We start from the raw sequence: 87,809 nt of genomic DNA on the forward strand, positions 1-87,809 counted from the left end.
CCCCGGCCCGGCGCGCTGCATAAGATACAGTTACAACAACAATCGGCCTTCCGACGTAAACTGTAATCACAACAACAATCGCCCTTCAGTCGGAAACGGCAACAACAACAACCGCCCTTCCGTCGGAAACGGCAATCACAACAACAATAACCGTCCTTCTGTCGGTAATGGCAATCGTCCCGGAAATCTTCCGAATAATAATGTCCGTCCCGGAAACGATCACGGTACACGCCCATCAATCGGTACCGCAAAACCAAACCATACGCCTACCGTCCATCCCGGTAATCTGCGCCCCGGCCATAATAATCATCCCGGTGGTAGCCACGGATTCGGTCCGGGTCACAATCCCGCTCCCCGTCCACCGATGGTCACGCCTCCCCACAGACCATACCGCCCGGTTATTGCCCGTCCCCACTATCGCCCTATGCCACCTCGCGGCTGGCGTCCTGCCGGAAGAGTCCCGCTGATCAGGGGTATTCTCGGCCTGACATTCGGAACTGCCATAAATTTGTCTCTTGACTATCTGTTCAATGCCGGCTATAATGTTGACGGATACACCAACGATATCGTCTATCTGCGCAACGTCTCGGCAATGAACTATGTATGGACAGACGCGGCCCTATATTATGGCAATGCCGGCCTCGATGCCTCGTCGTTCTACTACTCCACCCCGACCTATAACCTGTCGCGCTACAACAACGTGTATAATTCCCTTGTTGCAACCTACGGCGCACCCGTCTCGGTCAACAATACCGTCAATTCAATGACCGCAACATGGTTCGGAGGCAACAATGGTTATGTCACCCTCTCATTCGGAGCCAACAACATAGGTTCAAATCTCCGCTACCTTACCACCCTAACATTCGGACTCTGAAACGAGTCAACAACGTCCCGCCAAACAATAAAGGGAACGTTAGAACAATCATAAAATCAGATCGGTTGTAGAGCTTGCACTCGCGCATGCCTTACAACCGATCTGATTTTATGGATATTTCTACAGTCTCTAAACGCCCAAGCCGGCTATGAACCCGACCGATCCATATCGGCATAATCCCGACGAGTCATGAGACACAAATGCTCAGTTCGCTTGTCGCCGAGCGGTGACACTACATCTTCATTGGTATGATGATAGCGGAAACCACACTTTTCGCATACGCGACGTGACTTATGATTATCGTCATAGTAACCACACCATACAGCCGAAAGCTTCAGATCATTGAAACTACGCGACAGCAAAGCCCTGACAGCCTCCGGGATCAGACCTTGACCCCAATATGGCTTACCGATCCAGTAGCCGATCTCAGCCTCCTTGTCATTCATATCTTCATAGTGCAGACTATTTGAAAACATAATACCGCAGCTGCCCACCGGTTCTCCGGTGGATTTCAGCACCACGGCATATACCTCCGGAGCAGAGAACACGGTCCTGATTATCTCCCTGCTATTCTCGACCGACGTATGCGGAGGCCATCCCGCGCTTAACCCTATGTCCGGATCACTTGCGTACTTAAACAGAGCCTCGGCATCTCCGTCACTCCACGGCCGCAAAACAAGCCTTTCTGTCTCAACTATATTCATTTCATTTGTTCAATTTGTTCAAATCCTTATCTTTCCTTGATTTCGATTTGGGATACGGGAGAGCCTCCCACAACGTTTCAATCACTTTCAAAGCCTTTGATTTATCATGAAAATCAAGTATATAGCATTCCTTCGCCCCGCTATAGGCACAGCCCGTCTCTGCATCAGCCATCATATCCGCTATGCAGGGCAGCTTCTTGATAAAAGCGGTGTTGTCACAAGCTGTGATAATGCATTTCTCATTCAGATAGATCACATAATCACCCATCATCTTACGGCTTCTTACCATACCAAGTGGCGACAGCGTCGCGCATACAAACTCTATAAAATCAGTCGTACATGCCATGTTTACTACACAGATCAATCTTCTGTAAATGAATGAATCTCAATCAAATTACCTTCCGGATCTGCCACATAGCATGTGCGCTGTCCCCAAGGCATGGTCCGTGGAGGGAATACGGAAACTGCACCCGCTGCTGTGACGCGTGCATACTCCTCATCCACACGCTTGAACGAAGCGACATGGAAAGCAAGTTCAACCGTCCCGTTAAGACCCCTCGGATAGCCATATTCCTGTCCGGTCATACGCTCAAATTCGCTCCGTGGGAAAAATATCAGCCACATATCACCCATACGAAGCATCACGTTGGGATCTTTACCGTTCCAATCTGTCTCAAATCCCATTATGTCACGATAAAAACCTACCATTTTCCAATTATCCGTTGTAAACAGTCCTATTGTGTTGAAATTAAATCTATTATTCTCAATCATATCCAGTATATTTAATGATACTTTCCTCCACATTGGTTCACACACTGTGGACTATTGATATCGTTTTCTATTCATCATTATCTGATCAAAATTCTCTTTGCCCCATTCAGCGAGGGCCTTTATATGAGGAATAAGACTGATACCAAGCTCCGTCAAAGTATATTCTACCTTGGGAGGCACATCCGCGAACAATTTTCGGCTTATAATACCATCCACTGTCAATTGCTTGAGTACCTGCGACAAGACTTTCTCAGAAACCAACGGAATATCCCGAAACAATTCATTGAAACGAATCGGAGCATCCTCACAAATTTTCATGAGAACAACCAATGACCATTTGCTTCCGATCCATTCAAGCATCGGGGCTGCCTTACAGTAATCATAATCTAGATTTTTTGCCATAATCGAATAAACAAGATCTGCCTGATCAGCAGCAATACAAACTTCACGGTAAGGGTCATACCATTCGGTAAGTTATTGCTTTAGCTACAATTATCACATAATTTTGCAATACAAAGTTAATCAAATTCCGACATTGTAAAAATTCTTTCTGATGAAAACGATTGTAATCGTAAACGGTAGCCCCCGATTAAAAGGCAACACATCTCAGCTTCTCAATGGGTTCTCCAAGGGACTACGCTCACAAATACCGAACGCCAATATCGTAGAAGTAAATCTTTATCAGTTAAATTACTCTGGTTGCAGAAGTTGCTTTACATGTAAAGTAAAAGGTGGTAAAAATTATGGAAAATGCGTACTGAACGACGATCTCAAACCAGTGTTGGATCTCATCTCAAAATCGGACTGTCTCGTTGTCGCGTCACCAATCTATCTGCAAGATATCTCAGGCCAGACAAAATGCTTTATTGAACGCCTATGCTTCTCATTAGGATCCTATGAAAAAGGCTATAAGCCACTCTCTCATGCAAGAATACCTGTCATTACAATATACACAATGAACTCTACAAGCGAATATTCTCCACAAGGAGCATTGGACAATACCGATTTTTTCCTTGGTCATATATTTTCACCACCTAAACGTATCTGTGCCTACAATACATATCAATTTTCAGACTATTCCAAATATATGGTTGAGGTATTTTCAGAAGTTGAAAAAGCAGCATACCGTGACAGTCATTTTTTAAATGACATAAACAAGACCTTCAATCTCGGCAAGGAAATCGGCAAGACCCTGTCGCTTCACTAAATACTTATTGAAATAAATTAGCCTTATAAATACAATTAAATCGGTCGTAGAGTCTGCACGAACATAAACTCTACAACCGATTTATTTTTCTCACATTTCCATAGTTAGGATTATTTTGACAAAGCCTCTTTCACGTGCTCACTCGTTCAGTTCAGGCCGAGGAGCTGGCGGGCTTGATGATAGTCACGGTAAAACACCACGAGACCAACTCCTGTTTTGATCTGGGGAGTATAATTCTCGCCTGTGTTTTCAAGCATCGCAGGTATGCCGTTAGCTTCAAGACAACCCTTATCGATAGCAGCCACTTCCATATTCGGATAAGTCTTTAATCTGACAAGATCATCCGGCTGTGGCGGTCGTGTATCAGATAAGAGCTCCTTGATCTTTTTCAAAAATGACATATCGTAACCCTATAAATTGTCAATTCAGATTTCACTCATTGTCAGCCAAAGCCTGCTCGATGTCGGCGATAATGTCGGCCACATCCTCGATTCCGACTGAAAGACGGATGAGATCAGGCGCAACACCGGCCTCACGCAGCTGCTCGTCGGAGAGCTGACGATGGGTATGGCTCGCGGGATGGAGCACGCATGTGCGGGCATCGGCAACGTGGGTGACAATGGAAATGAACTTCAGACGGTCCATGAACTTGATGGCATCCTCGCGCGAACCTTCAAGGCCAAACGCGATCACGCCACACGATCCGTCCGGGAGATATTTCTCAGCCAGATGGTTGTACTTATTACCGGGGAGGCTGCAATAATTGACCCACTTCACTTTCGGATTAGCCTCAAGCCACTTCGCAACAGTGATGGCATTCTCACAATGACGCGGCACACGCAGATGGAGAGTCTCAAGACCGATATTGAGAAGGAAAGCATTCTGGGGCGACATCATTGAACCCAAGTCGCGCATAAGCTGTGCGACGGCCTTGGTGATATACGCACCCTTCCCGAAAGCCTTCGAATAGGTCAGTCCATGATATGATTCGTCAGGAGTAGTAAGGCCGGGGAACTTATCGGAATGGGCATCCCAGTCAAAATTTCCGCTATCCACGATAGCTCCGCCGATGCTTACGGCATGACCGTCCATATACTTTGTCGTTGAATGAGTGACGATGTCGGCACCCCACTCGAAAGGACGGCAGTTGATGGGAGTCGGGAAAGTATTATCGACGATGAGGGGAACGCCGTTGGCATGAGCCACACGGGCAAACTTCTCTATGTCAAGCACCTCTCCGCCGGGATTGGAGATTGTCTCTCCGAAGAGGAGCTTGGTGTTGGGGCGGAAAGCAGCCTTGATTTCCTCCTCAGTGGAGTTGGGATCAATGAACGTACACTCGATCCCCATCTTTTTAAGGGTGACACCAAACAGGTTGTATGTACCGCCGTAGATGTTGGAGGAGGAAACAATGTGGTCACCGCTCTCACAGATGTTGAAAACGGCATAAAAATTTGCAGCCTGACCTGATGAAGTCAGTATGGCGGCCACGCCACCTTCGAGAGCCGCGATCTTTGCCGCAACGGCATCCACCGTAGGGTTCTGCAATCTCGAATAGAAGTAACCCGAATCTTCAAGATCGAACAGACGGGCCATCTGCTCGCTCGTATCATACTTGAAAGTAGTGCTCTGGATTATCGGGAGCACACGTGGCTGTCCCTTGGTTGGAGTCCAGCCTGCCTGCACGCAGAGCGTCGCGGGCGAATAGGTCTTGTCCTGTTTCGTCATTGATATCGAGTGATTAATATTGTTGTAAAAACCAAGGGCCTCCCCGGCGAATTGCTCATTGGGGAAGCCCTTGGTTAGGTATGGCTAATGTTTTTGCTCTTTAAGCATTCTTCACCTTGTCAACGATAGCCTTGAAAGCAGCGGGATTGTTGAGCGCGAGGTCAGCGAGGACTTTACGGTTGATCTCGATACCGGCTTTGTGGATAAGGCCCATGAGCTTAGAGTAAGAAAGATCTTCAAGGCGTGCGGCAGCGTTGATACGCTGAATCCAGAGGGCACGGAAGTTACGCTTCTTGTCCTTGCGGTCACGGTAAGCGTAGGTGAGACCCTTTTCCCATGTGTTCTTTGCTACGGTCCACACGTTGCGGCGGCATCCGAAGTAACCACGGGTAAGTTTGAGGATTTTTTTGCGGCGAGCTCTTGAAGCTACATGATTTACTGATCTTGGCATTTTAAAAATGGATTGTGAACGTCAGCGGCACGTCAATGCACTTAGATTCATTTTTTAGGTGGCTGTCCGTTCGGTTAAAGAATTGAATTAGAAATCACGATTTTAATTACAAGTGAAAACCGGGCCTTTCTTACTTGAGAGCGAGGAGTTCCTTAACGTTTGAAGCGTCGCAGCGTGCTACGAGCGAGAAGTGAGTAAGATTACGCTTCTGCTTTTTGGTCTTCTTGGTCAAGATGTGGCTCTTGAAGGCATGTTTTCTCTTGATCTTTCCTGATCCGGTAAGGGCGAACCTCTTTTTGGCACCGGAGTTAGTCTTAATCTTTGGCATTGGTTGTGATTGTTAAATAATGATTTTAATTCTATGAGGAGCGACGCGCCTGCAGGCAAGCGCGTCGCGCTCGTTTTTAGCTGTAAGTTGAGTGTGTCTCAGAGACGACCTTATTTCTTCTTGGGGCTGAGCATGATGATCATGCGCTTGCCTTCGAGGACGGGCATCTGATCGACCTTGCCATATTCCTCAAGATCGTTGGCAAAGCGGAGGAGAAGCACCTCGCCCTGCTCCTTGAAGAGGATGGAGCGGCCTTTGAAGAACACATAAGCTTTCACCTTCGCGCCTTCCTGAAGGAAGCCGATGGCATGTTTGAGCTTGAAGTTATAGTCATGGTCATCGGTCTGAGGTCCGAAACGGATCTCCTTGACTACGACCTTGGTTGCTTTGGCCTTCTGTTCCTTCTGACGCTTTTTCTGCTGATAGAGGAACTTCTGGTAGTCAAGCACACGGCAGACCGGCGGCTCGGCGGTGGGCGAGATCTCGATCAGATCGAGGCCAAGACCGTCGGCGATCTTCAATGCCTCCTGAATGGTATAGATACCGTTTTCAACGTTGTCACCAACCAGTCGCACTTCACGTGCGCGGATGTGATCGTTGATAGCATACGGTTCCTCTTTACGATTGTTGTTAAGAGGACGGCGAGGGCCGTTGTTGGGGCGCGGAGGGCGCGGAGCGAAAGGTTTTTTCTCCATTCAGGGGGGTTATTGATTAATCATTTCGTTGACTTCACGAGCCAAATCGTCTGCAAAGGTAGCAATTTTCATCGAACCTTTATCACCTTCACCCTGTTTTCTTACAGAAATTTCACCATTTTCAGCTTCTTTTTCGCCGACAATGAGCATATAGGGTATTCTCTTGAGCTCGTTGTCACGAATTTTTTTGCCGATTTTCTCATTTCTGTCGTCAACCTGAGTGCGGATGTCGAGGGCGTTGAGCTGGGCTGCGACCTCATGGGCGTAATCATTGAACTTCTCGGAGATGGGAAGCACGACTGCCTGCTGGGGAGCGAGCCAAAGGGGGAAGCGGCCGGCGGTGTGTTCGAGAAGCACGGCCACGAAACGCTCCATCGAGCCGAAGGGGGCGCGGTGGATCATCACGGGACGGTGCTTCTGGTTGTCCGAGCCGGTGTATTCGAGCTGGAAACGTTCGGGGAGGTTATAGTCCACCTGAATCGTACCGAGCTGCCATTTGCGTCCGAGGGCATCCTTGACCATGAAGTCGAGTTTCGGGCCGTAGAACGCAGCTTCGCCGTATTCCTTGCGGGCATTAAGTCCCTTTTCCTCACAGGCATCGATGATGGCCTGCTCGGCGAGGTGCCAGTTTTCGTCAGATCCGATATATTTTTCCTTGTTGTTGGGATCGCGGAGTGAGATCTGAGCCTCGAAGTTGTCAAATTTGAGTGCCTTGAAAATGTAGAAGATAATATCCATCACTTTAAGGAACTCACCCTTGATCTGATCGGGTGCACAGTAGATGTGGGCATCATCCTGCGTGAAACCTCTCACGCGGGTCAGGCCGTGGAGCTCGCCGCTCTGCTCGTAGCGATAGACGGTGCCGAATTCGGCAAGGCGGAGGGGCAGATCACGGTAGCTGCGGGGAAGAGCGCGGAAGATCTCGCAGTGGTGAGGGCAGTTCATGGGTTTGAGCAGATATTCCTCACCCTCTTCAGGGGTATGGATAGGCTGGAAAGAATCCTTGCCATACTTGGCATAGTGGCCGGAAGTCACATAGAGATTCTTGTTGCCGATATGGGGAGTGATGACCTGCTGGTAGCCATACTGCTTCTGAATCTTGCGGAGGAACTGTTCGAGGCGGTCACGGAGAGCCGTACCCTTGGGCAGCCAGAGGGGCAGACCTGCGCCGACATTCTGCGAGAAGGCGAAAAGTTCCATCTCCTTACCGAGCTTACGGTGGTCACGCTTCTTGGCTTCTTCGAGAAGCACGAGATACTCGTCGAGCATCTTCTTCTTGGGGAAGGTGATGCCATAGACTCTGACGAGCTGATTGCGCTTCTCGTCGCCGCGCCAGTATGCACCGGCGAGCGATGTAATCTTGGCGGCTTTGATGGGAGCCGTGTTGGCGATATGCGGACCGCGGCAGAGATCGGTGAAAGATCCCTGCGTATAAGTGGTGATATGTCCGTCCTCAAGTTCGCTGATAAGCTCACACTTGTATTCCTCGCCACGGTCACCGAAGAGCTTCAGGGCGTCGGCCTTTGAGATGTCGGCACGGACGATGGACTGCTTCTGCTGCGCGAGTTCAAGCATCTTCTTCTCGATGCGGGGGAAATCAGCGGATGTTATTGTGTGTTCACCCGGATCAATGTCATAGTAGAATCCGTTTTCGATAGCCGGACCAATACCGAACTTCACGCCGGGGAAAAGTTCCTGAAGAGCCTCGGCGAGAAGGTGGGCTGAAGAGTGCCAGAAGGCATGCTTGCCTTCGGGATCATCCCACTTGAACAGTTTGATTGTCGCATCCTCCGTGATAGGACGTGAGATGTCCCATTCCTTATCGTTGACCGATGCGGCGAGGATGTCGCGGGCGAGTTGCGATGACAGAGATTCGGCAATCTGGAGAGGAGTGACACCGCTCTCAAACTGCTTCACGCTCTGATCTGGGAAAGTAATGTTGATTGTTGCCATTAATTAATGTGTTGGTTAGGGAGCCATACGAGCGACTCCTGTTATTTTTCAGCTTGCAAAGATAGGAAATATTTCTTGAATCCACACTTATATTATCGGAGATAATGCAATGATATGATGAAAATTCAGTCAAAAATTCCGGTCGTCAGAGATCACACAGCCCCCTGCCGGCTTTCATTTTCCATCGATGACGGTAAATTCAGTGGATTTATCACCCGTGGCCGACACATTTTCTTTCAGTAGAGCCAGTGCATGGCGGATTCCCTCAACTCCCATCCGCGAAGCATAGGTATCCGCTGTGGCCAGCATCCATCCATCTTCAAGATATGAGCCCATGACGGCATCGTTGTCGAAGCCAACAACCTTGACCTCGCCCGCTTTGCAGCCGGCATCTTTCAGCACATTGATCACACCGAGAGCCATCGCATCGTTGCAGCAGAACACGGCTTTTATGTCGGGATGCTTCATGTAGAGACGTCCGAACACTTCTTCGGCCGTAACGGTCTCCCAATTCGCTGGTTCGCTGGCCACGCAGTCAAGTCCATATTCCTCTATCGCTTTATTGAAGCCGGCCTTGCGCTGCTGCGCGTTTTCGGCCACAGGCAGACCCTCCATCATGATCACTTTATCACCTTTACTGAGCGTCGAAGCCAGTTTCTTACCGACGGCGTAGGACGCAGAGAAATTGTCCGGGCCTACGAAATCGATCTCAACGCCATCCTTTTTAAGGAGAGCATCATCGAGCTTTATGTCAATATTGACCACAGTCACCCCATTGCGGACGGCATAGACAACAGGGGCGACAAGTTCCTTTGAATCGATAGGAACAACCACGAGTGCATCAACACCCTCATCGACAAGTTGTTCCACCAGAGAGATCTGTTTATCGATTTCGGTCTGCGTAGCCGTCCCGACCGCCTTCAATTCGCAGCATCCGGTTTCATTCACAAATTCTTCAGCACCCTGCTGCATCACTTTAAAGAAATCAGCCTGAAGTGACTTCATCACCAGACCAACCTTGATTGTTTCATTTTCCATGGTCTATATTTATTTTAAATTTTTCAGATTATATTAGCTTTATCATCAAATCAACTGTCGGCAAAGTTAATTCAAATTAATAAATATGGCAAGAAAAACGTAAGATTATGCTAAGATGTTAAAACTAAGAATGGTTTTGATGGCAGTACACAGAATTTTTCGTATCTTTGCGTAACATCCGAGGAAATTATGGTTGTAACATTTGAGCATACATATTTAAAAGATCTATATGAATATGGTCGTTGTTCTGATAAGAAACACCGCTTTCAGCCACAGATCGTAAAGCGGTATCAAAAACGCGTAGAGCAACTGTTGGCCGCTCCGACTCCGGAAACCCTCTACCAATTCAATGCTTTGAATTTCGAGGCTCTGAAAGGGGATAAATCCGGATTGTTTTCAATCAGGGTCAATGCTCAGTACCGTATTGAATTCACCCTAAACACCGAAGATGAAAATTCTATTTTGACTATCTGCAATATTGTTGAACTCTCAAATCATTACGATTGATATGATAACGCTTCCCAACACACGTCCCGACATGATAGCCAACAATCTTGTTCCACAAACGCCGACCCATCCGGGTGAGTTTCTCGAAGAGGAACTCGAAAGCAGAGGCATAGCATTCCAGACTCTTGCCAAGGAGATTGGAGTGGCGGATTCCCTTGTTGACGAACTTATAAAAGGTAAAAAAGATTTCACCGTAGAATATGCCCTTATGATCGAGGCCGCTCTCGGAATCGATGCTGACTTCTGGCTAAACCTTCAGACAAATTACAATAAAGCAAAGGCCCGCCACAACACCTCTTTCATGGCAAAGCTTGCCAATATCAGGCGTGTCGCAGCAGTATTCTAAAGTTACAGGACTATGACTACCCTCCCATCTGCGGTGGCAGAACCGGGAGAAAAACACCGACCTTTACTTAATTTACAGAGCAGGATTATCAACAGGTTGAAGATGCTGATGCATCTTTGATTAGAGTAATGGCATAGAAAATTTCGCGCAAATTCGCTAACTTTGTAGTCACGATGAAGAAAATTGACAATGCTACTGTCCAGCGAATACTTGACGCCGCCGATATCGTAGAGGTGGTGAGCGACTTCGTGACCCTCAAGAAGCGTGGCGCGAACTATGTCGGACTATGCCCGTTTCACAACGACCGCTCACCCTCTTTCTATGTTTCGAAGGCCAAGGGCATGTGCAAGTGTTTCAGCTGTGGTGAGGGCGGAAGCCCCGTAAGCTTCATCATGAAGCTTGAGCAACTTTCTTTCACAGAAGCCCTGCGCTATCTCGCCAAGAAATACAACATCGAGATCGAGGAGCACGAGATGACCGACGAGGAGCGGCGTGCCGAAGGCGACCGCGAGAATATGCTTGCGCTCAACGACTTCGCCATGCGTTATTTTGAAAAGACGCTCAAGGACACTCCTGACGGCCGCGACATAGGTCTATCATACTTCCGCTACCGAGGCATAAGCGACGCGATGATCGAACGCTTCCACCTCGGCTATGCCCTTGACAGCCGTGATGCGCTCTTCAACACCGCCGTCGAACGCGGCTACAGCGAGCAATACCTCTTTTCAACCGGCCTATGCACACGCACCGAGGACGGCAGGGTCTATGACCGTTTCCGCGGACGCGTGATCTACCCTATCTTCACACTGTCGGGCAAAGTCGTGGCCTTTGGCGGCCGCACGCTCAGCAAGGAAAAGAAGATAGCCAAGTATGTCAACTCCCCCGAATCGGACATTTATCTGAAACGCAAGGAGCTTTACGGTCTCTTTCAGGCTAAGCAAGCCATATCGAAAGTACAGAAATGTATTCTTGTCGAGGGCTACATGGACGTGATCTCCATGCATCAGGCGGGAGTGTGCAACGTGGTTGCCTCATCCGGCACGGCACTGACCGTAGAGCAGGTGCGTCTGATCAAACGCTTCACCTCGAACGTCACGCTGATCTACGACAGCGATGCCGCCGGAATCAAAGCCTCGCTGCGAGGCATCGAACTGCTGCTTCAGGACGGCATGGACATCAAAGTCCTCCTTCTTCCCGAAGGCGAAGACCCGGATTCATTCGCCCAGCACCACTCTTCGACGGAGGTCGAGGACTATATCAGGGAAAACGAGACCGACTTCATCAGCTTCATGGCCCGCATCCTGATGGAAGGTGCGGCCAACGACCCGACGCGCCGTGCACAGGTGATCACGCGTGTCGTCAAGACCATCGCACTCATCCCCGACGAAATCACACGTAGCGTCTATGTTCAGGAATGTTCGCGCATACTCTTCATGGACGAGGATGTCCTGCGCCGCGAGGTCGGGAAATACTATAATGAATTCCGGCTAAAATCGAGGGAGGAGCAGCAGCGGACCGAAGCCTTCACCGGAGGTCCCGGCATCCCCACCATTCAGGAAGGCATGGCCGAAGCCGCAGTCCATGAAAAAGAACCGGAAAAACCGGCCGAGGACACAACCGACTCACGCCACGCACGTTTCCTGCGCACCTACGAAATGGCCGTGGCACGCCTGATAGCCAAATACGGTAATTTCGCCTTTGCCGACGGGATCGACGATGACGGCAACGCCGTGCCCATGACCGTCCTCGAATACATCGAGGCTGATCTTGCAGCCGATGAAATCCGCTTCGTCAATCAGGATCTCGCCCATTTCTTCGACGAGGCCCTGCGTCTGAGCCGGCTGTCGTGGGAATCGGATCTCGCACGTAAGCAGCAGGAACTTGCCGAACGCCGCACTCAGGAATTTCAAGCCGGAGTGGATGAGATACGAAACAAGGCGACGGACATAGGAAGCATATCGGCAATGGAACGCTCCTTGCGGGAGACTGTCGATACGAACTACACACGCGGCATCGAGGACTTTGCGGCAACCTATCTCGCACGACAGATGTGCTCGTCGCCTGACGACATCGTGCGCGATCTCGCCTCTGACCTTGTGGTAGAGCGTCACATACTAAGTAAAATGCACACAAAGTATGCCAAGGTAGCCACCGAGCAGGAATTGCTCGGCGAACTCGTCCCCCGCGTCCTGCACGAGCTCAAGGATGCGATCCTCTGCACCCGCCTTAACGATCTGCACGCCGAAATGAAAACCTGCGCGTCGGACTATGACCGCGTCATAGCTCTCATGCACAGCATCCGTGAGATCGAAACCGCCCGCTCCGAGCTGGCCAAACTGATCGGCGACCGCGTGATAGCACCCCGAAAGTAGTCTGCCGGATACCATGCGTTGACCACAAAGCCTCCTAAGGGCATCGTCAAAGCAAGGAAATTAAAAAAATTGTTGCTATCCTGCCTTTGTCACGGCCAAACGTCATCCTGAAAGGGTCATAGGTCGATTTAACTAATGTCTATCCGTCTTATTAGCTTTTTTTTACGTGCTCCGAATGGTAGTTAACAAAAATCTTGTTAACTTTGCATCTTGAAAATGGTGTTCAGACCATCTAAACAGCCATTACACAACAATATAGCAACTACAACAGTCCCCTCTCTACGGGTTTACAACCACATTATGACTAAAAAATTCCCTCTATACACACTGTTTAGCCTCATTCTCATGGGGTTAATCAGCGCATGTAACGAAGACTCCGAGAACTTTGTGGCTGATGGCGATTACAGCAACTGCACAGTCTCCTCGTTCAGTCTCGCAAAAGATGACAGCGTGCTGACAGGACTTGACTCAGTGTATTTTTCGATAGACCTTGTAAATGCCGTCATCTTCAATGCTGATTCCCTGCCCAAAGGCACGAAAACCGACAAACTGATCGTCAAAATCGGTACATCCTCGGCCCGCGGATGCGACCTCACTTTCCGCCGTTGCGATGTTCCCCGCGACACGACCATAAGCTACATCGACAGCCCCAACGACAGTATCAACTTCGCTGACGGACCTGTGAAGATGCTTATAACCTCCTACGACGGTCAGTCGAAACGCGAATACACCATAAAGGTCAACGTTCATCAGGTAGAAACCGACACCCTTTACTGGGACAAGGCTTCATGCCGCAAACTCCCCTCAGCCCTCTCTGCGCCTAAAGCTCAAAAAACCGTTGAGTTTCAAGGAAAGATCTACTGCCTCACCGCCACAGACGCTCAAGCATCAGTAGCCGTGACAGCCGACCCGTTTGCAAACAACTGGACTGATTCGTCGGCCACGCTCCCTGACGGAGCTGATGTAAGCAGCTTCACCGCCACAGCCGATGCCTTCTACATACTTGATTCCAACGGCACACTCTACAAATCGGCCGACGCTCTGACATGGGCGGCAACCGACTGCAAGATGAACTACATCTACGGTGGCTACGAATCCACCGTTCTCGGCGCACGCAAGGATGCCGACGGATGGAAACACCTCACCTACCCTGCTTCAAAGGAATCGGCTATACCGTCGGGATGTCCCGTAAGCGGCACAAGCCCTATGATGGTATATGAAACCAAATGGAGTGCATCACCCTTGGCCATGTTCGTCGGCGGATGTGACGCAAACGGAACTCTTGTTGGTTCTACATGGGCCTACGATGGAAACATCTGGGCCAAGATAAGCACCCGCGACATCGATGAGCGTGAAGGAGTGACCCTCATTCCCTATTTCGCTCTGCGTGTCAACAAGGCCACTTGGCGTGTGACCGAGCGCACAGTCCTTCTTGCAGTAGGCGGCAGATACGAGACATCGTCAGGCAATGTCGTGTCCAAGCAAGTCTATGCTTCCTACGATCAGGGTCTCAACTGGGAAGAGGCTTCGAGCTACCTGCAACTTCCCGATTATATTCCCGACTTTGCCGGAGCACAGGCCATCGTAGTCAACACTGAGCTGAACGAGAATACACCCCGTTCGACCGATGCTTGGACTTCATTCAGCGGTAACAATCTCCCCGTTTGGGCTAATCCGGTCCCGCTGACCCGTACAAGCCGTGTCAGTGCCCCGATCAACGAATGGGAATGCCCCTACATCTACCTGTTCGGTGGCGAAAGTGCCGACGGATCGCTCCACGACACAGTGTGGAGAGGTGTCATCCGTCGATTCACATTCAAACCGCTCTATTGAATCACCTCCTGATAGTTTGCCTTCTCTTCTCCATATATAATATAAGGTGTAAAGACTGATGAGATCTCTCCTCCGCATATTGACCGGCATCATAGCCATCATGACTGTCATGCCGTGCGCGCTGGCTCAGACGCAAGAGAGCGTCGAGACATACAAGTTTGACATCGGAGGTGGAATCGGAATGTCGGGCTATCTCGGAGACGCAAACGAAAGTTCGCTTTTCGCTCATCCCGGTGTGGCACTCAACGGCTCGTTCCGATACCTGATAAATACCCGTTGGGCAATCCGCGGAATGCTTACAGCGGCATCACTGAGCGGATCGACCGCCGACATGGACAACGTGCTTCCTGAAGGCAGGACATACGACTTCAGCTCGTGGGTCTATGATCTCGGCGGACGCGTAGAGTTCAACTTTTTCAATTACGGAATAGGTGAAAGCTATAAGCACCTCAGCCGTATTTCCCCCTACCTCAGTCTCGGTCTCGGACTGACCATGGCAGCCACCGAAGGCAAGAACTATGCGGCGATGAGCCTGCCGATGGGTTTCGGTGTGAAATATAAGCTCCGACCCAGAGTTAACCTCAGCCTTGAATTCTGCATGACCAAGGTGTTTGGAGACCACATCGACAGCTCGGAACTGAGCGATCTCTACCAGATCAAAAGCTCATTTCTCAAGAATACCGACTGGTATTCGACCCTAATGCTTAGCATCAGCTACGAATTCGGCAAGCGTTGCGTCACCTGTCACAGAATAGACTGACAGCAACTCCGGCCGGAAAGATATATATTAGAAAAGACATAACGATCAAACCAATCTCGGCGTCGAAGCCACCACAGTGGACCAGCGGCGTGACAGACTAAAAGATATGACTGAAGAATTAGATAAAAATAGCCTACCGCGCCACGTCGCCATAATCATGGACGGCAACGGACGCTGGGCCAAAGCTCGTGGCCTTGACCGCAGCGAGGGCCATGTCGAAGGTGTCAATACAGTGCGTAGGATCACTGAAATTGCTTCCGAACTCGGCATAGGCTATCTTACACTCTATACGTTCTCCACTGAAAACTGGAATCGTCCGCAGGCAGAGGTGGATGCCCTCATGCACCTCATAGTGATAGCTATCGAGCGTGAGACACCTGACCTTATCAAGAACAATGTGCGCCTTCAAATGATCGGCGATACCTCTCGCATGCCTCGCGAAGCTTACGAACGTCTCCAGCAGTGTATCGCCGACACCTCTCACGGCACCGGCCTTACCCTCATCCTTGCGATCAGCTACTCATCGCGCTGGGAAATCATGGAAGCCGCACGCCATTTCGCCGCCGATGTGGAAGCCGGTAAGCGCAAACCGGAGGACATGAATTCGGAAGAGGTCTTCAAGTCATATCTCACCACCGCTGATTACCCCGACCCCGACCTCCTCATCCGTACCGGAGGTGATCACCGCGTAAGCAACTTCCTGCTCTGGCAGATAGCCTACTCCGAGATATACGTGACCGATACATACTGGCCCGACTTCTCACGCGAGGATTTCATCCGTGCCCTCAAGGATTTCAAGGGGCGCGAACGCCGTTTCGGTCTCACTTCCGAGCAACTCAAATAAACATCAAGAAATCTCATCCCCTCCTATATCTCCCATCATAACGTTTGACCAATGCGTTTTAAATTAATCACATTCCTGCTCCTGATCTCGTCACTTTCAGTGCCCTTCGGCGTTTCGGCGCAGGCTCCGGCTGACACCATCTATAATCCCAACATACTCTTCACAGGCCTGCCTAAGACCTATGAGATAGCCGACATCCAAGTCAAGGGTGCGGACAACTATGAAGACTACATCATTGTCAACTACACCGGACTGAAGAAAGGTGACATCATCACCATTCCGGGTCCTGACATCACCGATGCCTCCAAACGCCTCTGGCGTCAGGGTCTGTTCTCAAAGGTGCAGGTCACTGTTGACAAGGTCGTAGGCGACAAGGTCTATCTGACACTCAACCTCCGTCAGCAGCCCAGAATCGGTGAGATCCGTTATCACGGAGTGAAAAAGGGCGAACAGAACGATCTTGACGAAGCCCTGCAGCTGCGCAAAGGCAATCAGATCACCCAGAACATCGTCAACCGTGCCGAACAGATCATCTCGAAATACTATTCAAACAAAGGCTTCGGCAATGCTACGGTAAAAATCAATCTTACCGATGACCTCTCGCATCCGAACGAAGTGTTCGTTGACATCAACGTCAATAAGAACGATAAAGTCAAGGTCCATAAGATCTACATCGACGGCAACGAGGTGCTGAGCGACAATCAGCTCCAGCGCGTCATGAAAAAGACCAATGAGAAAGGTAAACTGCTCAATCTCTTCCGCCAGAAGAAATTCGTGGAGAGTGACTACAACGATGACCTCGAACGAATCATTCAGAAATACAACGAAAAGGGCTACCGTGATGCTGCCATCGTAGCTGATTCGGTTGTTCCCTTTGATGAAAAGACAGTCGATGTATATATCACAGTCGATGAAGGAAAGAAATACTACATCAACGACATCTCTTGGGTAGGCAACACCATCTACCGCACTGATCTGCTCTCCAATGTACTCGGCATGGAGAAGGGTGACGTGTATAACCAGAAACTCCTTACCAAGCGCACGAAGGAGGATGACGATGCGATAGCCAACTATTACATGGACAACGGCTATCTCTTCTTCGACATCACCCCCATAGAGAAGAATGTCAAAGGTGACTCTATCGACCTTGAAATGCGTATTATCGAAGGTCCGCAGGCCCGCATCAACAACGTTATCATCAACGGTAACGACCGCCTCTACGAGAAGGTGATCCGTCGTGAGCTCTTCGTTCGTCCGGGTGAGCTTTTCAGCAAGAGCGACCTCATGCGTTCGGCCCGTGAAATCGCGCAGACCGGTCACTTCGACCCTGAAACAATGGATATCCGTCCCGAACCGAATCAGGAGGACGGAACAGTCGATATCCTCTTCAACCTCGAATCAAAATCAAACGACCAGTTTGAATTCTCGATGGGCTGGGGCCAGACCGGTATCATCGGAAAAGTGGCCATCAAGTTCACCAACTTCTCCATCAAGAACCTTTTCTATCCCAACAGCTACCGTGGCATCGTCCCGCAGGGCGACGGTCAGCAGCTCACCATCTCTGCACAGACCAATGCCCGCTACTATCAGGCTTACAGCATCTCGTTCCTCGATCCGTGGTTCGGCGGTAAGCGACCCAACTCACTCTCCGTATCGGCCTACTACAGCCGCCAGACAGGTGTGAACTCGTCGTACTACAACCGTAACTACATGAACAGCTACCTGTACTCCTACAGCGGTCTCTACAACACCGGCTACGGTTACAACGACTACTACCAGAACTCCTACGAGAACGCATATGACCCCAACAAGTTCCTCCAGATGCTCGGTGTGTCCGTCGGCTTCGGAAAGCGTCTCAACTGGCCTGACAACTACTTTACGTTCCAAGCTGAACTCGGTTACAACTGGTATTACCTAAAAAACTGGGAATATCTGTTCGATATGCAGAACGGTACGTCAAACGCCCTCACTCTCGGCCTGACGCTCGCTCGTAACTCAATAGACAATCCTCTCTACACCCGTAGCGGATCGACATTCTCACTCAACCTCCAGATGACTCCTCCCGCGTCGCTCTTCGGTAAGAAGAACTGGGGTAAACTTTACAACACGGCCAACAGCTCTACGGCTTCCACCGCCCAGATCGAAGAAGCCCGTAAGGAACTCTACCGTTGGATCGAATACTGGAAACTCCGCTTCAAATCGCGTACCTACACTCCCCTTACCGATCCTGAGGGCAAATACACTCTCGTGTTCATGACCCGTGCCGACATGGGTCTGCTCGGTAGCTACAACAAGTATCTCAAATCACCGTTCGAGACATTCTATGTCGGTGGTGACGGTATGTCGGGTTCTTACACCTACGCACAGGAAACCATCGCACTCCGTGGTTATGACAACGGACAGCTGACTCCCTACTACCGCAGTGGTTATGCCTACACCCGTTTCGGCATGGAGCTCCACTTCCCCTTCATGCTCCAGCCGACGACTACCATCTATGGTTTGACCTTCATCGAAGGCGGTAATGCTTGGACCTCGGTCAAGAACTTCTCGCCCTTCGATCTCAAGCGCAGTGCAGGAGCAGGTATCCGCATCTATCTCCCGATGATCGGTATGATGGGTATCGACTGGGCCTACGGTTTCGACCGCGTGTTCGGAACGAAGGGTGGCTCACACTTCCACTTCATCCTCGGTCAGGAATTCTGATCCCTGACCGACTTCCAGCGGGATGATAAGGCTTTATCCTGACGCGGATTAAACTTTTCACCCGCTGATGCGTCTATAATTATAGCAACTTTCCCCAACACATTTAACACCGCCGAAGGTATGAAAAAAATTTTCCTGACATTAGCACTCATCGTCGCTTGCTTCGCAGGAGCTTCAGCTCAGAAGTTCGCACTTGTCGATATGGACTATATCCTCTCGAATGTTCCCGCCTACGAGATGGCTAACGAACAGCTCAACCAGATCTCGCAGCGATGGCAGAAAGAGGTCGAGGCTGTGGCAAAAGAAGCCGAGACGCTCTATAAGAACTATCAGAACGAAATGGTCTTTCTGACCGACGAACAGAAAAAGAAAAAAGAGGAGGAAATCGTAGGCAAGGAGAAAAAGGCCGCCGAACTCCGCCAGAAATATTTCGGACCTGAAGGAGAGCTCTACAAGAAACGTCAGACTCTCATGAAACCGATTCAGGACGATGTCTATAACGCCGTCAAAAAGGTCTCCGAGGAGCGTGGCTACCAGTGTATCTTTGATCGTGCATCGTCCGCCGACATCATATTTGCCTCTCCGCGTATCGACGTGTCCAACGAGGTGCTCGAAAAGTTAGGTTATTCCAAATAAAATCCCTAACTTTGCACCACTCACGCGTTAAGTGAGTTTCCCCTACGGTCGTCATTCGTTCCACGGCCGCAGATCTTCACGAACAGAAACTTAATTATTTAAAATAAATTTTCCAAAATACAACGATGATCAAGAAACTTTTACTCGCAATCATGATTGCGTTCCCCATGAGCCTCTTCGCACAGAAATTCGGTGTCATCAACACCACAGAGCTCATCGAGTCACTCCCCGAAGTAAAGACTGTCAACGAGCAGATGCAGGCAGCTACAAAGAAATACGAGGACGAATTCACCAAACTTCAGGAAGAATTCAACAAGAAATATCAGGAATTTCAGGCTCTCGAAGCTTCTACCCCTGAAACAATAAAGGAACGCCGCACTCAGGAGCTTCAGGAAATCGACACCAAGATCCAGCGTTTCCGCGAAACCGCACAGCAGGATCTCCAGCGTCAGAACCAGCAGCTCATGGCTCCCGTTCAGGAAAAGGTTGTCAAGGCTATCCAGTCAGTAGGTGCTGAAGGAAACTACACCTTCATCTTCGAGAACGTAATGCCTCTCTACTCCGGATCAGACGTCACCGATGTCACTCCCCTTGTGAAAGCCGCTCTCGGCATCAAGTAAGCAGACATCCTGATCACTGAACAGGAATCCACTGCGATCCAACGATAAAACCCGCCCGCCATGTCGTGTCCGCACTACGCGGGTCGAATGGCGGGCGGTTGACTTATCGAATGTAACTCCTTACCGTCAAACACCGTCACTCACCCCCCAACACAACGCCCACAACTATGTTTCGAATCAAACGCATGGACATCTTCATCCTCCAGAGTTTCGTCCCTCTGTTCATGATGACGTTCTGCATCTGTCTGTTCATAGTGCTCATGCAGTTCCTGTGGCGTTACATCGACGAACTTGTCGGCAAGGGACTCGGTATAGATGTCATCGGCGAACTTTTCTTCTATGCCGCGCTGACCATGATCCCGATGGCACTCCCGCTTGCCATACTGCTCGCCTCGCTTATGACTTTCGGCAACCTTGGCGAACAGTTCGAGCTGACGGCCATGAAAGCTTCAGGTATCTCGCTCCTCCGCACCATGATGCCGCTCATTGTCCTGATGGTATTCATCGCCACCGGCGCATTCTTTTTCCAGAACGATGTCCTGCCCGTAGCGCAGACCAAGATGTGGACTCTGCTCTACTCCATGAGGCAGAAATCGCCCGAACTGGAGATCCCCGAAGGAGTTTTCTATGACCAGATCCCCGGCTACAACCTCTTCGTGCAGGAAAAGAACCGCGAGACCGGTGTGCTCTATGACATGATGATCTACGATGTATCGAAAGGCTTCGAGAACTCATCGATCATTCTCGCAGACTCCGGTAAATTATCCATCACGCCTGACAAAACACACCTGTTCCTACGTCTGTGGAACGGAGAATCGTTTGAAAACCTCAAGGATGCAGGTGCGGGAAATATGAAGAACGTCCCCTACCGACGCGAATCATTCACCGACAAGGAGATCATGCTCAAATTCGACTCCAACTTCAACCGAATGGACGAGCAGGGTATGCGTAACCAGTACGTCGGAAAGAACATGGCCGAACTTCAGGCCACAATCGACTCCGTTACCGTCCGCGTGGATTCTCTCGGCTCAATCTACAGCACGGCCCTCCGTGAATATCCTTACCTCGGCTACAGAGCATACCGCACCACGCAGTCCGACAGCGGAAAAATGGTGAATGAGCGCAAACCCAACGTGATTGTCAAGCAGCCGCTCAATGTTGATTCACTTCTGAGAGGCTCATCATCCGGAGAGCGTCTCAGCTATCTCAATCAAGGTCTGGCAAAGGCCAACCGCATGCGTCAGGAATATGAATACAAGAGCATAACATTGGCGGACGACCTCAAGACAATCCGTCGTCACGCCATCGAACTGCAGAAGAAGTTCACCCTCTCATTCGCCTGCATCATATTCTTTTTTATCGGTGCACCGCTCGGTGCGATCATCCGCAAAGGTGGTCTCGGCACACCGCTCGTAATCTCGGTGTTCCTGTTCATCTTCTACTATATCATAGATAATATGGGCTACAAGATGGCCCGCGACGGAAAGTGGGAGGTATGGCAGGGCATGTGGCTCAGTGCCGCCGTGCTTCTTCCAATGGGTATCTTTTTCACTTACAAGGCTGTCAATGACTCCGCAGTGTTCAACAAGGATGCCTATCTCAACTTCTTCCGCAAATTCTTCGGCGTCAGCGAAGTGCGTCATGTAGAGATGAAAGAACTCGTGATGGAGGACGTCAACCCGTCGGTGGCCGTCAAGCGTCTCGAAGCTTTGAAGCTTGAAGTGGCGACCTATCTGGAGAATAATCCTCCCAAGCAGAACTACCGCGACTACTGGCTTCGCGGTTATGACCGCGACGAACTCCACCGTCTGCGCGACACCATCGAGGGAGATGTGGAGTATCTCTCCAACTCACGTGAGAAAATGGTGGTGCTCAAACTTATGGATCTCCCCATACTCCGCAGCCTTTGGTTCCAGCAGCCCTCCACCAAGCCGTGGCTCTCATGGTCCATGATGGTGCTCTTCCCGATCGGCCTGCCCGTATGGTACTACGGGCGCAAGACTCAGATGCGCCTGCGCGACGAGTTGAAGACAGTCAGCAAAGTCTCCGATCAGCTTATCGACCTGATCTCACCCATGATCACCAATTCAAACGAAAATACACCCCATACTGATGGAAAATAATATAAAGTTAGACAGTATAGAAGAAGCCATCGCTGATTTCCGCGAGGGTAAATTCGTGATTGTAGTCGATGACGAGGACCGTGAAAATGAAGGTGACCTCATCATCGCCGCAGAAAAAATCACGCCTGACGATATTAACTTCATGCTCACAAACGCACGCGGAGAGCTCTGCGCGCCCATAACCATATCACGTTGCCGTGAACTCGGCCTGAACCATCAGGTGGAAGCCAACACTTCCATGCTCGGCACGCCGTTCACCGTGACAGTCGATCTGCTCCCCGGATGCACCACAGGCGTGTCAGCCCACGACCGCGCCGCCACCATCCGTGCGCTTGCTGATCCGGCCACCACTTCTGAAATGTTCGGCCGACCCGGCCACGTCCACCCGCTCTATGCTCAGGATGCAGGTGTGCTTGCCCGCGCAGGCCACACCGAGGCTGCCATCGACCTTGCACGCCTCGCCGGCCTGCAACCCGCAGCCTCGCTTATCGAGATCCTGAACGAGGACGGAACTATGGCCCGTCTGCCACAACTGCGCAAGAAAGCCGACGAATGGGGACTGAAACTGATCTCCATACGCGACCTCATCGCCTATCGTCTGCGTAGTGAATCACTGGTGGAGGAGGGTGTGGAAGTGGATATGCCTACCGCCTACGGTCATTTCCGCCTCATCCCATTCCGTCAGAAAAGCAACGGACTCGAACACATCGCTCTCATCAAGGGAGATATCAGCGATGATGAGCCCGTGCTCGTCCGCGTGCATTCATCTTGTGCTACGGGCGATATTTTCGGATCGATGCGCTGTGACTGCGGCGAGCAGCTACATAAGGCCATGGAACTGATCGACAAAGAAGGACGCGGTGCCATAGTCTATCTCAATCAGGAAGGACGCGGCATCGGCCTCATGGAAAAAATAAAGGCTTATAAGCTTCAGGAAGAGGGAATGGATACCGTCGATGCCAACCTCCACCTCGGTCACAAGGCCGATGAGCGTGACTACGGTGTCGGAGCGTCCATTCTGCATCTGCTCGGTATCCGTAAGATGCGCCTTATCACCAACAATCCCGTCAAGCGTATTGGTCTTGAGGGCTACGGACTTGAGGTCGTTGATAATGTCGGTATCGAGATAGCTCCCAACCGCTACAATCTACGCTACATGCTCACCAAACAGCAGCGCATGGGTCATACCACGCATGTCAAAAGTGGTGAGTAGTACAGAGTATAGAGTATAAAGTATAGAGTATAGATAATACGTTTAGATTTTGCAGGCGAAAAAATTCACTGCAAACAGTAAACCTAAACGTATTATCTATACTCTATACTTTATACTCTATACTACTTTCTAAATTCCCCCCTAAATTTCCCCCTCACACTCGTAGTGGACGTGATGATGGGCGGAATGACATTCGGTCAACGTATGGTCAATGATCAGATGCCTGTTTGCCATACCTGCGATGGTTGACATCTCATGCGACACGAGCAGCAGTGTAGTTGTCTTGGATAGCTCGGCCACGAGATCATAGATATAATGTTCGAAACGCTTATCCACATAACTGAGAGGCTCGTCGAGCACGAGTACACGCGGACGCGAGATGATGGCACGTCCGAGGAGCGCGCGCTGAAGCTGTCCGCCCGACAGTTCGCCTATCCCTGCAGTGGCGTGGCTTTCAAGTCCCATCTGACGCGTCACCTCCGCAACTCTCGCGGCAATTTCGGCTTTTGACAGACGTTCGCCGATAAGCCCCGACGCAATCACCTCCTCCACACTGATCGGAAACTTGGAATCGATCAGATTCTTCTGCGGAAGATAGCCTATGGAAAGCTCGTTGACAGGCACACCGTCATAATAATATGTCACCGTGCCATCCGAAGGTTTCAGCAGACGCAGGAGTATCCTCAGCAGAGTGGTCTTACCTCCGCCGTTAGGACCTGTGATAGCCACGAAATCCCCTTTCCGGACATCGAAATTTATATCCTTGAGCACTTCTTTATTATCCCAACGCTTACATATATTGCGTAGTGATATGATGGTTTCCGACATTCTGCCTGCGGGTTATTTATATTCTGATTATATGTGTTTTAATGCTTGCTCTCCTTTGTGCTGTCGGCAGTCGCAGCTATGGCATCGGCGATGGCCGTTATCTCCTTCTCCCAGTCGTAGGCAAGCGGATTGATGTTGACCTTCTCCACATCAAGCTGTGAGCCCAGAGCCTCGGCCTGACGGCTATCGAGATCCTTCTGGTAGAAAAATATCTTCACATCGTGCTCGGCGGCATGATCGATCACATCCTTCAGCGCGCCCATAGCCACCTCCTTGTTGTCGGCATTTCCGGCAGGAATCTGCTCCAGACCGTAGTCACGCGCGAAATAGCTCAGCGAAGGATGCCAAACCATGAAAGCCTCACCCCTATGGGGGGCGAGCTTAGAGACAATGGCCGTGTCGAGCGAATCAAGCCGGGCGGCAAACCGCTCATAGTTACGGCGGTAATATTCGGAATTGTCAGGATCAATCTTAGTCATGGCATTGAACATGTTTCCGGCAATGATCTTCACGTTTTTGACCGAAGTCCATGTGTGAGGGTCGATCACATCATGAGTCACACCGCCATGACTGTGAGTACCGGTCACAGGAACTACGCCGAGCGACGTGTTGAAGATCGGCAGATCCGGATGCTCGCCGTGTACTTTGTCGAGGATAGCAGCCTCAAATCCTATATTGCCCATGCGCAGGAAGCCGATGGACTTTGTGAGATTCATTATGTGGTTGACCGTCGGGTCGAATGTCTCCGGATTCGCTCCGTTGGCTATCAATGTTCTCACCTCCACGCGGTCACCCGTGATCTGTTCAAGCAGATACTTCTGCGGTTCGATGCTGACGGTCACTATCGGCTTGTCGTGAGCCGGGGCTGTACACGCCGCAAGCACTCCGAGCCAAGCGGCAAAAGTGATGATAACAGGAAGAATAAATATATTGGATTTCATTGCTATTGCATAAATTTTTGCAAATATAAGCAATTTTTAGCAATTTTCCTTTATTTTGTTAATAAAATTTTTGATTTCAACCTTTCTCCCACTGCGCGTCGAAGGCTTTGCGGGTGAGGAAGTCGTATGCGTGCCAGTTTATGTCGCCGAATTCTCCTGAAAAAAGCTCATAGCCATCCTTCTTCGGTTCAGCCGAAGAAAGATGGATCACGCTGCCATCAGCCTTGACAACGATCTCCCTGATCGCCCTGTCTCCATGAAAATGGAAGTAATGGATTTCACCATCTGTCTTTACGACACTTTCTGCCGTATCTCCATAGACGTGATAATAACTTAGGTTTGTATAACTCTCAGCTCTTTTGAGATTCAATGCAGTAAAGCTTTCAGTCTCAGGCCACGGTTTCCGCTTAACCTCAGCATAAAAAAATGATGACCCTATGACATAGCCATATTTCATACGTTCAATAATCGAACTTCGCGGATGCACTCCATCATACTCTATACATCCTTTTAAATAGTCAGGAAGTTTCCCGATGTCTTTAGATGGCTCATTGAAACGTCTGACAAACCAATGATCGAATGGATTGACATAGTATGTCTCCAATGTTCCATCGGGAGATATCATATATCTTGGATCTCCAAAAATTAAATTGCATAATTGTTCCTGATTCAAGATAGGTGCTTTCCCGACCTTGTACCAAGCTCCTAATTTTGTTCCTACTTGGATATATGTAAGAGTATGGAAACCTATCTCACCATTGATAACATCCGTCAAATCCGGATTGGCATCAAGCGGGTATTTCTTTCTAAACACCCTGATCAATGCTCCTCCAAGCATAAAGGAGTCTTTCCCCACATATTGGAAATAGCACTTATACTCATTATCTATCTCCGCACAGAAGATATCCCCTATACGCGTTACTGTTCGCTTTGCCATAAATTATACAGTGGTATTAAATTTAGAGGTCATCATAATCGCTTAATAGCCAATCTGGAATAATTCCCCTGCAAGGTAGTGATAAATTCTTGTTTTGCCAAAAGGGAGGGGTGTTTTTGTTAATTTTCAGCATGTTTGCGGCGTGATGCGGGTCAAGGATGGTGCAATTCGGATTTTTTTATTACCTTTGCAACTTGTAATTACAATATTACCCGCGATTTATAAACAAGTAACATAATCATTTCCATAACATAACCGAAAATGGCAACCCAAGACGACGTTTTCAAGAAAATAGTAAGCCATGCCAAGGAATATGGCTTCGTGTTTCAATCGAGCGAGATTTACGATGGCCTCTCAGCCGTCTATGACTACGGTCAGAACGGCGTGGAGCTCAAAAACAATATCAAGCGTTACTGGTGGGATTCGATGACACTCCTCCACGAGAACATCGTGGGCATCGACTCCGCCATCTTCATGCACCCCACCATCTGGAAGGCTTCGGGTCACGTGGATGCATTCAACGATCCCCTGATTGACAACAAGGATTCAAAGAAACGTTACCGTGCCGACGTGCTCATCGAGGAGCAGATCGCCAAGATCGAGGATAAGATCGAGAAGGAAGTGGCCAAGGCCGCAAAACGATTCGGCGAGAGCTTTGACGAGGCAATGTTCCGCCAGACCAATCCCCGCGTGCTCGAACACGCCGCCAAGCGCGATGCCCTCCACGAACGCTTTGCAAAGGCTATGAATGACAGCGATCTCGACGAGCTCCGTCAGATCATCATCGACGAAGAGATCGTCTGCCCCATCTCCGGCACTAAAAACTGGACGGAAGTCCGTCAGTTCAACCTCATGTTCAAGACCGAAATGGGATCGACTGCCGACGGCGCGATGACGGTATATCTCCGTCCCGAAACCGCTCAGGGTATCTTCGTCAACTATCTCAACGTCCAGAAGACAGGCCGCATGCGCATCCCCTTCGGCATCGCACAGATCGGCAAGGCGTTCCGCAACGAGATCGTGGCCCGTCAGTTCATCTTCCGTATGCGCGAGTTCGAGCAGATGGAGATGCAGTTCTTCGTTCGCCCCGGTTCGGAAATGGAATGGTTCAACCGCTGGAAAGAGTTCCGTCTGCGCTGGCACAAGGCTCTCGGCCTCGGCGACGAGAAGTATCGCTACCACGACCACGAGAAGCTGGCCCACTATGCCAACGCCGCTACCGACATCGAATTCCAGATGCCTTTCGGATTCAAGGAAGTCGAGGGTATCCACTCACGTACCAATTTCGACCTCTCGCAGCATGAGAAATTCTCAGGAAAGAAGATCCAGTACTTCGATCCCGAACTCAACGAGAGCTACACCCCCTACGTCATCGAGACCTCGATCGGTGTCGATCGTATGTTCCTCAGCGTCCTCTGCTCGTCATACGAAGAGCAGGAACTCGAAGGTGGCGACAAACGCGTCGTGCTCCATCTTCCCGCAGCACTCGCCCCGGTGAAATGCGCGGTGATGCCCCTCGTCCGCAAGGATGGTCTGCCCGACAAGGCACGCGAGATCGTCAACGAACTCAAATTCGACTTCGCCACTCACTATGAGGAGAAGGACTCGATCGGTAAGCGTTACCGCCGTCAGGATGCCATCGGTACACCCTTCTGCATCACTGTCGATCACCAGACTCTTGAGGACAACACCGTCACTCTCCGCGAGCGCGACTCTATGGAGCAGAAGCGCGTGAAAGTGGAGGATCTCCACAAGCTCATCCACAATGCAGTGTCGCTCAACGCACTCCTCCGCAAGCTTGCTTAACGAACTTAACTCACGGTCCTGTAGAGGGACGCGGCAAAACCCCACGTCCCTCTACGGATCATATATCATTCTCCCCCCACCGTTAACAACTCCCTCCCACTAAAATGAAACACTACTTCAAACTCCTCCTCATCGTCACTTTCCTGATCCCGATGCTCTCGTCGTGTAACTACAACTCACTCGTCGAGAAGAAGCAGGGTGTCGAGCAATCATGGGCCGAAGTCCAGAACCAGTACCAGCGTCGTGCCGACCTCATCCCCAATCTCGTGGCCACTGTCAAGGGCTATGCTACACACGAGAGCGAGACTCTCGAAAAAGTGACGCAGGCACGCGCGGCGGCAACTTCAGTCAACATCAATGCCGATGACCTCAACGAGGAAACCCTCGCCAAGTTCCAAGCCGCTCAGAATGAACTGACAGGTGCTCTAAAATCACTCCTCGCCGTCACCGAAGCATATCCCGACCTGAAGGCCAACGAAAATTTCCGCGATCTGCAGGTACAGCTCGAAGGAACGGAAAACCGCATAGCAACCGCACGCGGACGCTACACTCAGATCGTGGCCGACTACAATACTTCGATCAAGAAATTCCCCACCAATATCTACGCCGGATGGTTCGGCTTCGAATCACAGCCGCAGTTCAAGGCCGACGAATCGGCTCAGCGCGCTCCCGAAGTGAAATTCTGATCCTTTCAGACGGCAGCCCTGAAAAGAACATATCAAACCAACGGTCCTAAACACCAATTCATGTCAAAATTCAGACTTCTATTCACTCTCTTCATCCTCACGAGTATCGGAGGCATGCTGACCACGTCGTGCAACGACGACAACACGTGGGACGACTACAAGGAGTGGCGCGTAGCCAACGAAGAGTTCTTCGATGAGCAGCACTTCCTGATGGAGGACGGTAAAAACGTCTATCAGACCGTCACTCCCGCATGGAATTCGGGTGCGACCATCCTCATGCGCTATCTCAACGACCGCAAGCTGACCGAGGGCAATCTCTCGCCGATGCTCACCTCAACGGTGGATGTCAAATATATCGGCCGCCTATACAACGGCGTAGCCTTCGACTCGTCATACCGTAACACAGCCTCCTACGGCGACAGCCTCTTCCGCACGACTCCCGGCTCTGTCATACAAGGCTGGACCATCGCACTCATGGACATGCGCGTAGGCGACAGTGCCCGCATCGTCATCCCCTACGTGCTCGGCTACGGTGCGTCAGGTTCCGGAAGCATCAGCCCCTACTCCACCCTCGTGTTTGACGTGAAGCTCGTCGATATACCTTATTACGAAGTGCGTCCCTGATCCATAACGGGATTCACTGAAGCTACTGTCCTGCAAGCAAGACAATGGATTTCAAATTAGAAGCAACCGCCCCCGGCTCAGCAGCAAGAGCCGGCATCATCACTACCGACCACGGCGAGATCCGCACACCTATCTTCATGCCGGTAGGCACACAGGGAAGCGTGAAAGCCGTCCATCAGCACGAACTGCGCGATGCCGTCAAGGCACAGATAATCCTCGGTAACACCTACCATCTTTATCTGCGTCCCGGCATCGAGATCCTTGAAAAAGCCGGAGGACTGCACAAGTTCAACGGCTGGGACCGCCCTATCCTCACGGACAGCGGCGGCTTTCAGGTGTTTTCGCTCTCGGCAAACCGCAAGCTGACTGAGGAAGGTGCATGGTTCCGCTCGCATATCGACGGATCAAAGCACCTGTTCACTCCTGAGAAGGTGGTCGATATAGAGCGTTCGATCGGTGCTGACATAATGATGGCTCTTGACGAATGCCCTCCCGGCACCGCTGACTACAGCTATGCGCGCAAATCGCTCGACCTCACCCATCGCTGGCTCACTCGCGGATGGAAACGCTACAAGGAGACCGAGGGTAAATACGGTTATTCACAAGCTTATTTCCCTATAGTACAAGGTGTCACCTATCCTGATCTGCGCCGCGAGTCGGCCAAATTCGTGTCCGACCTCGGAGCTGACGGCAATGCCATCGGCGGTCTGGCCGTAGGCGAACCCGCCGAGGTGATGTATGAGATGATCGAGGTGGTCAATGAAATCCTGCCCGCCGACCGTCCGCGCTACCTCATGGGGGTCGGAACTCCCGCCAATATCCTTGAGGCGATTGACCGGGGCGTGGATATGATGGACTGCGTGATGCCTACGCGCAACGGCCGCAACGGCATGCTCTTCACACGCCACGGCACCATGAACATGCGCAACAAGAAGTGGGCCGACGACTTCTCTCCTCTGCAGGAGGACGGTCCGGCTTACGTCGATCACGTCTATTCCAAAGCCTATGTCCGTCATCTCTTCATAGCCGACGAGATCCTCGCCATGCAGATCGCATCCATCCACAATCTCGCCTTCTACCTCTGGCTTGTCGATGAAGCACGCCGCCACATCATCGAGGGCGATTTCAGCCGCTGGAAGACCGAGATGCTCGAATGTGTCAGCCGCAGGCTCTGACAAAACTCCCGCAGCAGATCCTGTCAGCTGTCCCTGCGTCACATACAGTCAAAATAACCTTACACCACCACTCCACACCATCCACCTCACTACAGTGAAGATTCTCGACTGGTACATCATCAAGAAGTTCCTTGGAACATACATCTTTGCGATAGCCCTGATTCTGGCCATCACAATCATGTTTGACATCAACGAGAAGCTCGACGCCTTCCTGAAGGCGCCGCTGAAAGCCACAGTGTTTGACTACTTCCTCAACTTCCTGCCCTACTTCGCCAACCAGTTCAGCCCGCTCTTCACTTTCATCGCCGTAATCTTCTTTACCTCAAAGCTCGCCGACAATTCGGAGATCATAGCCATGCTCTCCACCGGCATGAGCTACAGGCGACTCCTGCGCCCCTACATGATAAGCGCGACCGTCATAGCCATAGCCACATACGTCCTCAGCGCATACATTATCCCACCCGCCAACGTCAAGCGAATCGACTACACCAATACATACGTCAAGAACAAGCGTGTGGATTACGGCACCAATATCCAGCTTCAGGTGGCCAAGGGTGAGATCGCCTATATGTCGCGCTATGACAACACGAGCAAGACGGGCTACAAATTCTCGCTCGAATCATTCGAGGACAAAAAACTCGTGTCGAGACTCACGGCACAGACCATCCGCTGGGACACACTCCACCGCTGGACCGTCCGCGACTACATGATCCGCGATTTCGACGGACAGCGCGAGAAAATCCGTCGCGGAGGCCGTCTGGACACCATCATCCCCATCGAACCACGTGACTTTCTCATCTCGAAAAATGACCACGAAACCATGACATCTCCCGCTCTGCGCGAATACATCGAGCGTCAGAAAGAGCGCGGAGTGGCCAACATCAAGTCATTCGAGATCGAAAATCAGAAACGCTATGCCATGACTGCAGCCGCATTCATCCTCACCGTCATAGGCATGTCACTCTCGTCGCGCAAGATCAAGGGAGGCATGGGTGTCAATATCGGCATCGGACTTGTGCTCAGTTTCAGCTACATCCTCTTCATGACCGTGACATCGACATTCGCGGTGTCGGGCTACACATCGCCTATGGTGGCAATGTGGATTCCCAATATCCTCTACACCATCATTGCGTTTGTACTCTATTATAAGGTCTCGCATCAGTAACACTATCCGCACCGTTAGTCCACAGTTGACATTTTTCCGCATAAACCATCCTCCCGGAAGAAATAGCGGGGCTTACAGTTCCTTGTTGAAACGATAGGTGAACGTCAGCAGCACATAACTTCCGATTTTCCGCGAATAGGTTTTATAGATGCCTGAATAGGTGGCGTGGTAGTAATAATCCCTCTGTCTGTTCAGCATATCTTTCCACTCCAGAGACAGCTGACCGCTACGACCTTTCAGAAATCTCAGTTCGATACCGGTATTGAGCAGAATCTCCTCATTATCCTTGCGGTTAAGCATCGTGCCAGTCCTCACGTAATATCGTGAACTTGCGATGATCGACAGTCCCCACGGCAACCTCAAGGCAGGATCAAGACTGAACGACAGGCTACGCTCGATGTCACTGCGTCCGTGCAGGTCATTGTCCATGCGTCTGAACTCCCATGAACCGTTGAAATGAATATCGAACCGTTGCGGAAAGTAACTGCAGCTAAGGTTTACCGAACAACTGTTCGTGCGCGTGACACTCTGCTCCGGTTCATTGGCCATATCCTCGTTGACAAAACCTACATTTCTTTCAAACCGTCCCGACACCAGAGCTGAGGCCAAAAACTTGCCGGTAAATTTAGTGTAACGCAGCTCGACATTGCCATTATAACTTCCGCTCACGTTGACAGGTTTCATGGTCCTGCCACCCGTCTCCGGATTGTAGTAAGTGGCAGTGGTCTGTTCGTTGTATGCATTTGAGAAATAACCGTTGCACTGGAGTCCCGAAGGTTCATGCCTGATGTCAAGATTGAACGACTGCCTGTAGGAAGCCTTCAAATCCGGATTACCAACAGTGACATTAAGCGGATGACTGTTGTCGATCAGCGAGAGGAGTGATGACAATTGCGGCTGACCTGTCGATCCGCTGTAGCCGAAGCCCACGTTCCACTTATCATTATTGTATCTGATTGACAGCGTCGGGTTGAAATTCACCGACCGCCGGAGCGTGTCGGCCTGCGCACGGCCCGTTTTCTGATCGAGTGTCCGGCTTTCAGGTGCGAAAAAGCATCCACCGGACACATTAAGATTCTTTGAATTGTAGTCAAGTCGCAACCCGATGTTATTGCTATGTGTGCGGCTCAGCGTGCGATTGCTCAGACTATCGACAAAGGCAGTTTCATAATCAGGTGGCAACTCGCCCGGATTCCGTTCACTGTCACGGTCAAAAAATGGTGAGAGATCATAGGTCTCGCGTGAATAATCCGACCTGTTAAAAGTGTATTCGTAGGAAAGCTCGAACTTAAAACTTTTGCCTACCGGCTGAAGGAAACTTAACCTCGTACCGTAACCGCGATTGACGGAAGGCGATGCGTTGTATTGATCGCGGTAGAGAATTGAGTCACGGCCATCGCTACCGATCAGACGGAAATATTCCGTTGTCGATCGGTTGAACGAATTATCGTGACTATCATTGCCATTCACCTTCATCGAGAGTGACAAAGCCGTTCCCCGTTTATTGAATTTACGCGTCAGGGCCACATCCAGATCGTAACGTAAATTATGCGAATTGGAAAGACCGTCATTTGAATTGCCGTTCACACGTGTCGCCGGGTCAATCATCTCATACGCATGTCCAGCGAACGGATTCCTGACATTGAGACCGGGGTCGGAATCGAAAGTCTCGCTGCGCGAAGTACTGCTGCCACGCGACCTCCCCATGCCTAATGCACCGGACATGCTAAACATAGTTTTATCATCTGGATGCCAAAGCATACGGACATCCGAACTGACGTTGCGACTGCGATTCAACGAACGGCTCTGTGAGGCGTTGTAAGTATTGCCGGAAGGCAGATAGCTGTCACTTGTCGAGGATGATTCATTTCCGGATTTAGAGTAACCGTAATGGCCTGAGAGATTCAGATCCACCTTACCTATCTTTCTCGAAACATTGAGTGTCGCGTGATCGGAACGGTTGTCCTTGTAATCCGTCATCATGTTGGCATTGCCGCTTCCGAGCATCAGCGTGAAATTTTTATCTGACCCAAAACTGTAGGACGACAGTTCGAGATTCTTTTTCCCTTCCGTACCGTATTTCACGGAAGCAGAGTTAACCAGCAGCCCGTCAAATTTTGACCGTGTCTGCAAGTCAAGCACATAATTCTTCCCCCGTCCCTTCAGTCCGAGAAACATTTCCTCGTCGGTTGCCCTGTCGTAGATCTTTATGTTACTGAGCAGATCTGCGCGCAGATTCTCCAGAGCAATGACCTTTCCGTCCTTGAACATCGGTTGGCCGTTGATCATAATGTCATTCAGTGGCTTACCGTTATATGTCAGTGAGCCTGTCCGCTTATCGTAAGCCATTCCGGGGATCAGCCTGATCAGATCTTCAAGAAATGCGCCGTCGCGCGTCTTGAAAGCATCCGTATTTATAATGGTGGTATCGCCTCTCATCAATACAGGTTTCACCGGCGCGGTCACCACTACCTCATCGAGATTGATTATCCGGAGCAGCGAATCCATCTCGGCAATAGCCGCACTGTCGCGCCTCACGGATTCCGGGACTGGATCCGGTGCGAGGATCGCGCTTGTGTCTCCGGTCCGTGTGGGCAAAATTCCAACTCCCGCCCCACTCACTGACGTCACGAGGCAGAGACACACGACCAAAGCTACTGTTATCCGACTGAGAAAAGTTATCATTACGCAATTTATCCGACTAAAGTAGTCTTTTCTCAAACGATCACAAAATCCTACGCCTTAACTTAACCTAAATTAACCATTTATCAACGGCACTAATCCCTTCTAAATTTTAAACTAACCAAGAATCCCAAACGTTATATTTACCTAATCAATGTGGCTATATCAGAATAGATAAATTCCGACTTGATTTTGACACAGCATCATCTTTTTCAGCTATTATGAAGACTTCCTCATCACCTACGCCGCCGCAAGCACCGACGCTTTCCGGCGGTTATTATATTTTTCTGATCCTTTTCCTCGTCCTGCTGAGTGCCTTCGGATCGTTTGTCAACGACATGTATCTCCCGACCTTACCGGAGATGGTACGCGCATTCCACACATCCAGATCGACCGTGCAGCTCGGTCTGACATTCGGCATGATAGGTCTTGGCCTCGGTGAGCTCATCCTCGGTCCTCTAAGCGACCGCTTCGGACGTAAACCTATCCTTGTCGGCGCACTGATTGTGTTCTGCATCGGAGCAATGTGCAGCGTATGGTCGAAAACCATCCACATATTCCTCTGGTGGCGACTTGTGCAGGGTATCGGAGCATCAGGAGGCTACTTCCTCGCGCGTACAATTCCTGCGGATCTATATAAGGGACGGACGCTCGCTAAAGTCATGGCCATCGTAGGTGCTATCAACGGTTTCGCACCGGCCTCCGCTCCCGTCATAGGCGGTCTTGTAGCCCGGTCGATAAATTGGCAAGGCATTTTCTGGATATTGTTCGGATTCAGCGCAATGCTGCTTCTTCTGACCATTCCGTTCAGGGAATCCCTTCCGGTGGATCGACGTGTCAGAGGGCGTTTCGGCTCTGCATTTAAAAATTTCGCAGTCCTTGTCCGAAACCGTCACTTCATGACACACGTACTTCTCAAGGGCAGTGCTTTAGGCGTACTTTTCGCCTATATTTCATCAGCACCGTTCATTATTCAGGACCACTATCATTTCTCGCAACTTCAATTCGGTCTGTTCATGGGAGTCAACGCTCTCGCTGTAGCAGCCGGTGCATCGGCAGCCATCCGCTTCAAACCGCTCAAACGAGCCGCCGTCATAGCCGCATGGGGACTGGCGACCGTGATCGCAGTTCAATATGTCTGCTTCTACACGATAAACAACGTGTGGATCTACGACGCCCTCAATCTCCCGATGCTTTTCTGTCTCGGAATGATCTTCACAGTCGGCAATACTTTAGCCATGAACGAGGGACGAGCCTGTGCGGGTGACGCATCTGCATTGGTCGGCTTTGTGGGCTATGTCTTTGGTGCGGTCGTCAGCCCGCTCGTCGGTCTGGGCGACATCCTCCACTCCACACCGCTCTGCATGGCCATACTGACGGTGATCGTGGTCATCTCAGCCCACAAATCGCGCGAACTCCCCGCAGACCTGACGGCTACCGGTCAAACATCGGCCTCATCCGGATCGGACAGTTCAAAATGACCAATTTACGATGGTTGATCGAATTTAAAAGTTATATCCAAGGGTTATGGCTATATTGCGGTTCACAATTTTGCCGAAACCTTCCATATCCATCACGCTTGGGAGTCCAAACTGATATTCAAAACCCAGATACACATGGCGGAATGTATAACCTACACCTGTTCCAAAGCCTACATCAAAACGGCGTAGGACATCCTTGCTAAAAGTACTCTCCGTGTCTCTTCCGATTTTTGTCTGTCCTACAGCTCCGCAAGAGAAATACGGGCCAAAATTCACCTGAATCTGCGACTCCTTAGGGAGATTTATACGGTATGAAGCTTGTATCGGAATCTCCAAGTAGCCGGCCACCACACTCACATCAAGAATCCTGTCGTGCTCATCCACAGCCATATCTTTCATATCAGCACCCTTGAAAGTGAGATACACTCCTGTGTTTAAATAGAAACTCTTAACTATACCATATTCAGCCGAAAGCCCGACTCTGAAACCTTGCCGGGAATCAAAATTCATACCTATCCCTTCATAACTGTAATGTAAATTAGATATGTTCATGCCGGCACGTAAGCCATAGCCATAAGGCTGTTCAGGTTTCGAGGAATCCCACAGCAACAGTTGAGCCGAAGCGTCCGTAACACTCAGTAATGCCAGCAGAGCAGTGAAGATAATCTTTTTCATGAATCAGATTTTAGGTAATTTATACTTATGATAAATGGTCGCCATGTTTGGACAATAAATCCGGATGACAACCGGTTCTATCTGCAAAGATAGCAATATTTCAGATCATTACGCTAATTCGCATTATTAAAATTATATAATTTTAACTAATCTCATTCCTAAACTATGAGACCTTTTACATGCATACATTCTCGCAATTGCAACTGTTCTGCAAATCGGGTGGACTCACGGATTCGGGAGAAATTTTTGATCATGGCCATATCCTTTCGATTTAGCCATTATAACTGTATATAAATATTAAATTTATCATTTCATTGCAGCATTTGACAAATAATTCGTAAATTTGCAACCAATCATCTCCAATCATCTCTCCGGAGTAGAGTCCGGAAGAGAAAAATAGTTTTAGGTCAAGTTTCCAATCGTAATAAATAACCCACACATTACCATATACGAATTTAGTATGAGTGACAGGCTTTTCATCTTTGACACGACGCTGCGCGACGGAGAGCAAGTGCCCGGTTGTCAGCTTAATACAGTTGAAAAAATTGAAGTTGCAAAGGCTCTTGAAGCCCTCGGTGTAGATATCATCGAAGCCGGTTTCCCTGTATCGAGTCCCGGAGATTTCAACTCCGTGGTAGAAATCTCCAAGGCTGTGACATGGCCGACTATCTGTGCGCTCACCCGTGCTGTCGAGAATGACATCCGTGTAGCTGCCGAGGCTCTTAAATATGCCAAACATCCACGCATCCATACCGGTATCGGGACCTCCGACTACCATATCAAATACAAGTTCAACTCCACGCGTGACGACATTCTCGAACGTGCGGTAGGTGCCGTATCATTCGCCAAGAAATTCGTGGAGGATGTGCAATTCTACGCGGAGGATGCCGGACGAACCGACAATGAGTACCTCGCCCGCGTGGTCGAAGCCGTGATCCGTGCCGGTGCAACTGTCATCAATATCCCCGATACTACCGGTTACTGCCTCCCGTCAGAATTCGGAGCAAAGATCAAGTATCTGATGGACCATGTAGATGGCATTGACAAAGTCGTTATCGCCACACACTGCCACAATGACCTCGGCATGGCTACAGCCAACACTGTAACAGGTGTGGTCAACGGCGCACGTCAGGCCGAAGTGACCATCAACGGTATCGGCGAGCGTGCCGGCAATACCTCTCTCGAAGAGGTCGTGATGACCTTCCGCTCACACAAGGATCTGGGTATCGACACCAACATCAACGCTACCAAGATCACAGGTATCAGCCGCATGGTGTCGAGCCTCATGAATATGCCGGTGCAGCCCAACAAGGCCATCGTCGGACGCAACGCCTTCGCCCACTCATCGGGCATCCATCAGGACGGTGTGCTCAAAAATCGCGAGAGCTACGAGATCATCGACCCCAAGGATGTCGGTATCGACGAAAACTCTATCGTCCTCACAGCCCGCAGCGGACGCGCCGCGCTCAAGCACCGTCTCCACGTGCTCGGCATCGAGCTTTCAGGAGCTGATCTTGACAAGGCATACGAAGCATTCCTCCGTCTGGCCGACCGCAAGAAGGAGATCAATGATGACGATGTGCTCATGATAGCCGGCGCACACCGCAAGGCCCTCAACCGCATCAAGCTCGACTTCCTTCAGGTGACGAGCGGTGTAGGTGTCCACTCTGTCGCAAGCGTGGGTCTCGACATCGCCGGTGAGAAGTTCGAAGCCTGCGCTTCGGGCAACGGCCCTGTCGATGCAGCCATCAGCGCGATCAAACAGATCATCCACCGCAAGATGCTCGTCAAGGAATTCCTCATTCAGGCCATCAACAAGGGAAGCAACGATATCGGTAAGGTTCACATGACTGTCGAACATGACGGAGTCCCCTACTACGGATTCTCAGCCAACACCGACATCGTAGCAGCCAGTGCCGAGGCATTCATCGACGCTATCAACAAATTTGTCCGCTAATCTCTCCCGAAATAACTTCCATACCAAAGTCAATCCACCAATCATGGGTAAAACTCTTTTTGATAAAATCTGGGACGCCCACGTCGTCAACAACATCGAAGGCGGTCCCTCTCAGTTATATATCGACCGTCACTACTGCCATGAGGTGACCAGTCCTCAGGCATTCGAAGGTCTCCGCTCACGCGGACTCAAGGTGTTCCGTCCGGAACGTACCTACTGTTCGCCCGACCACAATATCCCCACTCTCAATCAGGACAAACCGATCGCCGATCCCGTGTCGCGCAATCAGGTCGAGACCCTCACACGCAATGCCGAGGAATTCGGCGTGACCCTCTTCGGCCTCGGACATCCCAAGAACGGCATCATCCACGTCATCGGACCGGAAAACGGTCTTACCCTCCCCGGCTACACGATCGTCTGCGGTGACAGCCACACCTCAACCCACGGAGCTTTCGGCGCAGTGGCTTTCGGAATCGGCACGAGTGAGGTCGAAATGGTGCTCGCTTCGCAGTGCATCCTCCAGCCCAAACCCAAGACAATGCGTATCAATGTCAACGGCAAGCTCCGCCTCGGAGTGACCGCCAAGGATATCGCACTCTATATCATCGCCAAGATGACCACGGGCGGAGCAACCGGTTACTTCGTCGAATATGCCGGTGACACTATCCGCAACCTCTCCATGGAGGAGCGTATGACCGTCTGCAACCTCTCCATCGAGATGGGTGCGCGCGGCGGTATGATCGCCCCCGATGAGACCACTTTCGCCTACGTCGAGGGACGCGAATTTGCCCCCAAAGGCGAGGAATGGGAAAAGGCCGTGGCCTACTGGCGCACACTTCCCTCCGATCCCGATGCCAAGTTTGACCGCGAAATCAACTTCGATGCCGCCGACATCGAGCCACGCATCACTTTCGGTACAAATCCGGGCATGGGCATAGGTATCAATGACCCCATTCCTGCTCCCGATCCTGAGGACGAGGCAGGAAAGATCTCCTACGAAAAATCGCTTGATTACATGGGCTTCAAGGTCGGTCAGGTACTCGCCGGTACGCCTGTGGATTACGTGTTCCTCGGCAGTTGTACCAACGGACGCATCGAGGACTTCCGTGCATTCGCCAACTTCGTCAAGGGTCGCAAGAAAGCCGACAATATCACCGCATGGCTCGTCCCCGGCTCGTGGAAGGTAGATGCGCAGATCCGCGAGGAAGGTCTTGACAAGATTCTTGAAGAAGCAGGATTCGAGATCCGTCAGCCCGGATGTTCAGCCTGTCTGGCAATGAACGAGGACAAGGTGCCGGCCGGCAAGCTCGCCGTCTCCACATCCAACCGTAACTTCGAGGGCCGTCAGGGCCCCGGATCGCGCACGATCCTCGCCGGACCGCTCGTAGCGGCTGCTTCAGCCGTAACCGGTGTCCTCACCGATCCCCGCACCCTCATGTAATCCACCTCATCACGCTCCAACAGCAAGCATCATGAAAGAAAAATTCTCCACTATAACCTCAACCTGTGTCCCCCTCCCGATGGAGAATGTGGATACTGACCAGATCATTCCCGCACGCTTCCTCAAAGCAACCTCGCGCGAGGGTTTCGGCGACAATCTTTTCCGCGACTGGCGTTATGACAAGGACGGCAACCCCGTGAAGGATTTCGTGCTCAACGACCCGACATATTCAGGCTGCATCCTTGTGGCCGGTAAGAACTTCGGTTCGGGTTCGAGCCGCGAACATGCCGCTTGGGCCATCCATGACTACGGTTTCCGCGTCGTGGTGTCGAGCTTCTTCGCCGATATCCACAAGAACAACGAACTCAACAACTTCGTGCTCCCGGTAGTGGTGAGCGAGCCTTTCCTCGCCGAGCTTTTCGACTCGATCGCGGCCGATCCCAAGACGGAAGTCAGGGTCGATCTTCCCTCGCAGACCATCACCAATCTTGCCACAGGCAAAAGCGAGACATTCGACATCAACGCCTACAAGAAACAGTGTCTTTCCGAAGGTCTTGACGATATAGAATATCTCCTCTCCAAAAAATCCGATATCGAAGCATGGGAAGCCGGACGCTGACACTATGTCAGCCGTCCGACCTCTTCTCGATCCGATCCCCCGAACATACACTCTACCCCCACATACACAGGAATGTACGTTGAATTAATGGACACCACTCTCCGCGACGGAGAGCAGACATCGGGAGTGTCGTTCTCGACCTCCGAAAAACTCGCCATCACACGCCTGCTCCTTCAGGAACTCCACGTGCCCCGCATTGAGATCGCGTCGGCACGTGTTTCTGACGGTGAGCGCGAGACCGTGCGTAAAGTCTGCGCATGGGCCACGCGTACAGGTTATATCGGAAACATCGAGGTGCTCGGTTTCCTTGATGGTGGTGAGTCAGTCAGATGGATAAAGGACGTAGGTGGAAAGGTGATCAATCTCCTTGCCAAAGGCTCGGAGAAACACTGCCGCCTGCAGCTGAAACAGACCCCGGAACAACACTTCGCGGCTATAGCAGCCGAAGTGGCGCGCGCACGTGAAGCCGGCCTCGACGTCAACATCTACCTTGAGGACTGGTCAAACGGAATGAAGCACTCGCGCGACTATGTTTTCGCGCTCATGGAATCCATCAAGGATCTTCCGATCCGCCGCTTCATGCTTCCGGATACCCTCGGCATACTTAATCCGTATGACACGCTTTCATACATGCACACCATCGTGAAGCACTACCCGACGCTTCACTTTGATTTCCATGCTCATAATGACTACGATCTGGCCACGGCCAACGTGTTCGCGGCCGTCAAGGGTGGAGCCAAGGGCGTCCACTGTACCATCAACGGTCTCGGTGAGCGTGCCGGCAACGCGACTCTGTCGAGTACCGTTGCCGTGATCCACGATCAACTGGGCGACACGACGGATATCGACGAAAGCAAGATCAATAAGGTCAGCCACATCGTTGAGTCATTCTCCGGCATCATGGTGCCACCTAACAAGCCGATTATCGGTGACAGCGTCTTCACGCAGTGTGCAGGCGTACATGCCGACGGCGATAACAAGAGTCAGCTCTACTTCAATGAGCTGCTCCCCGAACGCTTCGGCCGGGAGCGTGAATATGCCCTCGGAAAGACTTCCGGCAAGGCCAACATCAAGAAGAATCTTGAAGCCCTCGGAATCGAGCTTGCGGAAGCGGATATCCACAAGGTCACACAGCGCATCATCGAGCTTGGCGATAAGAAAGAGATCGTCACACAGAGCGATCTCCCATTCATCATTGCCGATGTGCTCAAGCATCCGACATTGCCATCGGACATAAAGGTGGCCAACTATTCGCTGACCCTGACACGCGGACTTCGCCCGACAGCCACAGTGAAACTGGTGGTCGGTGAGTCGGAATTTCAGGAGTCGGCTGTGGGCGACGGTCAGTTTGACGCTTTCATGCGTGCCGTGCGCAACATCTATCGTGGCAAACTTCAGCGCGAGTTTCCCACGCTGGTCAATTACTCGGTCAATATCCCTCCGGGGGGCAAAACGGACGCACTCGTCCACACCACCATCACTTGGGATCTGGACGGAAACGTATTCAAGACCAGAGGTCTCGACCCCGACCAGACCGAAGCGGCCATTCAGGCTACGGTGAAGATGCTCAATCTCCTCGAAACCCTCAAAGCTTAGGGCTTAAAGTTCGGACAACACAAGTTTTGATCCGTACAATTCGTAAACAATAATATAACGATTATATACAATGAATCTTAAAGTTGCAGTTCTTCCCGGTGATGGCATCGGGCCCGAAATCTCCCGTCAGGGAGTAGATGTGATGACAGCCGTATGTGAGAAATTCGGTCACAGTGTGGAGTACCGCTACGCCATCTGCGGAGCTGACGCCATCGACAAAGTAGGCGATCCCTTCCCTGAGGACACATACGAAACTTGTCTGTGGGCAGACGCAGTACTCTTTTCAGCCGTAGGTGATCCCAAGTTCGACAACGATCCCAATGCCAAGGTCCGTCCCGAACAGGGTCTGCTCGCAATGCGTAAGAAACTCGGCCTCTTCGCCAACATCCGTCCCGTCGAGACTTTCGCCTGTCTCATCCACAAGTCACCCCTCCGTGCCGAACTCGTCGAAGGAGCTGATTTCATCTGTATCCGTGAGCTCACCGGCGGTATGTATTTCGGTGAGAAGTTTGAAAGTGACGAGCGTGCTTACGATACTAACGCTTACACCCGCCCCGAAATCGAGCGTATCCTTCACGTGGCCTACAGCTATGCGATGCGCCGCAACAAGCACCTTACCGTTGTCGATAAGGCCAACGTACTTGCGTCCTCACGTCTCTGGCGCAAGGTCGCTCAGGAAATCGCCCCGCAGTATCCCGAAGTCAATACCGATTTCATGTATGTCGATAACGCTGCCATGCGCATGATTCAGGAACCCCGTTTCTTTGACGTGATGGTCACTGAAAATACTTTCGGCGACATCCTCACCGACGAAGGTTCTGTGATCTCCGGCTCTATGGGACTCCTCCCCTCTGCCTCAACCGGCGAAAAGACTCCCGTATTCGAGCCGATCCACGGTTCTTGGCCTCAGGCCAAGGGTAAGAATATCGCCAATCCCCTTGCCCAGATCCTCTCTGTGGCCATGCTGTTTGAATACTTCAATCTCATGGAGGAAGGCGCACTCATCCGCAAGGCTGTCAACGCATCGCTCGACGCCAATGTCCGCACCCCTGAGATTCAGGTCGAAGGCGGCGCACACTACGGCACTGACGCTGTAGGCGCATGGATTGTCGATTATATCAAAAAAGCCTGATAAGCAGGTAAGTTCATACATAACGCATCTTAAATTCTGCACAGTCTCATCTATTCTTGAGTCTGTGCAGAATTTGTTTTTATAACTCCCTCCCGAATATTATCCCGGCTAAAAAATTTTTATCATGACTTGAAATTCCCACGTTGCTCACTACAATTTCGTAACTTTGCAGACGCTATGACCGATTCCATGCTTCAAGAAATTGTTTCCGCTGTCAGCGGAGTCCTGACCGACTATGTAATGGTGACTGTCCTGCTTGCAGCCGCCCTGTTCTTCACCATCGTTACCCGCGGAGTGCAGTTCCGCATGGTGGGCGAGATGCTGCGTCTCCTCATCCATTCGGGCAAACGGGACAACGACCACCGCAAGAACGACGAACCACAACACGGTACCATCAGTTCATTTCAGGCATTCGCCCTTTCGATCGCTTCGCGCGTCGGCACAGGTAATCTTGCCGGAGTGGCCACGGCAATCGCTGTCGGAGGACCCGGCGCGGTGTTCTGGATGTGGATCATAGCCATCTTCGGAGCGGCTACCGCATTTATTGAATCCACCCTTGCACAGCTTTTCAAAGTAAAGGGCGACACATCATTCTTAGGTGGACCGGCCTACTACATACAGAAAGGTCTCCACAAACGCTGGTGGGCCGTGATTTTTGCAGTACTCATCACCCTGACTTTCGGATTCGCCTTCAACTCCGTCCAGTCCAATACCATAGCCGGAGCTCTCTCAACTTCGTTCGGAATCCCCACGGGATGGACAGCTTGGGGTCTCTGCGGACTCACACTCATAGTCATCTGGGGAGGCATACAGCGCGTGTCGCGCTTCAGCGAGATCGTCGTACCCGTAATGGCTATCGCTTACATACTGTTAGCACTGGTGATAATCTGCATGAACATCTCGCACTTCCCTGCCGTCATGGCCTTGATCATCGAGAATGCATTCGGCATGGATCAGGCTCTTGGTGGCACGGTCGGCGCAGCGATGGTCATGGGTATCAAGCGTGGTCTTTTCAGCAATGAAGCCGGAGAAGGCTCTACGCCCAACGCGGCTGCAACTGCCTCGGTAACCCACCCTGTCAAGCAAGGACTCATTCAGACTTTGGGAGTCTATACGGACACACTGATCATCTGCACCTCAACGGCATTCATCATCCTCTGCAGCGGTGTTTTCACTAATGGTGACAACGGTATAGTGCTCACTCAGCAAGCCATTGATGCCGGGCTTGGGACGGACGCTGCCATCGGATCAACTTTCGTCAGCATCGCCATTTTCTTCTTCGCCTTTACAAGCATCGTCGCCAACTACTATTACGGAGAGACCAATATCCGTTTCATCCACGACAACGACACGCTGATCAACATTTACCGTCTGCTTGTCGGGGCTATCGTTTATGCCGGAGCAGTCACATCGCTCGACATCGTATGGGGCTTCGCCGACATCACAATGGCACTCATGACCCTCTGCAACCTTGCGGCCATCCTCATGCTCGGCAAATATGCCATCCGCCTCCTGCGCGACTACCGCAGCCAGCTCCGCGCAGGCCACGACCCCGTCTATCAATCCTCCACAATCCCCGAAATAGCCTCCGAAACCGAGTGCTGGGATTGAAACCGGACGACAAAACCACATAAAATAAAAGCACGTGCAATCATACTGAATCATGATTGCACGTGCTTTTATTTCATACCTTGAATTTCGGAATGCTTTACTCCTCAGTAGCGGCAAATTCCATCAGGTATGCCTTGATGAAGGCATCGATATCGCCGTCCATCACACCGCCTACGTCGCTGGTCTGATAGTTGGTACGGTGATCCTTTACTCGGCGGTCGTCGAACACATAACTGCGGATCTGCGAGCCCCACTCGATCTTCATCTTTCCAGCCTCGATCTTGGCCTGCTCCTGAAGACGGTGTTGCAGCTCCTTGTCATAAAGGATGGATCGCAGCTGACGCATTGCGTTCTCCTTATTCTTAGGCTGGTCACGCGTCTCGGTATTCTCAATCAGGATCTCTTCCTGCTCGCCGGTATAGGGATCGGTGAACTGGTAACGGAGACGCACGCCTGATTCCACCTTATTGACGTTCTGACCGCCTGCACCGCCCGAACGGAAGGTGTCCCACGACAGGAGTGCCGGATCGACCTTCACTTCGATGGTATCATCTACAAGCGGAGTCACGAAGACCGAGGCGAATGAGGTCATGCGCTTGCCCTGTGCATTGTAAGGCGAGACGCGCACCAGACGGTGCACACCATTCTCACTCTTCAGATAGCCGTAGGCAAAATCACCCTCCACGTTGATGGTACATGACTTGATGCCGGCCTCGTCACCTTCGAGAAGGTTGGCGATGGAAGTCTTGTAGCCGTGGCTCTCACACCAGCGGAGATACATGCGCATCAGCATCGAAGCCCAGTCCTGACTCTCCGTGCCACCTGCGCCCGAATTGATCTTGAGTACCACTCCGAGCTTATCCTCCTCGCGGCGGAGCATGTTGCGGAGTTCGAGTTTCTCGATCTTGGAAATAGCGTCGGCATAGAGAGCGTCGATATCGCTTTCCTCCACAAGACCCTCCTTCAGGAAGTCCCATGCGAGTTCAAGCTCGTTGACCACTTTGTCGATCTCCTCATAGCCGTCGATCCATGCCTGAAGATCCTTGATTTTCTTCATCTGTGCCTGAGCTTCCTTGGGGTGTTCCCAGAAATCGGGCACATGTGTGCGGAGTTCCTCCTCCTCTACTTGGATTTTCTTGCTGTCGATGTCAAAGATACCTCCTCAGCGCCAGCTTGCGCTCAAAAGTCTCTTTTAATTGTTCCTGAGTAATCATGTCTATTACGGATGAAACGGGTTAGAAAAATATTATTTGTCTGCAAATTTAAGCATAATTTAGTAATTTTGCAGCCATGCAATGGATTTATGACATATTTCTGAGCCATTCGGCCCTGCAGGCAGTGATAATCATATCGGTTATCATCGCCGTCGGCCTCGCGTTCGGCAAGATCCGCGTGTGGGGTATCTCGCTTGGCGTGACTTTCGTGTTTTTCGCCGGTATCCTTGCCGGACATATCGGTCTGTCGATAGACCCGACAATACTCCACTACACCGAGAATCTCGGCCTTGTCCTTTTCGTCTATGAACTCGGCCTGAAGGTGGGTCCCGGCTTCTTCAGCTCTTTCCGCAAGGGAGGATTGCAGCTTAATCTCCTCGGTCTCGGAGTGCTGCTGATCGGAACCGTCATGGCTGTACTGTTCAGCGTCTGTCTCGGAGTGCCCATCGGCGAGGCGACAGGCATACTCTGCGGCGCGACCACCAACACACCTGCGCTCGGTGCGGCGCAGCAGGCTCTCGAACAGATGGGACTCTCGGCCAACGGTGCGGCCCTGAGCTGTGCGGTGACCTATCCGCTCGGTGTTGTCGGTGTGATCCTCGGAATAATCCTTCTGCGTAAAATACTCATCAAGCCGGGGATGCCCCTTTCATCCGAATCCGATGAACCCGACGGAACATTCATCGCCGAATTCAAGGTGTGCAATCCGGCCATCTACGATATGTCCGTAGGCCAGATCTCACAGGTGACAAAGACCCCCTTCGTGATCTCACGTCTGTGGCGCGACGACACCGTCAGTCTTCCCGACTCGAAAACCGTGCTTAAAAAAGATGACCACATCCTCGTCATCACCACGCCTGACGACTGCGCCAAACTCAAGGTACTTTTCGGAAGTCAGGAGGCCCGTGACTGGAACAAGAAGGATATCGACTGGAATTCCATCGACCATCAGCTCATATCGCGCCGCATCATCGTCAGCCGTCCGGCCATCAACGGTAAGAAACTCGGATCGCTCCGTCTGCGCAACCAGTATCACATCAACATCAGCCGTATCAGCCGTAGCGGTCTCCATCTGCTCGCCACTCCCGGTCTCGTCCTCCAACTCGGCGACATATTAAATGTAGTCGGTAGTGCGGCAGATATCGAGAAGGTGGAGAGCATACTCGGTAATACTGAAGTGAAACTCAAAGACCCCAACCTCGGAGCTATCTTCTTCGGCATCGTCTTAGGTCTCGTGGTCGGATCAATACCCATCGCCATACCGGGAATTTCGACTCCGATCAAGCTCGGACTTGCCGGCGGCCCGATCATCATCGGTATCCTCATCGGACGCTTCGGCCCACAGTTCCGACTCGTCACATATACCACCCGCAGTGCCAACCTCATGCTGCGCGGAATAGGCCTGTCGCTCTATCTCGCCTGTCTCGGACTCGACGCGGGCGCACAGTTCCTTGACACCATCATGCGTTCCGAGGGTCTGCTGTGGATCGGGCTTGGTTTTCTCATAACCGTAATTCCGGTACTCATTATGGGAGTAGTAGCCATGAAGACCATGCACCTTGACTTCGGCCTCACCTGCGGTATGCTCTGCGGAAGTATGGCCAATCCGATGGCACTCAACTATGCCAACGACATCGTTCCCGGCGACTATGCCACCGTCAGCTACGCCACCGTCTATCCCCTCTCCATGTTCTGCCGAGTCATCATCGCCCAGCTCATCATACTCTGCTTTATCTGATAAAGATCGGGAACAAAAAAGATTTTACTTTTAAATTCCAATTTGCATCTCATTTCATAAAGGAATTTGTTGTATATTTGTAATATTCAAAATTTTCCAATAATGAAATCTCGTCAGGAGTATATCGACATATTGCATCAGCACACCCAAACTATCCGTAATGAGTTCGGGGTTCGCTCGCTATGTATCTTCGGCTCCGTCGCAAAAGGTGAGCAAGATGAATATAGCGATGTTGATGTATGCGTCGATATGGATGCAAAAATGTTTCTTGTGATCCGTCTGAAACGCTATCTCGAAAATCTTTTAGGAAATTCCGTAGATGTCGTACGACTACACAAGGGCATGAATCCCTTTCTGAAATCCGAAATAAACCGCTACGGAGTGCATCTCTCCTTTTAATTGGAAGATAAACTAATCCTCAAAAATCAGAAAATCGACTCGCGGGTATAGGTGGTGAGCAGTTCAAGAGCCTTCATTCCCATGACGGAATTACCTTTCTCATTCAGACGAGGACTCCATGTAGCCACCGCATAACGGCCCGGATAGACCGCACCGATACCTCCGCCCACACCACTCTTGCCCGGAAGTCCGACAAGATATGAATATTCACCTGCATCGTTATAGAATCCGCAGGTCTGCATGACGGCATTGATGCGCTTGACCTGCGAAGCCGTCAGCCTGACACTCCCGAACAGAAACTCCGACCGGCGGTCGGCAAACGGGAGAAACGAACGCGATAACTGCCGGCAATCCATCCTGACCGAACATTGCAGAAAATAGAAGTGCAACACATCCTCGATGTCATTGTCAAGATTTTCGTAATACTTGAGCATATTGGCTATGGCAGCGTTGATGTAGCCCTTCTCTCGCTCCGAAGCCGCCACTTCACGATCATAATCGACATGACTGTCGCCAGCAAGCTCACGCACGAAATCAAGATAATCCTTCTCCGGATCGGCAAGGTTCGACAGCAGAATATCGGCAAGGACTATCGCCCCGGCATTGATGAACGGATTGCGCGGGATACCGCGGTCAAGCTCAAGCTGAATCAGCGAATTGAACGCCGCCCCCGACGGCTCTTTCCCGACCCTGCTCCAAAGCTTCTCGCCAAGCATCGAGAGACACATTGAAAGCGAAAACACCTTGGTGATACTCTGAATGGAGAAAGGCTCGCTCACATCTCCCCACTCTATCACATCGCCGTCAGTGGTGGTGATGCAGATTCCGAAACGGTCCGGATTGACCTTGGCGAGTGCGGGAATATAGTCAGCCTGCCGCCCTACATGACGAAGCGGCTCTATCTCCACCGCTATTTCTTCCAGTATCTTCTTATAGTCCATAAAAAACTCAACAGGAAAGAACGATCAAAGCCGATTTTTAATAAGTCACCTCCCAAAGATACAGCGCATGACCGGGCATCGAAGTGCCGGCGGCGCAACGGTTGCGCTTTGCTATTACCCGTCCGAAATCCTCAACAGTCATTTTGCCGCGGCCCACTTCAACCAGCGTACCGACGACAGCCCTGACCATATTGCGCAGGAAACGGTCAGCCGTGATGACAAACACCCACGCATCCGGAGCGATCTGCTCCCAACGCGCCTTGGTGACGTGACAGATGTTTGTCTTCACATCCGTGTGCAGCTTGGCAAAGGAAGTGAAATCCGACGTCTGAAGCAGGAGTTCGGCCGCCTCATTCATCTTTGCAAAGTCCAGTCCCTCCGGAGCTTTCCAGCTCAGAGGATAGAAAAATGGCGACTTGCATGTCACTGCATAGTAATGATACGTACGCGATGTAGCGTCGAAGCGGGCATGTTTCCCCGCTTCGACCTCATATATATCTTCGATGGCTATATCTTTGCCGACAAGTGCATTGAGCTGTCTGACGAGCCGCGACGGATCGCGCAGAGGCTCGTCAGTGTCGAAATGCGCCACCATCATGCGTGCATTCACACCTGTGTCCGTGCGCCCTGCACCGACGATCTTCGTATTCTTACGGATCACTGTCGATAGCGCGGCCTCGATGACAGCCTGCACGGTAACAGCACCCGGCTGGCACTGCCATCCGTGGAACGGCGCGCCGCGATAAGCCAGACGCATGAAGTAGCGTTTCGGCTGTCCTGCTGTCAGTTCCTCCTCCACGGTTCAGTCCTTTTCGATGTATGTGTAACCGTAAAGACCCGAACGGTAATTGCTCAGGAATTCACGTCCCTCTTCCGGAGTGATCTTTCCGGCTTTCATTGACGATGTCACCCATGCCTCGACGTTGCGCACGAGTTTCTTTGGATTGAACTGCACATAGTCAAGCACATCGGCCACCGTCTCGCCGTCGATTATACGGTCGATCTCATAGCGGTCCTTATAAACCGAGATATGCACGGCGTTCGTGTCGCCGAACAGATTGTGCATGTCGCCGAGTATCTCCTGATATGCGCCGACGAGGAACACTCCGAGATAATAAGGCTCACCTGATTTCACTGTATGGACAGGCAGAGAGTTGGCCACACCGCCGTGGGTTGAGATGAAGTTGGATATCTTGCCGTCGCTGTCGCAGGTGATGTCCTGAAGCGTACATGTGCGCGTCGGTTTCTCGTCAAGGCGTGAGATGGGTATGATGGGAAACACCTGATCGATAGCCCACGAGTCCGTGAGCGACTGGAACAGCGAGAAGTTACAGAAATACTTGTCGGGAACCATCTTGGTCACCTTACGCAGCTCTTCAGGCGCATGCTTCATTCCGGCGGCGATATCGCCCACCTCACGGGCAATGCTCCAGAACAGCTCCTCGATCTGTGCGCGTGTGCGCAGGTCGAGCATACCGAGGCTGAAAAGGTCGAGAGCCTCCTCGCGGATCTGAAGGGCATCGTGCCAGCTCTCCAGCAAACGCTGCTGATCGAGCTTGTCCCAGATCTCATATAGCTCCTTTGCAAGTTCGTGGTCGGTATCCTGTATATCCTTCGAATCCTTCCAGAAAGGAAGCTGAGTGGTCTCAAGTACCTCGAACACGAGCACCGAATGATGAGCCGTGAGCGAACGTCCGCTCTCATTGATGATGTTCGGCTGCTTGATGTTGTTCTTGATGCATGCATCGACGATGGTCGAGACAGCATCATTGGCATACTCCTGAATGCTGTAGTTCATCGAGCTTCCGGAGGCGGAGTTGCGCGTGCCGTCATAATCCACTCCCAGACCGCCGCCAATGTCCATGAAATCAATGTCGAAGCCCATGCGGGTAAGCTGCACATAGAACTGCGCGGCCTCGCGGATAGCTGTCTTTATTCGGCGGATCTTGGTGATCTGGCTACCTATGTGGAAATGGATGAGCTTCAGGCAATGCTTCATCTTGTTGCGCTCCATGAAGTCAAGTGCCTCAAGCAGCTCCGATGAATTGAGACCGAATTTCGACACATCACCTCCGCTCGTCTCCCATTTGCCCGAACCGGACGAGGCAAGCTTGATGCGGATACCCACATTGGGATCGATACCTATCCGCTTGGCCGCCTCGGAGATGATGCGGAGCTCGTTGAGTTTCTCCACCACTATATATATACGGCGACCCATCTTCTGGGCGAGAAGCGCGAGTTCGATATAAGTCTGATCCTTATATCCGTTGCAGATTATAAGGGCGTTTTCCTTGATATTGGTCGCAAGCACCGCATGGAGCTCAGGCTTAGAGCCGGCTTCAAGACCGATGTTGAACTTTTCGCCGTGACTGACGATCTCCTCCACCACCGGGCGCATCTGATTGACCTTGATAGGATAGATGATGTAGTTCTGCGCCTTGTAGTCATACTCCTTCGATGCTACGGCAAAACAGTTGGAAATCTTCTCGATACGGTTGTCGAGGATGTCGGGAAATCTCAGAAGCACCGGCGACGTGATGTCGCGCACCTGAAGTTCGTCCATGACCTCACGGAGGTCAACCGAGGCAAAACCCTCGCGGGGTGTCACGGCTACATTTCCCTTGGAATTGATGGAGAAGTATTTGCGTCCCCATCCCTGAATATTATACAGTTCCTCACTGTCCTCTATTCGCCATTTTCTCATCGGCTGATGTGCTTATAAAATTTTACTTAAAACTTACGGAAACAGGCAGCTTTTATGCTGCCACATCGTGGTGATGTGGTGATTAAACAAACAAAAGTACAACTTATTTTATGAAATCATCCATTTTTCACATAATTATTTTCATAAATTTGGTTTATTTTCAATAAAGGTTGTATCTTTGCTACTGAATTGCGTCCGCCTATATTTTTCAACGCTCACATTCATCTATATTATAACTATTTTTTTTGCTATGGACAAAAAAATTGCATTCTCAATGCTTCTCGGTTCAGCAGTCATGCTGACCGGTTGTGGCAAGAAGATGAATCAGTTCGCTGCTGATTACTTCTCAACCAACCCCAATCCCCTCGAAGTAGTAGGTCAGAACGTACCCGCTACCGTGACCGGTAACATTCCCCCGAAGTTCTTCGTTAAGAATGCCACCGTAACTGTAACTCCCTACCTTACTTTCGACAACACCGAACTCGCCGGTAGCTCTATGACTTTCCAAGGCGAGAAGGTTCGCGGTAACAATCGTGTCATCTCTTATGACAATGGCGGTACAGTGACCATCCCCGTAAACTATGTTTACCAGCCCGAAATGCAGAAGTCAGAGCTCTACCTCGGCTTCACTGTAGATCAGAAAGGCAAGCAGTATGTCCTCCCCCGCGTGAAGGTTGCTGACGGCGTGATCGCAACAGCTGCTCTCGCTGACGCAGGTTCAGTTAATCCCGCTCTCGCTGCCGACAAGTTCCAGCGCATTATCAACGAAAAGTACAAGGCAGACATCCTCTTCCTCATCAACGTCGCTAACCTCCGCGAAAGCCAGCTCAACTCTGATCAGATGAAGGACTGGAACAAGCAGGTGGCTGAGGCCAACGCTGACAACCGTCGCGAGATCAAGGAACTCAACATCGAGTCCTACGCTTCACCTGACGGTCCTTACGACTTCAACGCACAGCTCGCTCAGAAGCGTGAGACCAACACCAAGGGCTACCTCGAAAAGCAGCTCAAGAAGGACAACATCACTGAATTCGGCGAACTTACCGCCAACTTCACTCCTGAGGACTGGGAAGGCTTCCAGAAGCTCGTTTCTGAAAGCAACATTCAGGACAAGGACCTCATCCTCAGCGTCCTCAAGATGTACAAGGATCCCGAAGTACGTGACCGTGAGATCCGCAACATGACAAGCGTATTCGACGAACTCGCTGAGACCATCCTCCCCCGTCTCCGTTACTCTCGTCTCACTGCTTCTATCGACGTGATCGGTAAGAGCGACGCCGAAATCAATCAGGTATTCGACGCCAACCCCTCTTCACTCACCATCGACGAAATCCTCTATGCAGGTACTCTTACTGACGACCTCAACCGTCAGAAGGCTATCTACGCTGCTGCCGCTCAGTACTTCCCCAACGACTACCGTGGCTTCAACAACCTCGGTATGGTTCTCTATCAGCAGGGTGACTACAACGGCGCGCTCAACAACTTCAAGAAGGCTGCCGCCCTCAACCCCGCTGCCGGTGAAGCTCAGATGAACCAGGGTCTCGTAGCCCTCCTCAACAACGACTTCAAGGCTGCCAATCAGGCATTCGGCAAGGCCGGTGGTGTTCCCGAACTCGGCTCAGCTCTCGGTGTTTACTACCTCCAGCAGGGCGACGTAAACGCTGCTGTTAAGGCATTTGCTGACGACAAGAGCAACAACGCTGCTCTCGCCCAGATCCTCAGCAAGGACTACAGCAAGGCTAAGAACACACTCTCTGCCATCAAGACTCCCGATGCCACTACTTACTATCTCATGGCTATCCTCGGTGCACGCACCAACAACGAGCAGATGGTAACCTCTAACCTCAGCAAGGCTATCAAGCTTGACAACAAGCTCGCTAAGCAGGCTGCCAACGACCTCGAATTCGCTTCTTTCAACCTTTCTTCAGTTCTCTAATTGATCTGACAGAATCATTGGATGGCATCAGCCTCCGATGAAATGAAAGGACAATCATCCATAGTCCACCCGCACGATTTGTGCGGGTGGATTTTTTATTTTCCTATACCTTTTCATTGGTCTAATGGTCATTTTTATTTTCCCCATTGTTGCATTTTTCCTTCATCCCGATGCACAAAAGCCCATAATTATATCAAATTGATAGAGATACTGACTTTTTTCGACAAATTTATTGTTTTTACCTACAAAAGTATTACTTTTGCCAAAGAAATCATCAATTCTATTTCGCAGTGCATACTTTCACCTCTCAACTCATCACTCGCTTACTCCTGTTGTCAGTATTCATCATCTCATCTCTTACCGTATCTGCCCAGCGCATACACATAGAAGAAGGGATCTATCACTGGGAGGGAGCTGTCAGTGCGGGTCTTAATAATGATGGATTTCAGGTTGATTTCAGCATCGCATGTTTCCCCATCGAATATCTCGGACTCAAAATGAGCCTCGGCACTGCCGCTGAAATCGAGGAAATGGGCGACTGGGGAGCCGAGGATTGGGAAAAATCCACCGACTACACAGCACGTTTCAAATTCACGCCGGCCGCAGTCCTGCGCACGCCACGGCTGCTATACTGGCGACAGCAGGAGATGGGCTTCCATCTTTTTGGCGAAGCCGGAATCATCCTCTCGCCGGGAGCACACGGAAGTAAGAGAGCCCGCATAGCATCCCATGATTTCCGCGCAGGCATCAATGTTCAGACCGACTTCTGGATATGGACAATCGGCTACGGCATAACCAATTTCAGTCTCTACTCCGGACGGCCAATAAGCCATCATCCCCAACCTCACAACGATAATTACCTCACTCATTCAGTATTCGTTGCCGTAGCCTATAAATTCTAACCATCTTAATAATACTGTTGACGGCAGTGTGTTTTCGCGTCATTTTTCAGTCCCATCGAATTATTTTGTCACGCTATTATGATTCCATAAGGCATGATCATCTGTTTCGCTGAGATTTTTCAAAGCCGGCACAATCATACATATTGAAATTTTATCTGTGATAAATTTCCCTCCTCACGCAAAAAAATCGTAACTTTGCACAGACTCAAAAAACCGTACTGCGGCTTCCTGTAAGGGAGATCCGGCGTAACAGCAATGAAATTATGGAAAAGTCGTTGACTAAAAGTCCAAGTATCGACAAGGTGATAGGTCACCTTTGTAGCATTGATGAAATGCGCCACGTATGTCCTACCCGCGCGGGTGAGGGCGAACCCTTATTGTCCAATAATGATGTCCGCCGTATAATCGAGCTTTCATCCCGCCTGATGTTTCCGGGATTTTTCACCGAGAGTGATCGCGGAGCGTCAGTCATGCGCGCTGTCATGACCCTCGAATGCCATGAGCTGCGCGAACTCCTGATCACACAGATATCCGCAGGCTTGTGTTTTGACGCTGATAACTGCGAGCGCACCATGACCACTATCCGCGACCGGGCCGTCAGCTGTGCCGATCAGTTCATCGAAACCCTTCCCGAATTGCGCCATCTGCTTGACACGGATATCGATGCCACGTATATCGGCGACCCGGCGGCAGTCTCCACCCACGAAGTCATAGCCTGCTATCCCGGCCTGAGAGCAACGATCAGCTACCGCATAGCCCACAGGCTCTATGAGCTTGAAGTCCCTATAGTTCCACGAATGATCACCGAACTCGCCCACTCCGACACCGGGATCGACATCCATCCCGGAGCGAGGATAGGACACAGCTTCGTGATTGACCACGGAACGGGTGTGGTGATCGGAGCGACAGCCATCATCGGCAACAACGTCAAGATCTATCAGGGCGTGACACTCGGAGCGAAAAGCTTCGTGACCGACGACTCTAACAATCCCATCAAGGGAATAGCACGCCATCCGATCATAGGCAACAATGTGGTCATCTACTCCAACTCAACCATCCTCGGACGCGTCAACATCGGTGACGACGCCATCATCGGCGGTAACCTCTGGGTGACACGCGACGTCGAATCCGGCGAGAAACTCATACAGGCCCGTGCGGACAATTTCCGTTCCTCCCGCTGAGTCAATGGCCGGATGATACCGGCTTCTCGAAAAGCCCGGCCCTTCCCGCCACACTCTCTCCGCCACACCATAAAAAGAGAAAACAATACAGAAAGTCAAAGAATAAAGAATGGAACATCGTTTTGAAATGGTTGCAAAGACCTTCAAAGGTCTTGAAGAAGTACTCGCCGAAGAACTCCGCGCGATCGGAGCTGTCAACGTACAGCCCGGACGCCGCATGGTGTCATTCGAAGGCGATCTTGACATACTCTACCGTGCCAATATCTGCTGCCGCACCGCACTGTGCATCCTTAAACCTATCTATAAGTTCATAGCAAAGGACACTGATTCGCTTTACGAGATGGTAAAGGAATATGACTGGAGCGATGTCCTCACTCTCGAAAAGACTTTTTCAATCGACACCACCTCACATTCCAGTGAGTTCACTCACTCGCGCTTCGTGACCTACAAGGTAAAGGATGCGATCGTGGATTACTTCAAGGACCGTTTCGGTCCCGACAAGCGTCCCGGCGTGCGCCTCAGCGACGCAGATGTGATGATCAACGTCCACATCGACGGTGACCGCGTCACCATCTCGCTCAACTCGTCGGGCGAGTCGCTCCACAAGCGCGGATGGCGCGTCGCTCAGACGGAAGCTCCGATCAACGAGGTTCTTGCCGCCGGCATCATCCTCAAAAGCGGATGGCGCGGCGAATCACCCTTCGTCGATCCCATGTGCGGCTCCGGCACATTCCTTGTCGAAGCAGCCATGATCGCCGCCGGCATCATGCCCGGAAGTTTCCGCAGAAGCTTTGCGTTTGAGCACTGGCATGACTATGACAGCGAACTCTTCGAAAAAATCCTTGAGGAATATTCCGAACATCGCGAAGTTCCCTTCAAGATCTACGGATCTGACGTATCGCCCAAGGCTGTAGCCATAGCCGAACGCAATATCCTTGCAGCCGGTGTGGATGAATATGTCAACCTGCGCATCAAATCGCTCCAGCAGTGGGATGCAGCACCTGCCGACGGCGTGCCCGGCGTTCTGATCACCAATCCCCCTTACGGCGAGCGCATCAACACGCAGGATATGGAACAGCTCTACAAGCTCATCGGCAATAAGCTCAAACGAGTGTTCCTCGGCTACCATGCTTGGGTCATATCATCAAACACCGACTATCTCACAGCCATCGGCCTCTCCCCCTCGACAAAAGAAGCCATGCAGAACGGCGGTCTTGACTGCGAACTGCGCGAATACATCATTTTCGAAGGTACAAAGAGCGATTTCCGTAAAGAAGGAGGCGTCCTCAAAGAGGGTCCGACCGACCGTAATGAGCGTAAGCGTCCGGCCCGCAAGAGCGACAGCGAATGGAAACGCGATGCCCGCGCCAAGGGTATGGGAGGCAAGGAAGCTTCCCCCATGCGCCGCAAGCCCAACCCGCTTGAGGACAAGTACCGCCCCAAGAAAGGCGGCTATGCACGCAATGAGGAGCGTCGCCGCAAGTTCAAGGAAGAGACAGCCGCCAGCAGCGAGGCCGAGGAACTCCTCTCGCGCCACCGCAATCCCAATGCGCTGAAATCACTTGGCCAGTCACCCAAGCAGCCGTCAATCCCCGCTCCCGAAGGACCGTTCATGCGCACTCGTCGCCGCTGGAAACGTCCCGATGCCGACAATCAGCCGGAAAACGGTGCGGAATAATGTCCGGACAAATTCACCCGCATTGCCACCACAAAGGCTTTTCCCCTAATTTTTCAACTCATCACCCCTCACATATAATCCCACCATGTCAATCCAGCAAAACCTCAACACGCTACGTCACCCCGTAAGCAACACTCCGGAAAAAAGCCCGTTCAACGCAGGCGAGACACTCGTAGAGCAGGGCGATAAGCTCAAAGTGCTCCTCCTCGGTTCAGGAGGCCGCGAATGCGCTCTGGCGTGGAAAATATCCCTTTCACCCCGCCTCGAAAAGCTCTATATCGCACCCGGCAACGGCGGCACAGGTGCTTACGGCGAAAATGTAAAGCTCTCGCCCCTTGACTTCAATGCCATCGCCGATTTCGCAGCCGAGAAAGAGATTGACATGATAGTCGTCGGCAACGAAGATCCTCTCGTGGCCGGAATCTATGACTTCTTCGCTTCGCGTGAAGGCTCGCCCCTCATCGTCGGTCCGTCCAAAGCCGGAGCGGCACTTGAAGGAAGCAAGGATTTCGCCAAGCAGTTCATGGTACGCCACTCCATCCCCACCGCCCGCTATCAGAGTTTCACGGCAGAGACAGTCGAGGACGGATGCAAGTTCCTCGAAACCCTCAAAGCTCCCTACGTGCTTAAAGCCGACGGCCTTGCCGCAGGCAAGGGCGTGCTGATCATCAACTCGCTCGACGAGGCCAAGGAAGCCCTGCGCGAAATGCTCGGCGGAATGTTCGGAAAGTCATCAGCCACAGTGGTCATCGAGGAATTTCTCAAGGGCATCGAATGCTCAGTGTTCGTGCTGACCGACGGCAACGGCGGCTACCGCATCCTCCCCGTGGCTAAGGACTACAAGCGTATCGGCGAAGGTGATACAGGCCCCAACACTGGCGGCATGGGAGCTGTCAGCCCCGTGGTCTTTGCCGACAAGGAATTCATGCGTAAGGTTGAAGAACGCATTATCCTCCCGACCGTCAACGGCCTCATTGCCGAGGGCATCACTTACCGTGGCTTCATCTTCCTCGGTCTTATCGAAGTAGAAGGCGAACCGATGGTGATTGAATACAACGTCCGTATGGGCGACCCTGAGACCGAAGTAGTGATGCTCCGCATCGCCTCCGATCTCCTTCCCCTCCTCGAAGCCGCCGCCGCCGGCAACCTCGGCACTCTTCCGCTCGCCGAGGATCCGCGCTTCGCCACAACAGTCATGGTCGTGTCCAGCGGTTATCCCGGCAGCTATTCCAAGGGCGAAGTCATCACCGGCGCGGAGGATACCGTCAACGCCATCCTCTTCCATGCAGGCACAAGCCGTGCGGCCGATGGAGAACTCGTGACTTCGGGTGGCCGCGTGATCGCATGCAGTGCCTACGGTAACGATATCGACGAAGCTCTCGCCAACAGCTATGCGGCAGCCGATACCGTCAACTTCGAAGGTAGGTATATGCGTCGTGACATCGGACAGGATCTCAAGAAATTGTCCTAAGCATCACACACTCGTCGAACACTCACCTTCCACTCCTCTAAACTTCGTTTATGACCCGTAAGGAAGTCACATTTACACGAATCATCAGGTCGCGGGGCATGGCCATCATCATTGCCCTCGCGGCCATTTTCATGACCGTACAGGCATACGCGTTCGGAAAGATACCGCATATACCCGACTTCCGCACCATAGCCTTCCCTACTCCTTCGGAGTGGGTCTCCTCATCACTGATCTCGATGTGGGTCAACATGGCTCTTGTCGGAGCGACGGCAGAAGTAATGATCCTGATCAACCGGCATTTCAATCTTCTGCGCACCACGTCAGTATTTTTCGTAGCCTACTTCGCCTTCACGATGGCAGCCACTCCGGCCGTCTTGGGACAGCTCAGCGCATCCTCGATCCTTGCCCTGTTTGTCATGGGCGGAATATGGATATTGTTCAGTATCTATGACATCCGTCCAAGCAGCCGAAGGGTTTTCCTCGCGTTCTTCCTGCTGGGTCTGGGACTTATGGTGGAATACACCTTCGCTCTTTACATCCCGCTCTTCATAGCGGGACTCGGCCTCATGAAGATCCTGCGCGTCAAGAAGATCATAGCGGCCTCCCTCGGCATCATCACTCCGGCTTGGATCGCATGGGGACTGGATATAGTGCCCGTTCCGGAAGCCCCGCATTTCGAGTTCACTCCTCCGGCCTTGGTTCTATCTACGCCGACGCTATGGCCACTCCTCGCATCAGCAGCACTGACACTTCTCACAGGATTTTTCTTCGGCTGCTTCAATCTCCTGAAGATAATGGGTTTCAATGCACAGGCCCGCGCTTACAACGGGCTTTTGGCTCTCATATCCATCTCAACGGGCATATTTGCTATAGTCAATTTCACAAACATCGCCTTCTATATGACTGTCCTCAATGCCTGCGTAGCCTTTCAGGTAGGACATTTCTTCCGTCTGACTGTCATGAGACGCGGCTATATAGCTGTCATGACCGTAATGATAGCCTATCTTGGAATCTATATATGGGCAATGACGATATAATCAGAAAAAAAGCACTATGGGAAAGACACTACGCATCGTAGCTGACCGCAACATTCCTTTTGTCCGTGAGGCTATTGACAGCCTCGGCGAAACGCTCTATCTGCCCGGCGACGCGATCACGCCGGAGGTCATGCGCGGAACTGACATCCTACTGACGCGTACACGCACGCGCTGCGACAGCTCTCTGCTTGCCGGTTCACACTGCACGTTCATCGGTACAGCCACCATCGGTACTGACCACATAGACCTGCCCTATTGTCAATCGCATGGGATCACGGTGGCCAATGCCCCCGGCTGCAATGCTCCTGCCGTAGCCCAATATGTCCTAGCCGCCATCGCATCGACCCTGAAGCCTGACGAGACGCTTTCAGGAAAGATTATCGGAATCATCGGGGCAGGAAACGTCGGTTCGATCCTCGAACGCTGGGCGCGCGGGCTCGGCATGAAAGTGATGCTCAACGACCCTCCTCTGCAAGAGAAAGGTACTGACGGCAGGGAGTTCGTAAGTCTTGACGAAATTGCCCGCAATTGTGATGTGATTACCGTCCACACTCCCCTCACACGCGAAGGCGACCATCCGACCTATCATCTGATCGACGAGGCTTTCCTTTCCGGAACCACGCGCCGTCCGATGATAATCAATGCCGCACGAGGCCCCGTCACCGACACATCCGCCTTGAAAAACGCCCTCCGCGACGGCAGGATCTCAGCCGTAGCCATCGATTGCTGGGAAGACGAACCGGCCATCGACACCGAACTGCTCGCACTTGCGACTGTGGCCACACCACACATCGCCGGTTACTCCCAAGAGGGCAAGATACGCGCCACGTCAATGGTTCTCGATGCTCTCGCCCCGCATCTCTCGTCGCGCTACGGACTTGACATAACAGCCGAAAAGCTCAAGGCATCACTCCCGACGGTCCATCCCGTCCCGCACACTATCCGAGAGGAGGATATAGACTATGATATCAAGGCCGATACCGCAACCCTGAAATCCGTCCCGGCGGATAAGCTCCCGGTGACATTCGAATCGCTCCGGAATAATTACAACCTCCGCCCCGAACCACATTCAGATCTCTGAACCACGTAAGCAGGAAAAAGGATTACAGTAAAATCATGGAACACGGTAATATCCAACGCAGCAATAAATTCATCCCTCATCTCTTCGCATCACTCTCTGTGATAGTGTGGGGCATCACGTTTGTCTCGACAAAGACACTTATCGGTGAGGGGCTGACCCCGTTGCAGATATTTGTCTATCGCTTCTCCATCGGTTATATCTGTATGCTCCCGCTCATGCGCCGTCTGTGGTCAGATAATCTGAAAGATGAACTGCTGATGGTGCTCGGCGGACTCACAGGCGGGTCGTTATACTTCCTGACCGAGAATACGGCACTCGGAATCACATTTGCCTCCAATGTGTCACTGCTCATATCAACCACTCCCATTTTCACAATCCTGCTCGAACGCGCCATTTTCGGCACGCCTCTGCGCAAAAGCCTGCTCGGAGGTTCAGTCCTCGCGCTCGCCGGAGTGGCAATGGTGGTGCTCAACGCCAGCATGGAGTTTTCAATCAGTCCGCTCGGTGATTTCCTCACCATCATCGCAGCCATCCTTTGGGCCGCCTATTGCCTTGTGGTAAAAAGATTGAGTAAGAAATACGACACATTTTTCATCACGCGCAAAGTGTTCTTCTACGGCATTATCTCCGTCCTGCCGTTTTTCCTCATCACCACTGACAGCTCCGACTACGCTCTCCTCACCCATCAGAACGTATGGATCAACCTGCTCTTCCTCGGACTTCTTGCCTCTATGCTGTGTTACCTCATGTGGAATGTAGCCGTGAAAGGCCTCGGTGCTGACAAAGCATCCAACTATATCTATGTCGTCCCTCTCGTCGGCATACTTGCTTCGGCCATCCTCCTCGGCGAACCGCTCACTGTCATTACCCTCATCGGGGCTGCCGCAATTATCGGCGGAGTCTTTATTGCCGAGAAATGCGGATGAAGCATCCACTCCGGCCAGAATTATAATGCGTTTTTATAATTTATAATGTCAATCAGCAAAAATTTACTATCTTTGCAGCGATAAACCTGCGGTGAACCTCCGCGATATTGTCTAACTTATATTTACAGTCTTGGACACAGATCCTTTACCGGCCACTGAACAGGTGGCAAACCTTCTTCTTGACATCATCAATAATCCCCTCCTGAGCATACCAGCCATGACGACGGCCCAGATGGTGGCCCTCGCGTTGGCAATCTTGGCTCTTGTGATCTCAGGCTTCGTATCGGGAAGTGAAATTTCATTCTTCTCGCTTACACCCGTTCAGTGCGACGAACTGGAGGAATCACCCTCCGGCGAACGTGTGTTGCGTCTGCTCCGTGTGCCCGAACGCCTTCTGGCAACCATCCTCATCATCAACAATCTGGTCAACGTCACCATCGTCGTGCTCTGTAACTTCGCCCTCGGCCCGGTATTCTCCGGGATGAGTCCTGTGTGGAGTTTCATCCTCCAGACAGTGTTGCTGACATTCCTGATCCTGCTTTTCGGTGAGATATTGCCAAAGCTCTACGCCAATTCTAACAATCTCGGCTGGGCACGCATGGCCGCTCCGGTCCTTGAAGCAGGAGTCAAACTTTTCTATCCCCTGTCATCAATCCTCGTGAAGAGCAGCGGCATCGTGAAGAAAGTCGTCACCAAGGAGAATACCTCCGTGACAGCCGACGATCTGTCGCAGGCTCTCGAAATAGCACAGGTGAGCGACGGCGACAACAAGGACATGCTTGAAGGTATCCTCAAATTCGGCGATACCACCGCTTCCGAGGTCATGACCCCCCGCGTGGATGTCACCGGTCTTGATATCGAAGATGATTTTGCCGAGGTCATGAGGGTTGTCATCGAAAGCGGCTTCGCACGCCTGCCTGTCTATGAAAATTCGATGGACAACATCAAGGGTGTGCTTTACTCACGTGACCTTCTTCCCTACATCGGCAAGACCAAGGAGGGCTTTGAATGGCAAAAACTCATGCGTGAGCCTTACTATGTCCCCGAATCGCGCATGATCGACGATCTGCTGGAGGATTTCCGCTCGCGCCGCGTCCATCTGGCCATTGTAGTCGATGAGTTCGGTGGCACACAGGGCATCGTGACACTTGAGGATGTCCTCGAAGAGATTGTCGGCGATATCGACGACGAATACGATGTGGAGGAGAAAACATACCGCCGCCTCCCCGACGACACATATATTTTCGAGGGTAAGACTCTTCTTAACGACTTCTTCCGCGTGACAGATCTCGACGAGGAGGACTACTCCGAGGTCACCGAGGATTGCGAGACTCTTGCCGGTATGCTTCTGGCCATCAAAGGTGACTTCCCTAAAGAAAAAGAGTCCATCGTCTATGGGCGTTGCCGCTTCCTCGTACTGTCAATTCAGCAACACCGTATCGTCAACGTGCGTGTAAAAGTGATGCCTGAAGTTCAGGCCGATCAGATGACACCCACGCACACAGCCTGATACTACCTTCTACAGAAGATCTCCACTTCCGATGCCGTCTCTCAATCTGACTGTCAAACCGCTCCTTCATACTCTTGCCGTAGCTCTTGCTGCAGCCGGAATATGCGCATGCTCAACACGTGGCAACGACGCCACCGTGCCGAAACCTGAAGCTTGGCCACGCATAGAAGTTCCGGCTGAAGAATACACCGAACATAGTTTTGACAACGTCAGTCTTACGTTAAACTCCGTGGCGATTGTCAGCGGAGAGGCTAAAGATGAAGGAACGTGGATTAATATCACCTACCCGACGTTTCAGAACGCGCACCTCTATCTCACACTCTCCGGCGCAAAGTCACCTGATGACCTGAAAGCGATTCTCGACAACAGGCGTGAACGTATGGAACTGAATACGGGCGGCGCGGTGACGGAACTGACGGAACTGACATCCGACGGCGGATGGGAGGGACTGCTTGCAGTGACCCGTAGTTCGCTGACCACACCGGTGCAACTATTGGCTCACGATGGAAACAAAGTGCTGTCAGGAGTGCTCTATTTCAACTTTCCCGCTGATACACCGGCCGATTCCGTGGCTCCGATAGTGAAGACTGTCCGACGCGACATGATCCATGCATTAAAACATCTCCGGAGTCTATGAAACCACAGATCGAGACTGATGATTATACCATCTATCTCACCGGTATAGAATCCGGACCGGAATCGCTGACACGACATGAACGCGAACAGATGGCCGCAGCCGACCTCATCCATACGGCATTCGGTCCTGAAGCCAAGAAATCGCATTACCCTGACGGCGCACCCTTCATCACCGGATACACTGATATCCCCGTATCGCTCTCTCACTCGACATCCTCATGCCTGCTTGCCGTCGGCAAAAACTCTCAGGTCATAGGGGCGGACATCGAAAGTCCGCGTCCGCAACTCCGGCGGGTATGTTCCCGTTTCCTCAACTCTGCGGAACAATTGCGTCTGACAGAGGAGGACAATACCGCCAGCGCAGCCATGAATTTTCTGTTGAAATGCTGGACGGCAAAAGAAGCCGTGTATAAAGCCGCACGTACACCCGGACTCGGCCTGACTGAAATAAGCATCAGTCAGGACTTCACACAAGCCAATGCGAGGGGTCAGCGGTATGACCTCGCGTTCCACGACGCTCCGGCCACCGAAGAGATCATCTGCGTAGCCATTGCAGCAGGTCAGTTTATCTCGTAGTTAAGTATCGCTTCCACGACGTGGAGCGAACGGATGTCGCTGCGGAGCACATCCATATCGTCATATTCAGGATTATCACTGTGGAGAATCACCATTGATGGATCAGGATGACGGCGGAGATACTTGATCATCCGGAAGTCAGCGAGTTCCACCACATAGATCTGCCCCCAGAATATATTGCGCATATCCTTTATACGGCGGATTGCCACATAGCCACCATTGATAATGCGCGGTTTCATGCTGTCGCCATACACTTTCACGATCTTAGCCTCGTTAGGTATTCCCGGAATGTCTATCATCCCGACAGGATTGACTTCACCGAAAAGCTCTTCGAGACTGCGGCAGCCGGCCGTCACGTCAAGATCATAGACAGGTGTCCCACGCAGACTGCATGATGTGAGCACACGTGCATCAGTGGATATTTCCTTGGCAATAGGACTCTTGTCGAATGGAAGCCCTACCCCATCGGTCAGCCACTGCTTGGAGACACCGAGATCAGCCACTATGCGGTTTATCATACCGTCCGAAAAAGGAATTTTACAATTGAGTATCTTCGAAAGATTGGAGGCATCCACCCGGAGCAATGCCGCCAATTGCCTCTGCGACATACGGCGCAGTTCCATCAGATAACGCACACGGCCTATGATGGCCTCTGTGCGACGGGAATCAGTGTTCATAGTCAGTGGAGGGAGAATTAAGGATTAACGATAATGGAAAAAAATAAAAAAACAAAAAACCATTAAAAACGAATCGTAAAAAAACAACCACTCAGGGATAGACAGGGAACATGCAATCCTCATATTGGCTATTTGCCAACAAAAATACAACATGATGGTAGTTTTGTCAAGTTAATTAACCTTAAATTATATATTTATTAAATTTTCCAGTTTATTTTGTAATAAGTTACCATTAGTTCAATATATGAAATATTTGTTGTATCTTTGTAATGAAACATAACATAATAGGTATGTCGGAACAAGAAATGAATTCATATCGTTTCACTTCGGGGCAAGAACCGAGCGACGAGATGCTTGAGCAATTAATGAAAGAGGTTGCTCAGGATGCTTCTATCCGTCAAAAAAAGGCTACTGATGAATACTTCAAAGAGCTACATTGTGGAGCGAAAATAAAAGCTGCCAAATGGGCTGAAAGAATAAACAGTGCCATAAATGGTTAAACCCGGTCGTAAACCCGAACTAATCGTTATTGCCGGTCCTAACGGATCTGGTAAGACATCTGTTACGCAAAAATTTCTGCATCATGAATGGGCCAATGGCATCACCTATATAAATCCGGATCTAATTGCCAACGAGATGTTCGGCGACTGGAACTCTGAAGATGCAGTTCTTAAAGCCGCCAACTTCTGCGCTAATTGGAGAGAGAAATGCTTGAATGAAAGATTAAGTTTTGTATTTGAGACCGTTTTTTCTGCAGATGATAAAATAGACTTTCTAATACGTGCCAAAAAGGCCGGTTTCTTTATCCGTGTTTTCTTTATCTCAACCTCTCATCCATCAATAAACGCGGCCCGCATAGCAAAAAGAGTAATGGAAGGTGGACATGATGTGCCTATACGAAAAATAATATCACGTTACCAGAAATCAATACAGAATTGCAGAACAATTGCTCCGCTTATAGATAGGCTATATATTTATGACAACTCCATAAATGATCAAGATGCAAAATTACAATTCCGACTAACCAATGGGAAAATCGAGAAGATGTATGTCGTCGAACCTCCTGAATGGGCTAAAAATATCATCCCGGATATGATGTGATTTTACAATATCCAGCCGAATGTTGAAAAGTGAGGGGGTGATTTTGTTGGAGAGTCGGGGAATTTTGACTACTTTTGTAGTCAGCCTCTGATTTTGGTGACCTATAATGCCCGCAATACAAACAGTCTGCGGATCAGATGCCACACAGTCGAATAATCAAAAAACTCTCAATATCCAAAAATGGAAGTAACAGGAAAAATCATTGTCGCCCTCCCGGAAGTAGGCGGCACTTCCCAGAAGGGAAACGCTTGGAAAAAGCGTGAATATGTACTTGAAACACAGGAGACATATCCCCGTAAGATATTCTTCAACTTCTTCGGTGACCGCGTCGATCAATACCCTCTTCAGGTAGGACAGGTGGTCAAGATCAGTTTCGATATCGACAGCCGTGAATACAACGGCCGTTGGTATGTTGAAGTGCGTGCATGGAAAGCTGAAGATCCCAACGTCGGCATGGCCGCACCTCAGCCCGCAGCCTACGGTGCACCCGCTGCTTACGGCCCCGCACAAAACATGCCGCAAGGCTATGCAGCCCCCGCAGCCGCTCCCGCTCCTCCCGTGCCCGACCTCAGCCCGTCTGCCACCGACGATCTCCCCTTCTGATAACACACGCCACAGGGATGGTGGAAAAAGAATAATTAAATTAGATAGGTTGTATGGCTCGCACAAACTCAAGCCATACAACCTATCTGATTTTTATGCCTTCCTGCTCATATTTTATTACAACTTTCCTTATTCATAAACGTTTAAATAACAAGAAGTCTCCATTCATTAAGGCCACGATAAACAATGCATCACATCCTACATATAGCCACCCTCGGAGGATCGTCACTGATGACCCTGCTGATGTCTGTATGTCTTACAGGATGCACCCACAAGGAACTCATCGAGGACATCGGGATAATTGAAAATCCTCTGATAGCCGTGGACTATGACTGGAATCAGACGGAAACAACCCTGCCCGACGGAATGGCCAACCTTTTCTATCCGATCGATCATGATCCGGGCAGCTACTGGAGAAGTGATTTCCGCCCTGCAGGAGGCACGGTGAGGATGCCAAAAGGCGCATACGATGCCGTAACGTTCAACAACGACACAGAAAACATACTTTTCTCCGATATCGACAACATCTCGGAATTTTCATTCTCCACATCCCCTATCGTGATCGGCGACATACCTGCTGAACAGCTTCCCTTTCCTCCTCAGAAGCTTTACGGACAGCCAGACAGGATGTGGTGTGACATAAAGCGGGAGATTGAGATTAGATCAACAGTTGCAACAGACACCGTTAGTTTTATTCCAAAGCGAATCACGCGCGACTATCATATCGAGATGACAGATATCACAAATCTCCAATCTGCCCTCAGATACTATGCCGTGCTTTCCGACCTTACAGCCTGCTATAGTCCAATCAGACAACGGCAGACAGGGCCGGCGGTTTCGATGGGTGGTTTCATGTCGCCGCTTGACTCATCATCTCTTTCCTCCACCGTCACCAGTTTCGGCATGGCATCAGACTCCCCGCATAGCCGTCTTGCCGTCTATATGTGGCTTGCCGACGGAGAGCGGAAAGTATATCTATATGATGTAACCGACCAGATACTCCAAGCTCCCGACTCAATGAACCTCGTGATCCGCGTAAAAGGGCCATCGCTCCCTGAAATCAAACCGGGTGAGGGAGGCGGTGGCGGAGGTCTTGACGTAGGTATCGATGACTGGGATTTCATCGACATCGAACTCTGACACGAAATCCATAACGGACGTTAATGAAACTCAAATTATTAATATGCCGTCAGATCTAAACCTTTTTGGCATGATATTTGTATCCCTATTAGAGTATATAATAAAGACACTAACAATCAAAAACATACAGACACTATGAAAATTCTTACACACATCGCAATCGCTGCAAGCGTAGCACTCTCTCTTTCCTCTTGCTCCGACCACGATTCAGACGCTCCCTCATCGGGAAACATCATATCCTTCAACGCTTCCGCTCCTCTCAGCGGACGTCAGGTTGTGACGACCAATTCGCTTCAGGACTTCAAGGTCTGGGCTTTTGCCGATGGAAAGCCTTACATGAGTGACGTGACCGTAGATCGTACGTCAAACGGCTGGAGTTACTCTCCGACCATGTACTGGCCGGCTGAAACTCCCCTTAACTTCTACAGCTACAGCCCGGCCATCCGTACCGCCACGGAATCAGACTCATCAAATCCCGACATTCCGGGATTCATCAACGGCGGCTCTACCGATCTTCTCTACTCGGTGAATATCGGTGAGACCAGAAGCGGATCATTGGCCACTCCCGTACAGATCAACTTCCGCCATGCACTGTCGCAGGTGCGCTTCCAGCTCCGTCCCCGCGTAGCTAAGGCTGGCGAACAAGCTCTGTCGGTCAACGTGAGGGCTCTTGATCTTCTCGGCACAAACACCGTCGGTTCGTTTAACTTCCCTGATAACTCCACCACTATCGGCAATCAGGTGACAGGTGAATGGACCGATCAGAGCACTCCCGCCGAAAAGCGAATTTTCGAAGGATCGGAGATGCTCGCCACCGATACCCCCAAGGAACTCCTTTCCACCGGCTATATCTTCTCCATCCCGCAGACTCTTCCGAAGTCTGACATCAGCGGTACGTCATACTCCGGTGCCTACGCCCGCGTGCTCTGCGAGATCTTTGACCGCAATACCGGTGTGAAGATCTGGCCTGAGACAGCAGACGTGGTTGCCGACGGAGCCGGCTACATCTATTTCCCGCTCAACGCCAACCAGACATCCGATACGGAATGGCAGCTCGGTAAGGCTTATCGCTACACTCTCAACATCGATGCTCCCGCCACTTCAAGCAAGATCGACTTTGACGTGACAGTGGAGGAGTATCCTGATTTCATTGACTCGCAAATCAACAACTGATGAAGAGCTTTATATGCATACCATATAGCTTCATGGCGGCGACGGCACTCTGTGCGGTCGCCGCCTGCTCGTCTTCTGACGAACCCCTTTCCCCATCCCCGCAGGAGGAGAGACTGATCTCTTTCGATGCGGAAACAGCCTCATTCATCACGCAGTCGCGGGCTGCCGACGTAACCACCACCGAGAATATCCCGGAATTCCGAATTTGGGCATACGATTACAGCCTGTATTCCTACGTAATGAACGGAGTTAAGGTGGTGCGCACGGGCATTAACAGCTGGAGCTATTCCCCGGCTGTTGATTGGACAGGCAATCCGATGTGTTTCACCGCCGTCAGTCCTGCGTCGATCGACATAAATACTAATCCGTGGTGGCTTGACATGTTGCAGTATCAGAACGGTGGCGAGGAGGACTTGGTCGTATGCCGCGTGACCAATATCAGGCAGACTTCCGGTCGTCTCCGCTTGCATTTCTATCACGCACTTTCAATGGTAGGTGTCACTATCCACTCCTCTCTCCCCTCCGGGAGCGTGAGGGTAAAGAGTGCGACAATAGTCAATGTCAGCAATGTCGGGCAGTTCCGCTATCCATCCGAGGGATTTAACTCCTCGACCACTCCGGAGCAGGTCTCGGAATGTTGGGACATCTATGGCCAGTCAACAAGAATTCCCGTGTTCCTCTCCGACAACGGAACTCCGATTCTCGACTCTCCGCTTGAAGCGGACAATCAGGGATATAATTTTTTCATTCCCTCACGCCTCGGTGTGTTCGATTTCGATGCATATTTCAACTCCTCCTATCTTGAGATCGATTACCGCATAGAAAATCCCGACGGCTCTACGGCTTGGCCCGATTCATCGACCGACTATCGTCTCCTGTCCAGAGACAATCCCGGCTACGGACAGATACGTCTTGGACTTGGCGACAAACTGCCTGACAACAGATGGCTTTCGGGAAAACGCTACAGGTATTCAGTAAATCTCTCCGGCCCGGCCGAAGTGCCTCCCGGCGCAGCTTCCGAAAAATCAAGATCGACATCTGATGGCAATTCAATGGATGTGGATGTCTCTGATCTTTGATGTACGCGTAAGATTTTTTCAAAATAAAAACCAATAACCGATTTTTATCAACCCCTTATTTCGGAATACTTTGAAATTCCGTGGGGAGTAGAATAAAAATCGGTTATTGGTTTTTATTTTACGGATGAGGAGAGGATGTCATCGACGGGACACTCACTTACCCTTGAGTGATTCAAGGAAGCGGGCATGATAATCGTCAAGGATATGGCGTATAGCCGTGCCGATCTTCAGATAGGCCGAGTCGTCGAGGTTGGCTAATGAAACCCTGACTGACCACTCAGGGCCGTCAAAACCATCACCGTTGAGAAGCACTATGGCTGTCTCACTGGCAAGACGCACCACGAAGTCAAGCGGCTCGTAGTTCTTACGCATATACTCGGCAAACTCCTCGCCGTAGAATTTCGTAGCCCACACCATCATGTCGATCTCGCTGTAGTAACCTGCGCGATACGGATCAGGCAGGAGTTTGAAGCCTGTCGGACTCCACAGATTTTCCAGTCTATGGGTGATCATGGAGATCAGTTTGGGCTGCAGTTCCTCGCGGTGCAGATAAGCGAAAGCCGAGAAAAGTGCCATCTGTATCTGTTGCGGGGTTGAAAGGCCGGCTGTATGGTTAAGAGCCACAAGACGGCTGTCGGCCACAAGACGGTCAATGAATTTCAGCTTACCGGGCTTCAGTGTCAGCGAGCTGTAACGTTTGTCGAGAGCCTTTTTCTCCTCAGCCGACAGCTTGGCCAGACGTGCATCGAACACATTGTCGGGACGCAGTGCTATCGCTGCTACACGCCATCCGGTAGCTCCGAAATATTTTGAATATGAGTACAGGCAGATGGTGTTGTAAGGCAGTACATACATCAGTGACTTGAAATCCTTGATGAAAGTACCATACACATCATCAGTGATGATCATTAGATCAGGATTATCGTTCTTTACGACATCCACAAACTGGGCGAGCACATCAGGTGAGAGGCACACGCTCGGCGGATTGGACGGATTGGTCACGCATACCACCTTTACCGACGGATCGCGGAGCTTGTCGATCTCCTCCTTGGGATACTGCCAGTCATGATAGCCGTCTTTCTCAACCTTATTCGCACTGATCTCCACAATTTCGAGACCGAACTCCGAAAGTTCGGGTATTTCGAGATACGGGGTGAAACATGGAGTGAGAAGCGCAATCTTATCGCCCGGCTTCAAGAGATAATTTGCCTTGAGCGAGTCAAAGACATAACACATACCTGCCGTGCTGCCTTCGGTTGCGAACAGATCATACTCCGTCCTGTCATCGCCGCCACCCATTGCCCAGCGCAGGTAGTCGCGGGTGATCATTTCGGTATATTTCAGGATGCGCGGAGGCGTAGGATAGTGATCGCCGATGATACCATCTACAAGTTCATAGACGAACTCATCCGGGTCAGCCTTCAGTTCACCGGTGACGTAGGTGTAGAAATGGCGCAACACCTTACCGGCGACATCGTCCGAATGAGCGTCGATAAACTCTTCGAAACGTTTGGCCATACCCCCTTCCGTGGGTGAGGCCACAATGCCGAGATCATAGTCAAACTTATTGCGGTCCGCCTCCTCCATGGCAAACTGACCCAAAAGGAAGAATGCTTTACGCGGAAAACTTAACAGCCAGTTGGGATTGCCACGCCCGGCGTTGAGAAATGTTGCTGTCGAACGCTGTGCGTCTCTCTCGGCAAGCTTGATAAGCGTACCCTTGATCTCAAAGGGACTCATCTGTGAGAGTTCTTTCTGGAGATTTCTATCCTCCGGATTCTTTATGATCTTGTCCATGGAATGATATGTTAGTATTCATTAGTTTATAAAGTTCTAACATAGCATCCCAATCTAAAGTTCGCACATACTACAATAGTAAGTAACGGGCAGAAATTCCATTGACGGGAATATCTGTCTTCATTTACCAAAGTGCGACTTTTATACCGCCCTCGATTTCTAAATTAGTGTGTAACCCCATCGCCTTAAATGCCCGTATTACGGTTGCAAGGTTGAATGTCTCTCCATTTTCAATACGGCTAACCTGCGCTTTCTTGACTCCCATCAGGTCGCCAAGCTGCTGTTGGGTCATATTCTTACCTTTCCGGGCCAGCCTGATAGCCTCTCCAACATGATAAGCCTGTATTTCTTTATTAACCTCGGTCTCGAAAGCATCACGACGTGGCGTACCGACAGTGCCAAGGATTTTATCCTCAAGAGCCTCTATTGATATGTATTTCATTTGTGCCATAACTTACCTGTATTTGTTGTCAAACCACTCTGCCATTATTGTCTTCGCCTTGTCAATTTCTTTTTTAGGTGTTTTTTGTGTTTTCTTTATAAGCCCATGTGTCGCAACAACGAGAGTCTCATTTTCTTTATCCCAAAAGGCAAACAGACGGTATGCCATGCCCTGATATAAAGTACGGAACTCCCAAATATCGGTATCACCGAGCTTCTTGAAAAGATCTATGTCTTTAACACCGAAACGGACTTTACGGATATTAAACAGGACCTTGTTTTGCACCTTTTCAGGAAGAGATAGTATGAAATCTTCTGCTTCCTTGAGCAATACAAGATTGAAAAGTGGTCTATCCATATTCAGTAGTTTAACACTGCAAAGATATTAAAAGTTTACAAATTTAGAAACATCAAGAGGCCGATTTTTCATATTGCTTTTATCACCACCCGGTGATACTTCACTAAAAACTATATTTGTTAAGTAACTCCCATATCTTTGGTGTCAATCCTCCCACCTCATCAGTCAATACTGGAGAAATAATAATATGAGGTAGATGATGATTTCTGTGATTTGCGTGCTTTAGCGGCTTTTGCTCTCGCTTCAGCTGCCTTCTTTCGAGCCTCGGCCGCCTTCTTACGTGTCTCAGCTGCTTCCCGTAAAGCCTTCGCTCTCGCTTCAGCAGCCGCCGCGCGGGCCTCAGCCGCTTACTGTAAGGCCACCGCACGAACTTCGGCGGCAGCTTTGCTGGCCTTGGAACTGGCCTCAAAAGCAGCCTTGCTGGCCTCAGCCCTTGCCTGTATGGCCATACAGTTAGCCTCCTTTATGGTCTGTGCTGCTGCTTCTACAACCGGATCGCTACTTGTAATGGTGACAATCGTCTTTCCGTCACGCGACACGGTAGTAGTGGTATGCGTATAAGTCAATGCGTCCCCCTTTGTCCCCTCAACAGATATGCGGTTGCCCTTTGAGTCATAGATTACTCCGGGAGTGACACCTGTAAGCATCGAACAGCCATTGTTGTCGAGCAGAGCCATGTCGAGTCTGTCAAGGTCCCCGTCGAAGCTCAACGACACACCGGGGATCTCATGATATTCACTGCGATCCTTTCCGCGTTTCTTTGACGAGTTGACCCTGACTGTAGATTTGATCACAGAAAACACCCACAATTCCCCTTTCTGCACGAGAGCATATTTAGCATACGATCGTCCGTCCTTCGATTCAAACGTGATCGCATAACCGGCGTTCGGATTACGATTGTTCATCTGAAACGACGATGCGTTGCCACGCTCCTTACGGATGGCATCGATAAGTTTATTTGCCAAAGCGTTATCCGTGAACTCATAGAGTCTGTTGGAACTGACGACGGTCTTGGAATCGGGATCGCGCCGTTCGGAATAGACCTCGTTCGTGACACTCTTTGACTTCTCAAGTGCCTTCATGGCAGAGTCAATAGCTTGCTGGGCCACGACACTGAGACTGGAGAGAAGGAGAATGGAGAGGGCGGTCAGACGGATAAAATTCATGTCGGATTATTAAAATGTGGGAGTAATGTTTGATTAGGTTTATCAACTGTCATGACTGAAGAGCTGAGCCTGCAATCTGAGAGAGGAGTAATGAGAGGTGAGAGAGGAGAACGGCGGACAGTAGAGGGGAATATGATCAGTAATCCAGCGTGGCATAGATGAGATCCCTGACTTCAGGGTCGGAAGTGTCGTAGCCATCAAGGACCGAGCGGTCAAACATATCCTCACCTTCTTCAAGACTCATGTCTATGGCATCGAGCCGATCATTGACGATTGCTTCCGTCCGGAGGATTTCAGGGACGACAACGCGCAGATCGGTGATCTTCTTGCCGTCGCGGATTATATAACTGCCCTCATAGCTGAGATATTCCTCAGGTATTTTTGAACCGGTGTCGCGCAGGAAAAATCCTACCGAAAAGAGGAGCACCAGCATGGCAGCGATACTAAGCCACTGCCATGGCCGGAATGGGAGCAAACGCACTTTAGATTCAGATGCGGTCGTGTGGTTTTCAGCCGCCACTTCAGGACTGACGCTCTGGCTGACGGCCTCACTCTCGCCGAGAGAGGCATACCAAGCGAACATCGGGCGATAATCCTCCAGACCGTCGGGTAGATCAGGCCGCGCAAAAAAAGCATACAGAGCCTTCTCCTCGTCAATCGAGGTCTCGCCCGCCATGAAGCGTTCGATTGTGTGGATAATATTTGAATTGTCTATCTGATTCATTGCTTCTGCATGAAAATTTCTTTAATGTTCTGTCGGGCTCTTGAAAGAGCCACGCGTATCGAGCCGGCGGTCGAACCGGTGATCCGTGCGATCTCATCGATTTCCATTCCTTCAAGGTGGCGCATCCTTATCACCGCCTGCTGGACGGAAGGGAGTGATGCGATGATACCGAGCACATCGTCGGCACTCTCCGAGCGGATCATGGCCTCCTCCGGTGAAGGGGTCGAACCATGCTCCCCAACGGTGTCAAGCCCGACCGTGACCCCGGCCGTTTCCCTCAGCATGTCAATGGCTCTGTTACGAGCTATGACCATAGCGAGCGATTCGACGCTGCGATACTCCTCAAGCTTATCACGGATGGTCCACAGTTTGAGCAGGGTGTCCTGTGCCACATCGTCGGCAAGCGAAGGGTCGGACTCGGCCGACATCCCTCTGACCATGCTGACAATGCGCTTCCTCAAAGGAATGGCCATGCGTTCAAACTCGTTGCGGTTCATGTTTCCGACGGTAGCTTCAGAATGTCTTTTATAATATAGACGTAAAAAGTGTGCAAACGTTACACATCTTTTCAAAAAATTTACTTCGATATGTCACATACCCACTGTTAAATTTACTGTCGAATGAACCTCATCGGGGAATAGAGTGTTATAAAAAGTAAAAATATATTTCATACTGCTTATATTTTGTGGTGATCTCCGCAACAGCATATAGATATTCTGCAGGATCACACGCATCACACACTAAGGCTTATTCCCAACTATTTATCCCCACAAAACAACACCATTCAATCATGAACATTCGCCGTATCCTCGCGGGATTTGCGCTGTCAACCCTCGCAGCTCTTCCCTCAATGGCTACCAGCCCTGTTGAAGCGCAACACGAAGCCCTCGTAAATGATCATAAAGTGATCTTTTTCGGCACCGGTGCAGATCCGAAGGCCGATTCGATCCGCAATCTCGTCGAGAACTTCTATTATGATCAGTTCCGGAGCTTCCAAGACCCTCAGGCACCTTATTTCCTATTCATGAGCCGTGACACACAGCTCGCTATGGGCATAGGTGGTATGGTCCGCATGAGAGGATATTTCGACTGGGGTGGTTCGACAGGTATTTCAGGATTCTCCCCTTACTTCATACCCGTGACCCGCAATGAACTCCAGCGTCAGGTGCTCGGCACTACCCCTGCCGGTACGGCTCTCTTTTTCCGCGTCATAGGCCGCAATAAGCAGTTTGGCACCTATCAGCTCTATATCGAAACAAATTTCAACGGCTATCAGGGGCGTGACCTCCATCTGAAGAAGGCTTACGCCATCATCAATGACTGGACCATCGGTTATGCCGCCTCTACTTTCGGCGACGGGGCAGCGGTAGCTCCTACAGTCGATTCATCCGGCCCGACAATGAAGATGGACTGTACAAACGTACTTATCCGTTACCTCCACACTTTCCGTAAGAGCGGAATCTCTGTCGCAGGATCGATCGAGACCCCGTCCATGAGCCTTGAGACAGACGGCACTCAGACAGCCGCGCGCAGTGAGTTTCTTCCCAACATCGCAGCTATGGTGCAGTATGAATGGGCTACCGGCCAGCATATCCGTCTCTCCGCCATCACTCGTTTCCTCCCTTACCGCGATCTCGTCAACGGACGTAACCATCAGGCCGTGGGCTACGGCTTCCAGTTCAGTACCGTGTTCCGTCCGGCTTATCCTCTGACTGTCTATGGCACGGTTAACGCCGGTAAGTCATATTCCAACTTCGGCGGTGACTTCCTTCTCGGAAAGTATGACCTCGTCGCCGACTCCAAGAATCCCGGCAAGCTCTCCACAGTTCCCGGTTGGGGCTATTTCGTAGGTCTGCAATACAATTTCCTCCCTCAGCTTTTCATGTCGGCCACTTTCGGTCAGGGTCGCTACCTGCCATCGACCGGTGTCGAGGGTACGGACTACAAATATGGTCTCTACAGTGCCGTCAATGTGTTCTGGGACGTGACTCCGCGTATCCGCTTCGGAGCTGAAGCCAATGTCGGGAAGCGTCAGGACTTCAACGGTGAGCACGGTTGGGCACGCCGTATCGGCGCACTCGCACAATTTTCGTTCTGACCCGTGAACAATTCAGACAGTCGATCGTTATAAATACAGATTGAAAAAATACGCATCCGTCAGGGAATGTGGATCGGGAGTCCCCCGCCGCTCAGGCCTGACGGATGCGTATTTTTTTGTCCTGCGTCCGGTTACTGAATGTCACTCATCTGACCTCTCTTTCCAAGCTCTATGACTTCAAGTCCGGTGATCTTTCCGGCGTCGAGAGTCAGGCGTATGAGTGTCCTCACCTTTTGCCAGCCGTGATAACCGGCCGCTCCGGGATTGACGTGGAGCAGACCGAGTTCATGGTCGGGCATGACCTTGAGTATGTGCGAATGTCCGCACACCATAAGCCCGATCCTGTGTTCCCTCATGAGCTGTTTCATCCCCGCAGCATAGCGTCCGGGATATCCGCCTATATGTGTCATGAACACACGCACTCCCTCAACCTCAAATATCTCGGCCTCACGGCAGCGACGGCACACATCTCCGTGATCGATATTGCCCCTGACGGCACGCACTACGGGCACTACTCCTTCGAGCCTGCGGATAATGTCAATATCACCAACGTCACCGGCATGCCATATCTCATCGCAGTCCTTGAAATGGGCGGCGTAACGGTCATCCCAGCATGAATGGGTATCGGAGAGGATTCCTATTGTCTTCATGAGCGTTTGAGAAGTGTAAGTTTGTTGAAAAGTATCGTACCGCGGACGTATGTGAGCCAGAGTTTATTGACACCCTCCTTCAGATGAACCACCGCCGTGGTCGATGGATAGACGCGCACCCAGTCATTGGCACGGCGCGACGGGAAGAGCAGCGTACCAACATCCTTTCCGTTGATCCCAAGTGTCCTGACCGCACAGCGGGTCGATCCGTTGGTATAGCCGACGGTGAGGAAGTAATCCCCCTCCTCGGCCACGTTGACATAGCAGGTGATGCGTGTGTTGTGGCGTGCGGCAAGTTCTATGTAGTTTGTCGCTGTGGCCGGATCTTTTATCAGATGGACCGGCGGACGGCGTGGCGTTATTGAAGATGCCTTTACTGTTATGAGCGATCCTTCAGGAGCATCTATATGTGAAGCGGGCGAATAGCCCGAAACTCCCCTTTCGAGCGTCGGGACTATATCTGTCACGAGACATCCGTCAGGCACTCTGTAGGCATCAGTCGTTATAGCTTCCGTCATTACCCCGTCTGTGTATATCTCGTAGTGCAGACGGTCGTCAAAATTTATTATCCTAAGATCGGAAGGGGTTGCCCACTTCACATCCGGAGTCGCAGGGACGGCAAGCGGCTCCATGATACGCAACGGTTTAGCATTAAGATCATTTCCGGAAAGGGTTATATCTATCCGGTGATGTCCGGTGATATCAGCCGCCACGCGATAGGGAGTCACACTGACCGAGTCCAGCATGAACGACACTATGCGGTCACCTGTGCCGTGAATGGCGATATCAAATGTAGCTCCGCGATAGGCAAGATTCTCAATGCGTTTTTCACCGGGAAATATGTCCGGGACCATCGGACGGAAGTTCAGGCAGTCCCTTTCAGGTTTTATCCCGAACAGACCCTTTATCACCATCGCCGGCCATACGGCGGCTTGGTCACCGTCGAGCGTGACGCTCCACACTGCGGCCATGGCGTGGAGAAATGCCGCCGGATTCCTGACCGTGGAGGCGGCGAGTCCATATAGTCCCTGAAGCCATGCCAAGAGCGGAGCTGACGGTATAAGATAAGGATAAGTATGTGGAACACCAAGCTCACCTAAAGGAAGGTTCGCAACTATGGCTGAACTCATCTCAGGCGTAGCTACCTCCGCCATGACCGCAAGCAGATTTGCCTCATTGTCGGTAACGGTTGAAACTATGGGGAAGTAGTCACCATAAAGATACTGGCCGTAACGCTGGAGGTCCGGAAGCCAGAGCCGGTCGTTGACATTATTTCCGATGTTTTCACTCAGTGCATGCAGTTCACGCTCGGCAGATAGGTGAAGTTCGGCGGCCATCCGTGACGCGATCTCCAACGTATGCGCACGCGCGATATTTACCGATGAACTGAAGCTCTGGAAACGCGACATATCGTTCATTCGTGGAGGATATGCTACGGACGGGTCAGTAATATTCCACGGAATCCCGCATTTCAGCTCCGTGCAGAGCGGAGATGAATTGAGAGCCGACTGGCGCGAAAGCATCTTGATAATATAGTCGTAAGCTTCACGCAGCCACTCCGTCGAACCGGTGGCGCAATAGACTTCCCATGCCGCTGAAGCCCAATATGGTTGAAGCGAGGAGCGGGGAAAGTCCTCGTTGTCATCCACAGGGGCAGAGGCGAGACGGCGGAGAGCCGCCATTGACTCTTCAGGACGCATGAGTCCGAGACTAAGATAAATTTCCTCCGCGCTCATGCCCGACGGCGACGCGACGGCCTTTGCGAAAAGTGCATCGGCCATCTTTAAGGCCGTGATCAGACGCGGTGACCGTCTTCCGGTATCGGACGTAGCCGACCACACTTCGCCAATGCAGGTATCCGACAGAGCCTTATAGACAGTTCCGTCACGCACAATACTGTCGGCATACAGTTCAAACCCTCCACTGCTGTAAAGGCTCTCCTTCTCCTCCACGGCCACATTACTGCAACCGGTGGCAAGAGCCATGAGAGACAGCAGAGCCATCATGAGCGAAAGTTTTCGGAGGATCAGGTGCATGTCAGGAATAAATCGTTTCGGAAATTATGGATTATGCATTATATATATGCAATATATCATGCATTATGAATATGGCTGTGTCAAAATGGATAAATTGCGGGTTGTAGGGCTGATTTTGACACATTATATGTGAATTATGAACTATACATTAAACAAAAGCGATGGGGAAAGGCATTGCGGCCAATCCTCATCGCTATCTGATAGCGTATTCTATAATATGTATCAAATAAATTCGGGTGATGCTTGGGGGTATTCAGCCTCCTTTCGATTGATTTGAAAAAATCGTCTGCTTTAGCGGATTGGACGAGGGATACTCTGATTACTCCTCGTTAGCGCGGAGATGCTGAACATAGATAGCCTTCATCATCTTCTTACGGTTGGTGACAGAGGGCTTCTGGAATGCCTGACGTGAACGGAGTTCGCGTACGACACCGGTTTTTTCAAATTTACGCTTGAATTTCTTCAGTGCTTTCTCGATGTTCTCACCTTCTTTTACTTGTACGATGATCATTGTTGTGGTTTTTTGATTAGTTGGTTTTAGTTAATATTATGCTTTCAGCACCTGTTTCTTATTCATTTTCACCTCCATGGAGGAGACTGTGAATATGATTGGCTGAAATTGCGGGGCAAAATTACAACTTATTTTCGTAATTTCAAAGAAAAATCGGCCATACTCGCGTGAGCCTGACCGATTTTCTTGGTAGCGAGACCGAGAATTGAACTCGGGACCTCCGGGTTATGAATCCGACGCTCTAACCAACTGAGCTATCTCGCCATCTGACCAAGTAAAGGACTCCGGTTTTGATTAGTTTCTCGGATATTCCTTTGCTTTTGCGGTGGCAAAGGTAGAAACTTTTTCCGAATCTACAAAATTTTTCAACAAAAACTTTTCAACACTGATTTTAAAATCCATATTACAATCCACATTGGAAATCTTTATTGCGATTCCATTCGCCGCTTGATTGCAGACATGAATCCCTGAACATCCGCCGGATTGAAATATACAGGAAAGACACTTTTTATCCATGAGCGATTGAAGGTGATCAACACTCCTCTCGACGGATATAATTCTATCCCTCTGCTATCTATTACCGGAAAGGCTGCGTGTTTCCGTTTAGCCTGTTTAAGGGTCGCTTCCTCTATATTTATTATTTCATTGATTGGATATTCAATCTTGGTTCTACCTTTGTAGATACATATCAACCGACTATCAGAAGTAATCTCAAAATAGCTTCCTCTTACCAATCTTCTTACATAACAAACACTGTAGAGTGCTGTAAGCATTAATATCAACATAAGCGTAACGTTTACCCATCCGCCTACAGATTTAGCGCCGACATAGATGAGAGGCACTATAATAACAGTGTATAAAATTACCGTTATTGTGTTATTCCTCACGGCCTTCTCTGAAAAACGAAGTTCAAACTTCTGATTATCAACACTTGGATCCATATTCTAATTTATTTACGCAATGCGAGTATATAGTCACTTAACGAGCATACAAAAAATCAAGGTTAAGAGATAACAAAGGTACATAAAAATCGCGTTTTTTATGTACCTTTGTAGTGCATTTGCACTTATGCCAACCGATGCAAGAATCATAACAGTCATCAACATCACATGAAACGCTATCTGCAATATCTCTTTCAGTTGATCCTCTCGCCGGGAAACGGCTGGGAGGACATTGACAAAGCAGCCATCCCTACGCGCGACATAGCTGTCCACGGCTACTATCCGCTCATTGCTGTCACAGCCATAAGCGTTTTCATCCAAGGTCTCTATCATCACATCGAGTTCCTCGAACTTTTCATGAGGATGATAGTGACGTTTCTCGTCTATTTCGTGTCATACTTCTTCGGCGTCTTTGCTATGTCGCTTTTCGTCGAGCCTACGCTCGAACGACGCTATGACGAGAAACGCACACACACCTTCGTCCTCTACACACTCGGACTTTTAGCAATCATCTCATTTATCATAAACGTCCTTCCTGTCACGTCGGCCATGCTCTTTTTCCTTCCGTTTTACGTGGCTCTGATACAGTGGAAGGCTTGCGGCTACATGGGAGTCAAGCCGGAATGTACCGGTATTTTCATGATTATTGTCATATTCGGAGTCCTCATACCTCCATATATCTTCCATTTCCTCTTCTCACTTGTTATATAAAACGGGAATACCCAGCTTACAATTTTCACACAACCGACCTATGATTTCAAAAGACATAAACATAAAGAACAAACGCGCAACCTACGACTATGCTATCGGCGACACTTTCACTGCCGGTATCGTCCTCACAGGCACGGAGATCAAATCCATACGTCAGGGCAAGGCTTCACTTGCCGATACCTTCTGCTATGTCGATAAGGGCGAGGTATGGGTCAAGAATATGTATATAGCCGAGTATTTCTACGGCACTTACAACAATCACGCCGCACGCCGCGACCGCAAACTCCTGCTCAACAAGAAGGAGATAGCAAAACTGGAAAAGAACGGCAAGGAAACGGGATTCACCATCATCCCCCTGCGTCTTTTCATCAATGACCGCGGTCTGGCCAAACTCGTCATCGGTGTGGCCCGCGGTAAGAAGGAATATGACAAGCGTCAGTCCATCAAGGAGCGTGAGGACAAGGTCACCATGGCCCGCATGATGCAGAAATAAGCCTTACGGCACGACGATGACATGCGACTTGTCATCCGAATCGACGATATGATACCAGACCGCTTCGGCGGTCTGTTTTTTCATCCTGACGGTTTTCAATGAGACACCGATGCCGTTGACCGTGAGTGTCGGTCCGACATGCAGCGAATCCGGCTGACGCTCACCGGCTGAGAACACCACACGCGAATCACCGTCGAGATCCACCATCTCACGCCTGCCGTCAGCATGGATCTTCACAAGTATTCCTCCGTAGTCGAAACGCATCACCAATTCCGGACCGCTATAGCGGACACCGTCGTCGGAAAGCTCGACTGAAAAATCAGGCTCTTTGTCCGATGGACCGGGCCGGGGATCATCGCCGGGCTTGTTAGGTTTCACTTCATCACGGCCGCCGTTTTCTTCCTTTTCAGGCTCACGGCGGACATTATCCGAACCGCGTTCACACCCTCCGCAGAGCAATCCGGCGTAGATTACCCCGATGAATGCCGATACGCGCACATAACGGCTGACCTTACCGGAGATATTTCTGAAAAAATGAACCGTCTCCATCATCTATCCTCGATTTTGATCATTACCATTCCGCGCTCTCCGGTGGAACGCACCCTGTATTCAAGCTTATGGCTTCCCGCACCGAGATCAATCGCCGGGATGGATGCCGACGTGACTGCAAGCCCATCGACGGTCCACTCTGCATCGGCTGGAATTTCCGGTGAACAGAGATCCACACGGTCTGTTCTCAACGCGTAGGCCGAACGCAACGGCTGCGGCTCGCCTTCGATTATGAAGCTTTCACCCTTGTGCGACCCCCATAGATACTCCGCGAGTTCCGGATAATCGACAAACGGATTACGGTTGCCCTGCAGCTCCTCGCCACGCTTGTTCTTAGCCACTTCCATTGCCGACGGTGCATGCTCACGATGCCAGCCGAGAAGCAACTGCACGGCATATTCCGTGAGACCCGGATAGGCAGCCGAGGTCATGACCATGTAGCCGCGCGGTGTCCACACTCCGGCCGGATAGATCATCGACATGTAGAAAAATGCACGCGCCAGTTCCCCGCGCAGGGCTTCGGGAGGAGAATAGAGATCTGTCTCAATTCCATAGATCTCACGGCGCCCGACGCTCCACAGCAGGCCGTCAAACGAAGGAGTCGTCACATAACCGGGGGTGAGATCCCCGCGCCGTGTATCCACATCCTCCGTCAGCGGCAGGAGATTGTAAACATCGTTTCCGACGGCCTCCCCGTACTTTTCCGTAGCCTCGCTCCACCATGCGGACGGAACGAATGTGCTCCACACATAGCCCTGTGGCAATTGCCCAGACTTCACCTCGATCTGCACGGCTGAAAATTCATCGCACATAGTGAAATTGAGCCCGCTCCTGTCAGCCATCCTGACCGGACGTGCATAGGTCGCTACAGCCTGCTGCAATGCCCGTCCGCTTTTACCGTTAAAGGGCACTTCGGCCACCGTAAGGGTGGAAGCCGAAGTGCCCAGTATCATTATCATGGAGACAAGACGTCTCATTATGCAATCGTATATGTGGATATGGAGCGGAAATGTGACGACGGGGCCATTACTTGGCCGTCAAGACCGCTGCAGAGACTTAGACGTAGCCGCGGATGATGCCACGCTTTGAATTACGGACGAAAAGAATGATTTCGTCGCGCTCTTTGGTAGCGGGAAGTTCAGCCTCGATACGCTCCACTGCATCCGAATTGTTAAGACCCGAAAGATAGAGGTAGCGGTAAGTCTCCTGAATGTCACGGATAGTCTCGTTGGAGAATCCGCGACGGCGCAGACCGATTGAATTGACACCGGCATAAGCGATAGGCTCGCGGGCAGCCTTGACGTAGGGAGGGATATCCTTGTTGACAAGCGCACCGCCCTGAAGCATCACGTGAGGACCGATGTGGCAGAACTGGTGGATGAGCGCACCGCCGCCGATCACGGCATAGTCATCGATAACGACCTCGCCTGCACACTGCACCGCATTGGACATGATGACATTGTCACCGACCACACAGTCATGAGCCACGTGGCAGTAAGCCATGATGAGGCAATTGCTGCCGACGACGGTCTTACCCTTCGAAGCCGTACCGCGGTGGATGGTGACACATTCGCGGATCACCGTATTGTCACCGATGATGGCAACTGATTCCTCGCCACGGAATTTCAGATCCTGAGGAGGGCCGGAAATGACAGCACCGGGGAAAATCGTACAGTTCTTTCCAATACGCGCGCCTTCCATGATGGTCACGTTTGAACCGATGCGCGTTCCCTCGCCGATCTCGACATTCTGGTCAATTGTCACAAACGGATCGATCACCACACTGGGGTGGATCTTGGCAGCGGGATGGACGTATGCTAATGGTTGTTTCATCTCTGAATCTTATTTGTTCTTTATAATCTGTGCCATGAATTCACACTCGGTGACGATCTTCTCGCCGACGAAGGCATAGCCCTTCATCATGGCGCAGCCGCGACGCAGCTCCGTCAGGAATGAGACATGGAAAATGAGAGTATCTCCGGGGACGACCTTCTGGCGGAACTTCACATTGTCGATCTTCATGAAGTAGGTCGAGTAACGCTCCGGCTCGTCAAGACCGCTGAGCACGAGCAGACCGCCTGTCTGTGCCATAGCCTCGACCTGAAGCACTCCGGGGAGCACCGGCTCTTGCGGGAAGTGTCCTTGGAAGAAAGGTTCGTTGGCAGTGATGTTCTTGACACCTACGATATAGTTCGTACCCTTCTCGATAATCTTATCGACGAGAAGGAAGGGATAGCGGTGAGGGATGAGCTCGCGGATGCGGTTGTTGTCCATCAGCGGCTCCTTGTTGGGATTATAGACAGGGGCCTGTACCTCCTGATGCTTGATCTCGCGACGGATCTTCTTGGCGAAAGTCGTATTGATCGAGTGGCCGGGTCGGGTAGCGATGACGCGACCCTTGAGCGGACGGCCTATGAGAGCTATGTCACCGATAAGGTCGAGGAGCTTATGGCGGGCGGGCTCGTTCTCATGAGAGAGGGGCGAATCGTTGACATAACCGAATTCGCTGACATCCTTGTGAGGCACGTTCATGAGGTCGGCAAGACGGTCAAGCTCTGCCTGCTCCATCGGAGTATCGTATATGACGATTGCGTTGTCGAGGTCACCGCCCTTGATGAGATTTCCTTTCACGAGAGGCTCGATCTCACGCACGAACACGAATGTGCGGCTCGAAGCGATCTCCTCACCGAAACGTTCCATCGTATCAAGGGTTGCGAACTGATTGTTGAGCACAACCGAATTGAAGTCGATCTTCACGTCGGCTGAAAATTCATCGTCCGGCAGTACAAGTATCGACGAGCCGGTGGCTTCGTCGCGCACTTCGATCTTCGATTTGATATAGAAGAAATCCTTGTCGGCCTTCTGATCCTGCAGACCCACGCGCTCGATGGCTTCGCAGTAGAAACGTGCGCTGCCGTCAAGGATAGGAAGCTCAGGAGCATTCACCTCGATAAGTACGTTATCCACTCCCGCAGCATACAGCGCGGCCATTGCGTGCTCGATAGTTGAAACGCGCGCATCACCCTTGGCGATGACGGTGCCACGGTTGGTGGCAACGACATTCTCAGCGAGAGCATCGATCACCGGCTCACCCTCAAGATCGACACGCTTGAACTTGTAGCCGTGATTGTCAGGCGCGGGAAGGAAGCGTGCGGTGATCTCAAGACCTGTGTGGAGGCCCTTGCCGGTGAGAGTAAACTCGCCGTTTAATGTCTTCTGATTCATATATGTGGTTTATTAATTTCCTTATTTTATCTTCTTCTCAAGCTCTTTGACGCGGTCATAAAGCGAACCGAGCTTCTTGACATACACGAGGTTTCTCGCATATTCACCCATCTCCACGGCGGGCGCACCCATCACGCGTTCACCCGGCTTCGTGGGCTTGCTCACACCACTCTGCGCACCGATCTGTGTGCCATCGGCGATAGCGATGTGACCGACGAAACCGACCTGACCGCCCACCATGCACTGCGCACCGATCTTGGCCGATCCAGCCACGCCGACCTGTGCGGCCATCACTGTGTGAGCACCGACAGAGCAGTTATGGGCAATCTGGATAAGGTTATCGAGCTTCACGCCCTTGCAGATGCGCGTCGCGCCCATCATCGCACGGTCAATCGTCGTATTCGCTCCGATTTCGACATCATCCTCAATCTCGACATTGCCCGTCTGGGGGATCTTCTCATATCCGCCCTCCACCGGAGCGAAGCCGAAGCCATCAGCACCGATGACCGCACCCGAATGGATGATGCAGCGCGAGCCGACTTTACATCCATGATAGATTTTTACGCCGGCATAGAGGATTGTGCCCTCACCGATCTCGCAGCCGTCGCCGATGTAAGTCTGAGGATAAATCTTCACACCGGGTGCAAGCTTGACGCCTTTGCCGATATAGGCGAATGCTCCGATGTAAGCGTCCTCAGGAACTTCTACTCCCTCGGCAATGAACACCGGTGATTCCACCCCGACTTTCTCAACCTTGGTCATCTTCGTAACCATGTCAAGAAGATGAGCCACGGTAGCATACGGATCATCCACCCTGATGAGCGTTGCGCTCACGGGCTGTTCGGCGACAAAATCACGCTTGACCAGAACCACAGATGATCCGGTCGAATAAATATGATGTGTATATTTTGGATTAGCCAGAAACGACAATGCTCCCGGATGACCTTCCTCGATCCGGGCAAATGTACTGATTTTTACATTTTCATCACCTTCAACCGTTCCGTTGACCATTGCAGCGAGTTGTGACGCAGTGAGTTCCATGTATGTGAGGTTAAAATTCTTGATAAGTATATTGCTAAAATGGCTGTTGACAGTCATTCCCATGCAAAATTACAATAAAATTACGGAACGTCAAACAAAACTCATGAAATAAGACCTTTTACACCCAATAATGCCACCCTAAAGGCATTCCGGGCATTCTGAAACCGGATAATTTCCTGAAAAGAATCCTCTCCCGCCATGGCCGTATGAATATAAAAAAAGCCGAAGCTGATATGCATTTTGCATTTCAGCTCCGGCTCGTAGAGGGGGCGGTTATCTACTTTCCCACTTTCGCAGTATCAT

At 51.0% G+C, this 87,809-nt stretch carries 82 protein-coding genes, 1 tRNA gene and 1 pseudogene; 48 read left to right on the top strand and 36 right to left on the bottom strand.

The annotated features are described in order from the left end of the window. Positions 1–874: pseudogene (locus K2G41_RS00230) on the top strand (hypothetical protein); the annotation flags it as partial. A gap of 146 nt (positions 875–1,020) precedes the next feature. Here K2G41_RS00230 and K2G41_RS00235 read toward each other — a convergent pair. Continuing rightward, entirely contained in the window at positions 1,021–1,578 is a 558-nt protein-coding gene (locus K2G41_RS00235) for a GNAT family N-acetyltransferase (protein WP_300112732.1), read from the bottom strand. Between the two features lie 106 nt (positions 1,579–1,684). Between K2G41_RS00235 and K2G41_RS00240 the strand changes: the two genes are divergently transcribed. After that, a complete protein-coding gene (locus K2G41_RS00240; RefSeq protein ID WP_300112734.1) occupies positions 1,685–1,960 on the top strand; it encodes a hypothetical protein in 276 nt (91 codons plus the stop codon). Here the strand turns inward: K2G41_RS00240 and K2G41_RS00245 are convergent. Together K2G41_RS00245 and K2G41_RS00250 are read right to left on the bottom strand one after the other, a co-directional pair. Beyond that, the gene (locus K2G41_RS00245) at positions 1,939–2,382 is read right to left on the bottom strand and encodes a VOC family protein (protein WP_366145364.1); all 444 of its coding nucleotides are present in this window, start codon (positions 2,380–2,382) and stop codon (positions 1,939–1,941) included. The genes K2G41_RS00240 and K2G41_RS00245 overlap by 22 nt on opposite strands. An 18-nt stretch (positions 2,383–2,400) precedes the next feature. Then, entirely contained in the window at positions 2,401–2,751 is a 351-nt protein-coding gene (locus K2G41_RS00250) for a helix-turn-helix domain-containing protein (protein ID WP_300112738.1), read from the bottom strand. A 151-nt stretch (positions 2,752–2,902) separates the two neighbouring features. Between K2G41_RS00250 and K2G41_RS00255 the strand changes: the two genes are divergently transcribed. Continuing rightward, a complete protein-coding gene (locus tag K2G41_RS00255) occupies positions 2,903–3,556 on the top strand; it encodes a flavodoxin family protein (protein ID WP_300112740.1) in 654 nt (217 codons plus the stop codon). A gap of 146 nt (positions 3,557–3,702) precedes the next feature. Here the strand turns inward: K2G41_RS00255 and K2G41_RS00260 are convergent, their stop codons facing one another. The 7 genes from K2G41_RS00260 to K2G41_RS00290 form a co-directional block, all read right to left on the bottom strand. Further along, a complete protein-coding gene (locus K2G41_RS00260; protein ID WP_300112742.1) occupies positions 3,703–3,957 on the bottom strand; it encodes a hypothetical protein in 255 nt (84 codons plus the stop codon). Positions 3,958–3,988: 31 nt separating this feature from the next. Then, the gene (locus tag K2G41_RS00265; RefSeq protein WP_300112744.1) at positions 3,989–5,284 is read right to left on the bottom strand and encodes an O-acetylhomoserine aminocarboxypropyltransferase/cysteine synthase family protein; all 1,296 of its coding nucleotides are present in this window, start codon (positions 5,282–5,284) and stop codon (positions 3,989–3,991) included. 100 nt (positions 5,285–5,384) lie between these two features. Next, positions 5,385–5,735: a 50S ribosomal protein L20 gene (rplT, locus tag K2G41_RS00270; protein WP_107032431.1), complete on the bottom strand. Its 351-nt coding sequence runs from the start codon at positions 5,733–5,735 to the stop codon at positions 5,385–5,387. A 130-nt stretch (positions 5,736–5,865) separates the two neighbouring features. Beyond that, positions 5,866–6,063, bottom strand: a complete 198-nt coding sequence (gene rpmI, locus K2G41_RS00275) for a 50S ribosomal protein L35 (RefSeq protein WP_300112747.1) — start codon at positions 6,061–6,063, stop codon at positions 5,866–5,868. Between the two features lie 110 nt (positions 6,064–6,173). Further along, a complete protein-coding gene (gene infC / locus K2G41_RS00280) occupies positions 6,174–6,758 on the bottom strand; it encodes a translation initiation factor IF-3 (RefSeq protein ID WP_300112749.1) in 585 nt (194 codons plus the stop codon). A 9-nt stretch (positions 6,759–6,767) separates the two neighbouring features. After that, positions 6,768–8,711 (bottom strand): threonine--tRNA ligase, encoded by a 1,944-nt coding sequence (gene thrS, locus K2G41_RS00285; RefSeq protein ID WP_300112751.1) that lies wholly within the window; start codon positions 8,709–8,711, stop codon positions 6,768–6,770. A 174-nt stretch (positions 8,712–8,885) separates the two neighbouring features. Next, positions 8,886–9,749, bottom strand: coding sequence for a substrate-binding domain-containing protein (locus K2G41_RS00290; RefSeq protein ID WP_300112755.1), 864 nt, complete (start codon positions 9,747–9,749; stop codon positions 8,886–8,888). A 189-nt stretch (positions 9,750–9,938) separates the two neighbouring features. Here K2G41_RS00290 and K2G41_RS00295 point away from each other — a divergent pair, with 189 nt between their 5' ends. From K2G41_RS00295 to K2G41_RS00345, 11 genes are all read left to right on the top strand, one after another. Next, positions 9,939–10,256 carry a type II toxin-antitoxin system RelE/ParE family toxin gene (locus tag K2G41_RS00295; RefSeq protein ID WP_300112758.1) on the top strand — a complete coding sequence of 106 codons (318 nt, stop codon included), beginning with the start codon at positions 9,939–9,941 and terminating at the stop codon, positions 10,254–10,256. 1 nt (position 10,257) lies between these two features. Then, on the top strand, positions 10,258–10,602 hold the full coding sequence (locus K2G41_RS00300; RefSeq protein ID WP_300112761.1) for a HigA family addiction module antitoxin: 345 nt from the start codon (positions 10,258–10,260) through the stop codon (positions 10,600–10,602). 173 nt (positions 10,603–10,775) lie between these two features. Continuing rightward, a complete protein-coding gene (gene dnaG / locus K2G41_RS00305) occupies positions 10,776–12,974 on the top strand; it encodes a DNA primase (protein ID WP_300112764.1) in 2,199 nt (732 codons plus the stop codon). 300 nt (positions 12,975–13,274) lie between these two features. Beyond that, positions 13,275–14,807: a DUF6242 domain-containing protein gene (locus K2G41_RS00310; protein ID WP_300112767.1), complete on the top strand. Its 1,533-nt coding sequence runs from the start codon at positions 13,275–13,277 to the stop codon at positions 14,805–14,807. Positions 14,808–14,865: 58 nt separating this feature from the next. Next, positions 14,866–15,567: a DUF6089 family protein gene (locus tag K2G41_RS00315; RefSeq protein WP_300112770.1), complete on the top strand. Its 702-nt coding sequence runs from the start codon at positions 14,866–14,868 to the stop codon at positions 15,565–15,567. A gap of 106 nt (positions 15,568–15,673) precedes the next feature. Then, a complete protein-coding gene (locus K2G41_RS00320; RefSeq protein ID WP_300112773.1) occupies positions 15,674–16,411 on the top strand; it encodes an isoprenyl transferase in 738 nt (245 codons plus the stop codon). Positions 16,412–16,462: 51 nt separating this feature from the next. Then, the gene (locus K2G41_RS00325) at positions 16,463–19,114 is read left to right on the top strand and encodes a POTRA domain-containing protein (protein WP_300112776.1); all 2,652 of its coding nucleotides are present in this window, start codon (positions 16,463–16,465) and stop codon (positions 19,112–19,114) included. 120 nt (positions 19,115–19,234) lie between these two features. After that, positions 19,235–19,750 (top strand): OmpH family outer membrane protein, encoded by a 516-nt coding sequence (locus K2G41_RS00330; protein ID WP_300112779.1) that lies wholly within the window; start codon positions 19,235–19,237, stop codon positions 19,748–19,750. 125 nt (positions 19,751–19,875) lie between these two features. After that, positions 19,876–20,370 (top strand): OmpH family outer membrane protein, encoded by a 495-nt coding sequence (locus K2G41_RS00335; protein ID WP_300112782.1) that lies wholly within the window; start codon positions 19,876–19,878, stop codon positions 20,368–20,370. A gap of 167 nt (positions 20,371–20,537) precedes the next feature. Continuing rightward, a complete protein-coding gene (locus K2G41_RS00340) occupies positions 20,538–22,493 on the top strand; it encodes an LptF/LptG family permease (RefSeq protein ID WP_300112785.1) in 1,956 nt (651 codons plus the stop codon). Beyond that, a complete protein-coding gene (locus K2G41_RS00345; RefSeq protein ID WP_300112789.1) occupies positions 22,483–23,706 on the top strand; it encodes a bifunctional 3,4-dihydroxy-2-butanone-4-phosphate synthase/GTP cyclohydrolase II in 1,224 nt (407 codons plus the stop codon). The genes K2G41_RS00340 and K2G41_RS00345 overlap by 11 nt, the downstream gene beginning before the upstream one ends. Before the next feature lie 141 nt (positions 23,707–23,847). Here K2G41_RS00345 and K2G41_RS00350 read toward each other — a convergent pair whose 3' ends face one another. The 3 genes from K2G41_RS00350 to K2G41_RS00360 form a co-directional block, all read right to left on the bottom strand. Beyond that, complete coding sequence (locus tag K2G41_RS00350; protein WP_300112793.1) at positions 23,848–24,534, bottom strand: metal ABC transporter ATP-binding protein; 687 nt, start codon at positions 24,532–24,534, stop codon at positions 23,848–23,850. A gap of 38 nt (positions 24,535–24,572) precedes the next feature. After that, positions 24,573–25,475, bottom strand: a complete 903-nt coding sequence (locus K2G41_RS00355) for a zinc ABC transporter substrate-binding protein (protein ID WP_300112795.1) — start codon at positions 25,473–25,475, stop codon at positions 24,573–24,575. A 76-nt stretch (positions 25,476–25,551) separates the two neighbouring features. Further along, complete coding sequence (locus K2G41_RS00360) at positions 25,552–26,412, bottom strand: hypothetical protein (RefSeq protein WP_300112797.1); 861 nt, start codon at positions 26,410–26,412, stop codon at positions 25,552–25,554. A 261-nt stretch (positions 26,413–26,673) separates the two neighbouring features. On the opposite strand from K2G41_RS00360, the gene K2G41_RS00365 reads away from it, so the two are divergent. The 5 genes from K2G41_RS00365 to K2G41_RS00385 all read left to right on the top strand — a co-directional run bounded on the left by K2G41_RS00365 (position 26,674) and on the right by K2G41_RS00385 (position 31,868). Then, a complete protein-coding gene (locus K2G41_RS00365; RefSeq protein WP_300112800.1) occupies positions 26,674–28,218 on the top strand; it encodes a glycine--tRNA ligase in 1,545 nt (514 codons plus the stop codon). Positions 28,219–28,322: 104 nt separating this feature from the next. Next, positions 28,323–28,904 carry a LemA family protein gene (locus tag K2G41_RS00370; RefSeq protein ID WP_300112803.1) on the top strand — a complete coding sequence of 194 codons (582 nt, stop codon included), beginning with the start codon at positions 28,323–28,325 and terminating at the stop codon, positions 28,902–28,904. 60 nt (positions 28,905–28,964) lie between these two features. Beyond that, positions 28,965–29,528 (top strand): FKBP-type peptidyl-prolyl cis-trans isomerase, encoded by a 564-nt coding sequence (locus K2G41_RS00375; RefSeq protein ID WP_300112806.1) that lies wholly within the window; start codon positions 28,965–28,967, stop codon positions 29,526–29,528. A 44-nt stretch (positions 29,529–29,572) separates the two neighbouring features. Further along, positions 29,573–30,703: a tRNA guanosine(34) transglycosylase Tgt gene (gene tgt / locus K2G41_RS00380; RefSeq protein ID WP_300112809.1), complete on the top strand. Its 1,131-nt coding sequence runs from the start codon at positions 29,573–29,575 to the stop codon at positions 30,701–30,703. Beyond that, complete coding sequence (locus K2G41_RS00385) at positions 30,684–31,868, top strand: LptF/LptG family permease (RefSeq protein WP_300112813.1); 1,185 nt, start codon at positions 30,684–30,686, stop codon at positions 31,866–31,868. Before tgt ends, K2G41_RS00385 begins: the two co-directional genes overlap by 20 nt. A gap of 72 nt (positions 31,869–31,940) precedes the next feature. Here the strand turns inward: K2G41_RS00385 and K2G41_RS00390 are convergent, their stop codons facing one another. Continuing rightward, positions 31,941–34,553, bottom strand: coding sequence for an outer membrane beta-barrel protein (locus tag K2G41_RS00390; protein ID WP_300112815.1), 2,613 nt, complete (start codon positions 34,551–34,553; stop codon positions 31,941–31,943). A 218-nt stretch (positions 34,554–34,771) separates the two neighbouring features. Between K2G41_RS00390 and K2G41_RS00395 the strand changes: the two genes are divergently transcribed. Further along, the gene (locus tag K2G41_RS00395; RefSeq protein ID WP_300112818.1) at positions 34,772–36,031 is read left to right on the top strand and encodes a multidrug effflux MFS transporter; all 1,260 of its coding nucleotides are present in this window, start codon (positions 34,772–34,774) and stop codon (positions 36,029–36,031) included. A gap of 24 nt (positions 36,032–36,055) precedes the next feature. On the opposite strand, the gene K2G41_RS00400 is transcribed toward K2G41_RS00395, so the two are convergent. Continuing rightward, on the bottom strand, positions 36,056–36,706 hold the full coding sequence (locus K2G41_RS00400) for a porin family protein (protein ID WP_300112821.1): 651 nt from the start codon (positions 36,704–36,706) through the stop codon (positions 36,056–36,058). A 460-nt stretch (positions 36,707–37,166) separates the two neighbouring features. Between K2G41_RS00400 and K2G41_RS00405 the strand changes: the two genes are divergently transcribed. The 6 genes from K2G41_RS00405 (at position 37,167) to K2G41_RS00430 (ending at position 45,062) form a co-directional block, all read left to right on the top strand. Next, positions 37,167–38,663 (top strand): 2-isopropylmalate synthase, encoded by a 1,497-nt coding sequence (locus tag K2G41_RS00405; RefSeq protein WP_300112824.1) that lies wholly within the window; start codon positions 37,167–37,169, stop codon positions 38,661–38,663. A 43-nt stretch (positions 38,664–38,706) separates the two neighbouring features. Then, the gene (gene leuC, locus K2G41_RS00410) at positions 38,707–40,104 is read left to right on the top strand and encodes a 3-isopropylmalate dehydratase large subunit (RefSeq protein ID WP_300112826.1); all 1,398 of its coding nucleotides are present in this window, start codon (positions 38,707–38,709) and stop codon (positions 40,102–40,104) included. Between the two features lie 31 nt (positions 40,105–40,135). After that, entirely contained in the window at positions 40,136–40,723 is a 588-nt protein-coding gene (gene leuD / locus K2G41_RS00415; RefSeq protein ID WP_300112830.1) for a 3-isopropylmalate dehydratase small subunit, read from the top strand. 72 nt (positions 40,724–40,795) lie between these two features. Further along, positions 40,796–42,319 carry an alpha-isopropylmalate synthase regulatory domain-containing protein gene (locus K2G41_RS00420; RefSeq protein WP_300112833.1) on the top strand — a complete coding sequence of 508 codons (1,524 nt, stop codon included), beginning with the start codon at positions 40,796–40,798 and terminating at the stop codon, positions 42,317–42,319. 70 nt (positions 42,320–42,389) lie between these two features. Continuing rightward, a complete protein-coding gene (gene leuB, locus K2G41_RS00425) occupies positions 42,390–43,451 on the top strand; it encodes a 3-isopropylmalate dehydrogenase (protein WP_300112836.1) in 1,062 nt (353 codons plus the stop codon). A 189-nt stretch (positions 43,452–43,640) separates the two neighbouring features. Then, positions 43,641–45,062 (top strand): alanine/glycine:cation symporter family protein, encoded by a 1,422-nt coding sequence (locus K2G41_RS00430; RefSeq protein WP_300112839.1) that lies wholly within the window; start codon positions 43,641–43,643, stop codon positions 45,060–45,062. Positions 45,063–45,159: 97 nt separating this feature from the next. Here the strand turns inward: K2G41_RS00430 and prfB are convergent. Beyond that, positions 45,160–46,276, bottom strand: a protein-coding gene (gene prfB, locus K2G41_RS00435) for a peptide chain release factor 2 (RefSeq protein ID WP_300112842.1) whose coding sequence is annotated in 2 segments (ribosomal slippage) — positions 45,160–46,212 and positions 46,214–46,276 — 1,116 coding nt in all. Because the reading frame shifts where the segments join, the coding sequence is not laid out codon by codon here. 76 nt (positions 46,277–46,352) lie between these two features. On the opposite strand from prfB, the gene K2G41_RS00440 reads away from it, so the two are divergent. Both K2G41_RS00440 and K2G41_RS00445 read left to right on the top strand, forming a co-directional pair. Then, complete coding sequence (locus K2G41_RS00440) at positions 46,353–48,014, top strand: putative transporter (protein WP_300112845.1); 1,662 nt, start codon at positions 46,353–46,355, stop codon at positions 48,012–48,014. A 102-nt stretch (positions 48,015–48,116) separates the two neighbouring features. Next, positions 48,117–48,413, top strand: coding sequence for a nucleotidyltransferase domain-containing protein (locus K2G41_RS00445; protein ID WP_300112848.1), 297 nt, complete (start codon positions 48,117–48,119; stop codon positions 48,411–48,413). A 26-nt stretch (positions 48,414–48,439) separates the two neighbouring features. Here the strand turns inward: K2G41_RS00445 and K2G41_RS00450 are convergent, their stop codons facing one another. The 3 genes from K2G41_RS00450 to speA are packed head-to-tail and all read right to left on the bottom strand — an operon-like array spanning position 48,440 to position 52,058. After that, on the bottom strand, positions 48,440–49,354 hold the full coding sequence (locus tag K2G41_RS00450) for a glutaminase (protein WP_300112851.1): 915 nt from the start codon (positions 49,352–49,354) through the stop codon (positions 48,440–48,442). A gap of 37 nt (positions 49,355–49,391) precedes the next feature. Then, positions 49,392–50,111 (bottom strand): tRNA pseudouridine(38-40) synthase TruA, encoded by a 720-nt coding sequence (truA, locus tag K2G41_RS00455; RefSeq protein WP_300112954.1) that lies wholly within the window; start codon positions 50,109–50,111, stop codon positions 49,392–49,394. Between the two features lie 45 nt (positions 50,112–50,156). Continuing rightward, positions 50,157–52,058: a biosynthetic arginine decarboxylase gene (speA, locus tag K2G41_RS00460; protein ID WP_300112854.1), complete on the bottom strand. Its 1,902-nt coding sequence runs from the start codon at positions 52,056–52,058 to the stop codon at positions 50,157–50,159. Between the two features lie 250 nt (positions 52,059–52,308). Here speA and K2G41_RS00465 point away from each other — a divergent pair, with 250 nt between their 5' ends. The 11 genes from K2G41_RS00465 (at position 52,309) to K2G41_RS00515 (ending at position 64,992) form a co-directional block, all read left to right on the top strand. Beyond that, positions 52,309–53,994, top strand: coding sequence for a tetratricopeptide repeat protein (locus K2G41_RS00465; protein WP_300112857.1), 1,686 nt, complete (start codon positions 52,309–52,311; stop codon positions 53,992–53,994). A 332-nt stretch (positions 53,995–54,326) separates the two neighbouring features. Further along, positions 54,327–54,896 (top strand): hypothetical protein, encoded by a 570-nt coding sequence (locus tag K2G41_RS00470; protein ID WP_300112860.1) that lies wholly within the window; start codon positions 54,327–54,329, stop codon positions 54,894–54,896. A gap of 263 nt (positions 54,897–55,159) precedes the next feature. Further along, positions 55,160–56,077 (top strand): serine acetyltransferase, encoded by a 918-nt coding sequence (locus K2G41_RS00475; protein ID WP_300112863.1) that lies wholly within the window; start codon positions 55,160–55,162, stop codon positions 56,075–56,077. Between the two features lie 109 nt (positions 56,078–56,186). Further along, positions 56,187–57,755 carry a THUMP domain-containing protein gene (locus K2G41_RS00480; protein ID WP_300112866.1) on the top strand — a complete coding sequence of 523 codons (1,569 nt, stop codon included), beginning with the start codon at positions 56,187–56,189 and terminating at the stop codon, positions 57,753–57,755. An 85-nt stretch (positions 57,756–57,840) separates the two neighbouring features. Beyond that, positions 57,841–59,226 (top strand): phosphoribosylamine--glycine ligase, encoded by a 1,386-nt coding sequence (gene purD / locus K2G41_RS00485; protein ID WP_300112869.1) that lies wholly within the window; start codon positions 57,841–57,843, stop codon positions 59,224–59,226. A gap of 50 nt (positions 59,227–59,276) precedes the next feature. Continuing rightward, entirely contained in the window at positions 59,277–60,263 is a 987-nt protein-coding gene (locus K2G41_RS00490; protein WP_300112871.1) for a hypothetical protein, read from the top strand. Between the two features lie 16 nt (positions 60,264–60,279). After that, positions 60,280–61,344 (top strand): 4-phosphoerythronate dehydrogenase, encoded by a 1,065-nt coding sequence (locus K2G41_RS00495; RefSeq protein WP_300112873.1) that lies wholly within the window; start codon positions 60,280–60,282, stop codon positions 61,342–61,344. 35 nt (positions 61,345–61,379) lie between these two features. Further along, a complete protein-coding gene (locus K2G41_RS00500; RefSeq protein WP_300112875.1) occupies positions 61,380–62,270 on the top strand; it encodes an EamA family transporter in 891 nt (296 codons plus the stop codon). 130 nt (positions 62,271–62,400) lie between these two features. Beyond that, positions 62,401–63,780, top strand: a complete 1,380-nt coding sequence (gldE, locus tag K2G41_RS00505) for a gliding motility-associated protein GldE (RefSeq protein WP_300112878.1) — start codon at positions 62,401–62,403, stop codon at positions 63,778–63,780. Positions 63,781–63,811: 31 nt separating this feature from the next. Beyond that, positions 63,812–64,417, top strand: coding sequence for a hypothetical protein (locus K2G41_RS00510; RefSeq protein ID WP_300112881.1), 606 nt, complete (start codon positions 63,812–63,814; stop codon positions 64,415–64,417). Beyond that, positions 64,414–64,992: a 4'-phosphopantetheinyl transferase superfamily protein gene (locus K2G41_RS00515; RefSeq protein ID WP_300112883.1), complete on the top strand. Its 579-nt coding sequence runs from the start codon at positions 64,414–64,416 to the stop codon at positions 64,990–64,992. The genes K2G41_RS00510 and K2G41_RS00515 overlap by 4 nt, the downstream gene beginning before the upstream one ends. On the opposite strand, the gene K2G41_RS00520 is transcribed toward K2G41_RS00515, so the two are convergent. Beyond that, positions 64,977–65,669: a S24 family peptidase gene (locus tag K2G41_RS00520; protein ID WP_300112886.1), complete on the bottom strand. Its 693-nt coding sequence runs from the start codon at positions 65,667–65,669 to the stop codon at positions 64,977–64,979. The two genes, K2G41_RS00515 and K2G41_RS00520, sit on opposite strands and share 16 nt — an antisense overlap. 269 nt (positions 65,670–65,938) lie before the next feature. Between K2G41_RS00520 and K2G41_RS00525 the strand changes: the two genes are divergently transcribed. From K2G41_RS00525 to K2G41_RS00550, 6 genes are all read left to right on the top strand, one after another. After that, positions 65,939–66,169 (top strand): hypothetical protein, encoded by a 231-nt coding sequence (locus K2G41_RS00525; RefSeq protein ID WP_300112889.1) that lies wholly within the window; start codon positions 65,939–65,941, stop codon positions 66,167–66,169. After that, positions 66,162–66,770 carry a zeta toxin family protein gene (locus K2G41_RS00530; protein WP_300112892.1) on the top strand — a complete coding sequence of 203 codons (609 nt, stop codon included), beginning with the start codon at positions 66,162–66,164 and terminating at the stop codon, positions 66,768–66,770. Before K2G41_RS00525 ends, K2G41_RS00530 begins: the two co-directional genes overlap by 8 nt. Positions 66,771–66,950: 180 nt before the next feature. Beyond that, positions 66,951–67,373 (top strand): DUF3127 domain-containing protein, encoded by a 423-nt coding sequence (locus K2G41_RS00535; RefSeq protein ID WP_300112894.1) that lies wholly within the window; start codon positions 66,951–66,953, stop codon positions 67,371–67,373. 186 nt (positions 67,374–67,559) lie between these two features. Continuing rightward, complete coding sequence (locus K2G41_RS00540) at positions 67,560–68,513, top strand: DUF5119 domain-containing protein (RefSeq protein ID WP_300112897.1); 954 nt, start codon at positions 67,560–67,562, stop codon at positions 68,511–68,513. 135 nt (positions 68,514–68,648) lie between these two features. After that, positions 68,649–69,686: a fimbrillin family protein gene (locus tag K2G41_RS00545; RefSeq protein WP_300112900.1), complete on the top strand. Its 1,038-nt coding sequence runs from the start codon at positions 68,649–68,651 to the stop codon at positions 69,684–69,686. Continuing rightward, complete coding sequence (locus K2G41_RS00550) at positions 69,686–70,765, top strand: fimbrillin family protein (protein ID WP_300112903.1); 1,080 nt, start codon at positions 69,686–69,688, stop codon at positions 70,763–70,765. Before K2G41_RS00545 ends, K2G41_RS00550 begins: the two co-directional genes overlap by 1 nt. Positions 70,766–70,918: 153 nt before the next feature. Here K2G41_RS00550 and K2G41_RS00555 read toward each other — a convergent pair whose 3' ends face one another. The 6 genes from K2G41_RS00555 to K2G41_RS00580 all read right to left on the bottom strand — a co-directional run bounded on the left by K2G41_RS00555 (position 70,919) and on the right by K2G41_RS00580 (position 75,748). Then, positions 70,919–72,562 carry a bifunctional aspartate transaminase/aspartate 4-decarboxylase gene (locus K2G41_RS00555; RefSeq protein ID WP_300112906.1) on the bottom strand — a complete coding sequence of 548 codons (1,644 nt, stop codon included), beginning with the start codon at positions 72,560–72,562 and terminating at the stop codon, positions 70,919–70,921. A gap of 124 nt (positions 72,563–72,686) precedes the next feature. Further along, positions 72,687–73,004: a helix-turn-helix transcriptional regulator gene (locus K2G41_RS00560; protein ID WP_366145365.1), complete on the bottom strand. Its 318-nt coding sequence runs from the start codon at positions 73,002–73,004 to the stop codon at positions 72,687–72,689. A gap of 12 nt (positions 73,005–73,016) precedes the next feature. Further along, positions 73,017–73,361 (bottom strand): type II toxin-antitoxin system RelE/ParE family toxin, encoded by a 345-nt coding sequence (locus tag K2G41_RS00565; RefSeq protein WP_300112912.1) that lies wholly within the window; start codon positions 73,359–73,361, stop codon positions 73,017–73,019. Between the two features lie 347 nt (positions 73,362–73,708). Next, on the bottom strand, positions 73,709–74,527 hold the full coding sequence (locus K2G41_RS00570; RefSeq protein ID WP_300112915.1) for a DUF5024 domain-containing protein: 819 nt from the start codon (positions 74,525–74,527) through the stop codon (positions 73,709–73,711). Positions 74,528–74,663: 136 nt separating this feature from the next. Beyond that, on the bottom strand, positions 74,664–75,251 hold the full coding sequence (locus tag K2G41_RS00575; protein ID WP_300112917.1) for a hypothetical protein: 588 nt from the start codon (positions 75,249–75,251) through the stop codon (positions 74,664–74,666). Then, complete coding sequence (locus K2G41_RS00580) at positions 75,248–75,748, bottom strand: sigma-70 family RNA polymerase sigma factor (RefSeq protein WP_300112919.1); 501 nt, start codon at positions 75,746–75,748, stop codon at positions 75,248–75,250. Before K2G41_RS00580 ends, K2G41_RS00575 begins: the two co-directional genes overlap by 4 nt. Before the next feature lie 293 nt (positions 75,749–76,041). On the opposite strand from K2G41_RS00580, the gene K2G41_RS00585 reads away from it, so the two are divergent. Continuing rightward, positions 76,042–77,349, top strand: coding sequence for a hypothetical protein (locus K2G41_RS00585; RefSeq protein ID WP_300112922.1), 1,308 nt, complete (start codon positions 76,042–76,044; stop codon positions 77,347–77,349). Positions 77,350–77,480: 131 nt separating this feature from the next. On the opposite strand, the gene K2G41_RS00590 is transcribed toward K2G41_RS00585, so the two are convergent. The 5 genes from K2G41_RS00590 to K2G41_RS00610 form a co-directional block, all read right to left on the bottom strand. Then, the gene (locus K2G41_RS00590) at positions 77,481–77,999 is read right to left on the bottom strand and encodes a metallophosphoesterase family protein (protein WP_300112925.1); all 519 of its coding nucleotides are present in this window, start codon (positions 77,997–77,999) and stop codon (positions 77,481–77,483) included. Beyond that, positions 77,996–80,035, bottom strand: coding sequence for a hypothetical protein (locus K2G41_RS00595; RefSeq protein ID WP_300112928.1), 2,040 nt, complete (start codon positions 80,033–80,035; stop codon positions 77,996–77,998). Before K2G41_RS00595 ends, K2G41_RS00590 begins: the two co-directional genes overlap by 4 nt. Before the next feature lie 319 nt (positions 80,036–80,354). Further along, the gene (gene rpsU / locus K2G41_RS00600) at positions 80,355–80,546 is read right to left on the bottom strand and encodes a 30S ribosomal protein S21 (protein ID WP_300112931.1); all 192 of its coding nucleotides are present in this window, start codon (positions 80,544–80,546) and stop codon (positions 80,355–80,357) included. Between the two features lie 187 nt (positions 80,547–80,733). Beyond that, a tRNA-Met gene (locus K2G41_RS00605) sits at positions 80,734–80,810 on the bottom strand. Between the two features lie 161 nt (positions 80,811–80,971). Continuing rightward, a complete protein-coding gene (locus tag K2G41_RS00610; protein ID WP_300112934.1) occupies positions 80,972–81,487 on the bottom strand; it encodes a hypothetical protein in 516 nt (171 codons plus the stop codon). 168 nt (positions 81,488–81,655) lie between these two features. On the opposite strand from K2G41_RS00610, the gene K2G41_RS00615 reads away from it, so the two are divergent. Next, a complete protein-coding gene (locus K2G41_RS00615; protein WP_300112937.1) occupies positions 81,656–82,198 on the top strand; it encodes a hypothetical protein in 543 nt (180 codons plus the stop codon). 40 nt (positions 82,199–82,238) lie between these two features. After that, entirely contained in the window at positions 82,239–82,691 is a 453-nt protein-coding gene (gene smpB / locus K2G41_RS00620; RefSeq protein ID WP_300112940.1) for an SsrA-binding protein SmpB, read from the top strand. Positions 82,692–82,694: 3 nt separating this feature from the next. On the opposite strand, the gene K2G41_RS00625 is transcribed toward smpB, so the two are convergent. The 5 genes from K2G41_RS00625 to lpxD form a co-directional block, all read right to left on the bottom strand. Further along, a complete protein-coding gene (locus K2G41_RS00625) occupies positions 82,695–83,243 on the bottom strand; it encodes a hypothetical protein (protein WP_300112942.1) in 549 nt (182 codons plus the stop codon). Further along, on the bottom strand, positions 83,240–84,217 hold the full coding sequence (locus tag K2G41_RS00630) for an endonuclease (RefSeq protein WP_300112944.1): 978 nt from the start codon (positions 84,215–84,217) through the stop codon (positions 83,240–83,242). Before K2G41_RS00630 ends, K2G41_RS00625 begins: the two co-directional genes overlap by 4 nt. Positions 84,218–84,296: 79 nt before the next feature. Continuing rightward, on the bottom strand, positions 84,297–85,073 hold the full coding sequence (lpxA, locus tag K2G41_RS00635) for an acyl-ACP--UDP-N-acetylglucosamine O-acyltransferase (protein ID WP_300112946.1): 777 nt from the start codon (positions 85,071–85,073) through the stop codon (positions 84,297–84,299). Positions 85,074–85,082: 9 nt separating this feature from the next. Beyond that, positions 85,083–86,465, bottom strand: coding sequence for a bifunctional UDP-3-O-[3-hydroxymyristoyl] N-acetylglucosamine deacetylase/3-hydroxyacyl-ACP dehydratase (locus K2G41_RS00640; protein WP_300112948.1), 1,383 nt, complete (start codon positions 86,463–86,465; stop codon positions 85,083–85,085). 21 nt (positions 86,466–86,486) lie between these two features. Further along, complete coding sequence (gene lpxD, locus K2G41_RS00645) at positions 86,487–87,506, bottom strand: UDP-3-O-(3-hydroxymyristoyl)glucosamine N-acyltransferase (protein WP_300112951.1); 1,020 nt, start codon at positions 87,504–87,506, stop codon at positions 86,487–86,489. Positions 87,507–87,809: the final 303 nt, after the last annotated feature.

The sequence above is a fragment of the Duncaniella sp. genome, from assembly GCF_029056165.1.
Classification (GTDB): domain Bacteria; phylum Bacteroidota; class Bacteroidia; order Bacteroidales; family Muribaculaceae; genus Duncaniella.

What these genes read in the sequence shown, in the direction of transcription:
- K2G41_RS00235 (WP_300112732.1), bottom strand. Translation starts at nt 1,578, where the DNA reads ATGAATATAGTTGAGACAGAAAGGCTTGTTTTGCGGCCGTGGAGTGAC.
- K2G41_RS00240 (WP_300112734.1), top strand. Translation starts at nt 1,685, where the DNA reads ATGAAAATCAAGTATATAGCATTCCTTCGCCCCGCTATAGGCACAGCC.
- K2G41_RS00245 (WP_366145364.1), bottom strand. Translation starts at nt 2,382, where the DNA reads ATGTGGAGGAAAGTATCATTAAATATACTGGATATGATTGAGAATAAT.
- K2G41_RS00250 (WP_300112738.1), bottom strand. Translation starts at nt 2,751, where the DNA reads ATGGCAAAAAATCTAGATTATGATTACTGTAAGGCAGCCCCGATGCTT.
- K2G41_RS00255 (WP_300112740.1), top strand. Translation starts at nt 2,903, where the DNA reads ATGAAAACGATTGTAATCGTAAACGGTAGCCCCCGATTAAAAGGCAAC.
- K2G41_RS00260 (WP_300112742.1), bottom strand. Translation starts at nt 3,957, where the DNA reads ATGTCATTTTTGAAAAAGATCAAGGAGCTCTTATCTGATACACGACCG.
- K2G41_RS00265 (WP_300112744.1), bottom strand. Translation starts at nt 5,284, where the DNA reads ATGACGAAACAGGACAAGACCTATTCGCCCGCGACGCTCTGCGTGCAG.
- rplT (WP_107032431.1), bottom strand. Translation starts at nt 5,735, where the DNA reads ATGCCAAGATCAGTAAATCATGTAGCTTCAAGAGCTCGCCGCAAAAAA.
- rpmI (WP_300112747.1), bottom strand. Translation starts at nt 6,063, where the DNA reads ATGCCAAAGATTAAGACTAACTCCGGTGCCAAAAAGAGGTTCGCCCTT.
- infC (WP_300112749.1), bottom strand. Translation starts at nt 6,758, where the DNA reads ATGGAGAAAAAACCTTTCGCTCCGCGCCCTCCGCGCCCCAACAACGGC.
- thrS (WP_300112751.1), bottom strand. Translation starts at nt 8,711, where the DNA reads ATGGCAACAATCAACATTACTTTCCCAGATCAGAGCGTGAAGCAGTTT.
- K2G41_RS00290 (WP_300112755.1), bottom strand. Translation starts at nt 9,749, where the DNA reads ATGGAAAATGAAACAATCAAGGTTGGTCTGGTGATGAAGTCACTTCAG.
- K2G41_RS00295 (WP_300112758.1), top strand. Translation starts at nt 9,939, where the DNA reads ATGGTTGTAACATTTGAGCATACATATTTAAAAGATCTATATGAATAT.
- K2G41_RS00300 (WP_300112761.1), top strand. Translation starts at nt 10,258, where the DNA reads ATGATAACGCTTCCCAACACACGTCCCGACATGATAGCCAACAATCTT.
- dnaG (WP_300112764.1), top strand. Translation starts at nt 10,776, where the DNA reads ATGAAGAAAATTGACAATGCTACTGTCCAGCGAATACTTGACGCCGCC.
- K2G41_RS00310 (WP_300112767.1), top strand. Translation starts at nt 13,275, where the DNA reads ATGACTAAAAAATTCCCTCTATACACACTGTTTAGCCTCATTCTCATG.
- K2G41_RS00315 (WP_300112770.1), top strand. Translation starts at nt 14,866, where the DNA reads ATGAGATCTCTCCTCCGCATATTGACCGGCATCATAGCCATCATGACT.
- K2G41_RS00320 (WP_300112773.1), top strand. Translation starts at nt 15,674, where the DNA reads ATGACTGAAGAATTAGATAAAAATAGCCTACCGCGCCACGTCGCCATA.
- K2G41_RS00325 (WP_300112776.1), top strand. Translation starts at nt 16,463, where the DNA reads ATGCGTTTTAAATTAATCACATTCCTGCTCCTGATCTCGTCACTTTCA.
- K2G41_RS00330 (WP_300112779.1), top strand. Translation starts at nt 19,235, where the DNA reads ATGAAAAAAATTTTCCTGACATTAGCACTCATCGTCGCTTGCTTCGCA.
- K2G41_RS00335 (WP_300112782.1), top strand. Translation starts at nt 19,876, where the DNA reads ATGATCAAGAAACTTTTACTCGCAATCATGATTGCGTTCCCCATGAGC.
- K2G41_RS00340 (WP_300112785.1), top strand. Translation starts at nt 20,538, where the DNA reads ATGTTTCGAATCAAACGCATGGACATCTTCATCCTCCAGAGTTTCGTC.
- K2G41_RS00345 (WP_300112789.1), top strand. Translation starts at nt 22,483, where the DNA reads ATGGAAAATAATATAAAGTTAGACAGTATAGAAGAAGCCATCGCTGAT.
- K2G41_RS00350 (WP_300112793.1), bottom strand. Translation starts at nt 24,534, where the DNA reads ATGTCGGAAACCATCATATCACTACGCAATATATGTAAGCGTTGGGAT.
- K2G41_RS00355 (WP_300112795.1), bottom strand. Translation starts at nt 25,475, where the DNA reads ATGAAATCCAATATATTTATTCTTCCTGTTATCATCACTTTTGCCGCT.
- K2G41_RS00360 (WP_300112797.1), bottom strand. Translation starts at nt 26,412, where the DNA reads ATGGCAAAGCGAACAGTAACGCGTATAGGGGATATCTTCTGTGCGGAG.
- K2G41_RS00365 (WP_300112800.1), top strand. Translation starts at nt 26,674, where the DNA reads ATGGCAACCCAAGACGACGTTTTCAAGAAAATAGTAAGCCATGCCAAG.
- K2G41_RS00370 (WP_300112803.1), top strand. Translation starts at nt 28,323, where the DNA reads ATGAAACACTACTTCAAACTCCTCCTCATCGTCACTTTCCTGATCCCG.
- K2G41_RS00375 (WP_300112806.1), top strand. Translation starts at nt 28,965, where the DNA reads ATGTCAAAATTCAGACTTCTATTCACTCTCTTCATCCTCACGAGTATC.
- tgt (WP_300112809.1), top strand. Translation starts at nt 29,573, where the DNA reads ATGGATTTCAAATTAGAAGCAACCGCCCCCGGCTCAGCAGCAAGAGCC.
- K2G41_RS00390 (WP_300112815.1), bottom strand. Translation starts at nt 34,553, where the DNA reads ATGATAACTTTTCTCAGTCGGATAACAGTAGCTTTGGTCGTGTGTCTC.
- K2G41_RS00395 (WP_300112818.1), top strand. Translation starts at nt 34,772, where the DNA reads ATGAAGACTTCCTCATCACCTACGCCGCCGCAAGCACCGACGCTTTCC.
- K2G41_RS00400 (WP_300112821.1), bottom strand. Translation starts at nt 36,706, where the DNA reads ATGAAAAAGATTATCTTCACTGCTCTGCTGGCATTACTGAGTGTTACG.
- K2G41_RS00405 (WP_300112824.1), top strand. Translation starts at nt 37,167, where the DNA reads ATGAGTGACAGGCTTTTCATCTTTGACACGACGCTGCGCGACGGAGAG.
- leuC (WP_300112826.1), top strand. Translation starts at nt 38,707, where the DNA reads ATGGGTAAAACTCTTTTTGATAAAATCTGGGACGCCCACGTCGTCAAC.
- leuD (WP_300112830.1), top strand. Translation starts at nt 40,136, where the DNA reads ATGAAAGAAAAATTCTCCACTATAACCTCAACCTGTGTCCCCCTCCCG.
- K2G41_RS00420 (WP_300112833.1), top strand. Translation starts at nt 40,796, where the DNA reads ATGTACGTTGAATTAATGGACACCACTCTCCGCGACGGAGAGCAGACA.
- leuB (WP_300112836.1), top strand. Translation starts at nt 42,390, where the DNA reads ATGAATCTTAAAGTTGCAGTTCTTCCCGGTGATGGCATCGGGCCCGAA.
- K2G41_RS00430 (WP_300112839.1), top strand. Translation starts at nt 43,641, where the DNA reads ATGCTTCAAGAAATTGTTTCCGCTGTCAGCGGAGTCCTGACCGACTAT.
- K2G41_RS00440 (WP_300112845.1), top strand. Translation starts at nt 46,353, where the DNA reads ATGCAATGGATTTATGACATATTTCTGAGCCATTCGGCCCTGCAGGCA.
- K2G41_RS00445 (WP_300112848.1), top strand. Translation starts at nt 48,117, where the DNA reads ATGAAATCTCGTCAGGAGTATATCGACATATTGCATCAGCACACCCAA.
- K2G41_RS00450 (WP_300112851.1), bottom strand. Translation starts at nt 49,354, where the DNA reads ATGGACTATAAGAAGATACTGGAAGAAATAGCGGTGGAGATAGAGCCG.
- truA (WP_300112954.1), bottom strand. Translation starts at nt 50,111, where the DNA reads ATGCGTCTGGCTTATCGCGGCGCGCCGTTCCACGGATGGCAGTGCCAG.
- speA (WP_300112854.1), bottom strand. Translation starts at nt 52,058, where the DNA reads ATGAGAAAATGGCGAATAGAGGACAGTGAGGAACTGTATAATATTCAG.
- K2G41_RS00465 (WP_300112857.1), top strand. Translation starts at nt 52,309, where the DNA reads ATGGACAAAAAAATTGCATTCTCAATGCTTCTCGGTTCAGCAGTCATG.
- K2G41_RS00475 (WP_300112863.1), top strand. Translation starts at nt 55,160, where the DNA reads ATGGAAAAGTCGTTGACTAAAAGTCCAAGTATCGACAAGGTGATAGGT.
- K2G41_RS00480 (WP_300112866.1), top strand. Translation starts at nt 56,187, where the DNA reads ATGGAACATCGTTTTGAAATGGTTGCAAAGACCTTCAAAGGTCTTGAA.
- purD (WP_300112869.1), top strand. Translation starts at nt 57,841, where the DNA reads ATGTCAATCCAGCAAAACCTCAACACGCTACGTCACCCCGTAAGCAAC.
- K2G41_RS00490 (WP_300112871.1), top strand. Translation starts at nt 59,277, where the DNA reads ATGACCCGTAAGGAAGTCACATTTACACGAATCATCAGGTCGCGGGGC.
- K2G41_RS00495 (WP_300112873.1), top strand. Translation starts at nt 60,280, where the DNA reads ATGGGAAAGACACTACGCATCGTAGCTGACCGCAACATTCCTTTTGTC.
- K2G41_RS00500 (WP_300112875.1), top strand. Translation starts at nt 61,380, where the DNA reads ATGGAACACGGTAATATCCAACGCAGCAATAAATTCATCCCTCATCTC.
- K2G41_RS00510 (WP_300112881.1), top strand. Translation starts at nt 63,812, where the DNA reads ATGCCGTCTCTCAATCTGACTGTCAAACCGCTCCTTCATACTCTTGCC.
- K2G41_RS00515 (WP_300112883.1), top strand. Translation starts at nt 64,414, where the DNA reads ATGAAACCACAGATCGAGACTGATGATTATACCATCTATCTCACCGGT.
- K2G41_RS00520 (WP_300112886.1), bottom strand. Translation starts at nt 65,669, where the DNA reads ATGAACACTGATTCCCGTCGCACAGAGGCCATCATAGGCCGTGTGCGT.
- K2G41_RS00525 (WP_300112889.1), top strand. Translation starts at nt 65,939, where the DNA reads ATGAAACATAACATAATAGGTATGTCGGAACAAGAAATGAATTCATAT.
- K2G41_RS00530 (WP_300112892.1), top strand. Translation starts at nt 66,162, where the DNA reads ATGGTTAAACCCGGTCGTAAACCCGAACTAATCGTTATTGCCGGTCCT.
- K2G41_RS00535 (WP_300112894.1), top strand. Translation starts at nt 66,951, where the DNA reads ATGGAAGTAACAGGAAAAATCATTGTCGCCCTCCCGGAAGTAGGCGGC.
- K2G41_RS00540 (WP_300112897.1), top strand. Translation starts at nt 67,560, where the DNA reads ATGCATCACATCCTACATATAGCCACCCTCGGAGGATCGTCACTGATG.
- K2G41_RS00545 (WP_300112900.1), top strand. Translation starts at nt 68,649, where the DNA reads ATGAAAATTCTTACACACATCGCAATCGCTGCAAGCGTAGCACTCTCT.
- K2G41_RS00550 (WP_300112903.1), top strand. Translation starts at nt 69,686, where the DNA reads ATGAAGAGCTTTATATGCATACCATATAGCTTCATGGCGGCGACGGCA.
- K2G41_RS00555 (WP_300112906.1), bottom strand. Translation starts at nt 72,562, where the DNA reads ATGGACAAGATCATAAAGAATCCGGAGGATAGAAATCTCCAGAAAGAA.
- K2G41_RS00560 (WP_366145365.1), bottom strand. Translation starts at nt 73,004, where the DNA reads ATGAAATACATATCAATAGAGGCTCTTGAGGATAAAATCCTTGGCACT.
- K2G41_RS00565 (WP_300112912.1), bottom strand. Translation starts at nt 73,361, where the DNA reads ATGGATAGACCACTTTTCAATCTTGTATTGCTCAAGGAAGCAGAAGAT.
- K2G41_RS00570 (WP_300112915.1), bottom strand. Translation starts at nt 74,527, where the DNA reads ATGAATTTTATCCGTCTGACCGCCCTCTCCATTCTCCTTCTCTCCAGT.
- K2G41_RS00575 (WP_300112917.1), bottom strand. Translation starts at nt 75,251, where the DNA reads ATGAATCAGATAGACAATTCAAATATTATCCACACAATCGAACGCTTC.
- K2G41_RS00580 (WP_300112919.1), bottom strand. Translation starts at nt 75,748, where the DNA reads ATGAACCGCAACGAGTTTGAACGCATGGCCATTCCTTTGAGGAAGCGC.
- K2G41_RS00585 (WP_300112922.1), top strand. Translation starts at nt 76,042, where the DNA reads ATGAACATTCGCCGTATCCTCGCGGGATTTGCGCTGTCAACCCTCGCA.
- K2G41_RS00590 (WP_300112925.1), bottom strand. Translation starts at nt 77,999, where the DNA reads ATGAAGACAATAGGAATCCTCTCCGATACCCATTCATGCTGGGATGAC.
- K2G41_RS00595 (WP_300112928.1), bottom strand. Translation starts at nt 80,035, where the DNA reads ATGCACCTGATCCTCCGAAAACTTTCGCTCATGATGGCTCTGCTGTCT.
- rpsU (WP_300112931.1), bottom strand. Translation starts at nt 80,546, where the DNA reads ATGATCATCGTACAAGTAAAAGAAGGTGAGAACATCGAGAAAGCACTG.
- K2G41_RS00610 (WP_300112934.1), bottom strand. Translation starts at nt 81,487, where the DNA reads ATGGATCCAAGTGTTGATAATCAGAAGTTTGAACTTCGTTTTTCAGAG.
- K2G41_RS00615 (WP_300112937.1), top strand. Translation starts at nt 81,656, where the DNA reads ATGAAACGCTATCTGCAATATCTCTTTCAGTTGATCCTCTCGCCGGGA.
- smpB (WP_300112940.1), top strand. Translation starts at nt 82,239, where the DNA reads ATGATTTCAAAAGACATAAACATAAAGAACAAACGCGCAACCTACGAC.
- K2G41_RS00625 (WP_300112942.1), bottom strand. Translation starts at nt 83,243, where the DNA reads ATGATGGAGACGGTTCATTTTTTCAGAAATATCTCCGGTAAGGTCAGC.
- K2G41_RS00630 (WP_300112944.1), bottom strand. Translation starts at nt 84,217, where the DNA reads ATGAGACGTCTTGTCTCCATGATAATGATACTGGGCACTTCGGCTTCC.
- lpxA (WP_300112946.1), bottom strand. Translation starts at nt 85,073, where the DNA reads ATGAAACAACCATTAGCATACGTCCATCCCGCTGCCAAGATCCACCCC.
- K2G41_RS00640 (WP_300112948.1), bottom strand. Translation starts at nt 86,465, where the DNA reads ATGAATCAGAAGACATTAAACGGCGAGTTTACTCTCACCGGCAAGGGC.
- lpxD (WP_300112951.1), bottom strand. Translation starts at nt 87,506, where the DNA reads ATGGAACTCACTGCGTCACAACTCGCTGCAATGGTCAACGGAACGGTT.